Consider the following 109,777-nt stretch of genomic DNA (forward strand, 5'->3'; position numbering starts at 1 on the left):
CGCCTGATCAAGCCCGGCGATGACGCGCGTATAGGCGGCATCGAGCGAGTGATCATGCAGATCAAGCGTGAGATCAGGCTCGATCCGCCCGCTCTTGAACCGGCGTTCCCAATGCGAATCAAGGCTTACGCCTACCGGCACACGTGGCGGCGGGGGCATCGGGATCTGATGCTTGCCCTTCTTGGGCAGCGCGGGGCTTGGCAGGGGCTTGGCCGCAGGCGGCGGAGGGGCCGGGTTGGCGGCTTTGGGCGCCGCAACCGGCGAAGGCGAAGCAGTAGGGGCCTTCCGCCCCGGTAGCGGGGTGACTGTCTCGGCCAGCCGCGCCCAGAGGGCGGCTTCGGCGGGCGAAAGCCCGCGCGGACCGCTCCGCCGCATCACTGCGGGCGGTGGCGCGCGGCGACGCCCTTGGGCAGCAGCAGCAAGGCCCTGCCCCGCGCGCTCATCCCGCCAGCGATGACACGGGCATCCTCGCCCGCACCCCAGAAGGTGTCAAAGCGGTTCGCGCCCTTGATCGCGCCGCCGGTATCCTGCGCGATCCACAGCCCGCTGGCCTCGCGACGATCGAGTTCGAGCCAGACCGGCGCGCCCAGCGGCACGAAGGCGGGGTCAGCCGCGACCGAAGCAGAGGCCCGCACCGGCACGCCCATCGCCCCCAGCGGGCCATCGCCCTTCAACTCCTGAAAGAACACCCAGCTCTTGTTGAGCCGCATTAGATCGCGGCCTTCGGCGGGGTTATCGCGGATATAGGCCATGATCCCCTGCATCGAGCCGGAATACTGGCCGGGCGCGCTGCCCAGCAGCCCGCGTTCCCGCATCACCGAGCCGATGCCGACATATTCGCGTCCGTTCTGTCCGGCATAACCAATGCGGATCACGTCGCCTTCGGGGGTTCTGAGTCGGCCCGAGCCTTGAATCTGGAGAAAGAAGAATTCCACCGGATCGGCCGCCCAGGCGATGACCGGTGCCCTGCCGTCAAGCGCGCCATCCTCGATCGCTGCGCGGTCGTGATACAGGACGAACCGCCCGGTCGCATCATAGCGCCCCAAGGGCGGGCGGCCGGTGCGATTATTGGCGGGCACTTCATCAGGCCAGCCGCGCACCAGATCGGAGGGCATGCCATAGACCGGCACTTCGAAACCGGGGCGGCGGGTGCGGCTCCCGGCAATTTCGGGTTCGTAATAGCCGGTGGCAAAGGCGTTGCCATCGCCGATCCGCACGGTGTCGAAATGCGTGGCGAAGAAGGCCTGCGCGCGATCAGGCGTCCAACTGCGCGCGGCGGCGCAGGGTGTCTGCCAGTCGGCAGGGTTGGTGAGCCCGCTCGCATCGCTGCGGCGGAGCAATTGCGGACATGATTCGGTAAAGGTGGCAAGCGCGCGGGCGGCGGCGCGATCATCCATGCCCAGCGCGGTAATCGCCGGGCCGAGCGACAGGCCCGCCATCGCCGCGCTGGCCGCACTGCTGGCCGCTGCTGGCGGCACGCTGGCAGGCGGAATGACCCGGCCACACGCACCCAGCACCATCACCAGCATCAGCGCAAGAACGGCGCGCATCGGTTGCTCCCCTGGCAGGCGCACGGAAACCCGCGCGCCCTGTCCGGTTAACCTTCGTCGGTTTCTTCAAGCACCCAGTTCGGATCGCGCGCGGTGACATTGCGCGAGAACGTCCAGACATCGCGGCTTTCGATCGCATCATCAAGCGAACCAGCCACGACATGACCCGCGCTGTCACGGGTCACAGCCGCAATGTCGGCCACGAACAGCACGGCTATCCGTGCGATACGCCCATCGAGCGAGGCCGAATGGATGCGGGTTTCCTCGATACGGATCAGGGTGTTTTCCAGCGTTTCGCCAGCGGCTTCGCGCGCGTCGATCGCAGCGGCGAACCCGGCATAGACGCTGTCATCACACAGGTCGCGCAGCGTTTCGCGGTCACCCGACCAGAAGGCTTCAAGGATCATGCGATAGGCGCCGCGCGCACCATCAACGAAGGTCGCCAGCTCGAACTTGTTATCGGCAGCCGCGATTTCACGAATGCCGCGCTCCACCGCCGGCATCACGCCCGCCAGCTCGGGCATGCGGGCAACCGGCGTTGCCGCCACTTGCGGCGCATTCACGGCCGAGGGAACGCTGGGCGCATTATCGGCACCGTCAAAGCGCTGCGGGATCGACTCCTCCTCGTGCTCGGCACGGCGGCCAAGCACCGAATACAGCCTGAGCCCCAGAAAGGCGGCAACCATGGCGAGGAGGACGATTTCAAGCACTATCACAATCCGATCTGTCACGCGGCAAGCGGAGCGCGAGGGCCACACCTGCCAAAGAACGCTTATCGTGCCCTATATGGACATCAATTACAATTCGCCAACGTCCATTCGGTTGCATGCTGCGACGGTTCGGGATGCGCTGCCGAGTTGCGGAAGATGAATACCGCTGCTAGGCGCGCGCGGCTGCATCCGACGTGAACCACAGGCGCGGCGATGCTCATGAAACCTGCGCAAGACGATTTGCGAAAACCGAAAGATACCCATCATGGCCGAACCCGAAGGCATCATCACCAATCTCGACTCTGCCCCTGAAGGCAAGCCCAACGGGCTCGACAACCAGCCTGCTGCCGGGATCATCACGCAATATGTGAAGGATCTTTCGGTCGAGAACCCCAATGCGCCCGAATCCTACCAGTGGACCGAGGCGCCGCAGGTTGATGTCCAGTTCAACATCGGTGCCGAGGCCGTTGGCCCGGAAGTGCACGAAGTGATGCTCAAGATCACCATTTCGGCAAGCTGCGAGCGCGGCCCGCTATATATCGTCGATCTCGCCTATTGCGGCCTTGTCGGCATCCGCAACGTGCCCGAAGAACAGGCCCATGCCTTCCTCTTCGCCGGTGCGCCGAGCCTGCTGTTCCCGTTCGCCCGCCGGGTGATTTCCGATGCGGTGCGCGATGCAGGCTATGCCCCGCTGATGATGGACCCGATTGATTTCACCGGGCTCTACATGCAGCAGTTGCAGGCCCGTCAGGCCGAAGCCGGTGCAGGCGGTGAGCCGATTTCGCCGGTGACCGGCGGCACCAACTGAGCGCGGCCAGCAGCCCGCCCCGTCAGGATCAGCGCCCGCAATGAGCCTGCTAAGGAATGTCGGCACCATCGGCGGATTGACGCTGGTGAGCCGCCTGTTCGGCTTTGCGCGTGATATCCTGCTCGCCCGCGTGCTCGGCGCGGGCGGCGTGGCGGATGCGTGGCAGCTCGCCTTCCAGCTGCCCAATCTGTTCCGGCGGCTGTTTGCCGAGGGCGCTTTCGCCAGCGCATTCGTGCCGCTGTTCAACCGCCACATGGCGGAGGATGAACACGCAGCCAAGCGCTTCGCGGGCGAGATCCTTGCGGTGCTGCTGCCGATCCTCGTGGTGTTCGGCGCGCTGATGATGCTGGCTATGCCGTGGGTGTTGTGGGCTTTCGCCAATGCCGACCTGCGCAGCGATGCGGCGATGTTCAATCTGGCGGTCATCATGGGCCAGATCGCCTTTCCCTATCTGATCTTCATGAGCCTCGCGACGCTGATCGCGGCGATCCTGAATTCGCTGTCGCGCTTTGCCGCAGCAGCAGCGGCTCCGATCCTCCTCAACATCTGCTTGCTTGCGGCGCTGGTGTGGGGCGCGTTCCAGCCCGCGAGCGGGGCAGCGGGCGAAGCGGCCCGCGCCGCCACCGGGATGGGCCTTGCCATTGCGGTCTCGGTCAGCGGCGCGCTGCAACTGGCATGGCTCTACTGGTTCATGCGGCGCGCAGGGTTTCGTATCCCGCGCCAGCGCCCGCGGCTGACCCCGCGGGTCAAGGAAATGGGCGTGCTGATCGTGCCGGCGGTGTTCGGCGCGGGCGTGTATCAGATCGCCCGCTTCATCGATCTCGCCTTCATCCGCTCGCTGCCCGATGGCAGCCTGACCTATATGGCGATGGCGGATCGCTGGAATCAGCTGCCGCTCGGCATCATCGGGATCGCGCTTGGCACGGCGATCCTGCCCGCGCTGTCGCGCTACATCAGCCGCGCCGAGGATGACGAGGCGACCCGCTTGCAGGCCAATGCGATCGAGTTGGCCATGCTGCTCACCTTGCCCTGCGCGGTGGCGCTGTTCATTTCGGGCTTTGCCTTCGTCAAGGCCTTCATGGAAGGACAGGCCTTCACCGCCGAGGATGCGCGCATCACCGGCAATGTGCTGCAAGCGCTGGTGGTGGGTCTGCCCGCCTATGTGCTGGTCAAAGTGCTCACCCCCAATTTCTTCGCCCGCAAGGACACCCGCACGCCGGTTTACACCGCGGGTGCTTCGCTGGTGGTGACAGTGGCGCTCAATTTCCTGCTGGTGCCCATCTTCGGGGTGGTCGGCCTAGCGCTCGCGGGCGCGGTGGGCGCCTGGGCCAACATCATCATGCTCGGCGTGGTGCTGGCACGGCGCGGGTTCTTCCGCCTGCCGCCGCGCGTTGTCGGACGGCTTGTCCGGATTGCTCTGGCCACCGCCGTGATGGGCGCATGCCTGTGGGGGCTGATGCAAGCGATCGCGCCCTGGCTCGCCGGCACGACCATCACCAAGCTGCTTGCGATCGGTGCGATCATGGCAGTCAGCCTTGTGACCTACGGGATCAGCACCGTGGCGCTTGGCGTGCTCGACAAAGCCACTATCGAGCGCTTAATGCGCCGCCAGACCTGAACAGGAAGAACACCAACCACCATGCGGCCCGCTATGCGCATCGTTTCCGGCATCCAGCCGACCGGCAATCTCCACCTTGGCAATTACCTCGGCGCGATCCGCAACTGGGTGGCGATGCAGGATGCGCTGGCCGAAGGTGATGAATGCCTGTTCTTCCTCGCTGATCTCCACGCCATTTCGATGCCGCATGATCCGGCCACCTTGCGCAGCGGCACGCTTGAAATGGCGGCCGCGCTGGTCGCCTGCGGGATCGATCCTGATCGATCGATCCTGTTCAATCAGGCGCAGGTGCCCCAGCACGCCGAATTGCAATGGCTGCTCAACGGCACGGCCCGGATGGGCTGGTTGAACCGCATGACCCAGTGGAAAGACAAGGCGGGCAAGAACCGCGAGGGCCAATCGGTCGCGCTGTTCACCTATCCGGTGCTGCAAGCCGCCGATGTGCTCATTTATCAGGCAACGCACGTGCCGGTTGGCGAAGACCAGAAACAGCATCTCGAACTGGCCCGCGACATTGCCCAAAAATTCAACAATGATTTCGCCAGCGAAGCGGCACCGGTTTTCACCCTGCCCGAACCGATTATCCCGGCCGAAGCCGCGCGCATCATGAGCTTGCGTGATGGCAGCGCCAAGATGAGCAAATCCGATCCTTCGGACATGAGCCGGATCAATCTGGTCGATGATGCCGATACGATGGCGCAGAAGATCAAGAAGGCGAAAACCGATCCCGAGCCGCTGCCCGAAAATGCGGCAGGGCTCGAGACCCGGCCCGAGGCGCGCAATCTCGTCGGCATTTATGCCGCGCTTTCGGGGCAATCGGTGGACGCCGTGCTGGGCCAGTTTGCCGGACAAGGCTTCGGCGCGTTCAAGCCTGCGCTCGCCGAACTGCTGGTCGAAACGCTGGGGCCGATCCGCGAGCGGTTTGTCGCGCTCAAGCAAGACCGCGAGGCCTTGGACGCAATCCTCGCCCGCGGCGCGGCCAAGGCGCGCGAGCGCGGCACGCCGACGCTTGATGCGGCCTATGCCGCGCTGGGATTGGTGCGCGGCCACTAAACCCGCGTTGCAAAACGCCGAACAGCAACGCTGCAATGTTCAATTGTTGTTCAGGCGACCTCGCTATAGGCTATGGACTATGAAGTCCGTGCTGCACATTCCGTGCATGTCCGGGCAGAGGATCAGAACCGCGACCATGACGACGACCTCACCTTTGCGCGCCTTCCCCTTCCTGCGACTGGCCCTGCCGGTTTTTCTCGCAGCGTTGCTGGCTGCCTGCGCCACCCCGTTCAAAGCCGACGTATCGCGCTTTTCGGCGCCGCTTCCCGCACCGCCGGGGCAGACCTTTGCCGTAGTCGCGGAAAACCCCAAGAACGCGGGCGGGCTCGAATTCGGCGCCTATGCCAACCTTGTCTCCAAGGAGCTGACAGAAATCGGCTATACCCGCGTCGAAGACCCAGCGAAGGCCAATATGCTGGTGCGGTTCGACTATGCGGTTGATGGAGGACGCGAACGCATCCGCACGGATTTTGTGGGCGGCGCGGGCTTTGTGAACCCGTGGTTTGGCCCGTGGGGCGGACTTGGGCCGTGGGGCCCTGTCGGCTTTGGCCGCGGCGCATGGGGCTGGGGCTTTGCCGATCCCTTCTTCGGCGCACCCGAAGTGCGTAGCTACACCATCTATTCGAGCGCGATTGCGCTGAAGATCGACGACACCGCCAGTGGCAAGCGCCTGTTCGAAGGCAATGCCCAGGCCATCTCGCGCACCAACCGCTTGCAGGAACTGGTGCCCAATCTGGTCGAAGCGCTGTTTACCGGCTTCCCCGGCAATTCGGGCGAGGTTGTGCGGATCACTGTTAAGCAGTAGGGTCACAACCGGAGATCAAGTTACCCTTGGACGGGAACGAGGAGGCGGCGCGGGGGATCGCGCCGCCTTTTTCGTGTTTTGGCATGGGGCGCGTGGTATGCGTTCGGCGGAGCAGAACCGCAAAAGCTAAAGCTTGGCGTGCCCGCCGGTCGAACCGAAACCGCCCGCGCCGCGCGCGGTTGCATCAAGCTCGTCGACCTCATCCCAAGCGGCTTGCACGACGGGCGCCAGCACCAATTGGGCGATGCGATCCCCGCGCGCGATCACAAAGGGCGCGGCCCCGTGGTTGATCAGCAGCACTTTCAATTCGCCGCGATAATCGCTGTCGATCGTCCCCGGCGTGTTGGGCACGGTGATGCCATGCTTGAGCGCGAGGCCCGAACGCGGCCGCACCTGAATTTCAAAGCCATCAGGGATCGCGAGCGACAGGCCCGTCGCCACCGGATGGCGCGCGCCGGGCGCAAGCACCACATCCTCAGCCGAGACCACATCCATGCCTGCGGCACCCGCAGTCGCATAGGCGGGCAAGGGAAGACCCTCGCCATGGGGCAAGCGCTTCAGCTTGACAGGAACGCTCACTCCGCAGCCTCTGCCCGCAAGCTCGCCGCGATCCGTTCTGCCAGCGCCATCGCCACTGCGCTCTTGGGCATCTGGTCGAGGCTTTCGACGCCATCCGCGCTGATGATGTGGACGCGGTTATTGTTGCCGCCCATCACATCGCCCGACACGTCATTGGCGATGATCCAGTCGGCTGCCTTGCGCTTGCGCTTGGCGCGCGCGTAATCGATCACATTCTCGGTCTCGGCGGCAAAGCCGATCACCAGTTCGGGACGGTTCCGCGCCGAGGACAGATTGGCGAGGATATCGGGGTTTTCCGTCAGCATCAGAGCAGGCGGCGCAGAGCCGCGCTTCTTGATCTTCTCACCCACGTAATCGCGCGGGCGCCAATCGGCGACAGCGGCTACCATCACCGCCACATCGGCAGGCAGGGCATCGCGCACCGCGCGGCCCATGTCCTCAGCGCTCTCGACATCGATACGCGTCACACCCGGCGGCGTCTTAAGCGCGACGGGGCCCGAGACCAGCGTGACCTTGGCCCCCAGCGCCGCCGCAGCGGCAGCAATGGCAAAGCCCTGCTTGCCGCTCGACCGGTTGGCGATGTAGCGCACCGGATCAATCGCTTCCCAGGTCGGCCCGGCGGTGACCAGCACGTGGCGGCCATCAAGCGGGCGGTAATCGGCCGGGGTGGCAAAATCAGCCCCGTCCATGACATCGCCGAGTTCGGCTTCGATCTCGGCCGGTGTGGCCGGCACCACGGGCTCGGGCGCGGATTTGCGCGGATCGACCATGTGATTGATCGCGGCCCAATCGATCGGCGGGGCGGCGTTGGCCTTCCCCTTCTTGGCCAGCAGCGGCCCGCCCAGATCGGGAAGGCTCGTAGGCGCAGGCTCGGGCAGCGGGGCTTCGGCAGGGAGATCTTCGGGCAGCGGCGCGTCTTCGAGAGAAGCGAATTCGGCCTCGATATCCTCGTGGCTGCGTTTGGCCGTCGAACGGGGGATGAGGCGCGAGAGCAGCCCGCTCAACCCGCCCTGAGCCGTTTCCTGTGCGGCAGGCAGGGCGGCTTCTTCCTCGGCCTCGTCGAAATCCTCTTCCGCTTCGATCGCTTCAACTTCGATCACCGGACGCGGCGCGGGCGCAGCGACCGGCGCAGGCGCGGCTTCGGGCACGGCGATGCCGAAATGCGCGGCAATCTGCGCCCAGATCGCTTCGGGTTCGGGAAGACGGCCATAGCCGAACTCGCCGCAGGCCATCGGCCCTTCATCAGGGTGAAGCACCGTCACCCCGGCGGCCTTGAGCAAGCCGACATTGCGCTGGGTGGCAGTGTGTTCCCACATCCGCACATTCATGGCCGGCACGGCCATCACCGGCTTGTCGGTCGCAAGGATCAAGGTTGTGGCAAGATCATCCGCGATGCCCGCTGCCATCTTGGCGAGCAGATCCGCCGTCGCCGGACACACCACCACCATATCAGCCTCGCGGCTGAGCTGGATGTGGCCCATCTCGGCCTCGTTCTTGAGATCGAAGAGGTTGGTATAGACTTGGTTCTCCGACAGCGCGGCGAGCGCCATCGGAGTCACGAATTGCTGACCGCCCTTGGTGAGGACACAGGTCACCTCGCCGCCGCCCTTGCGGATCAGGCGCACGAGTTCGCAGGCCTTGTAGGCCGCGATGCCGCCGCCGACGACCAGCAGGATGCGAGGGGCGGTGGTGCTCACCGCCGCCGATCCTTACCGATGAAGCCGCAGCTTCGCATGCCTTGCCTGTCTCCCCGTTCGGTGATCGCCGCGCATTCGCTTGATCCGATGCACCTGTGGTGGTTAAAATTGCCCTTACACGCTCTTCTAACCCAGCATCCCGCTCGCGAACAGAGCCCACGTCGCCCCGGCGCCGGTGAGCCCGGCCACGATGTAGCCGATCAGCGATCCGCTGCCCTCGCGCCGGTCGGTCAGAAGGGGGATATCGGGGAGCGGCGGCGGTTCGGGCGCACCGCCTTTGGGCGGGAACATTTCCTCCACGCGCCGGATCAGGCCCGGCAGGCGCAGCAGCGTTTCGGTGTCCTGCTTCAAGCGGTCGGCGAGCGCGGCTTCCGGCCCCAGCTCGTCGCGCAGCCACGAACGGACATAGGGCGCCGCCGTGTCCCACATGTTGATATCGGGATTGAGCTGGGTCGCGATCCCTTCGACCATCACCATGGTCTTTTGCAGCAAGAGCAGATGCGGCTGGGTCTGCATGTCGAAATCGCGGGTGATCGCGAACAGCCCGTCGAGCATCTGCCCGACGCTGAGTTCCTTCACCGGCTTGCCGCGCATCGGCTCGCCCACGGCGCGAAGCGCAGTGGCAAATTCGCCGACCGAATGGTAACTCGGCACATATTGCGCCTCGAAGTGGATTTCCGCGACCCGGCGGTAATTTCCGGTGGTCAGCCCGTAGAGGATTTCCGCCAGCCATTGCCGCGCGCGGCGGTCGATCCGGCCCATGATGCCGAAGTCGATGGCGACGATGGTGCCATCATCCTCCACGAACAGGTTGCCCTGATGCATGTCGGCATGGAAGAAGCCTGCGCTGATCGCCTGGGTGAGGAAGCTGATCACCAGCTTCTGCGAAATCGCATCGAGATCATGGCCGCGGGCGCGCAATTCATCGACCCTGCTGATCTTGACCCCGTCGATCCATTCGATCGTCATCACCCGGCCATTGGTGCGGTCCCAGTCGATCGCGGGAATGCGGTAGCCGCCGATCCCGGCCATTTCCTGCGCCAGTTCCGAAGCCGAAGCCGCCTCGCGCCGCAGATCCAGCTCCGAATTCGACCAGCGCTTGAAATTGGCGATGGTGAGGCGCGGACGCAGGCGGCTGGCCTCGCCGCCCATGGCCTCGACATGCGCGGCGGCCCATTCGTAGGTGGCGATATCGCGAGCGAATTTCTCGCGGATGCCGGGGCGCAGCACCTTGATCGCGACGGTGCGGCCATCAACCGTCACGCCCTTGTGCACCTGCGCGATCGAGGCCGCGCCGACCGGCACGGGATCAATTTCGGCGAAGAGCTTGTCGATCGGCTGGCCAAAACTGCTTTCGATCACCTCGCGGATCTGTGCGAAGGGCACGGGCGGCAGGCTGTCCTGAAGCGACAGCAGGTTCTGCGCGGCCTCCTCGCCCACCAGATCGGGCCGGGTGGCGAGGCTCTGCCCCAGCTTGATCGCCGCCGGGCCAATCGCGCGGAAGGCCCCGGCATAGTCGCGCGGGCCGTTCTTGCCGGTCAGCGTGACCAGCCGCGCCAGCTTGACCAGACGGCGCAGCGCCGCAGGCGCGTTGGGATCATTCTCGATCCCGACGAGCGCACGGCGGCGCGCCAGCGTCACGCCCCACCGGGCGAGGCGGGAGAGATGAGTCAGCGAAGCGGTCACGCCTTAGATCTTCCACCCCGAATGGATCGCCACCAGCCCGCCCATGATCGGTTCGACCTTGGTGTTCACGAAACCCGCCGCGCGGATCATCCGCTCGAACTCGGGCATCTTGGGGAACTTGCGGATCGATTCGACGAGATAGCGGTACGACGCCGCATCACCGGCAATCACTTGGCCCATGCGCGGCAGCAGGTGATCGGAATAGAGATCGTAGACCTCCTTGAGGCCCGCCCATTCCACCGTCGAGAATTCGAGGCAGAAGAACCGCCCGCCGGGGCGCAGCACGCGGTGGGCTTCGGCCAGCGCACGATCGATATGGGTGACATTACGAATGCCGAAGGCGATGGTGTAGGCATCGAAGGTGCCGCTCGCGAAGCTGACGGCTTCGGCATTCTGGCAGGTGAAGACAAGGCTGCCCTCGCCTTCGCCGCTGCCGCGATCGGCGGCACGTTCCGCGCCAACATCGAGCATGTCCTGATTGATATCCGCCACGGTGATATCAGCGCCGCGCGCCGCCATGCGGAAAGCAATGTCGCCGGTGCCGCCCGCCATGTCGAGGATCTGCTCACCCGGCTGCGGCTTCACCCGCTTGACGAAACGATCCTTCCACAACCGGTGCATCCCGCCCGACATGGCATCATTCATGATGTCATACTTGCGCGCGACGCTGGTGAAGACCTCGCCCACGCGGCGGGTTTTTTCTTCGGGGGTGACTTCGGTGTAGCCGAAGGAAACGGTTGCGGGTTCTGACTGTTCGCTCATGCGCCTCCACCTAGAGGCAATTGCGGCCAAGGCAAAGGGTGTTAGAGGCATTCTTTGTTGCGTTTGCCGTGCGCCCGTGAGCGAAAGCGAGCCCAGAGAAAATGCCCGAACTGCCCGAAGTCGAAACCACTGTGCGCGGTCTTGCCCGGTTCCTCGAAGGCGAGGTGGTGACCTCGTTGACGCTGAACCGCGCTGACCTGCGCCGCCCCTTCCCGCCTGATCTGGTGCAGGTGATGACGGGGGCACGGATCACGCATCTGTCGCGGCGGGCGAAATATGGCCTGATCCACACTGACCGCGCCGCCACCATGATCTTCCATCTGGGCATGAGCGGGCGCTGGCGGATCGATCCGGCTGCGCCCGAAACCCATGATCACCTGCTGATGACGACCGCGCGGCACCGCTTTGCACTGTGCGATCCGCGCCGCTTCGGTTCGGTCGATCTGGTGGCGACCGATACGCTCGACGCCTGGCCACCCTTTGCAGCGCTCGGGCCGGAGCCTTTGGGGGCGGGTCTGAGCGTTGCGCATCTCCAAGCAGCGCTGGCGGGCAAGCTGCCTGCCATCAAGCTGTGCCTGCTCGACCAGCGGATCGTGGCGGGGCTCGGCAATATCTATGTCTGCGAGGCGCTGTGGCGCGCGCGGATCAATCCGCGCAAACCGGGCGGCAAGGTCACGCGCCCGCAACTCGAACGGCTGGTGCCGGCCATCCGCGATGTGCTCGAAGCCTCGATCCGCGATGGCGGCTCCACCTTACGCGACTATGCCCGGCCCGATGGCGAGCTGGGCTATTTCGCCTCGTCCTTTGATGCCTATGGCCGCGAGGGCGAAGCCTGCCGGCGCGAGGATGGCGGCATCATCCGGCGCATCGTGCAGGGCGGGCGCAGCACGTGGTTCTGCCCGGTTTGCCAGAAATGAGGGAATCATTGACCTTTCCCCAGCGCTTGACTATGTGCGCGCCTTTCCGGCGGTCGGGCTTGTGCTCGCTCGCCCCCTTTCGAGCAGACGCAAGACTTCAAACCGGCCGCCTGCGGTGGCCCCACCAGAACGCGAGACAGACGAGACACCATGGCCAACACGCCGCAAGCCAAGAAGCGCATCCGCCGCAACGCCCGCCGTGCGGATATCAACACCGCCCGCATCAGCCGCATCCGCACCTTCATCAAGAAGGTCGAAGCAGCGTGCGAATCGGGTGACAAGGAAGCTGCGGCTGCCGCGCTCAAGGCCGCCCAGCCGGAAATGGCGCGCGGTGTGTCGCGCGGGGTGCTCCACAAGAACACCGTGGCGCGCAAGATGTCGCGCCTCACGCGCCGCGTCGCGGCGCTCTGATTCGCAATCAGCGGAGCGATTCGTTCACACCCGAAGAGGTGTGTTTACGGATTGTTCCGAGGCTTGATCTGCCAAGGGCTGCACCTTCCGAGTGCGGCCCTTTTTGCATTGTGACCGATATGACGGCCTGCCCGGCGGCAAATGTCAGGATTCTCCACGATTCGCACCCCGAAAAAGACCATAGTCGTTGTTTTTCAATTGCTTGAACGCAGTCCCTAGGGGTTCAAGCGAGTCAACAGGATTATTTCAGTTTTTTTAAAACTCCTTGCTTGCGCAAACGGCTGCGGGGCTCTTTATTCAGCCCTCATCCGGAGCGGTCGCGCTCGGATTCTAAACAATCGAGTCATCAGGGGAGGCTTCACCGGAAACGCCTGTTCCGGGGAAACGGCGAAGCTGTGTCTGGTGAAAAAGTGGTGTGGATGCGGGCAGGCCTGAACGGGCGGCCACAGGGTTAAGTGGGGAAACCATGGTGCACAGAAATGACAAAGCGCGAGCGACGCGCCGCCATGCCGATGAACATTTGATGGAAGATGCCGAAGCCGTGAACCTTGCCGCAGACTGGGCCGATATCAGCCAGGGGCTGCGTAAGGACTTGGGCCATCAATTGCACAGCCAATGGATCAAGCCGATCCAGCTTGGCAGCCTGGACCGCGAATCCGGCACGCTGGACCTGTTCCTGCCGACCGAGTTTTCCGCCAACTGGGTGCGCGATCGCTTTCATGACCGGCTGCAACTGGCTTGGAAGATCGCCCGCAGCGAAGTGCGCAAGGTCAATATCCAGGTGCACCCCGGCCGCCGCCAATTGCCCGAATTGCGCATCGATGATGGCCGCCGCCCCGCCAATGACGGGGTCAGCGCGCTGGCCATGGCGACTGGCGCGATTGCAGATGCGGGCTTCACCAGCTCGGTCGGGCTCGATCCGACACTGACCTTCGCCGCCTTCGTTACGGGTGAAGCCAATGTGCTCGCCTGCAATGCGGCCCAGCGCATGGCGGCGATCGAGGCGCCGCAATTCTCGCCGCTGTATCTCAAGGCCGCGACGGGCCAGGGCAAGACCCACCTGCTCCACGCGATCGGCCACGGCTATCTGCATGCGCACCCGCGGGCGCGGATTTTCTACTGTTCGGCCGAACGCTTCATGGTCGAATTCGTGCAGGCCCTGAAGGCCAACCAGATGATCGAATTCAAGGCGCGGCTGCGCTCGTTCGATCTGCTGCTGGTGGATGATATCCAGTTCATCATCGGCAAGGCGAGCGCGCAGGAAGAACTGCTCTACACGATCGATGCCCTGCTCGCCGAAGGCAAGCGGCTGGTGTTCGCGGCCGACCGCGCGCCGCAATCGCTCGACGGGGTCGAACCGCGTCTGCTCTCCCGCCTCTCGATGGGGCTGGTGGCCGATATCCAGGCTGCCGACATTGAACTGCGCAAGAAAATCCTCGTCTCCAAGCTGACGCGATTCGCTCCGCTTGATGTCCCCGAGGATGTGGTCGATTTCCTCGCCCGCACCATCACCCGCAATGTGCGCGAGCTGGTGGGCGGTCTCAACAAGCTGGTCGCCTATGCCCAGCTCACCGGGCAGCAGGTGTCGCTGCAACTGGCCGAAGAACAGCTCACGGATATCCTGTCGGCCAACCGCCGCCGGATCACCATTGACGAAATCCAGCGCACCGTGTGCCAGTTCTACCGCATTGACCGGGCCGAAATGAGCAGCAAGCGCCGCGCCCGCGCGGTGGTGCGTCCGCGGCAGGTAGCGATGTATCTCTCGAAAGTGCTGACCCCGCGTTCCTATCCCGAAATCGGGCGCAAGTTCGGCGGGCGCGATCATTCGACCGTGATCCACGCCGTCCGGCTGATCGAGGACTTGCGGGCGCGTGATGCCGATATTGATGGCGACGTGAGGAGCCTGCTGCGCCAGCTCGAAAGCTGATCAGGCAGGCCTGAGACGCACATAATCCCCACACCTTTGCGGCAGGCTTTTCACCGGCCTGCCCACAGGTTTGCGCACAGGCTCATCCACAGCCTATTCACAGGCTGTGCCCAGCCTGCCAACAGACATGTCCATGAGCTTGTCCCCTGCCCGACTGGAACGCTTTGCCCGCCATATCGTGCTGCCCGAAGTGGGCGGCGCGGGGCAGGTGCGGCTTGCGCAGAGCCATGTCGCGGTGATTGGCCTTGGCGGGATCGGCAGCCCTGCCCTGCAATATCTCGCGGCCGCGGGTATCGGGCAGCTCAGCCTTGTCGATCATGATGTGGTCGATGTCTCGAACCTCCAGCGCCAGACCATCTTCACGACCCGCGATATCGGCCACGGCAAAGCCGTGTCAGCGCGGCGCTGGCTTGCCAATTTCGATGATTCGCTGAGCGTCGCGGTCTCCGATGCGCAGATCACGGCCGATAATGCCGCCCGGCTGCTTGCGGGCGCGGATGTGGTGGTGGACGGCACCGACAATTTCGCCACCCGCCTCGCGGTCTCTGACGTTTGCGTTGCGGCGGGCATTCCCCTGCTTTCTGCCGCCGTCGGCCGCTTTCAGGGGCAAGTCGGGGCCTTCGCCGGGCACCTGCCTGATCAGGCCTGCTATCGCTGCTATGTCGGGGATGCCTTCGATGCCGAGGATTGCGACACCTGCGCCGAAGACGGCATGCTGGGGGCGATGGCAGGCTGGGCAGGCAGCTTTGCCGCCTTGCAAGCCGTGCGCGTGCTGCTGCAAGGGGTCAGCGCGCTGGGCGATCCGCAATGGAGCCGGATGCACATTCTCGACGGGCTGGCGCCCGGCCTTCGCACTATCCGCATCGCCAAGGACCCGGCCTGCAAGGCCTGCGCCGCGTTGTGATCGCCTCGGACGGGCGGGGTATGAACCGGGCAAGGCCGGTGAAGTGTACTCGCGAATCTTGCTATACCGCGAAATTTGCCACAATCTTCAATGCCGTCACCGAACTGGCGAACCGGGGACAGTGATGCCAACCCCCGACACCTGAGTGATAAGACGGCCACCCCTTTCTTGAAAATGCATTGCGCTGCTGCGGAGACCCTCGGATGCAACTTGCTGCTCAGCTTAAACTCATTCTTCTGCTTATCTTGATCGCTGGTGTTGGGGCTGCTTGCGCGCAGCAAGATGCAGATTCCCCGACCAAGGTCATTGCAGAATGCAAAGAGTGGATGGACCGCCAGTCGGCAATGGAGGCGACCGCAAGCCGCGAAAATTTTACGGCCAAGGGCTCCGGTGCCTGCATTAACGGAGAGATTGACGACGATTTGCACGAAAAGTTTTTTGCCTGGCTTGGCCAACTCCCTTCGGAAACCAAACCCGTTGTCGTCATTCGCTCTGGCGGGGGAGAGGCCTTTGCCGCGATTGACATTGCAGAAGCGCTTCAACAGCGTGAGGCTGCGGTTTATGTTTACGATGTCTGCGCGTCATCTTGTGCGAACTATATTTATTCTGGTGTTCGCAATCGCCATTCGATTGGCACAACAATTCTCCTGTTTCATGGCGGATTGGCGAAAGACACTGCGCAGGAAATGGCCGCGGTGTTCGATGATTTGTTACGTAGCCCGGACGGCAAGCATATCGAGAACCCCGTTTCGGAACGGAGGGAATTGATGGAGCGCGCTGAAACATACCTGAAAAAACAGGATAAATTACTCATCGCAGCAGGCATCGATCCGGTAATCATCCACGGTTTCAGTGACATGGAGATGACCGATCTTGCTTCGGCAGATTGCGATCCCGCGCGTGAGCCAGAGCTTGAATACGCCGTATTCTTCTCCGAGGATATGGTCAGAGCTTTGGGCGTCTCCCCTCTGACTGGGCGGCTCGAATATCGCGCAAATGTGATCAATGAGCGGCTGAACAGAGACACAAAGGGCGCCAAGGCCTGCGTGGCGCCGGAAAAATTCTTCCGACCGGCACGGTAACGGCGGCTCGTCCGACCACGGGACGAGACCGCTTGTCAGCTGGTGGTTGTGAGCACCTCTTCGACCCATGCCGGCACCAAAACGCTGGCCGGGCCAAGCCGCGATTCGTCAAAGCGGTGCGAGCCTTCGCTCGGCTCGAGATTGAGTTCGAGCGTGCGCGCCCCGGCGCGGCGGGCTTCCTCGACGAAACCGGCGGCAGGATAGACCGCGCCCGATGTGCCGATGCTGACAAACAGATCGCAGGTTTCGAGGGCTTGGTAGATCCGCCCCATTTCGTAAGGCATCTCGCCAAACCACACGACATCGGGGCGCAGGCTCGGCGCGGCACAAACCGGGCAGGGCGGCCGGTCAAGCATCGGCGCGTGCCACGGGCTGCGGGCTTCGCAGGCGAGACAGAGCGCACTCTTCAGCTCCCCATGCATGTGCAGCACCTGCCGCGATCCGCCACGTTCGTGCAGATCATCGACATTCTGCGTCACCAGCAGCACATCGCCCGCAAATTCGCCCTGCAAGCGCGCCAGCGCGGCATGCGCCGGGTTGGGCGCGACATGGGCCAGCGCGGCGCGCCGCATATCATAGAAGCCGAGCACCAAATCGGGATTGCGGGCAAAGCCTTCGGGCGTTGCGACATCTTCGACCCGGTGCTGTTCCCAGAGCCCACCCGCCGCGCGGAAGGTATCAATCCCGCTTTCGGCAGAAATGCCCGCGCCGGTAAGGATGACGATACGCTTGATCTGTGTCATGGCAGCTATCAAACACCCCCTCACAGATAAGGCAATGGGCAGGACAGCGATGCGTTTCGGAGTCATCGGACACAAGGGCCGGATGGGCGAAGCGCTCGCCGCCGCGATCACGGAGGCCGGCCACACGCTGCAAGTGGGGGTAGATGCCGGCGGCGATCCCGAACCGCTCGCCTGCCAATGCGATGTGCTGGTGGATTTCTCGGCACCCGCCGCGCTCGCCGCTAACCTCAGCGCGGCCCGCGCGGCGGGCATTCCGATTCTCATCGGAACCACCGGGCTGGGAGAGGAGCATGTCGTCATGCTCGCCGAGGCTGCCAAGGTGGTTCCGGTGCTGCAAACCGGCAATTTCTCGCTTGGCGTGACCTTGCTGGCGCATCTGGTGCGCGAGGCGGCGAGCAGGCTCGGCCCGGACTGGGATATCGAAGTGCTCGAAATGCATCACCGCATGAAAGTGGATGCGCCCTCGGGCACGGCCCGCTTGCTCGGCGAGGCGGCAGCGCAGGCGCGCGGCATCAGCCTGCCCGATCATATGGAAAGCGGACGCCACGGGATGACAGGCGCCCGCCGCGAAGGCGCGATCGGCTTTGCCACCTTGCGCGGCGGCACTGTCGCGGGTGAGCACAGCGTGATCTTTGCCGGGCCGTCCGAACGGCTCACCCTGTCGCATTCGGCCGAAGACCGCATGATCTTCGCGCGCGGCGCGGTGAAGGCGGCAGAGTGGCTCCGTGGCAAGCCCGCCGGGCGCTACACCATGGAAGACGTGTTGGGGCTGTAAGCGCATACGCCGATGACCAAGGACCAGATCTTCGAATTCTTCCGGCGGTTGGCCGAAGATGATCCCACCCCGCGCACCGAGCTCGAATATGGCAATGCCTATCAGCTTGTGGTCGCGGTCGCGCTGTCGGCACAGGCGACCGATGTGGGCGTCAACAAGGCCACGCGCGCGCTGTTTGCGAAGGTCAAAACTCCGCAAGCGATGCTCGATCTGGGCGAGGCCGGGCTGAAGGAGCACATCAAGACCATCGGCCTGTTCAATTCCAAGGCCAAGAACGTGATCGCGCTTTCGCAAATCCTCGTCGATGAATATGGCGGGGAGGTGCCCGCTACCCGCGAGGATCTGGTGCGCCTGCCCGGCGTCGGTCGCAAAACCGCCAATGTCGTGCTCAATTGCTGGTTCGGGCAGGAGACCTTCGCGGTCGACACGCATATCTTCCGGGTCGGCAATCGCACGGGACTCGCCAAGGGCAAGACCCCCGATCATGTCGAGGCCAAGCTCGACAAGCGTGTGCCCCAGCCCTTCCGCCTGCATGCACATCACTGGCTGATCCTGCATGGCCGCTATGTCTGCAAGGCGCGCACCCCCGAATGCTGGCGCTGCAAGGTTTCCGACCTTTGCAGCTTCCGCAAGAAGGTGCTCGAAGCGCCCAAAGGCCGCAGCGCGCCACCGCCTGCGGATTAACCGCCGGTTCAAACGCGGAGTTCGACAATGCAATCCTTGTCTGGAGTATCGCTGATGCCTGCTCGCTTCGCTTTGCTTGCCGCCCTGCCCTTCATCCTCGCCGGCTGCGCTGTCAGCCAGCAGGACAGCCCGGATCGCAACGCGCGGGTGCCCGAAGTCAAGGTGGCGGGCGAGGCGCGCAGCTGCATCCCGCGCAGCCAGGTGCGCCAGTCACAGGTGCGCAGCGATCAGATCATCGATTTCGAGATGCGCAATGGGGATGTTTACCGCGTCACCATGCCGAACCGCTGCCCCGGCCTCGGCTTTGAACGCGCCTTTTCCTACGAGACATCGATCGATCAGCTATGCAGCGCGGACATCATCTATGTGCTGACGAATATCGGCGGTGTGCCCCAGCGCGGCGCGGGGTGCGGCCTCGCGCCGTTTGTGCCGGTCGAATATGTGAAGCAGGCCAAATCCGCCTCGTAAGGGCAAGGCTTCAGCCCCGCTCCTCGTAATTGCTCTCATCCAGCTCCAACCCGGCGCGGCCATCGGCGGCGGTGTGGGCGGGGGCGTGGGGGAGTTCGACATAGTCGGGCTCTTCCACCTCCAGCATCCCTTCCCACTTGGTGATGACGGCCGTTGCCACCGCATTGCCGACCACATTGGTCGCGGTGCGGCCCATGTCGAGGAACTGGTCGATCGCAAGGATGATCGCCACGCCTTCGACCGGCAGGCCGAACATCGCCAGCGTGCCAGTGATCACCACCAGCGATGCGCGCGGCACGGCGGCTATGCCCTTGGACGAGATCATCAGCGTCAGCAGGATCATGATCTGCGTGCCGACGCTCAGGTCCATGCCATAGGCCTGCGCGATGAAGATCGTCGCGAAGCTCATATACATCATCGAGCCGTCGAGATTGAACGAATAGCCGAGCGGCAGCATGAAGCCCGAAATCCGCCGCGGCACGCCAAACCGATCAAGCTGTTCGAACAGCTTGGGCAGCGCGGCTTCGGAAGAGGCAGTCGAGAAGGCAATCATCAGCGGCTGGCGGATGTAGCGGATCAGCGCGAAGATGCGCCCGCCGAGGAACACGGCCCCTGCGCTCAGCAGGATAACCCACAGCAGCACCAGCGAGAAATAGAACTCCACCAGCAAGGTGAGATAGGTGCCAAGGATCGCCAGCCCGCTTGCCGCCACCACATTGGCGAGCGCGCCGAACACCGCGACCGGCGCATAGCGCATCACGTAGCCGGTCACTTGCAGCATCATTTCCGCGAGCGCATCCGCGCCTTTGACAAGCGCCTGCCCGCGTTCGCCGATGGCGGATAGCGCGACGCCGGCAAAGATCGAGAAGACGAGGATTTGCAGGATGTTGTTGGTTGCCAGCGCCTCGACCGCGTTCTTGGGGAAGATCGAGAGGATGAAGTCGGTCGCCTTCAGTTCCTTCACCTCACCCACGGCAGCGGCGGCTTCGGCAACATCGGGAATCGGTGCGCCAACCCCGGGCTGGAACAGGTTGACCAGCACCAGACCGAGCCCGATCGAGATCAGGCTGGCGGTGATGAACCACGTCAAGGCGCGCACCCCGATGCGGCCCAGCGCGGCGCTATCACCCATATGCGCGATGCCAACGACGATGGTCGACAGCACCAGCGGAGCCACCAGCATCTTGATAAGGTTGAGGAAGATATCGGACAGCAGCTTGAACCACGGCGCGATGGATTCCTTGATCACATCGGCGGGCATGGTCTGATTGAGCACTTGCCCGACGACCACGCCCAGCACCATGCCAATCAGGATATAAAGGGTAAGCTTGCGATCCATTGTCTCTATTCTCTCCCGGCGTTGCGCCGAGGCTAGCCTTCTGCCTCCTCAAGCGCCAGCCCCGCACGGGCAATCCGGGCATAGATGCGCGCCAGCACAGCGAGATCGGGGATCGCAACCGCTTCGTCGCGCTTGTGCATGGTGGCGTTGCACAGGCCGAATTCGATCACCGGGCAGACCGCGCGCAAGAACCGCGCATCGGATGTGCCGCCGCTGGTCGACAGTTCAGGCGCGATGCCGGTCTCGGCCTCGATGGCGGCGCTGACCAGCTTCGAGAACGCACCCGGCTCGGTCAGGAAGGGCTCGCCCGAAATGACGGGGCGCGCCTTGCCGCCGTGCTTTTCGGCAATCGCGGAAACCCGGTCGGACAGGCTCTTGCCGGTGTGGAGATCATTGAAGCGGATCGAGACCCGCGCTTCGCCCCGCGCCGGGATCACATTGGTGGCCCGGTTGCCGACGCTGATATCGGTGATCTCGAGATTGGACGGCTGGAACCATGCCGTGCCGGTATCGAGCGTCAGCGAATCCAGTTCGGCAAGGATCGCCACCAGCTTGGGCAGCGGATTATCGGCCAGATGCGGATAGGCAACGTGGCCCTGCGCCCCTTCGACCGTGATCCAGATATTGACCGAACCGCGCCGTCCGATCTTGGCCATGTCGCCAAGCCGGTGGACCGAGGTCGGCTCTCCCACCAGGCACAGATCGGGCTGGTGGCCGTGTTCGGCCATGTAATCGATCAGCGCACGGGTGCCGTGGAGCGCGGGGCCTTCCTCATCGCCGGTGATGATGAAGCTGATCGTGCCCGCTTCCTGCGGCACCGCAGCCGCTGCCGTGACCATCGCGGCAATCGCGCTTTTCATATCGACCGCGCCGCGCCCGTGGAGCAATTCGCCGCGCTCCTGCGGTTCGAACGGATCGCTTGTCCAGCCCTCGCCGGGCGGCACGACATCGAGATGCCCGGCAAAGGCGAAGTGGCGTGAACCCTTGGGCCCCTGGCGGATCGCGAACAGGTTCTCGACCGGGGCTTCATCACTGCCCGCTGCGCCGGCGCCGCGGATAAAGCGATGGACGGCGAAGCCATGCGGTTCGAGCATCGCCTGCAAGGCATCAAACACCGCGCCGGTGGCCGGGGTGATGCTGGGCGCGGCGATCAGCCGCTTGGCTAGGGAAAGCGTGTCATCCATCATCAGGACTTAGGGCCAAGTGCGCTTTCGAGCAATTCGGCGATGCGGATGCCCGCCTGCACCACGCGGCGCCGCGCGATCGGCACGCCGGCCACGATATCCTCCTGCGTCAGCGCGGTCTTCTTGGGCAGATCGCCGCTGCACACATCCTCGGTGTGGAAGGCAGTGGGATAAATGAAGTCGCGCGCAATCTGCCAGCTTTCGCGGCCCCAATCCGCCGCAGTGCCGCCGCCCAGCTCCGCCCGCTCGGCAGGGGCATAGCGCCGCGCCACCGGATCGGCGGGATCGCTGATCGCCCGTTCGGCGAGCGGGCCATCCCAGATCCAGTGCAGATTGAGTTCGGGGATAATGCCGTAATCGGTCACCCGGTCATTGCCGCCGCGATCATCCTTGTCGCCGGAATGGAGCGGCATGTGGATGTCACCGGCAAAGTGGACCAGAAACGCCAGCGCTTCGAGCCGCACCGGATCGGGCAGGCTCCGGTCGGAAAGGACGCGGTGGGCGCGTTCGATCTGCGCGGTCACGCAATTGCCATTGGCGCAATTGGCGCGCGGGTTATAGGCCTCGCAGATCGGCGTGGTGCGATAATGCCACGGCGCGGTGTAGCCCCAGCGCCAGCCTTCGCCCCGGATGCAATCGGCCCAGACGCTGGCATCCTGCAAGGTTGCAAGCGGACATTTGGGCGTCCCCAGCAGCTTTTCCGCGCGCAGCAGACGGCGGATCTCGGCGCGGGCTGCGGGCGAGATATTCGCCTCGGCAATGCTGGCGGTTTGCCGGTGCGCGTAAAAGCCCCAGGCCTGCGCCTGCCCCGGCAGCACTACCAGCAGCAGCAGCGCGAGCGGGAGCGCGAGCGCGCCGAGCGCCGCTCTCAGCCGATCTGTTCGAATTGCTCGATCACCCATTCTTCTTCCTCAGCCGCGGCGGTCCATTCGCGCATCCAGCCATGTTCAAGCACCGCTTCCATGTAGCTTTGCGCAAACCCCGGCACGGCGATGCCATAGGTGACGAAGCGCGTCACCACCGGAGCATAGAAGATATCAGCCGCACCAAAGGTTCCGAACAGGTAAGGTCCGGCGCTGCCATGGCGCGCGCGCGCCTCAGCCCATAATTGGAGGATACGCACGATGTCGCTGCGGGTTTCGTCGGAAACCCCGGGCAGCTCAAAACGGCGGCGGATATTCATCGGCAATTCGCGGCGCAGGCTTTGATAGCTTGCATGCATTTCGGCGACCATCGCGCGCGCCATGCCGCGTGCGGCGGCATCCTTGGGCCAGAACCGGTCGCGCCCGACCTTGTCGGCAAGATATTCGAGGATCGCAAGGCTATCCCAGATCACCGCATCGCCATCCCACAGGATCGGCACCTTGCCGGCAGAGGGCTGCACCTCACCCATCTCGCGCTTGAGCCGCTCCCACTCCGCGCCTCTGATCGGCACGGTCAGCTCGTCGAAATGCAGGCCCGACTGCTTGGCAGCGAGCCAGCCGCGCAGGCTCCAGCTCGAATAGGTCTTGTTGCCGATAATGAGTTTCATGGCTTGCCTGCTCCACCTTGCCGGGCCCGGCGGCCCTAGCCGTTCATCCCCGCGCTGTCGATGCTTAACGGTGAGACAGTTGAGACACTGTCCTGAAAGGGAAATGTTGTCTTGTCCAAAGCTGACAAGCGCGGCGCGGAAGGCTTCAGGGGTGTCCAGTGGCGCGGTCATATGTAGAGGCTGGCATGCGGGCGAGGGGTAGGAAAATGCTTTTCCTCACCGGTTCGGGCGCGCTAAGCTATGCGGCATGAGCCTGCCACCCTTTCACCTCGCCTTCCCCGTCGATGATCTGGCCGCTGCGCGCGCCTTCTATGGCGGGGTGATGGGCTGCGCCGAGGGGCGGTCATCCGACGAATGGATCGATTTCGATTTCCACGGCCACCAGATCGTCGCGCATCTGGCACCGGGGCAGGCGGGCGACCGGGCGCGCAATCATGTCGACGGGCATGGCGTGCCGGTGCCCCATTTCGGGCTCGTGCTGGGGATGGCGGAATGGGAAGCGCTCGCCGAGCGTCTGCGCGCGGGCGGCGCGGATTTCGTGATCGAGCCGACCATCCGCTTCAAGGGTCAGCCGGGCGAACAGGCAACGATGTTCCTGCGCGATCCGGCGGGCAATGCGCTCGAGTTCAAGGCGTTCAAGGATCTGGCCAGCCTGTTTGCGAAATAGGGCTGATACGCGTCAGCTTTGGATTCGTTCTGCTTGAAAAGCGGCCGTTCGGGGATCTGACCTCGAGAACCTAGGTTTCCGTCACCCCGGCGAAGGCCGGGGTCTAGGGGCTTGCAGAGCAGCGCCTGCCGCTCTGGATCCCGGCCTTCGCCGGGATGACGCCAGACACGCCAAAGCGGCAGCGGCTACCCCATCCACCCCTCGCCCAGCGCATCGGCGACGACCGCCGCGCGCAAGCGCTCGATCCCCATGCCCTTCTCGCTGCTGGTGAGGTGGATTTCCGGGAAGGCTGCGATGTGCTTCTTGGCTTCGACAGCGGTCTTTTCCGCGACCGCCGCCAGCTCACTCGCTTTGATCTTGTCAGTCTTGGTGAGAACGATGCGATAGCCGACAGCGGCTTCATCAAGCATCGCCATCATCTCGCGGTCGGTTTCCTTGAGCCCGTGGCGGCTGTCGACCAGTACCAGCGTGCGCGCTAGCACCGCCCGGCCACGCAGATAGCTTTTGACGAGCGCCTTCCACTTCTCGACCACTTTCACCGGCGCCTTGGCAAAGCCGTAGCCCGGCATGTCGACGAGCCGGAACAGCGGCAGCGCGCCGTCTTCCTCGCCCCGGCCAATGTCGAAGAAGTTCAATTCCTGCGTGCGCCCCGGTGTCACCGAAGCGCGCGCAATGGCCCGCCTGCCGGTGAGCGCGTTGAGCAACGAGGATTTGCCCACGTTCGAGCGCCCGCAAAAGGCGATCTCGGGCACGATCGGCTCGGGCAGGAATTTCAGCTGCGGGGCGGACAGCAGGAAGTCCACCGGCCCCGAAAAGAGCTTCGATGCGGCTTCCTCGCGGGCGACCTGTTCGGCTTCGTCGCTCACCCGCCTAGCCCTGCGCCGCTTTCTTGCGCTCGGCCTCGGCCTTTTCCTGCGCCGCTGCCGCTTTGAGCTGCGGATGCTTGGAATAGAGATAGCTCTGCTGCGCCAGCGTCAGGATGTTCGAGGTGACCCAGTAAAGCAGCAAGCCCGCGGCAAAGGGTGCCATCACGAACATCAGGATCCACGGCATGAAGGCAAAGATCTGCTGCTGCACCGGGTCCATCGCTGCCGGATTGAGCTTGAAGGTCAGCCACATTGTCACACCCAGCAGGATCGCGAGCGGGCCGATGGCAAGGAAGCCCGGCACATCGAAGGGCAGCATCCCGAACAGATTGAGGATATGCGCCGGATCGGGTGCCGAAAGGTCCCTGATCCACGCGATGAAGGGTTCATGCCGCATCTCGATCGACAGGATCAGCACCTTGTAGAGCGCAAAGAAGATCGGGATCTGGATCAGCAGCGGCAGACAGCCCGCCAGCGGATTGACCTTCTCATCCTTGTAGAGCTTCATCATCTCCTGCTGGAGACGCTGCTTGTCGTCCTTGTAGCGTTCCTGCAGCGCCTTCATCTTGGGCTGCACCGCCTTCATCGCGGCCATGCTGGCAAACTGCTTCTGTGCAACCGGGAACATCACGCCGCGCACGATCACGGTCATCAGGATGATCGCGACCCCGAAATTGCCGGCCAGCTGGTTAAGCTGGAGCAGCAGCCACAGCAGCGGCTTTTCAATCAGCCAGAACCAGCCCCACGAAATCGCCTTGTCGAATTCGGTGATGCCCTGACCTTCGTATTTTTCGAGGATTTCGCTTTCCTTGGCCCCGGCGAACAGGCGGGTGTCCTGCGTCATGCTGGCACCGGCCGCCACGGTCTGCGGCGCGTAGAGCAGATCGGTGCGGAACAGCTTGCTGCCCAGCGAACGGAAGCCTGCCTCGGCAATCTTGCCTTCGCCCGGCACCAGCGCTGACAGCCAGTAGCGATCGGTGAAGCCGAGCCAGCTTGCCGCACCCGCAGGCATATCGCGCCCGGCTTCGGCGAGATCCTCGTAATTGTTCTCGTCCCACAAGGTGCCGCCAAACACCCCGAGCGGGCCGGAATGGACGAGGAATTCATCCACCGTCGCATGGGCGCTGGTGCGGTTGATCAGCGCGAAGGGCTGGATGATCGCCGCCGCGGCCGAACCATTGGTGACAGTACGGCTGGCGGTGATCATGTAATCCGCATCAATCGCAAAGCGCACGCGGTAGGTGATGCCATTGGGATCAGTGTGCGTGAAGGTCACCGGGGTCTCGGGCGTCAGCCGGGTGCCATCAGCCTGCCATACCAGCGCGGAAGGCAGGCGCTGGCCGCCTGTCACAAAGCCGAACTCGGCGAAATACTGATAGGGGGTGCCTTCCGGGGCGAACAAGCGCACCGGGCCGCTGTTCTTGGCGACGCTTTCGCGGTGATCCTTGAGGACGATGTCATCAACGCGCAGGCCGACCGGATTGATCGATCCGGCAAGGCGCGGCGTATCGATCACGACGCGTCCCGGGCTGGCCAGCGCGCTCGCCAGATCGCGGCGGGTCGCCACACCTTCACCAATGTCGGCCCCTGCAACGCCCGTTGCCGCCACGGTATCAGCGGAAGCTGTTGCACTGGTGGCCGCCGCCGGCTTGTCCACCGCAGCGGTCAGCGATGCTTCGGGATAGAAAAACCGCATGCCGATATCCCACCCGAGGATGAGAAGGCCGGAAAGCACGACGGCGAGCAGGAGATTGCGCTGGTTGTCCAAGATGAAACCCGTCAAAGAAGATCAATAAGGTGTATTATGGGATTAACACGCTGCGATTTCCACCCTCACGGTACCGGATCATAGCCATGCCCACCCCATGGGTGGCAGCGCATTAGCCGCTTAAACGCCATCCATCCACCCTTGAGCGCACCATATTTGCCGATCGCCTCGATCGCATACTGGCTGCATGAGGGAGCATAGCGGCAGGTCGGCGGCAGGATGCGCGACGGGCCAAGCTGCCAGCCGCGCGCGATCAGGATCAGCAGTTGCTTCATGATACCTTGCTGCCACGCCGCGGGCGGCGGCCATAGGCGGGATCGCTCTTGCCTTCGCCCGCGCGGATGAGCGCTTGTGCGAGCTCTTCGCCCATGCGGTGAAAATCGCGTTCGACCCCGCCAGCGCGCCCGATCAGGACGTGATCGTGATCGGCAAGCCCGTGCTCGGGCAGCGCAGCGCGCAGCAATTCGCGAAACCGTCGCTTCATCCGGTTGCGCACCACGGCATTGCCGATCTTCTTGGTGACGGTGATCCCGTAGCGGATGCCCTGCCCCTGATTCGGCCGGGTCAGCAGAACAAAGCCGGGGCGGGCATTCCTGAGCCCGCTATTGGCGGCCAAAAAATCCGCGCGCTTTGTAAGGACCGAAATCATGGGATCGCCCATAGAGCAATGACGGAGGTGGCAAAAGTCAACGGGCTCCCGAGGGGAGCCCGCAAGGCCGACCGGCCGCCCGCAACAACGCGGCCGTCAGGCCGCATGAGCGAGGAAATCGCACCCGCGCAGGCGGGCGCGGAGAAAATTACGCGCAGAGCTTCTTGCGGCCACGCTTGCGGCGGGCGCGCAGAACCTTGCGACCGCCCGGGGTCGCCTTGCGGGCGAAAAAGCCGTGGCGACGCGCGCGCACAAGATTGCTGGGCTGGAAAGTCCGCTTCATATCTTCCTCGAAATCGAAATCCGATCATGCCGCACACGCGAATGTGCGCCCGATCATCATGCTGCCACCCTATTGGCGGCGGGGATCAAGGGCGCGCGCTTATGGGAAGACAGAACCCGAGTCAAGCGGTGTGCATGCTGCGCGTCTCATGCCGGGGTGCACCCATCGCGCACGCGGGTTGACCGGCAGACCGCCAAAAGGCTGCCGCTTATGGTTTCGATTTCCCTTCAAGATCAGATCGTAATGCTCGACAAGCCATCATAGAAAAGTCATATTATTCAAGTGATTGGTTCATGGCAGATGGGAAGCTTGGGGGATGGTCGCGCTGGTCCAAACCGTCGCTTATCTGGGGCTCGAAGCCCGCCCTGTCGAAGTGCAGTGCCAGATTGCCCCCGGCTTGCCGCGCTTTTCAGTGGTCGGGCTGGCGGACAAGGCGGTGAGCGAAAGCCGCGAACGGGTGCAGGCGGCGCTCGCTGCGATGGGGCTTGCGCTGCCGCCCAAGCGGATCACGATCAATCTTTCGCCCGCCGATCTGCCGAAGGATGGCTCGCATTATGATTTGCCGATTGCGCTGGCGCTGCTCGCCGCGATGGGCGTGACCGATGCCGAACAGCTGGGTGAATGGATCGTGGTCGGGGAATTGTCGCTCGATGGCCGGATCGTGGCATCGCCGGGCGTGCTGGTGGCGGCGCTCCATGCGAGCGCCCAGCAACGCGGCCTGATCTGCCCGGCGGAACAGGGCTCGGAAGCGCGCTGGGCAAGCGGCATCACGGTGCTGGCGGCGCGCGATCTCGCCAGCCTGCTCGGGCATCTCAAGGGCAGCCATGTCCTGCCCGAACCGCGCCCGGGGGAAATCGCCGAGGGCAAGCCGCACCCCTGTCTCAGGCAAGTCAAAGGGCAGGACAATGCCAAGCGCGCACTCGAAATTGCCGCGGCGGGCGGCCACAATCTGCTGATGATCGGCCCGCCCGGTTCGGGCAAAAGCCTGCTTGCAAGCTGCCTGCCGGGGATCCTGCCCGAACTCTCGCCCGCCGAAGCGCTCGAAGTCTCGATGGTGCAATCGGTGGCCGGCATGCTCGAACAGGGGCGGATCAACCGTGCCCGCCCGTTCCGTGCGCCGCATCATTCTGCCAGCATGGCCGCGCTGACGGGCGGCGGCCTGAAAGTGAAGCCGGGCGAAGTCAGCCTAGCCCATCTCGGCGTGCTGTTCCTTGATGAATTGCCCGAATTCCAGCGCCCGGTGCTGGATTCGCTGCGCCAGCCACTCGAAGCCGGGCAGGTCGATGTGGCGCGCGCCAATGCCCATGTCACCTTCCCGGCAAGGGTGCAGCTGGTGGCCGCGATGAACCCGTGCCGCTGCGGCTATGCCGGCGATCCGGCGCGCAATTGCCATCGCTGGCCGCGCTGTGTTGAAGATTATCAGGCCCGCTTGTCGGGGCCGCTGCTAGATCGGATCGATCTGCACGTCCATGTCGCCAGCGTGAGCGCGGCGGACATGGCCCTGCCCGCCCCGTCAGAAGGCAGCGCCGAGGTCGCCGCGCGCGTGGCTGCGGCCCGCGCGGTGCAGAACCGGCGCGGGGTGCGCGCCAACGCGGAGCTGGATGGCGAAGCGCTCGAACAATGTGCCTGGCCCGATGACAAGGGGCGCGAATTGCTGATGCTGGCGGCGCAAAAGCTGCGCCTGTCGGCACGGGGTTACACCCGCACGCTCAGGGTGGCGCGCACCATTGCCGATCTTGATCATGCCGAACGCGTCGGGCGGGTGCATATTGCCGAGGCGCTGAGCTATCGTCAGATGGTGGCGCAAGGCTAGCCAGCAACGCAGCCGCTCGCCTATGGGATGGGGGTGACCCCCGCCTCTCCCGAATCCCTCCCCAACGGCCTGGCACCGTCGCCCTTCGGGCGCGCGGCCGGCGATCCGCGCCGCCGGATGATCGGGCTCGCGCTGGCGCTTGCCATCGAGGGGCTGATCATTGCGCTCCTGTTCCTGATCGGCGCGCGCTTTGCCGGGAGCGGCGAGGAAAAGGCCGATGATGCGCGGCTCGAAGCGGTGACCTTTGCCTTGCCCGATGCTGCCGAAGAGCCGCCGCCCGAACAACCGCCCGAGCCCCCAGCCGAACCGACATCGCAGACCCCGCCGGTGCCTCAGCCGCCGGTTGAACCCGCGATCATTGCGCCTGAAAACCCACCGCCGCCGATCCTGCGCAATCCCGTGCCCTTGCCGCAGCCGAGCGCCGCGCCGCCCGCCCCGCCTGCGCCTGCGCCCGCTCCGATGCCGCGCCCGGCTGCGCCGCCACGGACCTATGGCCCGGTTGACAGCGGGCCGCAGGGCGAACCCGATAGCCAGCGGGTCGGCACAGCACCCAATGGCGAGCCACTTTATGCCGCCAAGTGGTATCGCGAGCCGACCCGGCAGGAATTGGCAGGCTATCTCTCCACCGCAAGCGCGCCGAGCGCCGCGCTGATTGCCTGCCGGACTGTGCCTGATTGGCGGGTGGAGGATTGCCAATTGCTCGCCGAAAGCCCCGCGGGATCGAACATCGGGCGCGCGGTGCTGGCGGCAGCATGGCAGTTCAAGGTGCGCCCCGCGCGCATCGGCGGGCGATCACAAGTCGGCTCGTGGGTGCGAATCAGGATCGATTACACCGTCTCGCGATGATCACGCGGTAGAGGGCTTGCCAGCCCGCAGCACCACCACTTCACCAGGCAGCACCACCGTGCCATCGGCGCGCTTGCCTAGGTTTTCGGGGCGCACCAGCCACAAGTCCTGATGGCCGAGAATGCGCCCGTCATGCGCGAGGATCGAGACCGGGCCGATCGGCAGGCGATCACGCTCGTCCACCAGCACCGGATCTTCCACCACCCGCTCGGCGCCGTACTTCTGCCCCCACTGGCGCAGCGCCAGCATCGCGGGGAGCAGGTCAAAGCCCTTCTCGGTCAGGCGATATTCGATCTTGCGGCGATCATCGGCGCAAGGCTCGCGCTTGAGGATCCCGTGTTCGACCAGCTTGGCGAGGCGGTTGGAAAGGATGTTGCGGGCAATGCCGAGCTCGCTGAGGAATTCCTCGAAATGCTTGAGCCCGTTGAAGCTGGCGCGCAGGATCATGAACGACCAGCGCTCTCCCATCACTTCAAGCGCTTGCGGCAGACCACATTCGATGAGTTCGCGCAGCGGTTCTCTCAAATCACCCATGATCACTTTCCCCTGCCGACATGTGTAACCGCTTTCGCGCGCCGGACAAACTCATTTCAGTTTTAGGTTGCAACCTGCAACTTAATTGTGTAGGTGGTGATTCGCAACTGGTTTCGAATTGAAACGCTGCACTGCACAACGCACCTAGAACGAACCTGTCGAATTGCAACCCCGCATTCCGAGAAAGGACTTGTCATGAGCATTACCCTTCCCCGCACCGGCCGCCTCGCGATCTTCGCCAGCGCGCTGGTTTACACCGGCCTCAGCTTTGGCATCGCCACCTCGGCTGCACCGGTTCAGGCTGCGGGCGGCGGCTATTACACCGCCACGCTCGCCACCCCGGCTGACGCCAAGAGCGAAGTGCTCGGCGGTGTCGCCTGGAATTGCCAAGGCACCACCTGCGTCGCCGGCAAGGGCGATGCCCGCCCGCTGCGCATCTGCCGCGGCCTCGCCCGCAAGTTCGGCGCCGTGTCGCGCTTCAAGGCCAATGGCGAAGACATGGCTGCCGAAGAACTGGCCAAGTGCAACGGCCAGTAAGGCCTCTCTGAAGTCCCCTCCGTCCGCCCCTCCCTCTCCAGCGGACGGCAATCCCAGCCCCCGGCACGCATTCCCCAGTGCGTGACCGGGGGATTTTTTGCGCTTCAGAGCAGCCCGGCCGCCACCAACCGCGTTTCCAGGCTGGTGGCGTCGGTGAAGAGATGGGCATGCCAACCGCGCGCGCGGGCTGCCGCGATGTTGTCCGGATTGTCATCGGTGAAGAACAGCTCACCACCGCGCCGTCCGGTGCGCGCTTCGGCGATGGCGTAGATCGCGGGATCGGGCTTGGCGACTTTCTCCGCGCCCGAGACAATTACATCCGCAAAAAGATCGAAGATCGGCTGCGTCGGGCGGAACCGCGCCCAGAGCTCATCGCCGAAATTGGTGAGGCCGTAGAGCGGCACGCCGCGCGCATGGAGCCGCTCGACCAATGCCGGCATCCCGGCCACCGGCCCCGGCACGGTTTCGTTGAACCGCGCCGCATAGGCATGGATGTGCGCTGCGTAGGCAGGGAATTCGGCGATTCGCTCTGGCACCATCTCGGCGAGCGAACGCCCGCGATCATGCTGATAGTGCCATTCCTCGGTCACAACATTGGCGACGAACCATGCCAGTTCGTCCGGATCGGCAATCAGCTTGGCAAACAGCGCGGAAAGCTGCCATTCGAACAGCACCCGTCCGATATCGAACACCACCGCTGATGGCACCTGCCGTGCTCCTCACATGGAAAAAGCCCGCTCCCCAGGTCGGGAGGCGGGCCATCCGATCACGCGGCTGCCACTGTCAGCAGCCGCCCCAGCACGTCATCAGCCCTGACGAGCCTTGAAGCGGCGGTTGGTCTTGTTGATCACATAGGTGCGGCCACGACGACGGATCACGCGGTTGTCGCGGTGACGGCCCTTCAGCGACTTGAGGCTGTTGACGATCTTCATGTTCGGTCTTTCGAAAAAACAAACGCGCCGGATCAACGCCCGACGCGCGATAAATCTGGGTGCGCCGATAGCGACGCTAGCGGCTTTCGTCAATTGGCCTCGGCGGCCTCGGCCTGACGAATCTCGGCCAAACGCCGCTCCCACACGAGCGCATGGGCGATAATCACGTCGAGATCGGCAAATTGCGGCTGCCACGGCACGCTCGCCATCAGCCGTGCGGGATCGGAAATCAGCGAATCGGGATCACCCGCGCGGCGCGGTTCCATCCGTCGTGCCAGTGTCACCCCCGCCACCCGATCAACCGCATCGAGCACTTCGAGCACTGAAAAGCCGCGGCCATAGCCGCAGTTGAAGGTGAGCGAGCGCGCCGGATCAGCCATCAGCGCTTCCAGCACCAGCACATGGGCGGCGGCCAGATCGCTGACATGGATATAGTCCCGCACCCCGGTGCCATCGGGAGTCGCATAATCCGTACCGAACACGCTGACCCCGCTGCGCGCGCCAAGCGCGGCCTCGGTCGCGACCTTGATGAGGTGCGTGGCGCCCGCCGTCGACTGGCCGCTGCGCGCCTGCGGATCAGCGCCCGCCACGTTGAAATAGCGCAGCACGCCGTAATTGAGCGGATGGGCCGCCGCGACATCGGCGAGCATCTGCTCGGTCATCAGCTTCGACCAGCCATAGGGGTTGATCGGGCGCTGCGGCGTATGCTCGTTCACCGCCGCGACATCGGGAATGCCATAGGTTGCCGCGGTCGAGGAGAAGATGATGTGCGCGATCCCCGCCGCCACCGCTGCCGCGATCAGCGCGCGGCTTTTGGCGGTGTTGTTGTGATAATATTTGAGCGGGTCGGCGACGCTTTCGGGCACGATGATCGAACCGGCAAAATGCATGATTGCCGCGACATCCTCATCGGCAAAGATACGCGCCAGCAAAGCTTCGTCAGCGATATCGCCTTCATAAAGCGGCACACCGCCGGGCACGGCAAAGCGAAAGCCGGTCGAGAGATTGTCAATTACCACCGGGCGGTAGCCCGCATCCTGAAGCGCCAGCACCGCATGGCTGCCAATATAGCCTGCCCCGCCGGTCACCAGCACGGTTGTCGTCTTGGTCTTGCTCATGGCGCGCTCCCTAACACAGATTTTTCCCGCAATGGCCCGGAATTTTGAGCGGGATGTGCCGCTTGTGCCTGCCCCTTCGCCACATTAGAACCAACGCAGAAGAGGATCACCCCCATGCCCCGTATCAGCCCCGCTTTTGCCGCCGCCCTGCTCGCCCCGCTGGCTCTGTGCGCCTGCACCGGCCCCTTCACCGGCCCGGTCGAAGTCACCCGCTTTGTCAGCCCCGATCGCAGCGTGCTAGGCCGCGGCACGATCAGCGTGAGCCTCGCCGATGGCCCCAAGGATGAGCTCGCGCAGGCCGCCTATGTCGCTGCGGTGAGCGAGCAATTGGGCCGCATCGGCTACACCGTCGTCCCGCAAGGTCGCTCCGCCGAGCAGAGCGCCAGCATCCGCACCAGCCGCGCCGCGATTGCGGCGCCGGATACCGCCCGCCGTGGGCCGGTAAGTGTCGGGATGGGCGGGCAGACCGGCGGCTGGGGCAGCGGGGTTGGCCTCGGGGTCGGGATCAATCTGGGCGGCGGTCAGCGCGGGCCGAATGTCACCACCGAACTCAGCGTGCGGATCAATGATGCCACGGGCCGCAGCCTGTGGGAAGGACGTGCGCAAATGGCGACAGCGGTCAAATCGCCCTATTCGCAGGTCGGGCTCAATGCCCGCACCTTGGCGAGCGGCTTGTTCCGTGACTTCCCCGGTGGCAATGGCGAGACCATCACCATCAAGGCCACGGAGCTTCAGCCCGCCTCATGACATCCCTGTTCATTGATTCCGCTTTCGACAGCGGCAATATCCAGGTGCTTTCCATCGCGGGCAACACGGCGCGCCTCGCGATCACCAAGGATCACCTGTCCGACTTTTTCCAGTGGTTCCATTTCCGCGTGGCCTGCCCGGTGGGCGAGGAAATCGTGCTCAAGATCACGGGCCTCAACGCATCGGCTTATCCCGGCGGCTGGCCGGGCTATGATGCCTGCGTCTCGGAAGACCGGGATTACTGGGGCCGCGCGCCGTCCCGCTTCGACAAGGACGAGGATGGCGGGACGCTCACCATCACCTACACCCCGCAATCGAGCCTGGTGTGGTTTGCCTATTTCGCGCCCTACTCAATGGAACGGCATCACGATCTGATTGCCGATGCCGCCGCGAGCGAAGGCGTCGAGGTGGTGCGGCTTGGCACCACGCTCGATGGTCAGCCGATCGATTGCCTCGAAATGGGTGAAGGCACCACCAAGGTGTGGCTCTATGCCCGCCAGCATCCCGGCGAGACGATGGCCGAGTGGTGGATCGAAGGCGCGCTCGATTGCCTGCTTGATCCGGCCGATCCGGTCGGCCGCGCGCTGCGGCGCGATTGCCGCCTCCATATCGTGCCCAATTGCAACCCCGATGGCTCGCGCCGCGGGCATCTGCGCACCAATGCGGCAGGGATCAATCTCAACCGCGAATGGGCCCATCCGACAGCGGAGAAATCGCCCGAAGTGCTCGCCATCCGCAACCGCATGGATGTAACCGGCGTCGACTTCGCAATGGACATCCACGGCGATGAAGCGATCCCGGCGGTGTTTCTGGCCGGGTTCGAAGGCATTCCGTCGTGGACAGCGGAACAGGGCGAAGCCTTCTACCTCTATCAGCGCATCCTTGATCGGCGCACCTCGGACTTCCAGACCAAGCTGGGCTATCCCAAGGCTGCCGCGGGCAAGGCCAATCTGTCGATGAGCACCAACCAGCTTGCCGAACGCTTTGGTGCCTGTGCCATGACGCTCGAAATGCCGTTCAAGGATCTCGCCGACTTTCCCGAGCCCGAGCAGGGCTGGTCGCCCGAGCGGTGCAAGCTGTTTGCCCGCGAGTGTCTGGCCGGGCTGGTCGAATGGCTGGAGACGAAAAGCTAGGCGAGGTTGCTCGGGCCAAAAGCGTGGGGGAGCAGCACGGAAAGCGGCACGCGCCGCACCTCGGCTTCTCCCACGCAGAGCACCAGCGGATCGCTTGCGCCCAGGGCTGCGACTTCGTTGAGCATCTGGCGGCAGCGCCCACAGGGCGTGATCGGATCGGCCCCAGCGGCCAGCCCGATCACCGCCACAGCGACAAGGCCGCCGCGCCGCCCTTCGCCAAGTGCTTTGGCGACCGCGACGGTCTCGGCACAAAGCGAGAGGCCATAGCTTGCATTCTCGGTGTTGCAGCCGGTGATGATCGCCCCGTCATCAAACAGCAGGGCCGCGCCCACCGGATAGTCCGAATAGGGCACATAGGCATGGACTGCCGCAGCGCGCGCCGCCGCAATCAGGCGGGCTTCGGTTGCATCATCAAGGCTCATTTCTGCACCACCGCCCATTCGATCGGCTCCTCCGCCGCCTCGCTCACCAGCGAGGCATTGGCGCTCCATAGCAGCCACGGCCGCCCGGCATAGTCCGGCTGGGCGCGATCCCGCATCAGCCACAGATCGCGTTCCAGCGCCTGCGCGCTGCGATGGCGTTCCTGAAACGCGCGCCCCAGCTTGAGAATCACCGGCTTTCCCGCGTGTGTCTCGATCTGGTTGATGAAGGTGACGAGCTCGCTCTCCACCGCCGCATCGCTGACCGGCTGGGCGCAGCCATCGGCAAGCCGGGTGAGCGCAATCGCCGGCGGGAGCCAGCCGCTATCGCGCGGCACCATCCGCGTGAAGAACGCCGATTGCGCATCCGCCGGGCGGCACGGATCAAACACGTGGATGACCCCGACCTTGAGCCCCGCCTCGCGCGCAGCCGCAAGCCGCGCGGCAAAACCGGGATCGGGCGGGCCGCTTTCATCAGGCAATTCGAGATAGGCAAAGGCTGCACCCAGCGCCTTGAGCGTGGCAAAGCGGGTGGCAGCGGCATTGCTTGCGATCACCGCGCCCTGTTCGGGGAAGACCGTTTCATCCGGGCGCCAAGCCCGCATGTCCCACCAGAACCAGGCGAGGAAGGCCAGCCCGGTCAGCCCCGCCAGCGCGCCTGCCCGCCACAGCCAGCGGCGCGGCGCCTTGCGCCTCGCTTTGGAAGAACCGCGTGCCATGATCAGCCCTTGATGTGCAGCACGCAGATCAGCGTGAACAGCCGCCGTGCGGTGGCGAAATCAGTCTCAACCTTGCCTTCCAGCCGTTCGAGCAGCATTTCAGCGGCGTTGTTGTGAATGCCGCGCCGGGCCATGTCGATGGTTTCGATCTCGGCCGGAGTCGCCTTGCGGATCGCCTGATAATAGCTGTCGCAGATCGCGAAGTATTCGCGGATCGGGCGACGGAACCGCGCCATGCCGATCAGCAGCGTTTCCAGCAATTGCCCGCTGGTATCGCTGACATCCATCGCCAGCCGCCCGTCCCGCACCGCGAGATGGAGATGATAGGGGCCATGCGCGCCGCGCTCCATGCTCCTCACAGGCTTGAAGACATTTTCCTCGATCAGATCATAGATCGCCACCCGGCGTTCCTGTTCGACATCGGCATTGCGCCACAGGATCGTTGCCTCGTCGAGCGTGATCTGCGCAATGCGATGCCCGCCCGCCGGGCCAGCGGCAGGAGCAAGCGACAGGGAATCAGGCGGGAGCGCGGCCATGATTACCGCCTTCGCAGATCGATGGGCCGCACTTCAAGCACTTCGGCAAACTCTCCCCACTATCCACAGGGCGACCGCGCCCTTTTCCGCGGATTGCCCCTTGCGCCCGATACCCCCACGCGCGCATCAGGCCGCTATGGCCGAACCCGAAAAACTCCTGCTGATCAAGAGCGATGACAGCGCAGCCCCCACGCCTGTGATGAAATTGCCCGCCAATCTGGAGGCGGAGGCAGCTTTTCTGGGCGCGGTGCTGATCGATAACCGCGTGATCGAGGAATTGACCGTGCCGATTCGCGCGGAGCATTTCTTCGAGCCGCTGCACCAGCGCATCTATGCCCGCGTGCTCACCCTGATCGAACGGAACGCCACTGCCTCGCCGGTCACGCTGCGCCCCTATTTCGAAGCCGATGAAGCGCTCAGGGAATTGGGCGGCACGACCTATCTGGCGCAATTGACAGCGAATGGCGCAGGCCTGCTCGCACCGCGCGAATTGGCGCAGCAGATCTATGATCTGGCGCTGCTGCGCGAATTGGTAAGCGTCGGGCGCGGGCTGGTCGAAGGTGCGCTGGATACCTCCGAAGACACCTCGCCGCTGGATCGCATCGCGCGGGCCGAGGCCGATCTCTTCAAGGTCGCCGAAGGCGCAGCCACTGGCAGCGAAGCCTCCACCTTCCGCGAAGCCGCGCTCACCGCGATCAAGATGGCCGAAGCCGCGATGAATTCGGGCGGCGGGCTTTCGGGCAAGACCACCGGCCTCGCCACGATCGATCAGAAAACGTCGGGCCTGCACAATTCCGACCTGATCATCCTTGCCGGGCGTCCCGGCATGGGCAAGACCTCGCTTGCCACCAACATCGCCTTCAATTGCGCCGAAGAACATCTCAAGTGGCAGCGCGACGGCGGCGAATTCAACTACGGCGCGCCGGTGGCCTTCTTCAGCCTCGAAATGAGCGCCGATCAGCTGGCCACGCGTATCCTTGCCGAACAGGCCGAGATCTCGTCCGAAGCGCTGCGTTCAGGGAAAATGAGCCGCGAGGATTTCCAGAAGCTCTCCTTCGCGAGCCAGCGCCTTGCCGAATTGCCGCTCTATATCGACGATACGCCTGCGCTCACCATCGCAAGCTTGCGCACCCGCGCGCGGCGGCTGAAGCGGCGGCATGATATCGGGCTGATCATCGTCGACTATCTGCAACTGCTGCAAGGCTCGGGCCGCGGCAGCGACAACCGCGTCAACGAGATTTCCGAGATCAGCCGCGGGCTGAAAACGCTCGCCAAGGAATTGTCGGTGCCGGTCATTGCCCTGTCGCAGCTCTCGCGCGCCGTCGAACAGCGCGAGGACAAGCGCCCGATGCTGTCAGACCTGCGCGAATCCGGCTCGATCGAGCAGGATGCCGACATGGTGTGGTTCGTCTTCCGCGATGATTACTATCACCTGCTGGTCAAGCCCGACACGCCGGATGAAAGCTCCTCGGCCGAAATGAGCGAGAAATACCGCGCGTGGGAGGAGAAGTACGAACAGATCGTCGGCAAGGCGACACTGATCGTGGCCAAGCAGCGCCACGGTTCAACCGGTAATGTGCGGCTCCACTTCCAGAGCGACATCACCAAGTTCACCTCGCCCAGTTACAAGGATTATTCGGACTACGGGTTCGAATAGGCTCGCCGCTCAGCCCGTGCCTGCCCGGCTGATGCGGTAATCCGCCAGCGACAGCCAATAGACCAGCAACCAGCGCAGCCGGTTGTACCAGGTCGCGCGCTTGGCATACCAGGCTGGTGTCACCGGCACGCTGGCGGCTTCGAGATGATCGATCAGCCCGCGCAGCTGCGCCGCGAGCGCGGCATCTTCGATCCGCACCATCAATTCGATGTTCACGCGGAAGGAGCGCTTGTCGAGATTGGCGCTGCCGACATAGCTGATATCGTCCACCACCAGCAGCTTCATATGCAGCTTGCAGGGGGTGAATTCGCACAGGCGCACCCCGGCCTTGAGCAGCGAGCGGTAAAGCAGCCGTGCCATATCAATCGCCGCCGCAATGTCGGACTTGCCGGGCATCACCATGCGCACCGGGCCGCGCCGGGCAATGTCGGCGACCTGTCGGCGGAAACTGCGCGGCGGGGAGAAATAGGCCGAAACCGTATCAAGCCGCCGGGCGCGCCGCAGATCACGGCTGAACAGCGAGACCCAGTGCCCGTGCCGCACAAGCGGGCCGCCCATCAGCAGTTGCACCGGGCCATCACCGCCATCCCATTGCTGGACGAATTCGCGCAGGCGGCGCAGCTGGTTGATCCGGCCTTGCGCCTCGCCCTCCACCCAGCGCGCGAGCAACCCGAACCACTCCACGAATTTGGCGACCACCGGGCCTTCGATCACCACCGCCAGATCGCACCAGCCATTGCGCGCGGGCGGATTGAAATAGTGGTCCGAAACATTGGCACCACCTGTCATCACCCGCACGCCATCGGCAATCGCGATTTTCTGATGGTTGCGCACCAGATAGCGCTTGCCCCAGCGCGGCGAGAAAATCGCGAAACGGCCCCCCGCTGCGATCAGCGGGGCGAAGAAATCAGCCCCGGCATCATTGCCGAAATCATCGACAATCAGGTGCACCGCCACGCCGCGTGCCGCTGCGGCAATGAGCGCCTCGCGCACCGCGGTGCCCGAGGCATCATCATCGAACAGATAATAGAACACCTCGAGGCTGTGCTGCGCCCCGGCGATCAGGCCCAGCAGCGCATCGAAGCGTTCGGCACCGCCGGGATGGAAGGTGAAGTGGTGGTCCGCCGCGGTCACGGTGAAGGAGGGATAATCCGCATAGCCTTGCGCAGCATCGGCGGGCGAAACACTGAGGGCGGCGGCGTCCATGGGCCCAGCATAGCCGCTCTTGCGCGAAGTTGCATTATCTTGACTCTGCGCGCCCATGTGCCTAGTGCGCGCCTTCTTCCCGAATTCTCCGTAAAAGAGGCCGCCCATGGCACGCGTTACCGTTGAAGATTGCGTCGACAAGGTTCCCAACCGCTTCGACCTCGTCCTGCTCGCTGCTCAGCGGGCGCGCGAAATCTCGGGCGGCAGCGAGCTGACGCTGGATCGCGACCGCGACAAGAACCCGGTCGTCGCGCTGCGCGAAATCGCCGAACAGACGATCGTGCCGCGCGAGCTCCACGAAGCGCTGGTTAACGGTCTTCAGAAGATCCTGCCCGATGATGAGGACGAAGCCGACGAAATCGGCTCGCTCAGCCAGTCGGCCGAAGCGCTCCGCATCACCGCGGCTGCGCCGGCGCGCAACACCTCGCTTGGCGGCGATTACGACGGCTGAAACCTGCCGGATCGGATGTCCGAGAATGACAGAGGCCGCCCCACCGGGCGGCCTTTTTTGTTGGGGCGCGCCCTGGCGGCCTTTTGGAAACGGCAGGCCGTGGGCTGGCACGGCACACTATCGCTTGGCCTTGCGATCAAACCGGCATAGCCTGACGCCGCAGGCAACCACGACCTGCGGCAAGGGCGCGCACAAGCATGGCCAGCATTGCAGTTTACAGCGTCAAAGGCGGGGTCGGCAAAACCACCTTTGCGGTCAACCTCGCGTGGTGTTCGGCCCAGATCTCGCGCCGCAAGACGCTACTGTGGGATCTTGATCCGGCCAATGGCGCGGGGTTTCTCCTCGGGATTGATCCGGGCAAGAAACACACCGCGCACAGCGTGTTTGCCGATGGCAGCGATCCGGCTAAGCTGATCCAGCACAGCCGCTATCCCGGGCTCGATCTGCTGCCTGCCGATGAAAGCCTGCGCACGCTTGATCGCCAGCTTGACAAGCTCGGCAAGAAGAAGCGGCTCACCAAGCTGGTGGAGCGGCTTGCCAAGGATTATGATCGCATCATCTTCGATTGCCCGCCGGTGCTGAACGCGGTGAGCACGCAGGTGATGCGCGCCGCCAATGTGGTGATCGTACCGCTGCCGCCTTCGCCATTATCGGCGCGCGCTTTCGAAACCGTGGTTGAGGAAGTGCGCGGCGCGGGCAAGGGCCATCCGCCGATCCTGCCGGTGCTTTCGATGATCGATATGCGCCGCTCGCTCCACCGCGACGCGCGCGCCGCCAACCCGACGTGGCCGGTGGTGCCGCTCGCCAGCGCGATCGAACAATGCGCGGTGGAGCGCCAACCGGTCGGCGCCTTTGCCCCGAAATCACCCGCCGCGCGGGCCTTTGCCCAGCTCTGGACTGCGATCGAGCGCAAGCTCGCCAGCAAGTAAGCCTCTATCGCGGTTTGGCATTTGCTGCCAAGAATGCGGCCCCAGCATGGTGGTGGAAGGGGTGCGGGCGCAATGAACGGTATTGGCGAAGGGATCGGCGCGGCCATCGAGGGCGGATTGCTCGCCCGCGCGGTTGAACCCTCACAGGGCGAGGCGCGCCAAGAGCCGCATGCGCCAATCGCATGCCTCAATTGCGGGGCAATGGTAACCGGGGCCTATTGCGGCCAGTGCGGCCAGAAAGCCCATGTCCATCGCAGCCTTGCGGCAATCGGCCACGATATCATGCACGGCGTGCTGCACCTGGATGGCAAGCTGTGGAACACCCTGCCGCTGCTTGCTTTCAAGCCCGGCCAACTCACCCGCCGCTTCATCGAAGGCGAACGCGCCAAATTCGTCAGCCCGATGGCGATGTTCCTGTTCAGCGTCTTTGCGATGTTCGCCGTGTTCCAGATGGTGGGGATCGGCTCGCCCACCGATATCGCCGATGATCTGTTCGGCACGCAGAAGGACAGTCCCTTCCAGGCCGAGATGCAAAAGCAGATCAACACGCTGGAAAAGGAGCGCGCCACCCTGCCCGCGGGCAGCCCGCGCCGGGACGAGATCGATGGCGAGCTCAAGGGCCTCAACTTCGTGCTGGCGCAGGGCTCCGGCGAGGCAGGCGCAACGGACAAGGTTGTCAGCGTCAACACCGGGATCCCGTTTCTCGACAAGGTCTTGCTCGAAAAATGGCAGAAGAACCCCGGGCTGATGATCTACAAATTGCAGGCCAATGGCTACAAGTTCAGCTGGCTGCTGATCCCGCTCTCGCTCCCGTTCCTGTGGCTGATGTTCGCCTGGCGGCGGCAGTTCAAGGCCTATGATCACGCTGTGTTCGTGACTTATTCGCTGGCTTTCATGTCGCTGCTGTTCATCGCGATGTCGCTGATCAGCGTGATCCCGCAAGGCAGCGGCTGGGCGGCGGGGCTGTTCGTGATCGGCGCGCCGCTGCATCTCTACAAGCAATTGCGCTACGCCTATGGCCTCACCCGGTTGTCGGCGGTGTGGCGGTTTGTGGTCCTGCTGATCTGCACCCAGATCGTAATCACGCTGTTCCTGCTGATCCTCGGCGTGCTCGGCGCGTTCTGAGGTTCAGGGGCAGGGATAGCGTTTGCGCACCACCTCGGCGAAAGCTTCGGCGAGGGCTGTGCGGCGCGCCTGTTCGGGGGCAAGGCCGGCGAAATGCGCGAACAGATCATCGCTGTCGAGTTCGGCGGTGGGCGGCAGGCACGCCTCCACCGGCTGCCCGGCAGCCGCGCGCGCTGCCAAATCGCGGCGATAGGCCCTGCCCGCGCCCGCAACGGCTTCGAACAATTGTGCTGCCTGCGGGGTCTCGGTCCAGCCCGGCCCGCTGCGGCTGACTTCGCCGAGCCGTTCGAGGAAGGCCGCCACGCTCATCGCTTGCGATGGCGGAGGCGCTTCGCCGGGCGCGGCGGCCGGAGGCTCCTGCGCCGCCAGCGCGCTGCTTGCCGCCAGCATCATCGCCGCACTGAAGATTGCCCGCATCACCTGGCCTCCCGCTTGATCGCCCGCGCGCCATTGCGGAGCCGCGATGAACCGGCGGTGACCACACGCAAAAAGAGCGCCCGGATCGCTCCGGACGCCCTTTCGTGGTGATCCTTGATGCGGAACGCTTACGCGCCCTGCGGGGCCTCGTCGCCGCCCGGTTCCGTCGCACCGCCAAAGCGCTTGCCTGCCTTGGGAATGGCCGAGCCATGCACCGGTCGGGCAATCGCCGGGCCGCGCGGGGCATCGGGGCGATCGATCTTGCCGTCCTTGAGAAGCTGATCGATCTCCTCGCCGGTCAGCGTCTCGTATTCGAGCAAAGCCTGGGCGAGCAGGTGCAATTCATCCTCGTGGGTCTTGAGAATGTCGGTTGCCCGCTTGTGCGCGCCTTCGACCAGCGACTTGATCTCGGCATCAATCAGCTTGTTGGTCTCGTCTGAAGCCATGGTACGCATCGTCTGACCCATGCCGAGATAGCCATCCTGGCTTGCCTCGTATTGCAGCGGGCCGAGCTTCTCGCTCATGCCCCAGCGGGTCACCATGTTGCGCGCCAGATCGGTGGCATACTGGATGTCCGAAGAAGCGCCCGACGACACCTTGTCATGGCCGAAGATGATCTCTTCCGCCACGCGCCCGCCCATCGAGACCGAGAGGTTCGCGTGCATCTTGTCGCGGTGATAGGAATAGCTGTCGCGCTCCGGCAGGCGCATCACCATGCCCAGCGCACGGCCGCGCGGGATGATGGTGGCCTTGTGGATCGGATCGGACGCCGCCTCGTGCACCGAGACAATGGCATGGCCTGCCTCGTGATAGGCGGTCATCTTCTTCTCGTCCTCGGTCATCACCATGGAGCGGCGTTCCGCGCCCATCATGACCTTGTCCTTGGCGTCTTCAAACTCCTGCATGGCGACCAGCCGCTTGTTGCGACGGGCAGCGAGCAGGGCCGCTTCGTTGACGAGGTTGGCAAGATCCGCGCCCGAGAAACCCGGCGTGCCGCGCGCAATCACCCGCGGGTTCACGTCCGGTGCGAGCGGCACCTTCTTCATGTGGACGCTGAGGATCTTCTCGCGGCCATCAATATCGGGGATCGGCACCACGACCTGACGATCGAAGCGGCCCGGACGCAGCAGCGCCGGATCGAGCACATCGGGCCGGTTGGTGGCGGCGATGATGATGATGCCTTCATTGGCTTCGAAGCCGTCCATCTCGACAAGGAGCTGGTTCAGCGTCTGCTCGCGCTCGTCGTTGGAGTTGCCGAGCCCGTGACCGCGCGAACGGCCGACGGCGTCGATTTCATCGATGAAGACGATGCACGGCGCGTTCTTCTTGGCCTGTTCGAACATGTCGCGCACGCGGCTGGCGCCAACGCCGACGAACATTTCGACGAAGTCCGAGCCCGAAATGGTGAAGAACGGCACGCCCGCTTCCCCCGCGATGGCGCGGGCGAGCAAGGTCTTGCCGGTGCCGGGCGAGCCGACCAGCAGCGCGCCCTTGGGGATCTGGCCACCGAGTTTGGAGAAGCGCTGCGGATCGCGAAGGAATTCGACGATTTCCTGCAATTCCTCGCGCGCTTCATCAATCCCGGCGACGTCATCAAAGGTGACACGGCCCGAACGCTCGGTCAGCAGCTTGGCCTTGGACTTGCCAAAGCCCATCGCGCCGCCGCCGCCGCCCTTCTGCATCTGGCGCAGCGCGAAGAAAGCGATCCCGAGGATCAGGATGAAAGGCAGCGAATTGAGCAGGATATAGAGCAGCATATTGGGCTGCTCTTTCTGCTTGCCGGTGAACTGCACGCCGTTCTCTTCGAGCAGGCGCGTGATCTCGACATCATTGGGCACCGGCACCGTGGCGAAAGCTTCGCCATTGCGCATCCGCCCGGTGATCAGCTCGTCACCCAGTTGCACTTCGGCCACTTCGCCCGACGACACCGAATTGCGGAAGTCGGAATAGCGGATCGTGGTGCCCGGCGAGCCGCCGGCATTGCCGAACAGCGAGACGACCAGAAGAAGGGCAAGAAAAATCCCGCCCCAGATCATCAACTGCTTCACCCAGGGGCTGGGCCCTTCGGGTTGCTGCTGCGGATCGTTTGACTCGCTCATCGGCTGGATTCCTTTCGTGCGAGATAATGTAGGACGTGCAAGGTGAATGGCAAGCTAATGCTCGCCCATGCCAGAGATACGGAATTTGCGATCAGAGTGATGCGCTGGCGCGATCATGTTTCGCGCGAAGGCGGCGCATAGGCGGCGAGGAACACATCCACCGCCCCGGCAATCCGCCGCGCGCTGTTTTCCGGCGTGACCTCCGCACCGAAACGGCGCTCCAGATCGCCCATGCCCTTGCACATGGAGACGAACTGCTCGGCGGCCAGCTCGGCGTCGGCGATTGCCAGTTCCCCGGCGGCGCAGGCATGTTCCAGCCAAGCCGCAAAGGCCCGCTTCATCGGCCGCGGCCCGGCATCAAGAAAGGCCGCACCGATCGCCGGCTCATGCTCGGTCTCGGCGGCGATGCGCCGATCAAACTGGATCATTTCCGGGCGTGAGAGGAAGAAAACCATGGATTCCCCGATCGCTGTGAGCCGCTCGCGGATGGTGCCGGGCTGCGTTCCCTCGATCGAGAAATGCTCGGGCATGCGCTCGCATTCGCCTTCGACGGCGGCAGCAAACAGCGCGCGCTTGTCGCCGAAGTGGTTGTAGATCGTGACTTTGGAAACCCCGGCATCGGCAGCGATCTGCTCGATCGCGGTGGCAGCATAGCCGTTGGTGAAAAAATGCTGTGCGGCCGTCTCGACAATTGCCCGCCGTTTCGCAGCATCCAACGGACGCCCCACGCGGCGGGGCGCAGGATCCCCGCCAGCGGAATTATTTTCAGCCGTGGATGAACCGGCGATTGACAAAGTGAACGACTCCGTTCAGTTAAACGACATCGTTCAGTAATGTTCCGCTTCGTCTAACAACGCAATCTTTTTCGCCGCACTTCGGTTCCCCCTCCTCTCCCCGAAAGGCTTTGCATCGATGCTCTGGATAGCCATCCGCATGCTTACCGGCGATGCCCAGAAATTCTACGGGCTGCTGTTTGGCATCGGCTTTTCCACCCTGCTCATCACCCAGCAGCTCACCATCTTCGTCAATCTGATCGAGCGCGGGGCCAGCGGGGTCTATAACGCACCTGAAGCGCAGATCTGGGTGATGGACCCGGTCAGCCGCACGACCGATGTGAAATATGAAATGCCCTCGACCGCGCTTGATGAAGTGCGCTCGGTCCCCGGGGTCGAATGGGCGGTGCCGCATCTGCGGGCGACGGCAGCGGTGCGCTCGGGCAATGGCGATCTCGAAGGGGTGACGATCATCGGGGTCGATGATGCCACCCTGATCGGTCTGCCCAACGAGATGCATCGCGGGGCCAAGCAATTGCTGGCCAGCCCCGATGCCGTGCTGATCGATGATTACGGCGCCAAGAAGATGTTCAAGGATGATCTTGATCCCGTTGGCCAACGGCTTGAGCTGAATGATCAGCGTGCGATCATCCTCGGTATTGTGGATGCGATCCCGACCTTCACCAGTCAGGTCACGCTGTTCACCAAATACAGCAATGCGCTCAATTTCGTGCCCGGCACGCGCAACCGCCAGAGTTTTGTGCTGGCTGGCGTGACCGCGGGCGCCGATCCCAAGGCGGTGGCTGAACGGATCACCCGGCAAACCGGCTGGAAGGCCGAAACGCGCGATGAATTCGCGCAGGCCGGGGTTGATTTCATCATCCAGAACACCGGCATCCCGACCAATTTCGGGATCACCGTGGTGCTCGGCTTTGTCGTCGGCGTGGCCATCGTCGGGCTCACCTTCAGCCTGTTCATCCGTGACAACATCAAGCAATTCGGCGCGCTCAAGGCTATTGGCGTGACCAATCGCAAGATCGTGCGGATGGTCGCAGTTCAGGCTGGGCTGGTGGGACTGATCGGCTACGCGCTTGGCGTGCTGGGCACGATTGCCTTTCTGCGGGCCTTTGGCGGCAACCCCTTCTTCAAGGGCTTCTACATCCCGTGGCAGGTGCCGCTGATCAGCCTGACATCGGTGATCGTGATCCTGTCGATCACCGGCTGGCTGGCGCTGCGCACTGTCATGAAAACCGAACCGGCGGCGGTGTTCCGGTGAGCGCGCCCGTGATCAAGGAGCAGGCCATGAACGCCCCCTGCAGCGCCGAAGCCGCGATCTGCGCGCGCAGCATCACCCGCGATTTCCAGGCCGGACAATCGACCATCCGGGTGCTGCACGGCATCGACACCGACATCCGCTCGGGCGAGCTCACTTACCTTGTCGGCGAAAGCGGATCGGGCAAGACGACGCTGATCTCGATCATGTGCGGCATCCTCTGGCCGACCGAGGGCGAGGTGAAGGTCTTCGGCACCGATATCTACAAGCTGTCGGACAATGATCTCGTCAATTTCCGGCTCAACAATATCGGCTTCATCTTCCAGCAGTATAACCTGATCCCTTCGATCGATGCGGCGGCCAACGCGGCCGTGCCGCTGATCGCGCAGGGCGTGCCGGTGGAAGAAGCGCGCGAGCGGGCCAAGGTGCTGCTCGACCGGCTCAATATCGGCAATCAGGCCGACAAGCTGCCACGCCAGCTTTCGGGCGGCCAGCAGCAGCGTGTCGCCATCGCCCGCGCGTTGGTGCACGAACCGCGTCTGGTGGTCTGCGACGAGCCAACCGCCGCGCTCGATGCCCGCTCGGGCCGCCGCGTGATGGATCTGCTGCGCGAAGTCGCGGTGGCGGCCGATCGCGCCTGCATCATCGTGACCCACGACAACCGCATCTTCGATCTGGCCGACCGCATCATCGTGCTTGAGGACGGCCGCATCACCCATGACGGCACCACCATGCCATCGGATCACTGAGCCCTTCCCCCTCCCCTCCCTCTCCCATCGCCCTGCGAGGACATTATGGCTATCTCCCTGCGCAATATGAGCTTCTCCCGCCAGCTGCTGCCGATCTTTGCCGTGGTCGGCGTGATCGGTGCGGGCTTCTACATCGTCGGTGAACTGCCCGACCGCGCGATTGCACAACCCCGCGTCCAACCGCCCAAGGCCACCGGCGACCTCGCCAATGCGCCGCGCGTGGCCGGCGCCGGGCTGGTCGAACCGGCGAGCGAGATCATCGATATCGGCGCGGCGCTTTCGGGCCTTGTCACCGATCTGCGGGTCGCGCCCGGCGACACTGTCGGCAAAGGCGATGTGCTGTTCATGGTCGATGATCGCGCGGCGCGCGCGGCACTGGCCGAAGCGAACGCCGCCATCGCCGAAGCCCGCGCTGCCATCGCCGAAGCCTCCGCCGCGCAAACCACCGCGCGCCAGCAGCTTGATCTCTATCGCAAGCTTGATGATCCCGCCGCAGTCTCGCGCGCCGAGGTGATCCGCGTCGAAGGCGAAGAAACCGCGGCCACCAGCCGCCTCGGCCTCGCGCGCGCACGGCTCGCCGCGGCTGAAGCCCGCGCTGCCAGCACCCGCACCGAAATCGAACGGCTGACCGTGCGCGCCCCGATTGCGGGGGAAATCCTTGCCGTGAATATCCGCCCTGGCGAATTCGTCTCGACCCAGGGCGGCGGCAATGCCGCGCCCTTCATCCAGATGGGCACCACCAATCCGCTGCATATCCGCATCGACATCGACGAAAGCGAAGTCGCCCGCGTCAAGCTCGGGGCGGATGCCACGGTCTCGCCGCGCGGCGCCGCGGATATCCGCGTCAAGGCCAAGTTTGTGCGCGCCGAACCACTGGTGGTGCCCAAGCGCTCGCTCACCAACAGCGCGGCCGAGCGGGTCGATGTGCGCGTGATGCAGGTGATCTACGCCGTCCCGCCGAGCGAGGCCTTCAAGGTCGGCCAGCAGGTCGATGCCTTCATCCCGGCGCGCGCCACTGCGGCCAAGGGGAACTGACCGATGCGCCGCCGCCTTATCACCGCAGCCGTGCTGTCATCCGCGCTGGCGCTGGCCGCCTGTGCGGGTGGCCCGCCGCCGACCATCGCGACCCCGACGCCGGATCTGCCGGAAAACTACTTCGCCTTGCCGCAAGGGGCCGCGAAGGGTGATCTCGCCGCGCTCATGCCGCAGGACGATCCGGCCTACCGGGTACTGTCCACCGCCGCACTCGCCAACGCGCCGAGCCTCGCCGAAGCGCTGGCACGGGTGGAAAGCGCGCGGGCAGGCGCGCGCGGCGCACGGGCGGCACGCATGCCCAATCTTGATGCCGATGCCTTTGCGCGGCGCAACCGCATCAACCCGGCGCAGTTCGGCGAAGCGGGCGAACAGGGCATCATCCCCAATGAACTGACCTCCTATGGCGCGAATATTGTCGCAAGCTGGGATCCCGATCTGTTCGGCCAATTGAAGGCCCAGCAGCGGGCTGCCGCTGCGCGAATCGATGCCGCCAGCGCGCAGGCACAGGCGGTGCGGATCGCGCTGCTCGCCGAAATTGCCGGCTCGGTTACCGATTGGCGCGTGCTCGCCGAACAGCGCGCCGCGCTTGCCAGCGATGTCGCCGCTGCCGAACAGCTGGCCCGGCTGGCCGGATCGCGCGAGGCTTCGGGCATTGCGCCGGGGTTCGATCGGGTGCGCGCCGAAGCCGCAGCCAGCGCCTCGCGCTCGCGCCTTGCCGCGCTCGATAGCGAGAATGCACGCATCATCGGCCGGCTGGTCACGCTGACGGGGCAGGACGCGGCGACGGTTGCCGCCGCGCTCGGCACCGCCGCATCGGGTGCGCTGACACCGCGCCCGGCCCCTGCTGCGCTGCCGTCCGAGCTCCTCGCCAACCGGCCCGATGTGGCCGCCGCCGCCGCCCAACTGGCAGCAAGCGACGCTGATCTGGCCGCTGCCGCGCGCGCGCGCTTTCCGCGCCTCACGCTGTCCGGCGTGATCGGGCTGCTCGCCTTCGATCTCGACAAGATGTTCGATGAAAACTCGCTGATCGGCACGCTGACCGCCAGCATCGCCGGGCCGCTCCTTGATTTCGGCCGGGTCGGCGCGCGGATCGATGGCGCCGCGGCCGACAAGCAAGCTGCCTTTGCCGCCTATCGCGGCGCGGTGTTCCAGGCGCTTGGCGATGCCGAGGCCGCCTATGGCCTGATCGCCGCGAGCGACCGGGAAGCGCAGCTTGCTGTCACCGAACGCGATCAGTTGCAGCGCGCGGCCAGCCTTGCCGAAACCCGCTACAAAGCCGGGCTGGCGAGTTTTCTCGAAGTGCTCGAAGCGCGCCGGGCAGCCGATGCCAGCGGGGAACGGGCTGCCGCATCGCTGGGCCGGGCGGCGCGTGCGCGTATCCTGTTGTGGCAAGCGCTGGGCGGCGATGCCGCCCCGTCAGCCCTTGCGCTTCAACAGGGCTGAACGCTCGCAGCGGCACACCACTTCGTCGCGCTGGTTCCACATTTCGTGGGTGAAAGTGACGATCCCGGCATCGGGCCGGCTCTTGCTTTCGCGCAGTTCCTTCACCTCGGTGTAGGCGCGCAAGGTATCGCCGATGAACACCGGGTTCGGGGTGACAACATTGTTGAAGCCGAGGTTCGCCACCAGCGTGCCCAAGGTCGTATCGCCCACCGACAGCCCGACCAGCAGGCTGAAGGTGAAGGTCGAATTGACGAGGATCTGCCCGAACCCGCTGGCCTTGGCCGCTTCGACATCAAGGTGCAGCGGCTGCGGGTTATGCGTCATGGTGGAGAACAGCAGGTTGTCGGTCTCGGTCACCGTGCGGCGGATTTCGTGTGCGATCCGCTCACCCACCACCCATTCGTCGAAGAATTTGCCCGCCATCAGTTTTGCGCTCCCCAACGCGCCAGCACCTCGGCACCATCATCATGACTTGAACGCACCGCACCCGGCGTGCGGCTGAAGCGCGGCGCGGGTGCAGGATGCCACGCCCCGTCATGCTCCACATAGGCACCACGCGCCTTCATGTGCGGGTGCTCGCGCGCCTCGTCGAGCGCCAGCACCGGCGCAAAGCAGGCATCCGATCCCTCAAGCAGCGCGCACCATTCGGCCTGCGTCCGGGTCAGGAACAAGGCGGCGAGCTTTTCGGCATAGGCTTCCCAGTTGGCGGGGTTCATCTGGCCGCCCGCCAGATCCTCGGGCGCGCCGGTCTTGGCCAGCAACTCGGCGTAGAACTGCGGTTCGATCGCGCCGAGCGCGATTTCCTTACCATCGGCGCAGCGGAAGCAGCGGTAGAAATGCGCGCCGCCGCTGAGCATGCCTTGGCCGCGCGCCGTGCTGAGATGCGACACCTGCCGCACGCCGAAGAAGAAGCTCATCAGGCTGGTGGTGCCATCGACAATCGCGGCATCCACCACCTGCCCCTTGCCGGATCGTTCGCGCTCATACAGCGCGGCCATGATCCCGAAGGCGCAATACATTGAACCGCCGCCGAAATCGCCGACGAGGTTCTGTGGCGGGGTCGCGGTCTCCCCCGCGCGGCCCACGGCGGCGAGCGCGCCGGTGATCGCGATGTAGTTGATATCGTGTCCGGCGGCTTGCGCCAGCGGGCCGTCCTGTCCCCAGCCGGTCATCCGGGCGTAGACAAGGCGGGGATTGAGCGCGAGCAGTTCATCAGGCCCCAGCCCCAACCGCTCCATCACGCCAGGGCGAAAGCCTTCGATCAGCACATCGGCATGGGCAGCGGCGGCGCGCATCGCGGCCTTGCCTTCCGCGCTCTTGAGATCGACGCCGATCCGGTGGCGCGCGCGTTCCACCACCGGGTTGCTCGCCGCCGCACCGGGCCGGTCAATCCGCACCACTTCCGCCCCCAGATCAGCGAGCAGCATGGCGACATGCGGCCCCGGCCCGATTCCGGCAAACTCCATTACCTTGAGGCCTGCGAGCGGCCCGCCCGGATTGCTCATCCCTGTCTCTCCCGTTGCTCTCGCCGCGTCTGTGCCGCCCGATCGGGACAAGGGCAAGTGCCAGTTTGCAGGGGTCGCGGCAGCGGGATGAACCAGCGCGCCTCTCCGGCTTGCGCATGATGCCATAAAGCAGCGCGATTTCAGTATGATGCCAGCACTTCCGGGCTTGACTTGGGTTCAACGGGCACGGACAAGAACCCGGTGGGGACGGGCGCAACACATTCAGAATGCTTGCTTTTCCGGGGACGGCATAACGGTGCCGCCGGTTGACGCGCGCCCGCGCATCCTTGTCACCTTCGGGACACGCCCCGAAGCGATCAAGATGTTTCCCGTCGTCAAGGCGCTGCGGGAAACCGGCCGCTTCGCCGTGCGTGTGGTGGTGACGGCACAGCACCGCGCCATGCTCGATCAGGCGCTGGCGCTCGCCGGGATCGTGCCGGATATTGATCTGGATCTGATGCAGCCGGGCCAGAGCCTTGATGATCTCGCCGCCCGGATCATCACCCGATTTGGCGCGGTGCTCGATGCGGAACAGCCGGCGCGGGTGCTGGTGCATGGCGATACGCTCACCAGCATGATGGCCACGGTGGCCTGCTATTTCCGCCGCATCCCGGTTGGCCATGTCGAGGCGGGGCTACGCAGCGGTGATATCCATGCGCCCTGGCCGGAAGAGGGCAATCGCAAGATCACAGGCGCGATTGCCGATCTGCATTTCGCGCCGACCGCAACGGCGGCGGCCGCGCTGCACGCGGAAAATGTCCCGCCCGCATCGGTGCATGTCACCGGCAATACCGTGATCGATGCGCTGCTTGCGGCGCGGGCACACATCGCGGCGGACCCTGCGCTGGCCCCGGCGGTTACCACGCTGCGCGAGCGCTTTCGCGGCAAGCGGATCATCGCGGTGACCGCGCATCGCCGCGAGAATTTCGGCGAAGGGATGCAGCAGATTGCGGCAGCTTTGCAGCACCTCGCCGCACGCGATGATGTCGCGATCATCTATCCGCTCCATCCCAATCCGCAGGTTACCGCTGTGATGCGCCCGCTGCTGGCGGATCACCCGGCGATCGCACTGGTTGAGCCGCTCGATTACCCCAATTGCGTCGCCATGCTCGAGGCCTGCACGCTGGTGCTGACGGATTCGGGCGGCATTCAGGAGGAAGCCCCTAGCCTTGGCAAGCCGGTGCTGGTGATGCGCGAGACGACCGAACGGCCCGAAGGCATCGCGGCGGGCACCGCCGTGCTGGTCGGTGCGGATTGCCTGCGGATCGTCACCGCAGCCACCCGCCTGCTGGATGATCCGGCGGCCTATGCCGCCATGGCCCGGGCGCATAATCCCTATGGCGATGGCGCGGCGAGCCGCCGCATCGCGGCGATCATCGCCGCCCGGCATTGACCGGGCCGATCAGAGCGTGCGGATGATCCCCGAGAAATCGAGCGCGGCGTTATCCTTGGCGAAATCCTCGTAGATCGCGCGGGCATGCTCGCCGAGCGAGGTCTTCGCCCCGGCGCTTGCAGCGGCTTCCATGGCGAGGCGCAGATCTTTCAGCATCAACCCCGCCGCGAACCCGCCCTGATAGCCCTTGTCCGCCGGGGTCACCGGGCCGACGCCGGGAACCGGGCAATAGGACGTCATCGACCAGTTCTGCCCGCTTGAGACGCTGGCAATGTCGTAGAAGGTCTGCGCATCCAGCCCCAGCTTTTCAGCCATGGCGAAGGCCTCGCAGGTGCCGATCATATGGATCGCGAGCAGCATGTTGTTGCAGATCTTCGCGGCCTGCCCCGTGCCGGGGCCGCCCGCATGGATCACCGCCTTGCCCATCGCTTGCAAAATCGGCTGGGCGCGGGCGAAGGCCTCGGCGGAGCCGCCGACCATGAAGGTGAGCGTGCCGCCCGCCGCCGCGGCGATCCCGCCCGAAACCGGCGCATCGACCATCTGGTAGCCATGCTGTTCGGTAACGGCGATCACCTCGCGCGCGGTGGCGACATCGATGGTCGAGCAATCCATCAGGATCGCGCCTTCAGGGGCGTGGCCGATGACCTCGTCCCAATAGACCTGTTTGACGATTGCGCCGTTGGGGAGCATCGAGACGACCGCTTCGGCGCCGTCGCAGGCTTCCTTGGCGGTGGCGAAAGTGGAGCACCCCGCCTCGCGCGCAGCGGTCAGCGCGGCTTCGCTAAGGTCAAACGCGCGCACATCATGGCTCGCTTTCACAAGGTTTGCGGCCATCCCGCCGCCCATGTTGCCGAGCCCGATAAAGGCGATTTTCATGGCTGTTTCCTCTCTCCCGTCATCCCAGCGCATGCTGGGATCTCAAGCGGCTGGGCGCCGCGCTTGAAGCCCCAGGCCCCAGCTTTCGCTGGGGTGACGCCTGAATCTACCGCCCCTTCCACTGGCCTTCGCGCTTCTCGATAAACGCCGCCATGCCTTCAGCCTTGTCTTCACTTGCGGTGAGGATCTGGAAGATCCGGCGCTCGACGATAAGCCCCTGATCGAGCGTCATTTCAAAGGCCGAGTTCACCATCTCCTTGTTGGCGATGGCGGCCATTGGCGGCATGGCGGCGATGGTTGCGGCGGTCTTGAGGCTTTCGGCGATCAGGTCTTCATGCGGCACGACGCGGGCGACAAGATTGCTGCGCTCGGCCTCTTCGGCACCCATCATCCGGCCGGTGAGGCACATCTCCATCGACTTCGACTTGCCGATCGCGCGGGTAAGCCGCTGCGAGCCGCCCATGCCGGGGGCGACGCCCAGCTTGATCTCGGGCTGGCCGAACTTCGCCTTGTCGGAAGCGATGATAAAGTCCGCCATCATCGCGAGCTCGCACCCGCCGCCGAGCGCAAAGCCGTTGACCGCGGCGATCCACGGCTTGCGCACCTTCTTGACGATCTCGGAGGTCCAGCGTCCGAAGAAATCTTCAAGGTAGAAATCCGCTGCCGGCTTCTCGCTCATTTCCTTGATGTCAGCGCCCGCGGCAAAAGCCTTGTCACCACTGCCGGTGAGGATCGCGCAGAGCTGGGTCTTGTCAGCCTCGAACGCCGCAAAGGCCGCGATCAATTCTTCGAGCACCTGCGAATTGAGTGCGTTGAGCGCCTGCGGGCGGTTGATCGTCAGCAGCGTGACGCCGGTGGTGCCGCGCGCATTGGGCTCGGCGGTGATGGTTTCGTAAGTCATGTTGTTCTCCATGCCTCGTCATTGCGAGGATCGGAGCGACCCGGCAATCCAAAGCCGTTTCGCGCGAACTCTGGATTGCTTCGCTACGCTCGCAATGACGATTGTTCAATTTGGCAGCGGCGCCCATTCCTCGTCAGCAGGCAAGGGCGCGAAGATCGCATCGATCAGCTCTGCGCCGACACCTTCAGGGGTCGCCGGGTTCCACGCCGGATCATTGGTCTTGTCGACAATCACCGCACGCACGCCCTCGGCGAAATCGGGACGGGTCAGCACGCGGCTGGCGATACGGTATTCCATCCGCATATTGTCGGCAAAATCGCCCAGTGCTGCACTTGTCGCCAATTGGCGCAGCGCCACCTTGCAGGTCTGCGGGCTCTTGGTGCCAAGCGTATCGCGCTCTTTCGCGGCCCAATCATCGCCCGCTGCTGCCGCTGCCTCAAGGCTAGCGAGGATATCCTCATAGCGGTCAGAGGCAAAATGCTTGGCGATCTTGTCGATATTGCCTGCCAGCCGCGCCTCGGGCGGGGTGACCGACAATTCGGACAGGATGCCCGCAATCCGATCCGGATGTTCGGCAATGCGCGCCTTGGCTTCGGCGACCTTGTCATGCGGCAGGTAATGGGTGGCGAGCCCGGCCCAGTGGCATTCCGCGCCATCAAGCCGGGCGCCTGTCAAAGCGAGGAACTGCCCGAGCCGCTGGCCGAGCCGCGACAGATACCATCCGCCGCCAACATCGGGGAACAGCCCGATCCCCGTTTCCGGCATGGCAAAGCGGGTGTTCTCCGTCGCCACGCGATACTTCGCCGGCTGCGAAATGCCGACACCGCCGCCCATGGTGATGCCATCCATGAAAGCCACGATCGGCTTGGCATAGGTGAACATCTGGTGGTTAAGTTGATATTCGTCATGGAAGAACTGGCGACCCGACACGCCGCCATCGTTCAGCGCCGAATTGCGCAGGAAGGCGATATCACCGCCTGCGCAGAAGCCGCGCCCTTCGGCGTGATCGAGGATCACCGCCTTGATCGCATCATCCTGCGCCCACGCGCGCAGCGCCGCGCTCATCGCGTGGCACATCGGCAAGGTCAGCGCATGGATCGCCTTGGGGCGGTTGAGGCTGATATGCCCGGCGCCGCCGCGCACCTCGGTGAGAACTTCGTCACTCATCGCTTGCCCCCCAAGCCTATTGCCGCAGCAGGTCGCGGCCTACCACCATGCGCATGATCTGGTTAGTGCCTTCAAGGATCGAGTGGACGCGCAGATCGCGCCAGAAGCGTTCGATCGGGTAATCCTGAAGGTAGCCATAGCCACCAAACAATTGCAGCGCGCGGTCGACGACCGACGAGCCATTATCTGTCGCCAACCGCTTGGCCATGGCGGAAAAGCGCGTCTTGTCGGGCGCGTTGTCAGTCACCTTGGCGGCGGCGAGATAAAGCAGCGCGCGCGCGGCTTCGAGATCGGTCGCCATATCGGCCAGCATGAACTGGGTGTTCTGGAAATCGGCGACGGCCTGGCCGAACTGCTTGCGTTCCTTGGTGTAGCGGATCGCTTCATCAAGGCAGCGCTGCGCCCCGCCGAGCGAGCACGCGCCGATATTGAGCCGCCCGCCATCGAGCCCCATCATCGCAATGCGGAAGCCTTCGCCTTCCGCGCCGACCAGGTTTTCGACCGGCACGCGGACATCTTCGAGCATGAGTTGCGCAGTCGGCTGCGAATGCCAGCCGAGCTTCTTCTCGTTCGCGCCGAAGCTGACGCCGGGCATGTCCTTTTCGATCACCATGCAGGAAATGCCATTGGGGCCATCCTCGCCGGTGCGCACCATCGCGACATAGACCTCGTTCGCGCCCGCGCCCGAGATGAACTGCTTGGTGCCGTTGAGCACATAGTGATCGCCATCGCGGCGCGCCGTGGTCTTGAGCGCCGCTGCATCCGAACCCGAGCCCGGCTCGGTCAGGCAATAGCTGGCGATTCGCTCCATGGTGACGAGGCTGGGAAGATATTTTGCCTTCACCACGGGCCCACCAAAGCGATCAATCATCCACGCGGCCATGTTATGGATCGAGATGAAAGCGCTGGTCGAAGGGCAGCCATAGGCCATCGCCTCCATGATCAGCGCCGCTTCGAGCCGCCCGAGCCCGATGCCGCCCGATTCCTCGGAAACATAAATCGCGCCAAAGCCGAGTTCGGCGCTGCGCTGGATCGTCTCTCGCGGGAAGATGTGCTTCTCGTCCCATTCCGCCGCGTAGGGCGTGATGGCGTCGGCGGTGAACCGCTGCGCCATTTCCTGAATGGCGAGCTGATCGTCGGTCAGTTGAAATTGTCCTTGCATGGCCAAGCGCTCTAACGGCCAAGGCCTGCGCGGGAAAGTCCGCTTTGTGCAAGCGGGCTGACAATTTTTGCGCGCGCGGCGCGGGAGCCATGCCGAACCCGGCGCGTTATGGCGCCATGCCCACACCCCCAGCCCGGTTGATCCTTGTGTACAACGCGCCGAGCGGATGGCTCAACATGGTGAAGGATGGGCTGCACAAGCTGATCAGGCCGCAGACCTATCCGTGCGCGCTGTGCGCGCTGACCTATGGGCCGGTGATGATGCGCCGCCCGTGGCGCCGCTTTCTGCAAGGCCTGCCGTTGGCCAAGACCTTTCATCACAGCGATGATTTCGCCGCCGCGTTTCCGGGGCTCGCTCTTCCGCTGCCCGCGATCCTGCTTGTGCAGCCCGACGCGCCGCCGCATGTGCTGATTGGCGCCAGCGAACTTGATGGCTTGCCCGATCTGGCAGCTTTGATGGCGCTGATGCGTGAACGCCTCGACGGCTTTGCCTAGCCGCAGGTGATATCGATGATCTTCATCGCATCATCATAGCGCACATTCACGCGGTCCTGCCGGTAATCCATTGTCCACGCCGAACGCGGCGGCCCCCAGCGCAGGGTGCGCGCGCCGCTATCCTTGAGGATCGCCGCGCCCACCGCCTGGGTCGCATCATGGCCGACATGATATTGCGCAGGCTCGGCCTTGCAGAGCTGCGGGGTTTCGGCGGGGGCAGGCGCGCTGGCGACCATGTCCGGGCTGGCGCTGCATGCGGAGAGCACCGCCGCAAGTGCCGCCATCGGCATGGCCCGTGCTGACATCATCCCGAACTTGCGCATTGCTTTGTCTCCCGCTTGTGCCGCCCCGCAGGCGCCCGCCATCATAACGCAAGCCGGCGCCCCGATAAACCGCAGATCATCCCCTGCCTGCCTTGTGCCTGCCTTGGCCACGTTCCCGGCGCATCCCGATGAATCCTTGCGCCCTGCGCGCTGCGCGTTAAGGGCGCAGGGCAAGACCCGATCTGATCGCAAAGGATCCGCCAGCGTGAGCGCGCACAAGGACACAAGCCCCGCCCCCGATCTGTCGCTAGACCTCAGCAAGGCCGAAGTGCTGATCGAGGCCCTGCCCTATTTCCAGCGCTATGCCGGGCGCACCTTCGTGGTGAAGTATGGCGGCCATGCGATGGGCGATCCTGCCGCCGCGCGCGATTTTGCCGAGGACATCGTGCTACTGAAGGCGGTCGGCATCAATCCGGTGGTGGTGCATGGCGGCGGGCCGCAGATCGGCGAAATGCTGGCCAAGCTCGGGGTGGAGAGCACGTTTGTCGATGGCCTGCGCGTGACCGACGCAGCCACCGCCAAAGTCGCCGAAATGGTGCTGTCGGGCGGCATCAACAAGGAACTGGTCGGCTGGCTGGCAGCGGCAGGCGGCAGAGCCCTTGGCCTGTCGGGCAAGGATGGCGGCATGGTCACCGCGCGCAAGGTGACGCGCACCACCCGCGATCCCGACAGCCAGATCGAGCAGGTGATCGATCTCGGCTTTGTCGGTGAACCCGCCGTGGTCGATACGCGGGTGATCGATACCGCCGTGGCTGCGGGGATGATCCCGGTGATCGCGCCGATTGCGCCGGGCGAAGATGGCGCGACGTACAATATCAACGCCGATACCATGGCGGGCGCGATTGCGGCGGCGCTGGGCGCGGCGCGGCTGTTCCTGCTGACCGATGTGCCCGGCGTGCTCGACGGCGAAGGCAAGCTGCTGAGCGATCTGACCCCTGCCGCCATTGCCACCTTGCGCGAAGAAGGCGTGATCCGCGGCGGCATGGTGCCCAAGCTCGAAACCTGCATCAACGCCGTCGAAGCCGGGTGCGAAGCCGCCGTGGTGCTCGATGGCCGGGTGCCGCATGCGATGCTGCTCGAATTCTTCACCGCGCGCGGTGCGGGCACGCTGGTGCGGGCCTGACAGCAGGGAACTCGATAGTAGCGCGGGGCGTATTAGTGGGCTAATACGGCCGTCCCACCCCTCAAGGTGCCTCTTCCGAGGCGCCGCACAACGGAAAAGAGATCCAGATGCCAGCCATCGCCGTTCTCGTCGATATTGTGATGATGCTCACCAATGTGCTGGTGATGCTGATCATCGTGCAGTTCGTGATCGGGCTGTTGTTTGCCTTCAACGTGATCAGCCCGTCGAATGAATTTGCCCGGCAGGTCTATGAATCGATCAACCGCCTGCTCGAACCGGTCTTGCGCCCGATCCGCAATCTGATGCCGAACACCGGCACGATCGATTTCTCGCCGCTGGTGCTGATCCTGCTGCTCCAGATCCTCACCCGGGTGCTGATGGGTCTGGCGGGGGCCTATTGATGACCGAGGCCACGGTGATTGATGGCAAGGCCTTTGCCGCAGCCCTGCGCGAACGCATCGGCGTTGCGGCAGCGGGCTTTGCCGCGCAGACCGGGCGGCGTCCCGGCCTTGCGGTGGTGCTGGTGGGCGAAGACCCGGCCAGCCAGGTCTATGTCGGCGCCAAGGGCAAGGCCTGCGAGGCGGCGGGCATGGCAAGTTTCGAACACCGCCTGCCGGCCGATACCAGCGAGGCGGCACTGCTTTCGCTGGTCGAACGGCTCAACAATGATCCCGAGGTTGATGGCATTCTGGTGCAATTGCCGTTGCCTTCGGGCCTCAATGAACAGGCGATCATCGCCGCGATCAATCCCGACAAGGATGTGGACGGGTTCCATGTGATCAACGCCGGGCGGCTCGCCGTGGGGCAGCGTGGCTTCGTGCCCTGCACCCCGCTCGGCTGCCTGATGCTGCTTAAGGATCATCTCGGCGATCTGTCGGGGCTCGAAGCTGTGGTGATCGGCCGCTCGAACATTGTCGGCAAGCCGATGGCGCAATTGCTGACCGATGCCAATGCCACGGTGACGATCGCGCATAGCCGCACGAAGAACCTGCCCGATGTTGTGCGCCGCGCCGATATTGTCGTCGCCGCGGTCGGACGGCCCGAAATGGTGCGCGGTGACTGGATCAAGCCGGGTGCGACCGTGATCGATGTCGGCATCAACCGCCTGCCCCCGGAAGAGGGCAAGGAAAAGGGCCGGCTGGTCGGCGATGTTGCCTATGGCGAAGCGTGCGCAGTCGCCGGTGCGATCACGCCGGTGCCGGGCGGGGTCGGGCCGATGACGATTGCCGTCTTGCTGCGCAACACGCTGGTAGCGGCCCATCACAACGCCGGAATGCCCGCGCCGGAGGGGTTGTGAGACACGCGCGGGCGATAGGCCTCGCAGGCACGCTCGCCTTGGTCCTTACCGCCTGCGCAGGAGGCGGCGGACCGCCCCGGCCGACCAAGCGCGAAATCGCGGTCATCAACCGCGAGCTGACCACCGCGCCGGGCGCCGCCCAGCCGAGCACGATTGTCGCCACCGAGGTTGCCTTCGGTCGTCTCGCTGCTGAGACCACACAGGCCGCTGCCTTTCTGCAATTTGCCGCTGCGTCCAATGCGCAGGTTCACACCGCCGAAGGGCTTGTCAGCGTCCAGCAATGGGTGGCGCAGGCGGGCTTTCCTGTCGCCGCCACCAAGTGGAGCACGCGCGCTGTGGCGATTGCCTGTGATGGCGCGCTGGCAGCCAGCACCGGGCGCTACACCGATCCGCAGGGGATCGTGGGCAATTACGTGATGATCTGGCAGCGGCAGGACGACAGCACTTATCGCTGGATCTACCACGCCGCCGGGCCGGATGTGCCCCAGCCGCCCGCGCGAGTGCGGCCCCGCGATGGCGATATCACGGTGACAGCGCTCGATGCGGTGCAAGGGTTGGTGGCAAGCTGCCCGCGCGGCGGCGATCCCATTCCGCCGCCGCCTGCCCTTGCCATCAGCGACGATCGCCCCGGCCTCGCCGCGCTGGCGCGCGATGGCACCTTGCGCTGGCGCTGGGAGCAGGCCGATGCGGGCGGCAAGTTCGTGGCCGCCGAATATTTCTACGAAGGCCGCTGGCTCTCCGCCTTTGCCCTGACCCTGCCTGCAAGGCTTGATCCGTAATGTTCAGTGAATTGTTCCTGTCGGCCTTCGTCACCTTCTTCGTGGTGATCGATCCGCCCGGCTGCGCGCCGATCTATGCCGGGCTGACCAAGGGCGCGAGCGCTGCACAGGCCCGCAGCATGGCGCTGCGCGCCACGTTCATCGCCTCGATCATCCTTCTGATCTTCGCGCTGTTCGGCAAGCAATTGCTCGCCGCGCTCCATATCGAGCTCAATTCCTTCCGCATCGCCGGGGGGCTGATGCTGTTCTTCATCGCCTTTGACATGGTCTTCGAAAAGCGTACCCAGCGCCGCGAGGAACGCGCCGAGAAGATCGCCGCCACCCCCGAGATAGAGGATGTCTCGGTGTTCCCGATGGCGATGCCGATGCTCGCCGGGCCGGGCGCGATTGCCGCTGTCATGCTGCTGATGAACGAAGCGGGCGGCGAACCGTTCAAGATGGCGCAGGTGCTCGCCGCGCTCGGTGCGGTGCTCGTCATCACCGCCGCCGCGCTGGTGGCGGCCGGGCCGCTGATCCGGCTGCTGGGCGACAAGGTCGAGGCGGTGATCACCCGGCTGCTCGGCGTGCTGCTGGCAGCGCTTGCCGCGCAATATGTGATCGATGGGCTGAAGGGCAGCTTCGCAAGCTAAGACACGGCAAAGCGGTACCGGGGCTTCACCGCTCAAGTTGTGATTATATTCCTGCAGGGCGCCGCATTCGGAATGAACCTGATGGATGCCATGGAGATCAAGCGACTTCCGCTTATCATCCGTCGCGACGCTCCGTCATCAGCCTTCAACGCCATGAATTCAGCCTGTAGTGTACACTAGCCCGTAAACTGGATTTCATCTTTGGTCGGATCATATCTGATCTGAATGCCTTTCTCGCGAATAGCATCGAGAAAGATGAATTCATCATCGCCGAGATTGTCCAACTGATCGGCAAGGCGTGATTGGCGCAGCCGCGGCGCGATTTTCCTGAGTTCCGCCATCGGAATACTCAGGCGCGAATCCGCGGATACCCGCACCAGTGTTGTCCCCGCATCGACACCATTGATCAGGTATGGCTTGCGGATATCGATCGTCGTGCCGGGATCTGTACGGCCGACCGACGCGCCCAGATCAAACCGGATGCCCTGTATGGCGATCTTGTCGGAGACGGAGAGATCACCCGGCACGCTTGCCGGGGCAAGCGCGCTGTCGGTTCGGGCCGGGACTTGCGCCAGCGCCAGCGCCTCCGCTTCGCCCGGCAAGGGCGCAACCGGCGAATCGGCTGGCGGCTGATCATTGCCAGGCGCCTTGCTCTGGGAGCCGGATGGACGGGCAGCCACCGCCGGGCGGGCCAAGGTGTCTGCAAGGAAGGTGTGTTCATTCAACAGCGCTCGCCCCCCATCAAAGAGCTGAAGCCCGATCAGGAATAGGCCGTAGAAAAGGCAGAACACCGCGCTCGGCAGCGCAGCCACGCCCGGCGAAAGCAGCGAATTGTCGGGATCATTACGCATCGGATCACACAACCCTGTCACAACGGCGGTTGCAAGCCGGTCCACCTGTCCTTCGCTACGAAATCAGCGACCCTAAAGCGCGCCGGATTACCAGCATCTCTAGCAGATGCATGAGCCAAAGTCTGGCAGCAATCGCCATGCTACAGGACACCGACCAATCGAACCGTCTGATCGTCGTATGCTGCCAACGCAGAAGTGCGCCTGCCAAAAGGGCGTTTTTCCTATATTATCAGTATGTTGAGAGAAAGGTGGAGCGGTAGCGGGAATCCCGAACTTCTCCCATCACTCTGCTTTAACTAGATTTACCCTCACCGATCTCCAAAGATACCCCCACGAATACGCCCAAACGGCTCTCCCTGTCTGACGCGGCGGCTGGCGAGTTATTGTCCCTTCGACTCCTTTTCATCCGCCAGAAACCGCACAATTCTGCGGTTCCTTACCCGGCAAAAGCAGTCCCCCAAGCGCACCTTGACCGCTTTCTTTGAAGGTGAATGCCGCGCGGAGAATTCATTCTTTTGACCTCGCAACCGTTCAACGTCGGATCCGGAACCGAAAGCTAGACGAGAACACGGGCCAGATTGTCGCTGGTCTGTCATTTGGGTTCTGGGTCGGGATGCTTCAACCGCGCTACAATCCCGCCCTATGGAGCAAGCAAATCAAAAGCGCGTTCCCCTATCTACCAGAGGGACGGAGTAGGAAAGCGTTAGCGTTGAAGGCAGGCGATATTGCCTTCTTGCGGAATAGGATCCCAGCCGCCGCAGTGCCGCGTTTAGCGTGTTCTCGCTCATCGCGCGGGCGCGGCTGCGGATTGAATGGAACACGTAGCCTGTCGGCCCGGTCACTTCGAACACCTTGCGCAGGATCGTCACCGATTGCCTCGATAGGGGGACATGATGCGCTTTCCGCATCTTGGTCTTGCCAGCCGGGATAACCCAAAGCGCCTGCTCCAGATCAATATCGGCCCACTCCGCATGGCGAAGCTCGCCGGGGCGAACGAACACATGGGGGGCGAGCTGCAAGGCCAGCTTGGTAATCCCGCTGCCTTCATAGCCATCGATCGCGCGCAGCAATTCACCGACCTTGGCTTGTTCAGTGATCGCGCCATAGTGGGTAACAGTCGGCGCGGTGAGCGCCCCGCGTAAATCACGGGTAGGGTCGGATCGCAACCGCGCCGTTGCAACGGCATAGCGGAACACCATGCTGGACAGCTGCAAGGTGCGCCTCGCACTTTCCAGATTACCCTTGTTCTCGATTTTCCGAATGGCGGCGAGGATATCGGCTGGCTCGATCTCGGCAATGGGAAGGCCGCCGATTGAAGTGTTGAGCAAGGATAGCAGATACTCGCTGCGCGTGGCCGTTGCTGGGGCCCAGCCCTTCACCCCGTCGCGCCTGCGTTTGGCGCAATACTCATCCGCGATGGCCTTGAACGTATCGGCAGCCTGCATCCGCGATCGGAGCTTGTCGCGCTGCTTTTCGCGTGAGGGGTCTTTCCCCTTGGCAAGCATTGCCCGCGCCTCATCGCGGCGCTTCCTCGCATCGCTGAGGCCAATTTCAGGATAGGCCCCCATGGCCAAGAGCTTTTCCCGACCATCGAAGCGATATTTCAGCCGCCAGAGCTTCCCGCCTGCAGGGGTGATGAGAAGGAACATGCCCTTTTCATCGGTGAGCTTGATCGCCTTTTCGCCGGGCTTTGCGCCCCGGATCGCTACGTCTGTCAGAGGCATCGCGTGTTCGCCCTCATTCCCCTGATACCCCCAAGGGCGGGGGTATCGCATCGGCCTCTTGCAGATACCCCCTCATTCATACCCCCAGCCGTTTACGGCAGGGTGCGAAAGCGGGTGAACGCGTCCGAACCAATGAGCAAGGAATATCAGGGATTTTGGGGACTTGTCCAGACGGCTATGGACTGCCGTGAACGGAAGAGTGGAGCGGGTAGCGGGAATCGAACCCGCATAGCCAGCTTGGAAGGCTGGAGCTTTACCACTAAGCTATACCCGCGTGGCTCCTGCAGCGCCAATGCCACCAATCGCGCCCTTGCGTCAATGCCCGAGCGCAGCGCCGCTGCCGCGCCTAATCCGTGCTGCCCGGCGGGCGGCCCCGCGGCGCGGCGGGGCTCGTGCGCACCTTCACCCCGCGCCGCGCCAGCGCCTCGCGCAGCAGCACTTCGACTTCGGCATTGACGCTGCGGAAATCGGCGTCTGCGGCCTGCCGGATCGCTTCATAGAGCGCCGGATCAAGCCGCAGCGGAAAGGCTTTCTTGGCTGTCATCCCATCGCCTCAGGCTCTCAATAGAGCGAGCCTGCATTGACGACGGGTGAGGCTTCCTGCTCGCCGCACAAGACCACCATAAGGTTCGAGACCATCGCCGCGCGGCGTTCGTCATCAAGGTGCACGACATTCTTGGCACTGAGCTGGTTGAGTGCCATCTCGACCATCGAAACCGCGCCTTCCACCAGCTTAGCCCGCGCGGCGATCACCGCCTCGGCCTGCTGGCGGCGCAGCATCGCCCCGGCAATCTCGGGGGCATAGGCAAGGTGAGTGAGGCCGCATTCATCGACGGTAATCCCCGCGACCGACAGGCGCTCGATCAGGGCGAGGCGCAGTTCAGCGCCCACTTCCTCGTGGTTTTCACGCAAGGTGACTTCGGCATGTTCGATATCATCATAGGGATAGCGCGAGCCGATCTTGCGCACCGCCGCCTCGATCTGCGCGGTGACGAATTCGCGGTAATCATCGACATCGAACAGCGCCTGCGCGGTATCGGTCACGCGCCACACCACCTGCGCGGCCATCTCGATCGGATTGCCGCGCGCGTCATTAACCTTGATCTTCTCGGAGATGACGTTGTTGGCGCGCACCGCGATCTTCTTGCGGCTGAGCCAGGGCAGCACCCAGCGTAGGCCTTCGTTACGATCCGTGCCCTTGTAGGCGCCAAACAACTGGATCGCGGCAGCCTCGTTGGGGTTGATCATGTAAAAGCCGCACAGGATCAGCCCGCCCGCGGCGGCGGCCAGACCGGCCACCAGCAGCACGAAGCCGTTGGGCTGATCCCCGCCGACCCCGCTGAAAAAGGCCCAGGCGGCGATGCCCAGCAGCCCGAGCGAGACAAACAGCATGGCAAAGCCATTCTGGGTGAGCGCGGGGGTTTCGCGGCTGCGATTGAGGGCAACGGTTTCATTCACGGACATGATGACCTCCGATTCGATATAATTATGATATCATATTTATATCGAATTCGCGGCTGGTCAAGCGGTGATGGTGCGTGGTGTCACCCGGTCTCCCGGCGCTGCTGGACAAGCTGGGCCAACCGCACCGTGGCACCGATCACACTCGGCCGGGCATAGTCCGCGCCGACGCTGGCGGCGGTGGCTGCGGCCTCGGAAAACAGCCGCCCGCCAACCGAAATCACCGCGAGATTTTCGGGCGCTGCCTTGCGGCTCTGCGCAATCGTCTCGCGCAACCGGGCCAAGGCGTGGTGGCGCGGCAAGGCATCGGACAAGGTGAGATCCACCGCATCGGGCGCCTGCGCGCGCAATTGGTTGATGAGTTCGGTATCGCTGCGCGGAAAGGCCATCTCGACCCGCCAGCCGGCATCGGTGAGCTGGTCCGCCAGAATCGCAGTGCCAAGCATATGCGCCTCACCCGGCGCGGTGGCCAGCAGGATGCTGAACCGGCTGGTGCGCAGCATCCCCGCATGCGAGCTCGATCGCACCGCATGCGCCGCCAGTTGCAGCATCGACAGGCCGATCGTCAGGTCGATCTCGCCGCATTCATCGGCAAGCCAGGCATCCCCCATCGCCCGCGCCGTCGGCTCGATCAGCCGCGCGAGCAAAGCCTCGCCGCTCCAGCCTTCCTCGCTCAGCGCGGCAAGCTGGCTGGCAAGGCGCGTGTCATCACCCTCAAGCGCGAGCCGGGTCATACGCGGGACATAGTCCGACAGGTCGCGCCCCTCGCTGCGCGCATCCTGACGGGGCGTCGGGCGATCTTCGGCGCGGCTGTAAAGCAGCAGATCCCAATCGGAAAACAGCCGCGAGGAGACGACATGTTCGCTCAGGATCTCGATATGGGAATGGCGCTTGTCCTCGCGGATCGCCGACCAGATCAGCTTGAGCCCTTCGGGCGGGCCTTCGAGCGTTTGCAGGAACTTGCCGTTTTCATAGAGCAACATCCCCGTCACCCCGACGCTGCGATTGCGGATGCGGGCGTGATGCACCAATTCTTCGAGGTCGGAATGGCTGGGCGTGAAGGCGGCCTTGCTCTTGTAGGTGAGGCAGGCAATCCAGCCATCCTGCCCCTGCGTGCTTCCGCTGTGTTGCAGCACTATGTCCCCTCCAACCTTCCGGCCCGGTCCGCTGCGCGTGCACAGCTGCCGACCTCGTGCCGACGGGAAGCGCCTGCCCGGCCGATTCGCCAGGGTTCCCAGCGGCTTGACATGCCATCATCCTCAACCCCAAAAGTCTCAGGGATCACTGCCAGATCGTCAAGAAAAAATGACACTTTTGGTGTCAAGCAAAGGCATACATGGCTAAGCTTCAGGGCGGGCTAGGAAATCTGCATTTGCAAAGCGGGCGGTGCATTCTAGCAGGGCGGCCATGCGCAGTCTGACCCATCTCGAACGGCTCGAGGCCGAGAGCATCCATATCTTCCGCGAAGTGGTGGCCGAGGCGGAAAACCCGGTCATGCTCTATTCGGTGGGCAAGGACAGCTCGGTCATGCTGCACCTGGCGAGGAAGGCCTTCTACCCCGCGCCCCCGCCCTTCCCGATGCTGCATGTGGCGAGCGGGTGGGATTTCGCCGATCTGCTCGCCCACCGCGACAAGACCGTGCGCGACTATGGGCTGAAGCTGATCATCGCCCAGAACGAAGACGCCGAGGCGCAGGGGATCAACCCCTTCGACACCGGCAGCGCGCTCTACAGCCAAGCGCAGCTGACAGATCCCCTCAAGCGCGCCTTGACCGAGCACGGTTTCGACGCAGCCTTCGGCGGCGGGCGGCGGGATGAGGAAAAGGCCCGCGCCAAGGAGCGCATCTTCAGCTTCCGCAGCGCCGCCCACCGCTGGGACCCGAAGAACCAGCGCCCGGAGCTGTGGAACCTCTACAACGCCAAGAAGACCAAGGGCGAAAGCATCCGCGTCTTCCCGATCTCGAACTGGACCGAGCTCGACATCTGGCAATATATCGCGCTGGAAAACATCGACATCGTGCCGCTCTATTTCAGCAAGCCCCGCCTCACGGTGGAGCGTGACGGGATGATCCTTGTCGTCGATGATGACCGCTTCCGGCTGGAGCCGGGCGAAGAGCCCATCACCCGCTCCGTCCGCTTCCGCACGCTGGGCTGCTACCCGCTGACCGGCGCGACGGAGAGCGACGCGACGGAAATGAACGACATCATCCAGGAAATGCTGCTCGCCACCGGATCGGAACGGCAGGGCCGCGCGATCGACAAGGGGCAGTCGGCTTCGATGGAAGACAAGAAGCAGGAGGGATACTTTTGACCGCAACCTCCCACCCCGTTCGCCCTGAGCTTGTCGAAGGGCTGTCCTTCTTGTCGGGACGCGGGATGAAGAAAGTGCAGGGCTTCGACAAGCTCAGCCCGAACGGATTTTGAAATTGATGAACGACCAGTCCTCCTTCCAGACCGACGCCCTCATCGCCGAGGATATCGACGCCTATCTCGAGGCGCACCAGCACAAGAGCCTGCTGCGCTTCATCACCTGCGGCTCTGTGGATGATGGCAAGTCGACCCTGATCGGGCGGCTATTGTACGATTCCAAGATGATCTTCGAAGATCAGCTCGCCGCGCTCGAAAGCGACAGCATCAAGCACGGCACGCAAGGCGCAGAGATCGACTTTGCGCTGCTGGTCGATGGCCTCGCTGCCGAACGCGAGCAGGGCATCACAATCGACGTCGCCTACCGCTTCTTCACCACCGAAAAGCGCAAGTTCATCGTCGCCGACACGCCGGGGCATGAACAATATACCCGCAACATGGTGACGGGCGCCTCGACCGCCGATCTGGCCGTGATCCTGATCGACGCGAGGAAGGGCGTGCTGCAACAGACGCGGCGGCATTCCTATCTCGTCCACCTGCTGGGCATCCGCCATGTGGTGCTGGCTGTGAACAAGATGGATCTCGTCGGCTATGATCAGGCGGCGTTCGACGCGATCCTTGCCGACTACCGCGCTTTTGCCACCAGCATCGGCATCACCACCTTCACCGCGATCCCGATCTCGGGCTTCAAGGGCGATAATATCACCGCGCTGTCCGCCAACACCCCGTGGTATTCCGGCCCCGCGCTGATCGAGCACCTGGAAACGGTCGAGGTCGATGCCGCCGCCGCGCAAACCCAGCCGTTCCGCATGCCGGTGCAATGGGTCAATCGCCCCAATCTCGATTTTCGGGGGTTCGCAGGCCAAATTGCCAGCGGCACCATCCGCCCGGGCGATGCGGTGCGGATAGTGCCTTCGGGCAAGACCTCGACCGTCAAGACCATCAGCACCTTCGACGGCGACCTTCCCGAGGCCGTCGCGGGCCAGTCGGTGACGCTCACCCTGGCCGACGAGGTCGATTGCAGCCGCGGCGATCTGATCGCTGCCGCGGGCGATCCGCCGCAAGCTTCTGACCAGTTCTGCGCCACCTTCGTGTGGATGGACGAAGAGGCGCTGAAGCCCGGGCGCGGCTATTGGCTCAAGCTCGGCACGCAGATGGTCACCGCCACCGTGCAGCCGCCCAAGCACGAGATCGATGTGAACAGCCTCGAACATCTCGCCGCCAAGACGCTCACGCTCAACGCCATCGGGGTCGCCGAATTCGCCACCGACCGTCCGATCGCCTTCGAGCCCTATAGCGCCAACCGCCAGCTCGGCGGGTTCATCCTGATCGACAAGTTCACCAACGCCACGGTCGCCGCCGGGATGATCGAATTCAACCTGCGCCGCGCGGACAATGTCCACTGGCAGCCGGTCGCGATTACCCGCGACAATCACGCGGGGATGAAGAACCAAAAGCCCAAGGTGCTGTGGTTCACCGGCCTGTCGGGCAGCGGCAAATCGACCATCGCCAACGAGGTCGAAAAGCAGCTCTTCGTGATGAACCGCCACACCTTCCTGCTCGATGGCGACAATGTGCGCCACGGCCTGAACCGCGATCTCGGCTTTACCGAGGCGGACCGGATCGAGAATATCCGCCGCGTGGGCGAGGTCGCCAAGCTGATGGCGGATGCCGGCCTGATCGTGCTCACCGCCTTCATTTCTCCCTTCCGGGCCGAGCGGCAGATGGTGCGCGAGATGCTGCCCGAAGGTGAGTTCATCGAAATCTTCGTCGACACCCCGCTCTCCGTCGCCGAAGCCCGCGATGTGAAGGGCCTCTACAAGAAGGCGCGGTCCGGGCAGCTCAAGAACTTCACCGGGATCGACAGCCCCTATGAACCGCCAGAGGCCCCCGAGATCCGCGTCAACACAGTCGACATGACGCCCGAGGAAGCCGCGCGCTACATCATCCAGCAGATCCTGCCGCTCAAATGACGCTGGCCGATCTTGATGATGCCGCGCTGGCGGCGCGGCTCGCTGCCGAGGCTGGCCGTATTCTGCTTGATGTCCGCGAAGAAAGCGGGCTTGCGGGCAAGGCGCTGGGCGATGAAGCCGATGCACGCGCCAACCGCTTCCTGTGCGAAGCGATCCGTGCCGCCCGCCCTGCCGATGCGCTGCTGTCGGAAGAAGAACGCGATGATCAGCTGCGCTGCGAGCACAGCCGGGTGTGGATTATCGATCCGCTCGACGGCACCCGCGAGTACAGCGAAGGGCGCGCCGATTGGGCAGTGCATGTCGCGCTCGCGGTGGATGGCGTGGCCGAGATTGGCGCAGTCGCACTGCCGGGGGCCGAGGGCTCGCCGGTCTTGCGTTCGGACCAACGCTTTCCATCACCGGCAGCACGTGATCGTCCGCGCTTCGTGGTGAGCCGTTCGCGCCCGGCGCGGGAGGCCGCGGAGGTCGCCAAAGCGCTGGGCGGCGCGCTCATCCCGATGGGGAGCGCCGGGGCCAAGGCGATGGCGGTGGTGCGCGGCGAAGCCGAAGTCTATCTCCACTCCGGCGGGCAGCATGAATGGGATAGCTGTGCGCCGGTCGCCGTCGCCAAGGCGCACGGGCTGCATTGTTCGCGCATTGATGGCTCGCCGCTCATCTATAACCGGCCCGACACCAATCTGCCGGATCTGCTGATCTGTCGGCCCGAATGGGCAGAGCGTATCCTGGCCGAAGTGGCGCGGGTGGCTTAACCGCCTTCGAAGGCCATCAGGGCGCTGACAGTAATCCCGGCGTCACGCAGCCGGTCGGCTCCGCCAAGGTCGGGCAGATCAATCACGAACACCGCGTGTTCGATCACCGCCCCTGCCCGCCGCAGCAACTCTGCCGAAGCCAGCGCGGTGCCGCCGGTTGCAATCAGATCATCAACAATCACCACCCGCTGACCGGGGGTGATCGCTTGCGGATCCATTTCAAGCCGATCGCTGCCATATTCGAGCGCGTAGTCGATCCCGATCGTCGCAATCGGAAGCTTGCCGGGCTTGCGCACCGGGACAAAGCCGATCCCGAGCTGCACCGCAACCGAAGCGCCGAAGATAAAGCCGCGCGCTTCCATCCCGGCGATCTTTTCCGCCCCGCCCTGCTGCGCCAGTCCTGCGAGGTGATGGACACTCGCCGCCATGCCCTGATGGTGGCCAATCAGCGTGGTGATATCGCGGAACTGGATCCCGGCATGGGGAAAGTCAGGAACAGTGCGCACCAGCGCCTTGAGATCATCGGGTGAGAGAGCGGGTGTTGTCATGGGGCGCACAAAAGCAGAGCGCCCCGCCATCCGCAAGGGATGACGGGGCGCTCTGTTGCATTGCCACTGGAAGCGGGAAGCTTACTTCTTCTTCGGCTTCAGACCGGCCCAGATCTGCTTGTAGGACAGGAAGGCCAGCGAGGTCGCGAACACTAGGAAGGCCAGCACGAACCAACCGGTCTGCTTGCGGGCAACCAGCGAAGGCTCGGCCGTCCAGGTCAGGAAGGCGGCGACATCGGCCGACATCTGCGGGATGGTCGCTTCGGTGCCATCGGCATAGGTCACCTGGCCATCCAGCACGAGCGGCGACGGCATCGCGATGTTGACGTTCGGGAAGTGTTTGTTGAAGTACAGCCCCGTCGGCGTTTCGAAGCCGAGCTTGGCAGCCTTTTCGGCATTCGGCTCGGTGTAGCCGATCATCAGCGAGTAGATGTAGTTGGTGCCGTCAGGACGGGCCTTCGCCATCAGCGAAAGATCCGGCGGAATGGCATTGTTGTTCGCCGCTGCCGCCGCAATCGCGTTGGGATAGGGGCTCGGGAAGCGATCGGTCGGCGTGCCCGGACGGGTCGTCGTCTCGCCAGTGTTGGGATCGATGCCCGGCACCGTCCAGCTGGCCGCTTCGGCCTGCGCTTCGGCTTCGGTGTAGCCGAGTTCGCGCAGGTTGCGGAACGCGACATACTTGAGGCTGTGGCAGGCCGAGCAGACTTCCTTGTAGACCTGATAGCCGCGCTGCAACTGGGCAACGTCCCACTTGCCGAAGGCGCCATCAAAGGCAAAGCCACCAGCCGGGGCCACCGGCTTTTCATAAAAGGCATAGGACGCCTGCTTTTCGGGCGCCGGGCCGGCGATGTAATTATACACGCCGGGGATCAGCGACCACAGCACCAGCACCGCGGTGATGGCGAGGCCAAAAATCATGCCACCAAGACGAATAGTCATGACCTAACTCTTTCTCGTTATCGGGTCAGATGGGTTGAGCCGATGAAGGCTTACTCGGCCGGCTGGAGCGAGCCGTCAGGCAGGCCACCACCCGAACCCGTGCCAACCGCACCAGTGCGAACCGCCGGGTTGCTTTCATCCTTGCCCAGCACGGCCTCGGTAATCGAGAACGGCAGCGGCTTGGGCACTTCGATCTGGCTGACGATCGGGAGGATCACCAGGAAGTGCAGGAAGTAATAGGCTGTCGCGACCTGGCTCATGATCACGAAGGGCTCTTCCGCCGGAGCACCGCCGCAATAGGTCAGCACGAGCATGTCGAGCACGAGCACCCAGAAGAACTTCTTGAACAACGGACGGTAGCTGCCCGAACGCACCGGGCTCTTGTCGAGCCAGGGCAGGACGAACCACAGCAGGATCGAACCGAACATCGCGATCACGCCCAGCAGCTTGGCCGGCACCAGCACGATCCCGGTGAAGGGAATGGTCAGATCCATCGTGAAGGCGCGCAGGATCGCGTAGAACGGCAGGAAGTACCATTCGGGCACGATGTGTGCAGGCGTCGAGAGCGGGTTGGCTTCGATGTAGTTATCCGGGTGGCCGAGTGCGTTCGGCAGGAAGAACACCATGAAGCAGAAGGCGATCAGGAACACGCCCAGCCCGAAGCCATCCTTCGCCGTGTAATACGGATGGAAGGGCACGGTGTCACTCGCGCTCTTCACTTCCACGCCCGTCGGGTTGGACGAGCCGGGGATGTGCAGCGCCCAGATGTGCAGGATCACCACGCCGGCGATCACGAAGGGCAGCAGGAAGTGCAGCGAGAAGAAGCGGTTCAGCGCGGCGTTATCGGGCGCGAAGCCACCCAACAGCCACACTTGAAGCGGTTCACCCACCAGCGGGATCGCGCTGAACAGACCGGTGATCACCTGCGCACCCCAGAAGCTCATCTGGCCCCACGGCAACACGTAGCCCATGAAGGCGGTCGCCATCATGAGGAGGAAGATGACCACGCCCAGCAACCAGATCATTTCACGCGGGGCCTTGTACGAGGAGTAGAAGAAGCCGCGGAAGATGTGCAGGTAGATGACGATGAAGAAGAAGCTCGCGCCGTTGGCGTGAGCGTAGCGCAGCATCCAGCCATAATTGACGTTGCGCATGATGTGCTCAACCGTCGCGAAGGCCACGCCGGCATTGGCCGCGTAATGCATCGCAAGGATCACGCCGGTGACGATCTGGATCATCAGGCAGACCCCGGCGAGCACGCCGAAGTTCCACATGTAATTCAGGTTGCGCGGCACCGGATAACCGGCCCCCACCGCGTTGTAGACGAGACGCGGCAGCGGCAGCTTCTCGTCAAGCCACTTGGTGAGCGGCGACTTCGGTTCGTATTGCTTGGCCCAGGCGAAACTCATGGCGTTCCCTCGGATTGATCGGTGTTGGGTACGAAAACGATTATGTTCTTGAAACAGCTACGCAGCGTCAGCCGACGCGGATGACGCTGTCCGTCGTGAAATTATATTCCGGAACCATCAGGTTGAGCGGCGCCGGGCCCTTGCGGATGCGGCCCGCGACATCATAGTGCGAACCGTGGCAGGGGCAGAAGTAACCGCCGAAATCGCCCTTGTTCTCACCTTCGGCGGCGCCCAGCGGCACGCAGCCGAGGTGGGTACACACGCCCATGGTGACGAGGATGTCTTCGTGGCCTTCCTTGGTGCGCTGGGCGAGGGTCGCCGGATCGCGCATGTTGGCGGAATCGTCCTTCTTGGCGGCCGCGATTTCTTCGGGCGTCAGACGCTTCACGAAGAGCGGCTGCTTGCGGAACACGGCCTTGATGCTCTGGCCCGGCTGGATCGCGCTGACATCAATATCGGTGGTGCTTTCGGCGAGAACGTCAGCCGAAGGTGCCATCTGGGTCACCAGCGGGATCAGCACCGAAGCGGCACCCACGCCCGCCGTGCTGAGCGCGGCGATGTGAATCCAGTCGCGGCGACGCACGCCATCTTCCAACATTTCCGTGGCGCTGTTTGCCGAAGCGGCGCCGCCCATGTCAGCCATCGTCTTGTACCCTGCTCATCTGGCCGCGCAGGGAAATCCCGTACGCGGCGCGGTTTTGAACTGCCCGGGGAAACGCCTGCAAAGGCCCCCGAAATGGAACACTGCTAGATCCCTTGCTGCCCCCGATGCACTCTGAAAACAGAGCCATTCACGAGCAGAACGCGCGGCACCTAACGGCAAACAACCAAGATTCCAACCGTGTTTTACGCATGCCGTTTTCACTTTGGCGCAAAGCGCACCTGATTACGGCAGAGCGATCAGGCTGATCAGGCGTCCGTAATCCGCTTCACGCCGCAGCGAGGCTCGGCGATAGGAATGATAACGCGCAGGGTCCGCAAAAGTATCCCGCGCCAGATCGTGAATCTGCCCGATGCCTGAATGGCGCAGTTTTTCAGCAACATAGCCGGGAAGATCAAACTGCCAGCGGGCGATCCCCTCGCGCGCGGGCGCAGCCACAAAGTGGGGTTCATCTGCTTGGGTGAACTGGCTGCGGAAGCCCGCATCCACTTCGTAACTGAGCTGGGCGATGGTGGGCCCGATGGCGGCGGCCATCTTGTCAGGCCGCGCGCCCAATGATGCCATCGCGGCAATTGTTGCCTCGATCACACCGCCATGCGCGCCGCGCCACCCCGCATGGGCTGCGCCGATGATTCCCGCCTCAACATCGGCCAACAGCACCGGCGCGCAATCGGCAGTGACGATCCCCAGCACGATGCCGGGCACGGCGGTGACCACCGCATCCGCCACCGGGCGGCCTTCGGCCGCATCATCCCATGCCGCCGTCACCGTCACGACATCGGGCGAATGCACCTGATGCGGTGCGGCCAACCGTCCACCGGGACAGATCGCGTCGGCCGCCGCAGCGCGCAAGGCGTGCACCGCCTGCGGATCACCCGGCCCGCCAAAGCCGAACTGGTGCTCGCCGCCCGCGCTCCCGAAAAACCCGTGCGGCACGCCCGCAAGGTTGGGCGCATGCTCGATGGCGAAGGCCGGAGCGTCAGGCATCGAGGCTGCGCGAGACCTGTTCGAACGTATCGCGCGAGAGATTGCCCGCCGCCATGATGCGTTCGAGCTCGCCCTGCATCAGCGCCGCCCTCACCGGCTCGATCCGTCGCCAGCGCCCGAGCGCGGGCACGAACCGCGCTGCCGTTTGCGGGTTGATCGGATCAAGCGCAAGGATGAGATCGGCAATCATCCGGTAGCCTTCGCCGCTCGCATCATGAAAGGCTTTGGGGTTGCCGGCAAAGGCCATGTGGAGCGAACGCACCCGGTTGGGATTGCGGATGGTGAACTGCGGGTGGTTGGCCAGCTCTTTCACCTGTTCGATCACGCGCGGGTGGAGCGAAAGCGCCTGCAAGCTGAACCACTTGTCGACCACCAGCGCATTATCCTCATAGGCACTGAGGAAATGCGCCAGCCGCGCCTCGCGCGCCGGGTGATCGAGGCTGCACAGCACCATCAGCGCGCCCTGCCGATCGGTCATATTGTCGGCGGCATCATATTGCGCGGCGGCCATTGCGGCGGCCTTGGCAGGATCAGCCGCGGCGATGAACACCAGCGCCTGCGTCTTGACCTTGCGCGCCCCGCGCCCGTTGGGATCATCATAGGCGGTGGCCGCCGCGCGGGCGTGCAGCGCCGCGAGTTCACCAGCGAGCGCGCTTGCGATGGCGGCCTTCAGCCCTTCGCGCGCATCATGGATCGCACCCGGATCAGCCTTGCGGACGCCGCTGGCCATCACTTCGAAGAGATAGGTCTCCGAAGGCAGCATCATCAATTCGCCGCGCATCGCATCATCAAGCGCAGGATCGGTGAGGATCGCGCGCATCGCGCCCACGAAAGCCGCTTCGCCCGCCGCGCGCGCTTCGGGCGCATAGCTGCCCGCCGCAACGCCCATCAGGTGGTTGACGGCAAATTCCTGCAAGGCTTCGAACCGGGCGAAAGGATCATCGTCGCGCGCGGCAAGGAACACCAGTTCCTCGGTCGCGACCTGCCGCTCGATCACCACCGGGGCGGTAAAGCCGCGATTGATCGAAAGCGCGGGATCGCCGCCCGCCAGCGGCAGGTGGAATGTCTGCTGCCCTTCGGTCAGCACGATCAGCTCCTCTGCGCCCAGCGCATCCGCCGCGCGCGAATGCACCGCCACGCGCAGCGGGATCACCATCGGCTGCTTGTCGCTCTGGCCGGGGGTAGCGGGAATGGTCTGGGTGAGAGTCAGCGCCAGCTTGTCCCCCTCCACCGCGCTCGCCACGGTGATGCGCGGGGTGCCTGCCTGACTATACCAGTGACGGAACTGGGTGAGGTCGATCCCGGCCCCGTCCTCGATCGCGGTGACGAAATCCTCGCAGGTCGCGGCCTCGCCATCGTGGCGATCAAAATAGAGATCCGTGCCCGCGCGGAACCGTTCGACGCCGACCATGCTGCGCATCATGCGGATGACTTCTGCGCCCTTGTTATAGACGGTCGCGGTGTAGAAATTGCTGATCTCACGGTAGCTATCGGGCCGGATCGGGTGCGCCAGCGGCCCGGCATCCTCGGGGAATTGCGCGGCGCGCAGGATGCGCACGTCCTCGATCCGCTTGACCGCCTCGCCGCGCATATCCTGCGAGAAGAGCTGATCGCGCAGCACGGTGAAGCCCTCCTTGAGGGACAGCTGGAACCAGTCGCGGCAGGTGACGCGGTTGCCCGACCAGTTGTGGAAATATTCGTGCGCGATTACGCCTTCGACCGCGTCGAAATCGGCATCGGTCGCGGTGTCGGGATCGGCCAGCACGTATTTGGTGTTGAAGACGTTGAGCCCCTTGTTCTCCATCGCCCCCATGTTGAAGTCGCTGACGGCGACGATGTTGTAGAGATCAAGGTCGTATTCGCGGCCGAACACCTCCTCGTCCCATGTCATCGAGCGGTGGAGCGATTCGAGCGCGTGATCGGTGCGGGCGAGGTCTTCCTTGCGCACCCAGACGTTGCACTCCACGACGCGGCCCGAGCGGGTGGTGAAGGGCTTGGAATTAGCCACCAGATCGCCCGCCACCAGCGCGAAAAGGTATGACGGCTTGGGCCAGGGATCGTGCCATTCCGCCCAATGGGTGCCGTCTGCGCCTTCGCCTTCGGCCACCTTGTTGCCATTGCACAAGAGAATCGGGAAAGCGGCTTTGTCGCCCTCCATCCGCACGGTGTAGACCGACAGCACATCGGGCCGATCCGGGAAGAAGGTGATCCGACGGAAGCCCTCGGCCTCGCACTGGGTGCACAGCATCCCGCCCGAGGCATAGAGCCCCATCAACTGGGTGTTGGCGCCGGGATCGATTTCGGTCTCGATGGCGAGCAGATGCGTGTCTTCGCGCAGTGGCACGATCAGATCGGGGCCATCCATGCGCCAGTCAGTGGCGACCCCGTCAACGGTAACGGCAACCGGCACGAGGCTGTCGCCATTGAGCCGGATCGTGTCGGCATGATCAGCGCGGGCGTTGCGCTGCACGGTCAATTCAGCGCGCACGCTGGTGCGGGTGATGCCGAGCGCGAAGTCGAGCTTCACCTGCGGCACGAGCCAGCCGAACGGGCGGTAATCTGCGCGCAGGATCACCGGGGGTTCGTGCGGGCTGCGCGCGGCGTCAGCCAAGTCGGGATTGCCTTCAGGGTTGGTCGGGGTGGTTGCGATATCCATGACAGGCTCTCTACCCTGCGGGGTCGCGCGTAGTCGAGACCGAATGCACACGCGCCTCTCGACTTCGCGGGCCGCGAACGGCACTAGGGTGCGATGGCACACTTGCTGATTTTCGGACTGGGCTACACCGCAGGGCGCATTGCGGCGGCGATGCGGATGCAAGGATGGCAGGTGCGCGCGACGGGCAGCGCGGGCGATCTTGCCTTTGCTGATCGCGCCGCGGTGCTGACAGCGGTGGACGAGGCCACGCATATCCTCTCCTCCGTCCCGCCCGATCAGACAAGTGGGGCAGACCCGGTGCTGGCAGCCTATGGCGAGGCGTTGACAGGCAAGGCGCTGTTCTACCTGTCATCCACCGGCGTCTATGGCGACCGCCAAGGCGCCTGGGTCGACGAGGCAACGCCCACCATCGCACAATCGGGGGAGGGCCGTCGCAATGCACGGGCCGAAGCCGATCTAGCATGGCTGAACGGGGGCGCACGCCTGTTCCGCCTGCCCGGCATCTATGGCCCGGGGCGCAGCGCGCTCGATCGGGTGCGCGCCGGGCAAGCGCGGCGGATCGACATGCCGGGGCAAGTCTTCAGCCGCGCCCATGTCGATGATATTGCCAGCGGGGTCGTAGCGGCGCTGGTGCGGGATGCACCGCCGGGCGCCTATAATCTCGGCGATGATTACCCGTGCAGCGGCAATGCCGTCACCGAACACGCCTGTCGTCTGCTCGGCCTGCCGCTGCCGCCGCTCGAAGCGCTGGGGGCGGCCAACCTCTCAGCCATGGCGAGGGGGTTTTACATGGAGAACCGCCGGGTCGCCAATGGCAAGGCCAAGCGGGTGCTCGGCTGGCAGCCGCGCTATCCGACCTATATGGAAGGACTCGCCGCTCTCCTCTAAGGCATTATGGCGGGCCGCAGACGCTGCAGGTTTCACGCAGAGACGCGGAGAAGAAACGGAAGACGCGGAGAAGGTGTCCGCTGCGCCGCAGGCCCACCCTATCCAAAACCTGACCGGATAGAGCGAGCCTTCGGCTCGGTGCAGTATCTCTGCGTCTCCCCTGTTGCTCTGCGTCTCTGCGTGAACCCCTTACTTCTTCTGCCGCGAACGCAGCGCCAGCCACATCCCGGCAAGCGCCAGCACCGCGCCCACCGCAGCCAGCGCCGTCCACTGGTAGCCTTCGAACAGGGTCGACAGCAGCATCGCCACGCAGACGGTGACGATCCCGTTATAGGCTGTCTTGCCCGCCCCGATTTCGCGCACCAGATTATAGTGCAGCGGGAAGGTCACCACCGATCCGATGATCGCCAGATAGGCGGTGCCCGCCCAGAACTGCCACGCCTGCGGCACCGGCGGCGGGCCGGCTGTCAGCCACGCGAAACCGAGATCGAAAAGCGTCCCGTAAAGCATCGCCCAGGCGAGCAGGCTCACCATCGGGACGCCGCGCCCTGTCGGATTGGCCTGCACCACATTGGCGAGCGATGCCGCCAGCATCCCGCCGATCGCCAGCGCAATACCAAGCCCGACATTCCCGCCGAGCGGCGACACATCCCATTCGTGCACCAGCAGCAGGCTCACCCCGGCAATCGCGACAAGCGAGCCGGAGACAAAGCCGCCCTGGACTTTTTCGCCAATGAAGATGCGCGCAAACAGCGCATTGGGCACCATCAGCAGCGCGAACATCACCGCGACAATGCCCGAGGTGATGAAGCGCTCGGCATTATAGACAAACAGGAAATTGCCCGAAAACTGCGCGATCCCGACCCCGAGCGCCAGCAGATGCTCGCGCCGGGTCAGCCGCAGCCGGTTCTTCATCAACACGCTCACGAGGAACAGCGCGGGTGTCGCCAGCAGGAAGCGGTAGAACACGCCCCAAGCGGCGGGCACCCCATCGATCTGCCCGGTGATGACAAACCAGGTCGAACCCCAGATCGTCCCCGTCAGCATGAACGGGACCAGCACCCGCGCGCTGAGCATCGAAGGCGGCACAGCCGCCACAGAGGGCTGGCTCATAGCGCGGCAATCGCCTTGGCGAGGGCATGCGCATCATCGTCGCGGGTGTTCCACGCGGTGACAAAGCGCGCGGCACCCGCACCCCAATCGTAGAAACTGAAGCCCGCAGCCCGCAGGCTGTCACGCTCAGCATCGGTCAGGCGCACGAACAGCTCGTTGGCTTCGACCGGGTGCATCAGGCGATCCCCGCAAGCCGCGGCGATTTCCCGCGCCGCTGCATTGGCGTTAGCGGCATTGGCGAGCCACAGGTCGTTGTCGAGCATCGCAAGGATCTGCGCCGCGAGATAGCGCCCCTTGCATTGAAGGTGGCCGGCGCGCTTGCGGCGATAACGCACCTGCGCTGCCGCCTCGGGATCGAACAGGATGACAGCTTCCGCCCCCATCCCGCCATTCTTGATGAAGCCGAAGGCGAGGCTGTCAACCGGGCCGCTCGCCGCCCGCGCCGCCTCTTGCGCGCTGCCGCCGAGGAAGGCCGCGGCATTGGCAAAGCGCGCGCCGTCCATATGCAGGCCAAGCCGCCGCGGCTTGGCGAAAGCCGCCAGCGCGGCGAGTTCGTCCGGCGTGTAGCTGCGGCCATATTCGCTCGCCTGCGTGATCGCGATCGCGTGCGGCTGCACCTGATGGACATCATCGCGGATCGGATCGATCACGGCTGCGATATCATCGGGGTCGAGCTTCGCGCCCTCGCCCTCGGCCAGCATCAGCTTGGCCCCGTGGAGGAAGAAGCCCGGCGCGCCGCCTTCGTCGACCTCGATATGCGCCTCCCGGTGGCACACCACCCCGCCATGCGGCGCGCACATTGTGGCGAGCGCCAGACAATTGGCGGCCGTTCCGGTCGCCACCCACAGCGCGGCACATTCGCGCCCGAACAGCGCGGCAAAGCGCGCATCCAGTTCCTGCGACAGGGCATCGCCATCATAGGGATTATCGGCCCGATCAGCGCGCTGCATCGCCTCCCACAGGGCGGGATGGACGGGTGCGGCGTTATCGGACAGGAACAGGCGGGACTGGCTCATGGGATGAGCGCTCTATCGGGCGGCTTGCGCGGCGCAAGGGTTCTTTTGCGCATGGCGCGCGCGCAGGCATCAAATATGGGCGAAATCGGTGGCGCAGATGGTTTCCAGCACCGCGCGGCGCAACGCCCGCGCCCGTTCGAGCGGCAGGCCGTGGATCGCCATTTCGCCTCCCGCCAGCCCGAAATGCAAGGTCGCGTAGCCGCGCGCCCGCGCCCACGGGCCCTGCGCGATCTCGACCGAATGCAGCTTTACCCTTTTGCCGATCTGGCTGTGCGGGGCGAGCAGACCATGCATGGCATAGACCTGCCTCTCGTCGATGGCGTGGCGGCGGCGGAATTCCCATTCGTAGAGGTTGATTGCAATCGCCACCAGCGCGGCACCAATCGGGATGAGAAACCAGCCGAATGGCGCAAAGATCGCCAGAACCGCTGCAATCACGGCAAGGATCGCCGCTGCGCCGATGATCCTGTCATTGCGATAGGCCGGGCTCGCACGGTGCCAATCGGTTGCCGCATGCGGCAAGCGGAAACCGGCCGCGGCCACAATCGGCGCGATTTCATCCATGCGCGCGAACGGCGCGACGGTGTGGCTGGTGGTTTCCTTGTCCTGTGCCAGGCTGACAAAGCTCAACCCATGCCATCCGAAGCGGTAGCGGACCGGGCCGGTGCTGATGGTGAGCGCCTGCACCCGGTGCGCGGGCATCACCACATCGGTGCGGGTGAACAAGCCGCGCCGCCGCCGGAACCCGCGCGCCGTGCGTTCGAGCACAAAGCCCCATTCGCGCATCACGGTGCGGGCCACGCCTGTCGTCAAGCCGATGATCCCCAGCCCCACCAGCCCCGCGATGATCCCGAGCGCCTGTGCATAGGGGCCAAGCGTCGCCACAATGCTGCCCTGCTGCTTGAGCCAGCCGTACCACCGATCGACATTCCAGACATCGATCCCGGTGGCGGTGTCGACATATTGCAGCAGACCGCCCAGCACCGCGAAGACCGCGAGCGAGAATTCGAACAGCCCGAAGGTGACAAGCCGCTGCGGCCCCATCGTGAACAGCACATCGCCCGCTGGCTCGGCAACCGGTGATGGCGCCGGCGCTGACGCGGCGGTGCTGCCCAGAGGGGCTGCTTCGTGGGCGCTTTCCTCGCGCCGTTCGCGCACCAACTGGCGCAGGCGTTCCGCCTCGGCGGTGGTGACATAGGACAGGCTGAGATCCTCGCCGCCGCCCGCGCCGGTCTCGAACTTGACCGCAACCAGCCCGAACAGCCGGGCCAGCAGCGGTTCGGCCAGGCTCACATCCTGAATGCGTTCATAAGGAACCGAACGCGCCTGCCGGTTGAAAATGCCGCTTTCCACCCGGATATCCGCCTCGCCCACGAGATAGGTAAAGCGATGCCAGCGCAGATAGCTCGAGAGGGTGCCAATCACCACAGCCGCCAGCCCGACGCCGATGGCAAGGGCATAGCGTTCGCTCCCGCCAATGCCGGAAAAAGCGATCGCAAGCGCGGGGATGATCGCGTTCTGGATGCTGCCGAGTGCCGCCGCCCAGACACTGAGCGGCGCGGTGCGGAGCGGCGCGCTCACAGGCTCTCGCGCTTGATGTGGCCGCGGATGTCCTCGCGCAGCTCACGCGCCAGATCAGCGCCAAGCCCCGGCAGGTGAACCGAGGCATTGTGATTGCCTGCCGTGTGCAGCGTCAGCGTCGCGATCCCGAAAAAGCGTTCAACCGGGTCCTGATGGAGATCAATATGCTGCACCCGCCCGAACGGCACCACGGTATCGGAATGCCACAGCACCCCGCGCACCACCCGCAGGCGATCCGCGCTCATATGATAGCCGCGCGTGTTGTAACGCCGCTGTGGCACGACAATCAGCAACAAGAGAGAGACTAGCATCACCGTGCCCGACAGCACACCCGGCGGCACCAGCGCGAGAAACGCGAGTTCAGGCTTGGCTTCGACCACCCTGCCTAGCATCGCTTCGATCACCAGCGCGCCGATCACCAGCGGCACGAGGCTGAACAGCAGGCGCACGCGCAAGGCCCAGGCGTAATTGGGATGCAGCCGGGTCAGGGCCGCGTCATCCTCGACCGCAGCGAGAGAGGCAGATGCCAGCGGGACAGCACTTGGTTCCATGGTGCGTTACATGAGCAATACAGCGCCGTCTGGCAAGCGCAATCGCGTGCCGGCCAGCCCCCGTGCTCCCGCCCATTTTGAGGGTGGTCTGGCGCGGCGCCGTGCCTAAGGTGACGGGCATAGCAGCCTGCGGGAGAGAGCAACCGTGATGAAACTCCATTCCAGCCTTGGCCCCAATCCGCGCCTTGTCCGCTTGTTCCTGATGGAAAAGGGGCTGGTCGAAGGCACGCATTTCGCGCGCGCCCATTACGACATCATCAGCGGCGAAAACCGGCAAAGCGCCAGCATCAGACGCTGCAATCGGGGCTGATGAAAGAGGTGCTGTTCGGCCGTAATGAAAAGGGCGGACAGGTCTTCCACCAATGGACCGAGCGGCTGACGCGGGCGAGCGACGAGGAGCTGGTGGCAATCTTTGCCGCCGAACACCGGCAAGCGGCGGAGTAGGGGCGGGCCCACAGTGCCGACAGGCTAGCCAAAATCGCTCCGCGCGTCGCGGGCGGTCTCGATTATGCATTCCTGCAAAGCCCGGTCTTCGACAGATCGCGCCAGAACGATCGCGCCGACCATGATCATCATGTCGCGCAGGGCTGCCGACCGGGCTTCGGGCCCGGTGCCTTTGGCAACCGCGATGTCGGCAACCATCCTTTCGATGCCGCCCGCAAAGCTGCGCCTAACCTCCGGTCCGGCACGCAAGGCATCGAGCGAGAGTCCGGCGATCGGGCAACCGACCTCGAGATTGGCGATGTGCCCCATAGAGAGATACTCCGCCGCATAGTCGGCGAGCGCCGCCTCGGCCTCGGCAGCGCTGGACCGGGCGAACATCGGGCGCTTTTCCTCGAACATTGCCATGATCGCTTCGGCCAGCAGCGCATCCTTCGAGGCGAAGTGCTTGTAGAAGCCGCCATGGGTCATGCCCGCCGCTTCCATGACATCGGCAACCGAGACGGCCTGTGGCCCGTGCGCACGGAACAGGCGCGCGGCCGTCGCCACAATGCGGGCCCGGCTTTCGGCGGCGGCTTCCTTCGATTTGCGCATCACGTCCTTCTTTCACGATCGGCCTTGACGGTATGGATGATGAATGTCATCCATACAAGAAGATGATAATCATCATCCAAATGAACCGGAAGGAGTTCGCCATGTCGATGCCCAAGATCCTCGTCACCGCCGCCGCGGGAAAGACCGGAAGCGCGCTTGTCGCCGAGTGCCTCCAGCGCGGCTGGCAGGTTCGCGCCCTGGTGCGGCGGGCCGACGTGCGCGCGCGGGATCTGGCAGCACAGGGCGCCGAAGTGGTGATTGCCGATCTTCATGATGAGGCGGCGATGCAGCGCGCGATGAAGGGCGTGGGCCGCGCCTACTGGTGCGCACCCTTCGATCCGCGCGCGCTCGAAGCGGCGGAGATCTTTGCCGAAGCCGCCGTGGAAGCCCGGATCGAAGCGATCGTGGGGCTCAGCCAGTGGCTCGCGAGCCCCTTCCATCCCGCGCTCGCCACCCGCAATGCCTTTGCGACCGACCGCCTGTTCGAGAGCCTCGGACCGCAGATCGCTTACACGGCGCTCAATCCCGGCTTCTTCGCCGACAACTACCTCAGGCTGATCGGCTTTGCCGCGCAGCTCGGCGTGCTGCCCTCCCTGACCGGCGACAGCCGCAACGCTCCGCCCTCCAACGAGGACATCGCCCGGGTCGCAGCCGCGGTGCTTGCCGATCCGGCACCCCACGCGGGCCGAACCTACCGCCCGACCGGCCCGGAACTGCTCTCCACCGTCGAGATGGCGGCGATCCTGACCGCTGTATTGCGGCGCAAGGTGCGCAAGGTCGAGCTGCCCTTGTGGCTGTTCGCCAAGGCAGCCCGGATGCAGGGCGTGAGTCCGTTCGAACTGAGCGGCTTTCGCCATTACGTCGAGGATCACCGTCAGGGTGCCTTCGCACGCGGCGCACCGAATGATGTGGTCGAGCGCCTGACCGGCCGACCGCCGGAACGTTTCGCAATGATCGCCGCGCGCTATGCCGCCCGCCCCGAAGCGCAGCGCAGCGCTGCCAGCGTGCTGCGGGCGTGGGCTGAGTTCATGATCACGCCGATGATGCCGGGATATGATCTGACGCGGTTCGACCGGATCGACGGCGCGCCGCTTCCTGCCGGACTGCGCCACGCGATGTCGGATACGGGCTGGATCGCGACCCATGGCGCGACGCCCGCACTTGGCCGCCAAGTCCTGAAAGGAGTCTCTCAATGACCCTCACTTCCCGCGCGAAATCCGCCTACCGCGCCCTCGAACGCTTCGCCGAGGCGCTCGAACCCGACCCGATGGAGGAGCTGCGCCGAAGGGTTGCGCGGCTGGAGCGGCAGGCATTCGGTGAACAGGCCTTCCCGCATGCCCCGACCGACCGCGAGCAGACAGCAGACCCGGACGGGTAAGACCCCGCTTTCCCACACGCGCGCGACCTGTCACCATCGGCCGCATGACCTGCCCTCAACGCCTTTCGTGCCGCCCGGTTCGTGCGCCTGAATGGCGGCCGCGGACCGGGCGGGTTTTTGGTCTCTGGACAGTGTCTCATGTGTCTCCAACAGGAGACGCGCAGCGGGGAGCGGCACGGGCCGCCGCGCCCCTCTCCCCTGTCCGTGCACTTGCCGAATTCAGGTGCGACCGGCTGCATTTGTTGATGATATTGTCGCCACACAAGGCGGACACGGTGTCCGCTTTGTCAGCTTTAGAAGGTTGGATCACCGCCATTGCGAGTAGCCGTGGGCTTTGCCGCAATCCATGATCCGGCTGGCGCGCGTCCGCCTCGAGGCCGAGGCGCTGGAGGTAACCGAACTTCGCATCTTCGCCGAACTCGCCAGGGGCCCCGCGCTGGGGCCGCAGACCTCGCTGGTGAAGCTGTTCGGCTCGAGCATCGGGCAGAAGGTTGACACTTTGGGGCTGGAACGCCCGCTCTATGGCCATGAAGCGCTCAAGGCGGTAGGCAGCGAATATGCCCAGACGGTGACGGGCAAATATCTCAATAACCGCGCCTCGACGATCTTTGGCGGCTCGGACGAGGTGCAGAAAAACATCATCGCCAAGTCGGTGCTGGGGCTTTGACCTTTGACAGGCAGCTGACCTGAATTCCCCCTCCCCGGCGGGGAGGGGCCGGGGGTGGGGTTATTGCCGTATCGACCGGAGACCCCCCATCCCAACCCTTCCCCAAGGGGAAGGACTAGTATGGCGCAAGGCTTCGCTCGCAATGACGAGACAAGAGAGGACGCACACTATGGACGTATCAAAACTGATGTTCCGCGACGGGTTGATGGCGGGCGAACGCATTCTGGTCACCGGCGGGGGCACGGGTCTCGGGCGCGAGATGGCGGAAGCCTTCCTCAAGCTCGGCGCCACGGTCTACATGTGCGGTCGCCGCCAGAACAAGCTGGACGAGACGGCGGCGGAACTCACCGCGCTGCATGGCGGCAAGATCGTCGGCATGGCGTGCGATATCCGCGATGCGGATGCGATCCATGCCATGGTCGACGCGATCTGGGCCGATGGCGGCGCGCTCACCGGCGTCGTCAACAACGCCGCAGGCAACTTCATCAGCCGCACCGAGGATCTTTCGATCAATGGCTTCAACGCCATCGCCGACATCGTGATGCGCGGGACCTTCTATGTCACGCTCGATATCGGCAAGCGGCTGATCGCGGAAAAGAAGAAGGCCAGCTTCCTCTCGATCCTCACCACCTGGGTGTGGTCGGGCAGCGCGTTTGTGGTGCCGTCTGCCATGTCCAAGACCGCGATCAACGCCATGACCCAGAGCCTCGCGACCGAGTGGGGCCGCTATGGGCTGCGCTTCAACGCGATTGCCCCCGGCCTCTTCCCGACCAAGGGCATGAGCGCGCGCCTGTCGCCCGGCGGGCAGGGCGGCAATTCGAAGAACGATCTCAACCCGATGGGCCGCGCGGGCGAGATGTACGAACTCGCCAACCTCGCCGTGTTCCTGATGGGGCCGGGCGCGGAATATGTGAACGGCCAGACCATCGCGATCGACGGCGCGGGCTACCAGGCCAATGGCGGCACCTTCTATCCGCAGCTCCACGCGCTCGGCGATGCCGAGTGGGATCAGATGCGCGCGATGATCAAGGGCACCAACGAAAAGGACAAGGCCGAACGCACCGTCGGCTGAATGATGGGCCGGGCGGTCAGCCGCCCGGCTTGGCCATGCCGTACACCCAATCGCCCAACAGCGGCGAGAATTCATCGACCCGGATCGATTGCCACACCCCGCCGGTGAGGTAGGGATCATTCTCCAGCCGGGCGCGGGCTTCGGCTTCGTCGCGGCCTTTGACGATCAGCAATGATCCGATGATCAGACCGTCAGCCCGCTTCAGCGGACCGGCGAGCACGAAATCCGAAGCATTGTCGGCCAGGAACTTGAGATGCGCCTCGCGGTGCACCGCGCGCAGCTTGCCGCCATCTTCACCGTCGCGGCAATGGAAGCAAAACATCCGCATCTGATCGTCCCCTGTGTGATCACCCGCTGTGCCTACCCACCCGCGCCGCAGCGATCAAGCGGCCCGCTTGCAAAGAGTGAACTTGCAGCGCAGCACTGCCGGGTTCAACAGCGCTACGTAACCCCGAATCGTTTCAGGTGAAATCAGTTCATGGCCGATCTGTCCCCCGCCCTGCCCCCGATTGACCGTGCCGAAATGCGCCGCGCCTTTCGCGAGGACGAGGAAGCCTGCATTGCCCTGCGGCTTGATCAGGCCGCGGCCGCATCCAAGGTGCATCACGACGCCGCCCGGCTCGCGATCCGCCTGATCGAAGGCGCGCGGGCGCACAAGGCCAGCGGAATCGATGCCTTCCTCCAGCAATATGGCCTCGATACCGAAGAAGGCATCGCGCTGATGTGCCTCGCCGAAGCGCTGCTGCGGGTGCCCGATGCGGCGACCGCCGATGCGCTGATCCGCGACAAGATCGCCTCCATCGACTGGGGTGAACATCTCGGCGAAAGCGCTTCGACCTTCGTCAACGCCGCGACCTTTTCGCTGATGCTGACGGGCGAAGTGCTCGATCCGCCCGAGGCGCGCCAGAGAGGCATGGGCAGCGCGCTCAAGCGGGCGATCAACCGGCTCGGCGAACCGGTGATCCGCACCGCGACCGGACAGGCGATGAAGATCCTCGGCGGGCAATTCGTGTTCGGCCGCACGATTGATGAAGCTTTGAAGCGCGCCGCGCCCGAGCGTGCACAGGGCATCACTCATTCCTTCGACATGCTTGGCGAAGCGGCGATGACCCATGCCGATGCCGCGCGCTATCTTGCCGCCTATCACGCCGCGCTTGATCGGCTGGCGGCCGAGGCCGGCGCAGGGGTGGCGGGTTCACCGGGGATTTCGGTCAAGCTTTCCGCACTCTATCCCAAGTATGATTTTGCCCATGCCGCGGCCGCGCATGATGCGCTGGTGCCGGTGGTGCGGAACTTGGCGGCCAAGGCGCGCGATGCCGATATCCACTTCACCATCGATGCAGAGGAAGCCGAACGGCTCGAACTCAGCCTCGATATCATCGAGACGCTGCTGGCGGATGATACGCTGTTCGTGCGCGCCGATGGCACGCGCTGGGACGGCTTCGGGCTGGCAATCCAGGCCTATCAGAAGCGCGGCGTGACGGTGTGCGACTGGATCGCGCGCGCCGCGCGGCGCCATGGCCGCAAGCTGTTCGTCCGGCTCGTCAAAGGGGCCTATTGGGATAGCGAGGTCAAGGCGGCGCAAGTCGGCGGGCACGTGGATTATCCGGTGTTCACCCGCAAGATTGCGACCGATGTGTCCTATCTTGCCTGTGCGGCGCGCCTGCTCGAAGCGCATGACGTGCTGCGCCCGGCCTTCGCCACGCACAATGCTTACACCATCGCCGCGATCAAGGAGATGGCAACCCAATTTTTCACCTCAAGTGGCGAAGCGGCAGGTGAAAAATTTGAATTTCAAAGACTCCACGGCATGGGCGAGGAAGTCTATGCCGCGCTGCGCCGGATCGAGGGCAATAATCCTACCCCGGTGCGGATCTATGCCCCGGTCGGCGGGCACAAGGAATTGCTCGCCTATCTGGTGCGCCGCCTGCTCGAAAACGGGGCCAACACCAGCTTCGTGAACCGCATGGGCGATGCTGATATTCCTGCGGCTGATCTGGTGAGCGATCCGGTGCGCGAGCTGGCGGCGCTGGAGCCGCGCCGCAATCCCGCAATTCCGCTGCCCAAGGACATCTTCGGTGCGCGCACCAACAGCGCCGGGGTTGATCTTGCCGATCCGCTGGTGCTGGAACCGCTGCAAGAGCGCCTCACCGCGCTGCGTGGTGCAAGGTGGACGGCTGCGCCGACATTTGCGCTTGGCGCGGGCGAAGCGGGCGCCGCGATCACCGCGCCGCATGATCGCACCCACAACGTCGGTACGGTGCGCGCGGCAACCGCGGCCGAGATTGATCTTGCTTTTGCGCAGGCCCATGCGCTCCAGCCCGGCTGGGATGCGCTCGGCGGGGAAAAGCGCGCGCTGCTGCTCGAAGAGGCCGCGCGGCTGTTCGAAGCCAAGACGCCCGAATTCCTCTCGCTGTGCCAGCGCGAAGCGGGCAAAACCCTTGTGGATGCGGTGCTCGAAGTGCGCGAAGCGGTCGATTTCCTGCGGTACTACGCCGCCGAAGCGCGCCGCCAATTTGCCGCGCCCACGATCCTGCCGGGGCCGACAGGGGAGGAGAATTCCCTGTCGCTGCATGGCCGCGGGGTGTTTGTCACGATTGCGCCGTGGAACTTCCCGCTCGCCATCTTCATCGGCATGGCCGCCGCCGCACTCGCGGCGGGCAACACCGTGCTGGCCAAGCCCGCACCGCAGACTCCGCTGATCGCCGCGCTGGCGGTGAAGCTGTGCCACGAGGCGGGCATTCCGCCCGAAGCGCTGCAACTGATCCCCGGCGGCAGCGAAGTCGGCGCGATGCTCACCGCGCACCCGACCGTGGCGGGGGTGGCCTTTACCGGATCGACCGCGACCGCGCGCGCGATCAACCGCACGCTCGCCAATCGCGACGGGCCAATCGCCACCCTGATTGCCGAAACCGGCGGGCAGAACGCGATGATCGTCGATAGCTCCGCCTTGCCGGAACAGGTGGTGCGCGATGTGTTGGCCAGCGCCTTCCAGAGCGCCGGGCAGCGCTGTTCGGCGCTGCGTGTGCTCTATCTTCAGGACGATGTCGCCGAACCGATGCTCGAGATGATCCGCGGCGGGTTCGCCGCGCTCACCATTGGTGACCCTAGCGATCTGCCGACCGATGTCGGCCCGGTGATCGATGAGGCCGCGCGCGCACGGCTCGAAGCCCATGTCGCGGCTTGCGAAGCGGCGGGCTGGCCCGTTACCCGCCTTCCCTTGCCCCCCGCAGCCGCCAAGGGCTGCTTTGTTGCGCCCACCATCATCGAAGTGCCCTCGATCCGCGCGCTGACGGACGAGCATTTCGGCCCGATCCTCCATGTTGCGCGCTTCCGCGCCGGCGAGCTGGAACAGGTGGTGGAGGACATCAATACGACCGGCTTTGGCCTCACGCTCGGCCTCCACAGCCGCATCGCCGCGACGCGCGATTTCGTCCGCGCACGGGCGCGGGTTGGCAATTTCTACGTCAATCGCAACCAGATTGGCGCGGTGGTGGAAAGCCAGCCCTTTGGCGGCGAGGGCCTTTCAGGCACCGGCCCCAAGGCCGGCGGGCCGCATTATCTCGCCCGCTTTGCCACAGAGCGGGTGATGACGATCGACACCACCGCCGCGGGCGGCAATGCGAGCCTGCTGGCAGCGGGCTAGAGCACGGGGATGGCGCGCAGGATCACGGTTGCGAGCTACAACATCCACAAGGGCGTGGGCACCGATCGCAAGCGCAATCCGGCCCGCATCCTCCATGTGCTGGGCGAGATTGATGCCGACATCGTCTGCTTGCAGGAAGCCGATCTCAGGTTCGGCACCCGTGAAAGCGTGCTGCCCCGGTTCCTGATCGAACACCACAGCGATTACATCCCCGTGCCGCTCGATGTGCAGCATGATTCGATGGGGTGGCACGGCAATGCGATCCTCGTGAAACAGGGCATTGCGATCGAAAGCCACGATATCATCCACATCCCCTGCCTCGAACCGCGCGGGGTGGTGACAGCGACGCTGATGATCGGCGGGGTCAGCCTGAGCGTGTTTGGCATGCACCTCGATCTGTCGGGGCTGTGGCGGGCGCGCCAGGCCCGCGTGATCGCCGCGCTGGCTGCCGCTGCACGGTCCCAGCGCCCGACGGTGCTGATGGGCGATCTTAACGAATGGCGCACGGTCGCGGGCTGTTTTCGCGAGTTCGGGCGACATTTTGCCCTGCTTGATCCTGGCCCCAGCTTCCCAAGCCAGCGCCCGCTGGGCCGACTAGACCGGATCATGCATTGCAACCGGCTGACGGTAACGGATTGCGGCGTGCACCGCAGCGTGCTGGCAAGCGCGGCGTCCGATCACCTGCCGGTGTGGGCGGAGTTTGCGGTGGGGTAAAGGCGAATGACTGCTTTCGGGCGCGCGGCGTGTGGGGGTGAATGACCGCAAGTGGGTGGATAGCGGACGGATACCGTCTAGCTATTGGCTCGCCTTTAATGGCTCCAGTTGCACGCCAATCCAAAGCTCGGCGTCCCGCGCTCGCTCAACAATGCAACCTAAAGAGGGATTATTCTCCCGCGTCAGTGGAATGCGGGTTGCGTCCGTTTGGTCTGAGCCAACCCCCGGCATTGTCTCGAATGATTGAGCACCACAGTCTCGCGCAATTTCAGCGCCGTGCCATACGGCGGCAGTGCGCCCATCGCGTAGGGACTGCACCTCCTCTGCAACCCTCAGGAACCAACCCTGTTCTTGCGGCGGGCTTTGCAGCGCGAATGCAGCACCTATGGCCGCGATGGCGCTGCACGCCGCGCCGCCAGCAAACCACACAAGCCGCTCTCGCTTCATCAAACCACTAAACAGGATAACCGGAATGTCCGCAACGGGGTCGTATCCCGAACGGCAGCTTTTGTCACAAGTCGTTGCAAACCGGACGTTCGTCTCGCCAGCCGGTCATCCGGGATTGTGCCGGGGTAAGGATAGGGAAGAGCGGAGAGGGGATAGAATCGCGCCGCCCCTTGCCCCCGGCCCCCGCATCGGGAATCCCTCTTACATGGCGATTCTCTCCGACAAATGGATCCGCACCCAGGCGCTCGAACACGGCATGATCGAGCCCTTTGTCGAGGCGCAGCGGCGCGACGGGGTCATCTCCTATGGCCTGTCTTCCTATGGATATGACGCGCGCGTCGCGCCCGAGTTCAAGATCTTCACCAATGTGAATTCCTCGGTGGTCGATCCCAAGGCTTTCGATCCCGACAGCTTTGTCGACCGCGAGACCGATGTCTGCATCATCCCGCCCAACTCCTTCGCGCTCGCTCGCACCGTCGAATATTTCCGCGTGCCCGAAGACGTGCTGGTGATCTGCCTCGGAAAGAGCACCTATGCCCGCTGCGGGATCATCGTGAACGTCACCCCGCTTGAGCCGGGCTGGGAAGGCCATGTGACGCTGGAATTCAGCAACACCACGCCGCTGCCCGCCAAGATCTATGCCAACGAGGGCGCGTGCCAGTTCCTGTTCCTCAAGGGCAATGAACGCTGCGAGGTCAGCTACAAGGACCGTGCGGGCAAATATATGGGCCAGCGCGGGGTAACCTTGCCGCGGCTCTAAGCCACCTTGGGTCATGCCAGCGCAAGCTGGCATCTCAGGCCAAAATGCGGCACTGATCCGCCAGAGATCCCTGCTTGCGCTGGGATGACGCTTTGGAGCCTTACCTCATGAGCACCCGCGAATTCGACATTATCGTTTACGGCGCCACCGGCTACACCGGGCGGCTGGTGGCGGAGTATCTCGCCCACCATTACGGCAACAGCGCGGATGGCCCCAAGTGGGCGATGGCGGGGCGCAGCCTCGACAAACTCGCCGAAGTCCGCGACCTCATCGGCGCACCTGCCGATACCCCGCTGGTGGTCGCCAATGCCGATGACAGCGCCGATCTCGAAGCGATGTGCCAGCGCACCCGCGTCGTGCTCACCACCGTCGGCCCCTATCAGCTTTATGGCGACAAGCTGGTGGCCGCTTGCGTGAAGACCGGCACCGATTATGCCGATCTGTGCGGCGAACCGGCGTGGATGGCGGAGAAAATCGCCCAGCATCAGGCCGCCGCCGAAGCCAGCGGCGCGCGCATCTGTTTTTCCAGCGGGTTCGATTCGATCCCCTTCGATCTCGGCGTGATGATGACCCAGAAGGCCTGTGTGGAGCGGTTCGGCAAGCCTGCCCCGCGTATCCGCGGGCGTGTGCGGGCGATGCAGGGCACCTTCTCGGGCGGCACCGCGGCGAGCCTCGGGGCGACGATGAAGGCGGCGGCCAAGGACGTCTCGCTCATCAATGTGCTGCGCAACCCCTTTGCGCTCACCCCCGGCTTCGAAGGGCCGGACCAGCCCTCGGGCATGATCCCCTCCTACGAAGACGATCTCGGCAAGTGGTCCGCGCCTTTCGTCATGGCGCCGATCAACACCAAGAATGTCCACCGCACCAACTTCCTGCTCGGCCACCCCTATGGCACCGATTTCCAGTATGACGAGATGGTGCTGACCAGCCCCGGCGAAGCGGGCAAGGCAGCGGCCACGGCCGCGCTCGAATTCATGAAGAACCCGTTCGGCGCCAAGCCGCCCAAGCCCGGCGAAGGGCCGACCAAGGAAGAGCGCGAGAACGGTTTCTATGACGTGGTGTTCGTGGCCGACATGCCCGACGGCGGGCGGCTGCAATACGGGGTCAAGGGCCGCTATGATCCCGGTTACGGCTCAACCAGCCGGATGCTCTCCGAAACCGGCATCGCGCTGCTCAGCTGCACCAAGCCGGGCGGGATCGGCACGCCGGGCAGCTTTCTGGGCGAAGATCTCGTCAAGCGGCTCGAAGAGCACGCCGAACTGACCTTCGCGGTCGAAGAATAGGCGCCGGCAAGCGCTCACAAACAAAACGGGCCCCGGCATCACGCCGGGGCCCGCCTCACGACCCTCAGTCGATCCGAGGGGTTTAGAAGCTCATCCGCACGCTGGCGCGGAAGTTGCGCCCCATCAGCGGAATGAAATCCTTGGTGAAGCTGGCATGGCGCCGGCCGACCACGTCAAAGATATTGTCCGCGGCAACCAGCAGCGTCACATTGCGGTTCTCGGCAAACGGGCGCCACGCCACCATTGCGTTGACCAGCGCAAAGCTGTCGGTTTCGCTTTCGAAGGCCGCCACGCGATCCTGCTTGGCAAACCACTGCACTTCACCGCGCAGATCGAACTGATCGGTCTGGGCTTCGAGCGCGCCGAGCAGCGACAGCGGCGGAATACGCGGCACGTTTTCGCCATTGGTCAGATCCGCTTCGACATACGAAGCGCGCAGGTCAGTCATCAGGCGATAGCTGCCGGTGTCGATCAGCGGGTAGTTCAGCTCTGCTTCCGCACCCCAGAAATTGGCATCCGACTGGCGATAGAGGAACACCGGAAGGCCATCTTCTTCCTGATCGGTTTCCGCCACGAAGATGTAGTTATCGAACCACTGGCGATAGGCGGCGAGGCTGAACGTGCCCGCACCCACCTTGCCGCGGGCAAAGGCTTCGATGCCCCAGGCGCGCTCGACGCGCAAATCGCGATCACCGATCTCGAAAGCCTGTGTCGCAAAGTGCGGACCATCCGACAGCAGCTCTTCGGCGCTCGGCGCGCGTTCGACCCGCGAGGCGTTGATCCCCATGCGCACGCCCTCGACACCCTGATAGACAAGGCCAAGCGCACCCGAGAAGGTCTCGAAGCTGCGATCAAAGGCGACCGGCTGCGACGTCACCGAGGTGAATTCGGCGCGGGCCGAGGCTTCGAGCTGGAACGGGCCATTGCCATATTCCTGCAAGGTGAAGATCGCGAACTGATCGGTCAGGTTGGCGGGGACATAGGCCTCGGCACCTTCGGCGTCGAAGTCGCGGTGCATGAACTGCACCCCGGTCGCACCGCGCAGCACGCCTTCGGCGTTCTGCACGAGCTCGGCGCGCGCTTCGATGCTCTTGCTGTCGAACACCGTCCCGACTTCACCGCCTTCGAATTCGGTGTGGGTGTAATCGGAATAACCGACCCGCAGCTTCAGCCGCTCGATCGCGCCATCGCCAAGGAAGATGTCGCCCTTGAGATCAGCGCGGAACTGCTCGAGGCCGATGCGGACGGTTTCATCGCCCTCTTCCTCTTCCTCGCCGCCCTCTTCCTTCTCTTCCTTGAGGCCCGGACGCTTGATGACGCCGTAATCGGTGTTGTAGTAGCCGACCGCGAAGCCAAAAGTGCTCTGGCCAAGGATCAGGCCGAGCCCGGCGTTGACCGTCCAGCTTTCGACATCGCTGTTGGGCACAAAGCCACGCTGATCGGCGGCTTCGCGGAATTCGGCCGCTTCTTCGGGCTCACCCAATGCGTCCTTTTCAGCGGCTTCTTCAAGCAGCTCCGCGCGCAGGCCGGGGGCAACCTGGAAACCGCCGATGCGCAGGTCGCCCGACTTGCGCCACGAACCGTCGACATGCAGCACCAGATTGTTGGTGAGGCCAACATCGAGCGAGGCGGCGGCGTTGCGCATGTCACTCGCACTGTCGATCCCGGCAAGCGCATCGAAATGGAAGTCTTCGTCGGGCACGCGGGTCGGGATGCGCTTGTCGATCACGTTGACCGCACCGCCGATGGCCTGGCTGCCATAGAGCAGCACGGCCGGACCGCGCAGCACTTCGACGCGCTCAAGCGTGATCGGCTCGATCGTCACCGCGTGGTCGACCGAGGTGTTCGAAACATCCATCGTGCCAAGGCCATCGACGAGCACGCGCACGCGCTCGCCCTGCTGGCCGCGCAGCACCGGACGCGACGAGCCGGGAGCAAAGCTGGTTGACGAGACGCCGGGCAGCTTGGCGAGCAGATCGCCGATCTGGCCATTCACGGCTTCGCGCTGGATCTCGCGCACTTCGAGCACGCTGGTGCCGGCGAGCAGATCGAATTCGCGCACGCCAGCAGCGCTGACGATAATCGAGCCGTCGCGGGCCGTCTGGCGGTTGTGGAGGTCGTCCTCGACCTGCGGCGCTTGCGCGGCATCATCGGCCGCTGCCGTATCAGCCGTATCGGCAGCAAGTGCCGGCGTGGCGGCCAGCGCCAGCGAGAGAACAAGCGCAGCCGGGGACGCCGCGTGGCGGAGAGAGAGTGTTTTCATGGGGGTTCGCGTTCCTTGGTTAAGACAGCGGGGTTGCATTACATTCATGATGTAATAACGTATCACGCCTCTATCGCGAGACCGCGCCATTGCAAGGGGCTAGTCGCGGCACCTGCCCGCCAAATCAGCGCAATGTGACACAATTGCCACAGACACAACTACGCGGGGCTGCGACAGGGCGGCAAGCCCGGCGCAACGCATCTGGGGTTCTGGAAAAAGGAAGGAAAACTGGAGCGGGCGAAGGGATTCGAACCCTCGACCCCAACCTTGGCAAGGTTGTGCTCTACCCCTGAGCTACGCCCGCTCTCTGACGTTTTCAGCCGCCGGATGATCCGAGGGGCTGTTAGGGTGGCGGCGCGGTTAGCAGTGCCGCGCGCACCCTGCAAGAGCAAAATTGCGCGACACGGGTTTCCTGCACACAGCCCGGCAGCGCGCACAAATCAAAGCTTCACATTATCGCGAAAACGCCCACATTGGAGGCCAAGCCAGCGCGCACCATCATTTCAGGAGTATTCCCTTGGCCAGCATGGGTCTGAGCATCGACGAACAGAAAGCGGTAGAGCGATTCCGCAAGGATGTGGTCGAGCCTTCGCAGACAAACCTCGTGATCCTCGATTTCTGGGCTGAGTGGTGCGGCCCCTGCAAAGCGCTGACCCCGGTGCTGGAAAAGATCGCGGCCGAATATGCCGACAAGGGCGTGGTGCTCGCCAAGATCAATGTCGATGAAGAACAATTCATCGCCGCGCAGTTCCAGGTGCGCTCGATCCCGACGGTCTATGCGATGTTTCAGGGCCAGCCTGTGGCCGATCTCACCAGCGCGCGCAGCGAATCGCAATTGCGGCAGGTGCTCGATCAATTGCTCAGCCAATTGCCGGTGCAGCCCGGCCAAGCGGGTGCCGGCGATCCCAACCGCCCCTCCCCCGAAGAACTCGCCCAGTATATTGCCATGGGCGAGGAAGCCCTCGCGGGCGGCGATGCCCAGCGTGCTGCGGGGATTTTCGCGCAGATCACCGAATTCGCGCCCGAAAGCGCGGCCGCCCATGCCGGGCTCGTCCGCGCGCTGGTGCAGCTTGGCGAAGATGAGCAGGCGCGCGCGGTGATGGCGAGCATTGAAGCCGATCCGCGCCTTGCCGCCGATCCGGCGCTGGCCCCGGCCCGCGCCGCGCTCGAACTGGCGGCGACCCGCGTCGATGACAGCGAACTTGCCGCATTGCGCGCAGCCGCTGCCGCTGATCTGGCAGACATGGCCGCCCAGCTCGCCTTTGCCGAGGCGGCCTTTGCCGCCGGTGCACGCGACGAGGCGGCGGACACGCTGCTCGCCATGATCACCGCAGACCGCGACTGGAACGAAGGCGCTGCCAAGGCGCGCCTGCTCAAGATCTTTGAAGCGACCGGGCTTGAAGATGATTGGGTCGTGGCGACGCGCCGCCGTCTCTCGCGCATCCTGTTCGGTTAGGGCGGGCGCGGCGCATGACCATCCGGCTTTCGATCTTTCCGCTGACAGGCGCCGTGCTGTTCCCGGGGCTGCAATTGCCGCTCCATATCTTCGAGCCGCGCTACCGCGCGCTGGTCGGCAATGCGCTGGTGCGTGACCGGCGGATCGCGATGATCCAGCCGCAACGCCCGACCGAAGGCGCGCCGCTGTATCAGGTCGGCTGCGTCGGGCGGATCGGCGAGATTCAGGCGATGGAAGATGGCCGCTACAACCTGATCCTCGAAGGCGAGCAGCGCTTCCGGCTGGTGCGCGAGCTGGATGTCACCACCGCCTTCCGCCAGATCGAGGCCGAGCTGCTCGACGAGGATGAGGACGAAACGCTCAGCCACGCCCAGCGCGGCGGGTTCGAGCGCGAAGCGCGCCGCTTTGCCGACAATCAGGGCTACAGCGTCGACTGGGATTCGGTCGAGCGGCTTGATGATCGCTCGCTCATCAACGGGGTGTCGCAGATCGCCCCGTTTGATCCGGCCTCGAAGCAGGCCCTGCTCGAAGCCGCCAACCTGTCGGCGCGCTGCGAATTGCTGGTGCAACTGATGCAGTTCTATGGCCGCCGCGACGGCGGCGAGGAAATCGTCACCCTGCAATAGCGCGCCCGGCGGAGGTGCTGCGGATGCGCCTCAGTCAGCGGCGGGGCGCAAGCGCTCGGCCAATTGCCGCCAGCCCTTGATCTGCCCCTGTGCGAGCAGGCTGGCGCGGAACAACCGCCCGATCAGCACGATCTCTGCCACCACGAACGCCGCCATCAGCACGCCGGCGCCGAGCAATTCGGGCGTCGCAATCCCCGTGCCAAGCCGCGCCAGCACGACAAAGGGCGTCCATAGCGGGATCCAGGTCATGATCTGCACCAGCGGTCCGGCTGTGCCCGAAAGCACCGCCTGAATGAGGAAGAACACCGGCAGCATGGTGCCGAAGATCACGGGCATCAGATAGCCCTGTGCTTCGTTCATCGTATCGGCCATCGCGCCGATCGCCACGAACAGGATCGCGATGGCGACATAGCCCATGACGAAAAAATAGATCAGCGTGATAACCGGGCCAACCCCGGATACCGGCGCGAGCGCAGGCCGGATCATGTCGGCAATCTCGCCGTGGCTCGCAAAGGCGACCGCCACCGCCGTGCCGAGCCACACCGCCAGCATCGACAGCCCGATTCCGAGCGCCCCCAGCAGCTTGCCATACATCAGCTCTTCCGGGGTGATGCAGGCAAGCACGGATTCCAGCAGCTTCTTCGAGCGTTCCTCGACCGAGCCTTGCAGCATCCAACTGCCCGACAGCATCAGCGCCATCAGCAGGATATAGACCAGCGCCAGCGGCACGACCGAGCGGATCAGCATCGCTTCCTGCGCGCCGCCACCGGGGCGCGGCATGGTGAGCGCGATGGCCGGCACCGCCTGATTGACCGCCTGCGCCTGCCCCGCCGAAAGGCCCTCGCGCGCCAACAGCCCTTGCCGCAGGCTGGCGGTCAGCACGTCTTGCAGCATCGCCATCAGGCTCGCGCGCGGCTGATCATTGGTCAGCACCGCAACCCGGGGATCTTCGGGAAATCCGGCCGCGATCTCGACGATCACGTCAGCCCCGCCCTCTTCGGCTTCGAGCAGCGCGTCGGCGGCTTTCTTGAACGCCGCACCTTGCTGCGCCGCGAGATCGGCAGGCGCCGCAGCATAGGCATAATCAGGGTCGGGCGGGGTGAAGTCGGGAATGCCTTCAGGCTTGACCCTGGCAATCTGCGCCTGCGCCGCTGCCAGCCCGCCTGCCGCGCGGAAGGCCTGAATATCCGCCGGGCCATAGACGTATCCGTGCTGCGCCCACGGCGCTTCTGGCGCCGCCGCCTTGAGATCGTGCCGCCAGACATAGCGCGAGAGCGCTTCGAGCAGGGCGCGATCTTCGCCCTCGGCGATCCGCGCGGCGATGGCCGCGCCGACCTTGCCGCCCGAACGATCCACCAACACCACGCGGGTCGGCTCGCTTTCGTCCAAACTCTCGGCCAGGAACGGCCCGAGCCCGAGGCCAACCGGCACCAGCAGCAAGGTGAGCCAGAAGCTCTTGAGCAGCACGACTTGCCGCAATTCGCGGCCCGCCACGAGCAGGATATTGGCAAAGCTCATGCGCGGGTCTCCTCGATGGATGGATCATTGCCGACCAGTGCGACAAACACATCATGCAGCGAGGCGCGCTGTTCCTCGAAGCGGCGCAGCGGCAAGCCTTGCGCGGTGCAGGCTTCGAGCAGATCGCCCGCCTCGACGCCGGGAGCAAGCTGCAACGACCATGCGCGCCAGCCCTCGCCAAGATCGCTCACCGGCTCGGCCGCGGCGATCCCGGACATTGTCGCAATCCCCTGCGGCGCGATGGCAGCAACGCGGCTCGGCAATTCGGCGCGGGCCTCGGCAATCGTGCCTTCGAACCGCTTGCGCCCCTTGCGCAGCAGCAGGATGCGCTCGCACAGCCGCTCGGCATGCTGCATCACATGGGTGGAAAAGATCACCGCTGCGCCCGTCCCGGCGGCGCGCAGGATTTCATCCTCCAGCAGCCCCTGATTGACCGGATCAAGCCCGGAAAACGGCTCGTCCAGAATGAGCAGGCGCGGGCGGTTGACGAGTGCCGTGGCAAGCTGCACTTTCTGCGCCATGCCTTTCGACAGATCGGCAACCTTGGCCTTGGCCCGGTCGGCCAGATCGAAGCGTTCGAGCAGCTCCATCCCGTGCGCACGGGCATCGCCCGCGCGCATCTGTTTGAGCTGGCCGAAATAGGCGATCATGTCGATCACCGTCATATTGCCGTAAAGGCCGCGTTCTTCGGGCAGGAAGCCGATGGCGCCCGAGGCGCGCCGATCGGGCGCGCTGCCCATCACTTCAATCGTTCCGGACGTGGGCCGGATGATGTCGAGCACCATGCGCAAGGTGGTGGTCTTGCCCGCACCATTGCCCCCGAGAAAGCCGTAGATTTCGCCCGGCTCGACCGCAAAGCTCAGATCATCAACCGCGCGCACATCGGCAAATTGCTTGGTAAGATTGGCGACCTTGAGCATGCTGATCCCTTGCACGTTCCCACAATGGGAGCGGGAAGCCTAGCGCGCCAAACGCTTCATATCAAATTAGGAATCACGCGGGCGGAATTGCGCCATGCGGCAGGCGCGCCGATCAGAACGGAATGTCGTCGTCGAGATCGTCGTAGCCCCCGCCCGCCGGGCCGCCGCCCTGGTTCCAGCCGCCGCCACCTTGCGCCCCGGCGCTGCTGCCGCCGCCGCCGCCATAGCTGCCGCCGCCGCTGCGGGCACCGCCGCCACCGCCCATACCGCCGCCACCAGCACCGCCGGTCGTGCCGTCGAGCATGGTCAGCCCGCCGTTAAGCCCGCGGATCACCACTTCGGTGGTGTAGCGATCCTGCCCGTTCTGATCCTGCCACTTGCGGGTTTGCAGCTGGCCTTCGACAAAGACCTTGCTGCCCTTCTTGAGGTAGCGTTCGACCACCCCGACCAGCCCTTCCGAAAAGATCGCGACATTGTGCCACTCGGTGCGTTCCTGACGCTCCCCGGTGTTGCGATCCTTCCAGGTTTCGCTGGTGGCGATGCGCAGGTTCGCGACCTTGCCGCCGTTCTGGAAGCTGCGGATTTCCGGATCAGCGCCAAGATTGCCGATCAGCATGACCTTGTTGAGCGAACCCGCCATCGAAATATCCCTTCCCTTCAGAACCTTGCCCGTGCAGCCGCCGATGATGCGCCGCAATACTGAGTCGGGCAATAGGCAAGGATCGGCAGGGATGCGAGTCAGCCTCGGGCACTAATCCCCGAATGGCTTGCCCTAGCGGGCGGGGTAGCGCAGCCGGCCGAGAAAGCGCGTCAGGCTCGGCAATTCGCGATCCTTGCCGGTGAGCCGCGCCTTGATCTTTTCAAAGCGCATCACCCCGTCAATCCGGCGATCGAGGAAGGCGTAGGTATCGGCCTTGCCTTCGCTGTCATCATTCACGAACACGGCAAGCGTGGCCGAATAGATCCCCGCCAGAATGGCGCGCTTGGTGTAGTGGTTGTAATCGGTCGCGGTGTCCCCGGCGAGCCGCCACATGATATCGGCCGAATGCCAGCCGAGCTTGAGCGCCCGGGCTGCATTCTGCGGCTGCGCCATGATCGCCAGCGCGCGGCGCACGGCTTCGTCGATATGCGCGACCGCTTCCAGCCGGAAGGCCACCAGCGTGCGGATCCGTTCGCGAATCTTGAGCGTCGCCAGCCGTTCCTGCGGCCATTCCGCTTCCATCGCCTGATCGACGCTGGCGATCCAGGCCGCGATCATCGCCATCGCCCGGTCACCCGGCGCGTCGGCCGGGAAGGCCAGCTTTGCCACATCGGGATCAACCCCTGCCATCTCCGCGGCGGCCACCAGCGCGGTTTCGTTCCAGCCATCGAAAATCGCCGAAGCGGCAATATCGGGGGCCAGCGCCAAGGCCAGCTCGTCAAGCGTCATGTCGGCAAAATCAACCATGTCAGAAAGAAGGCCCGTAATCCTTGGGAGTTCCCTTTTCGGCGCGTTTTTTGTCCGCCGCCTCGAATTCCTGCTTCATCAGCGCATTGCCGGCCTGCACCATCATGTAATCGCGCGCCGAACGGCCGGAATTGTCATTGCGATCAGGATCGGCGCCCTTGCTCAGCAGCATCCGCACCATCGGGACATTGCGCGCATGGACCGCCGCGATCAGCGGGGTCTCGCCGGTCTGATCGGAGATATTGACGCTTGCCCCGCCCTTGATGAGCTCTTCTGCGCCTTCGATAAAGCCGATCGAGGTCGCCAATTGCAGCGGTGCCACCCCGCGCTTGTTGCGGATGTTGGGATCAGCACCGCGTTGCAGCAGGAACCGCACCCACAGATCATCCATGCGCTGCACCACGATATGCAGGCCGGTATCGCCGCTGGTCAGGTCGCGGCTGTTAACGATCTGGGTGCCCGGCTTGTTGAGCATGTCGGTCGCGACATTGCCATCACGATCCTTGACAGCCTTGAGGAACTGGTAGCCTTCGGAGAACATCTGCGCCGCCGCCGGCGCCAGTGGCACGCTTGCAATCCCGACAACCGCCCCTGCGACAAGTGCATTGGCAATCATCCGGTGGAGCGGTAACTTGCGCAAAAATCCGGTAAGCACGGTTTGAACCTTTCCCAATTCCTGCCACAGGCAAGCCCAGCGGGCGCACGCGGATACCCCGCAGGCCGTTCGCTGCTTGCATCACAAGGCGCCAGTTAGCAGAGCATGAACCGCAAGGCCAATACCCCGATGAAATTCGCTGCCTCCTCCCTCGCCGCTGTGATCGGCGCTATCCTGTTGCTGACCGCTTGTGCCAGCGAAGCCCCGCCCGGCCCCTCGCCCGACGGCGTGGATCTCCGCGGCGCCAGCATTGGCGGCGATTTCACCCTCACCAGCAACACCGGCAAGCGTGTAAGCTGGGATGATTTCGCCGGGCAGTATCGCCTTGTTTATTTCGGCTTCACCTATTGCCCGGACATCTGCCCCACCGACGTGCAGCGCCTCAGCCAGGGCTTGCGCGCATTCGAGGAAGCTCACCCCGATCTGGGCAAGAAAGTGCAACCGATCTTCATCTCGGTCGATCCGGAGCGCGATAGCGTGGCGGTGCTCAACGAATTCGTCGCCAGTTTTCACCCGCGCCTGATTGGCCTGACCGGCACACCCGAAGAGATCGAAGCCGTCAAAAAGGCCTTCGGGGCTTCGGCGAGCAAGGATCCGGCGGGTGCGGATGGCAATTACAACGTCTCGCACACCACCTTCACCTATCTCTTCGCGCCCGATGGCGCGCCGCTCGGGATCATCCCGACCGACAAGCAGGCCGCGGGTGTGGCCGCCGAGCTTGAAAGATGGGTGCGCTGAGAGAGCGCTTCTGGGAATTGCCGCTCGGTGCGCTGACCCGCGCCGAGTGGGAAGCGCTGTGCGATGGCTGCGGCCGCTGTTGCCTCCACAAGATCGAGGATGCCGATACCGGCGAGATCATCGACACCAATGTGGCTTGCCGCCTGCTCGACACCGGGACCGCGCGGTGCAGCGATTATCGCAACCGCAAGGCCTTCGTGCCCGATTGCCTGCGGCTGACGCCCGCGGTTGTCGCGACGGTGAGCTGGCTGCCGCAGACCTGTGCCTATCGGCTGCGGCAGGAAGAGCAGCCCCTCCATGATTGGCACCCGCTGATCAGCGGCGATCCCGATAGCGTGCGGCGCGCCGGGATTTCGGTGATCGGCCGGGTCGTCAGCGAGATCGATGCCGGCCCGCTCGAACACCACATTGTGGTATGGGAGCCCGAGGACGAAGCGGAGGATGATCTGTGATCGGCTGGCTCGAACGCACCGCGCTGGAACCGGAACTTGAACTGGCAGGCCGCGCGGTGCCGATCGCGCTTAAGCGTCACCCGACCGCGCGCCGGCTGACCATGCGGCTTGCGCCTGATGGCAGTGAAGTCCGCATCACGCTCCCGCGCTGGGCCGCGACAAGCGAAGCAATTGCCTTTGCCCATGCCCGCAAGGACTGGCTCGAAAGCCAATTGGCACGGGTGCCCGCGCGCACCGCGCCGGGCGCGGGCGGTATCGTGCTCTATCGCGGGCAGGACTTGCAGGTCGCGTGGCATGCCGCCGCGCCGCGCCGCCCGGCGATCATCGGTGATGCGCTGCGGCTCGGCGGGCCGGAAGCCCGGCTTGAAGGGCGCATCCGCCGCTGGCTCGAAGATGAAGCGCTGGCCCTGTGCGAAGCGGACATGCGCGAATATTGCGCGTCGGCCGGGCTTGCGCCCGTCCCCGTGAGCCTGTCGCGCGCGCTGCGGCGCTGGGGTTCGTGCTCCGACCGCAATCGCATCCGTATCAACTGGCGGCTGGTGCAGGCGCCCGATTTCGTGCGGCGCTCGGTGGTCGCGCATGAAGTCGCGCATCTGGTCCATTTCGATCACAGCCGCGCCTTTCACGCGCTGCTCGCGCGGATCTACGAAGGCGAGATTGCCGCCGCCGATCGCTGGCTGAGAGAACATGGACGCAGCCTCTACACCGCCTTCGGCTAGGCACGGCCGCGCGCAAAGCAACTGGCCAGCGGCGGGCAACGCGCCTATGTTGCGCTCCATGCCGTCCCGTTCGCGCTTCAACCCGACCTCCGGTCTGATCGATTTCTGGCACGAGTTCAGGAAGCCCAACCCCTATCGCTGGCCGATCCTCGGGCTTTCGCTGATCCCGGCGGTGCTGATCTTCGGCTGGGCGCTGTCGCAGACTCATTTCAAGAAGCCGGAGCGGCCCGAAATCACCTACATCACCAGCTTCGCCGAGGATCGGACGATTGACGAGATCATCGCCTCGAACCTCGAAAACCAGGAGCTGAAGGAACTGCGCGCAGCCAAGCAGGCGGAAATCGCGCAGCGCAAGCGCGCCATGTACAAGGCTTTGGGGGCAGCCACCGGCATGGATGTCGACACCATCGCAGCCGAAGCCGATGCCCGTCGCGCGGCAGAACAGGCCGCCGCCGAAGCCAGGCGTGCCGAGCAATTCGGACGGGTCGCCAAAGTGCCCGCCGCCAGCGAAAGCGCAGCACCATAGCGAGTTTCGCGCCTGACGATCACGACTGGATGGCCGCAGCCGCCCGGCTGGCCGGCCGGGCGCGGCCGCTCGCCCGGCCCAATCCCGGCGTGGCCGCGCTGCTCGTTGCAGATGGGCGGGTGCGCGCGCGCGGCTGGACCCAGCCGGGCGGACGCCCCCACGCCGAAGCCAGCGCGCTTGCGGGCATCGCGCCCGAAATCGTGCAGGCAGCCTCGCTCTATGTAACGCTTGAACCCTGTGCCCACGCCTCCGCGCGCGGCCCCGCCTGCGCCGATCTGATCGTCGCAGCACGGCCAGCCCGGGTGGTGATCGGCCAGCACGATCCCGATCCACGCACCGCGGGCAAGGGTATCGCCCGGGTCGAGGCGGCAGGGATTCCGGTGCGGCTGCTGGATGATCCGGCGGCGGCGGCAAGCTTGGCCGGGTTCCTGACCCGCCAGCGCCATGGGCGGCCCCACGTGACGCTCAAACTCGCGATGTCGCTCGATGGTTGCATCGCGCTCGCTGACGGGACGAGCCAGTGGATCACCGGCGAAGCCGCCCGCGCGCATGTCCACGCCCAGCGCGCCCGCCATGATGCCATTCTGGTGGGTGGCGGGACATGGCGCGCCGATCAGCCACGGCTCGATGTGCGCTTGCCCGGGCTGGAAGGCCGCTCTCCGGCCCGCGTGGTGTTGACGCGCGGCGCAGCGCCTGCGGGCGTGACTGCGATTGCCGCACCGCAGGATATCGCGACGCTTGAGAGCGTGCTCTATCTCTATGTCGAAGGCGGCGCGGCGACAGCCGCGGCCTTTCTCGCGGCTGATCTGGTTGATGTGCTGCACCTCTACCGCGCGCCCATCGTGATCGGCGACGGGCTGCGCGCCATCGGCCCGCTCGGCCTTGGCGATCTTGCATCCGCGCATGGCCGCTGGCGGCGCGCGCAATGCACCCAGCTTGGCAGCGACACCTTCGAAGCCTATGTCCGCACCCGCGATTGAAAGAGGATTACCGCTTCCATGTTCACCGGCATTGTCACCGCCATCGGCACCATTCTTTCCGCCGAACAGCGCGGCGATTTGCGTGCCCGCATTGCCGCGCCGCTTGATCCGGCGCGGATCGATATCGGCGCGTCGATTGCTTGTTCGGGCGTGTGCCTGACCGTGGTGGATCGCGGCGGCACGGCTGGCGATGCGTGGTTCGATGTTGATGTCTCGGGCGAAACAGTCAGCCGCACGGTTGCCGGAATGTGGGAAGCGGGCCGCCGCCTCAATCTCGAACCCAGCCTCAGGATGGGCGATGAATTGGGCGGGCATATTGTCACCGGCCATGTCGATTCGATCGGCGAGGTGGTGAAAGTCGCGCAGGCGGGTGGCAGCTGGCAGATCGCGGTGCGCGCGCGGGCCGAGATGGCGCCGTTCATCGCCGAGAAGGGCTCGATCACGGTCGATGGCGTGTCGCTCACCGTCAATGATGTGCGCGATCGCACCGATGGCACCTGCGATTTCCTGCTCAACATCATCCCGCATACCGCCAGTGTCACCACGCTTGGCGATCTGGCCGAAGGCGATACCGTCAATCTCGAGATTGATGTGCTGGCGCGCTATCTCAAACGGATGCAGGGCCTGGCCGCCGCGGGGTGACAGAGCCTGAAATCGGAAAATATTGTTGACAAACAAAGCTTAATCCTCTCCTTCGGCGAAGTCGGAACAGTCGTTAAGCAGTGCGGGTCTGCAATAATTGGGCCCACGCTTCGCACATTTCTGCGACCCGAGCCCGAAGGAAAAGAGCCAATGAATGCCTGGTCCGCATTTCGGGTGATTGCAGCGATCGCTCTGGTGCCTGCCTGCTATGCTCCTGCCTTTGCTCTCGCGTCTCGCACCGGCCCACTAGGCATCTTGACTTTGGTCACCGTCATTCTGGTGTCTGCAACCGTGGCCTTTGCAATTGCTGCGATACTTGTCCTTCAGCACAAGAGATCAGTAGGGGATTTCGGTGCTCGCGCAGTGGAAGCCCGCTCTGCTCTAATGTGGTTTGCAGGCTCGCTAGCGTTGGCTTTACCTGTCGTCATGATTGTGCAGGCGGGTGGAGAAGCGCCTCCCGATTTTATTCGGGCACTTGATATTCAAGCGGCATTTGTCCTTTTTGTCATCTGTGCTTCAATCCAGGAAGAACTAATCTTTCGCGGGACTCTTCTCGGCATCTTCAATAATGCACTCGCTCAAGGCCAATGGCTCGGGCCTGTCACCCTGAGCGCAGTCCTGTTTGGCCTTCTTCACCTGTCCGTCGGGCCCATAACAGCAGCAGCGGCAACTCTACTGGGTTTCCTTACTGGTTATGCTCGCTTCCGCACCGGCAGCCTTGTTACTGCGATCCTCTGCCATTCCGCCTTCAATCTCGCCAGCCTTCTCGTTCGATACATATGAGCGATGGGTAAGGTGAGCGCCCTCCTCTCTTCGCCAACCCTTGCTGCCATCGCGTTGCTGGCGGCTGCTTGCCAGCCAGCCACCGATGAGGCTGTCTCCGCAACTCAGATCACCGAGACCCCCATGACCAATCCTGTCGTTCATTTTGAAATTCCGGTGACCGACATGGATCGCGCCCTGGCTTTCTACGAGGCAGTATTCGAACTCGAACTCGATCGGCGCGAGACCGATGGCTACGATATGGCCTTCTTCCCGCGCGCCGATGGCCAGTACGGCGCAAGCGGCGCACTCGCCCAAGGCGATGTTTACCGTCCGGCCAAGACAGGCGTGATCCTGTACTTCGATGTGACTGACATTGACGCAGTTATTGCGCGTGCTGCATCCCGCGGGGCCAAGGTGCTCTATCCGAAAAAGAACATAGGCGAGGCAGGTTTTGTCGCCTAGATCGAGGACAGCGAAGGCAATCGCATCGCTCTCTCGCAAGCCCCTGCGTGAACCTGGCGGGCGATTAGGCGAGCGGGCCGGTCGCGAAACTCTCCCGCGTGATCACATAGGTGACGTGGCGAACAATCGTGCCCGCCATAATTCTTTCATCAACCCTGCCGCTCAGCCGACCGCCGATCTTTTCCATCGCCCGGCGTGAGCGGTGGTTCGCCTCGCCGACCACAAAGCGGCATTCGGCCACAGTGGCGAGCGCGTGGGCGAGCATCAGCCGTTTGAGCTCGCGGTTGGTGCCATCGCCCCAATGCGCGCGGGCAAGGAACGTCCAGCCGATCTCGACCGAGCCGCCGCCCGTCTCCGTCAGCCCCTGATAGCGCGAGGAACCGATGATCGCGCCGCTGGCCTTCTCGATGATCGCAAGCGCACCGCCCTGTGCCAGTGCATCCTCGAAGAACGCGCGGAAGACTTCTTCGCGCCAGCGATCATGTGCGGGATGCTGCTGCCAGATCAGCGGATCGGCAGCAACCGCGAACAGCGCGTCCCAATCCTCACCATGCAGCGGCCGCAGCAGCAGCCGCTCGCCTTCCAATGTGGGTTGCCGATCGAGCAAGCGCGCGCGGCCTCAGCCGGTTACCTCGGCCAGCGCCGCGACGAACTTGGGCAGGTTTGCCATCGTCAGCCCGGCGATATTGATGCGCCCCGAGGCGGCCATGTAGATGCCGTGCTCCTCGCGCAGCCGCACGACTTCCTCCTTGCTCACCGGGACAACCGAGAACAGCCCGTTCTGGGTGCCAAGCGGGGTCAGATCAATCCGGCCAGCCGTGCCTGCCGCGGCCAGTGCGGCGCGCACCTGCCGCATCCTGCCGCGCATTTCGTCAAGCTCGGTCAGCCAGACCTTTGTCAGATCAGGGTCGCGCAGGATCAGGCGCACCGCGGCGGCGCCGTGATCGGGCGGCATCGACCAGCTCGCGCGGGCGAGCGCATTGGCATTGCTGGTGATCGCATCGAGCCCGGCCGGAGTTTCGGCGAGCATGTAGAGCGCGCCGACGCGATCGCGGTACATCCCGAAATTCTTGTCGCAGGAATAGGCGATCAGCGCTTCGGGCATTTTGGCGAGCACAAGGCGCATCCCTGCGGCATCTTCCTCCAGCCCTGCCCCGAGCCCCTGATAGGCGGAGTCAATGATCAGGAAGACGCCCGTTTCGGCAATCGCCTCGGCAATCGCGGCCCATTGATCGAGGGTGTAATCCACGCCGGTCGGGTTGTGGCAGCAGCCGTGGAGCAGGATCGCTTCATCCGGCCCGGCGCTGCGGATCGCGGTGAGCACTGCATCAAGATTGGCGATGCCATCGGGATTGGCGTGATCAAACGTCGCCACCTCAAGGCTGATATCGGCCATGATCTGGGCATGGTTGGGCCAGCTTGGCACGCCCATGTGGATGCGGCGGACCCCGGCCTTCTGGGCCAGCGCCACGGCAAGGCGCACCGCCCCGGTGCCGCCCGGGGTCTGCATCCCGGCAAGCCGCCCGC

The 109,777-nt window shown here is 64.5% G+C and carries 116 protein-coding genes, 2 tRNA genes and 1 pseudogene (1 of these 119 cut by a window edge); 57 read left to right on the forward strand and 62 right to left on the reverse strand.

Going from position 1 to position 109,777, the window contains the following annotated elements:
- The 3 genes and pseudogenes from SOQ14_RS05475 to SOQ14_RS05485 form a co-directional block, all read right to left on the reverse strand.
- Positions 1-375, reverse strand: a pseudogene (locus SOQ14_RS05475) (Smr/MutS family protein); the annotation flags it as partial.
- Positions 375-1,550, reverse strand: a complete 1,176-nt coding sequence (mltA, locus tag SOQ14_RS05480; protein WP_322897056.1) for a murein transglycosylase A — start codon at positions 1,548-1,550, stop codon at positions 375-377. The pseudogene SOQ14_RS05475 and the gene mltA, both read right to left, overlap by 1 nt.
- A gap of 47 nt (positions 1,551-1,597) precedes the next feature.
- The gene (locus tag SOQ14_RS05485) at positions 1,598-2,263 is read right to left on the reverse strand and encodes a Tim44/TimA family putative adaptor protein (RefSeq protein WP_322897841.1); all 666 of its coding nucleotides are present in this window, start codon (positions 2,261-2,263) and stop codon (positions 1,598-1,600) included.
- 262 nt (positions 2,264-2,525) lie between these two features.
- Between SOQ14_RS05485 and secB the strand changes: the two genes are divergently transcribed.
- From secB to SOQ14_RS05505, 4 genes are all read left to right on the forward strand, one after another.
- Positions 2,526-3,068: a protein-export chaperone SecB gene (gene secB, locus SOQ14_RS05490; protein WP_322897057.1), complete on the forward strand. Its 543-nt coding sequence runs from the start codon at positions 2,526-2,528 to the stop codon at positions 3,066-3,068.
- 40 nt (positions 3,069-3,108) lie between these two features.
- On the forward strand, positions 3,109-4,686 hold the full coding sequence (murJ, locus tag SOQ14_RS05495; RefSeq protein WP_322897058.1) for a murein biosynthesis integral membrane protein MurJ: 1,578 nt from the start codon (positions 3,109-3,111) through the stop codon (positions 4,684-4,686).
- A gap of 33 nt (positions 4,687-4,719) precedes the next feature.
- The gene (gene trpS, locus SOQ14_RS05500; RefSeq protein WP_322897059.1) at positions 4,720-5,739 is read left to right on the forward strand and encodes a tryptophan--tRNA ligase; all 1,020 of its coding nucleotides are present in this window, start codon (positions 4,720-4,722) and stop codon (positions 5,737-5,739) included.
- A 136-nt stretch (positions 5,740-5,875) separates the two neighbouring features.
- The gene (locus tag SOQ14_RS05505) at positions 5,876-6,544 is read left to right on the forward strand and encodes a DUF4136 domain-containing protein (RefSeq protein ID WP_322897060.1); all 669 of its coding nucleotides are present in this window, start codon (positions 5,876-5,878) and stop codon (positions 6,542-6,544) included.
- Between the two features lie 126 nt (positions 6,545-6,670).
- Here the strand turns inward: SOQ14_RS05505 and dut are convergent, their stop codons facing one another.
- The 4 genes from dut to SOQ14_RS05525 all read right to left on the reverse strand — a co-directional run bounded on the left by dut (position 6,671) and on the right by SOQ14_RS05525 (position 11,268).
- On the reverse strand, positions 6,671-7,123 hold the full coding sequence (gene dut / locus SOQ14_RS05510) for a dUTP diphosphatase (RefSeq protein ID WP_322897061.1): 453 nt from the start codon (positions 7,121-7,123) through the stop codon (positions 6,671-6,673).
- The gene (locus SOQ14_RS05515; protein ID WP_322897062.1) at positions 7,120-8,820 is read right to left on the reverse strand and encodes a bifunctional phosphopantothenoylcysteine decarboxylase/phosphopantothenate synthase; all 1,701 of its coding nucleotides are present in this window, start codon (positions 8,818-8,820) and stop codon (positions 7,120-7,122) included. Before SOQ14_RS05515 ends, dut begins: the two co-directional genes overlap by 4 nt.
- Positions 8,821-8,946: 126 nt before the next feature.
- A complete protein-coding gene (gene ubiB, locus SOQ14_RS05520) occupies positions 8,947-10,506 on the reverse strand; it encodes a 2-polyprenylphenol 6-hydroxylase (protein ID WP_322897063.1) in 1,560 nt (519 codons plus the stop codon).
- A 3-nt stretch (positions 10,507-10,509) separates the two neighbouring features.
- Complete coding sequence (locus SOQ14_RS05525) at positions 10,510-11,268, reverse strand: class I SAM-dependent methyltransferase (protein WP_322897064.1); 759 nt, start codon at positions 11,266-11,268, stop codon at positions 10,510-10,512.
- Between the two features lie 101 nt (positions 11,269-11,369).
- On the opposite strand from SOQ14_RS05525, the gene mutM reads away from it, so the two are divergent.
- The 5 genes from mutM to SOQ14_RS05550 all read left to right on the forward strand — a co-directional run bounded on the left by mutM (position 11,370) and on the right by SOQ14_RS05550 (position 16,509).
- Positions 11,370-12,185: a bifunctional DNA-formamidopyrimidine glycosylase/DNA-(apurinic or apyrimidinic site) lyase gene (gene mutM, locus SOQ14_RS05530; protein WP_322897065.1), complete on the forward strand. Its 816-nt coding sequence runs from the start codon at positions 11,370-11,372 to the stop codon at positions 12,183-12,185.
- Between the two features lie 150 nt (positions 12,186-12,335).
- Positions 12,336-12,596 carry a 30S ribosomal protein S20 gene (gene rpsT / locus SOQ14_RS05535; protein ID WP_322897066.1) on the forward strand — a complete coding sequence of 87 codons (261 nt, stop codon included), beginning with the start codon at positions 12,336-12,338 and terminating at the stop codon, positions 12,594-12,596.
- Positions 12,597-13,062: 466 nt separating this feature from the next.
- A complete protein-coding gene (dnaA, locus tag SOQ14_RS05540; RefSeq protein ID WP_322897067.1) occupies positions 13,063-14,523 on the forward strand; it encodes a chromosomal replication initiator protein DnaA in 1,461 nt (486 codons plus the stop codon).
- A 133-nt stretch (positions 14,524-14,656) separates the two neighbouring features.
- Positions 14,657-15,427, forward strand: a complete 771-nt coding sequence (locus SOQ14_RS05545; RefSeq protein WP_322897068.1) for a HesA/MoeB/ThiF family protein — start codon at positions 14,657-14,659, stop codon at positions 15,425-15,427.
- Between the two features lie 203 nt (positions 15,428-15,630).
- Positions 15,631-16,509 (forward strand): hypothetical protein, encoded by an 879-nt coding sequence (locus tag SOQ14_RS05550; protein ID WP_322897069.1) that lies wholly within the window; start codon positions 15,631-15,633, stop codon positions 16,507-16,509.
- Between the two features lie 35 nt (positions 16,510-16,544).
- Here the strand turns inward: SOQ14_RS05550 and SOQ14_RS05555 are convergent, their stop codons facing one another.
- Positions 16,545-17,252, reverse strand: a complete 708-nt coding sequence (locus tag SOQ14_RS05555; protein ID WP_322897070.1) for an NAD-dependent deacylase — start codon at positions 17,250-17,252, stop codon at positions 16,545-16,547.
- 49 nt (positions 17,253-17,301) lie between these two features.
- Here SOQ14_RS05555 and dapB point away from each other — a divergent pair, with 49 nt between their 5' ends.
- From dapB to SOQ14_RS05570, 3 genes are read left to right on the forward strand one after another with little or no spacing between them, the layout of a single operon-like run.
- A complete protein-coding gene (gene dapB, locus SOQ14_RS05560) occupies positions 17,302-18,027 on the forward strand; it encodes a 4-hydroxy-tetrahydrodipicolinate reductase (RefSeq protein ID WP_322897072.1) in 726 nt (241 codons plus the stop codon).
- Between the two features lie 12 nt (positions 18,028-18,039).
- On the forward strand, positions 18,040-18,711 hold the full coding sequence (gene nth / locus SOQ14_RS05565) for an endonuclease III (protein WP_322897073.1): 672 nt from the start codon (positions 18,040-18,042) through the stop codon (positions 18,709-18,711).
- Positions 18,712-18,765: 54 nt separating this feature from the next.
- Positions 18,766-19,179, forward strand: a complete 414-nt coding sequence (locus SOQ14_RS05570; RefSeq protein ID WP_322897074.1) for a hypothetical protein — start codon at positions 18,766-18,768, stop codon at positions 19,177-19,179.
- A gap of 10 nt (positions 19,180-19,189) precedes the next feature.
- On the opposite strand, the gene SOQ14_RS05575 is transcribed toward SOQ14_RS05570, so the two are convergent.
- Genes SOQ14_RS05575 through SOQ14_RS05590 form a run of 4 tightly spaced genes read right to left on the reverse strand, consistent with a single transcriptional unit; the run spans position 19,190 to position 23,233 of the window.
- Complete coding sequence (locus tag SOQ14_RS05575; RefSeq protein WP_322897075.1) at positions 19,190-20,518, reverse strand: dicarboxylate/amino acid:cation symporter; 1,329 nt, start codon at positions 20,516-20,518, stop codon at positions 19,190-19,192.
- A 32-nt stretch (positions 20,519-20,550) separates the two neighbouring features.
- On the reverse strand, positions 20,551-21,702 hold the full coding sequence (dapE, locus tag SOQ14_RS05580; RefSeq protein WP_322897076.1) for a succinyl-diaminopimelate desuccinylase: 1,152 nt from the start codon (positions 21,700-21,702) through the stop codon (positions 20,551-20,553).
- 2 nt (positions 21,703-21,704) lie between these two features.
- Positions 21,705-22,604: a S1/P1 nuclease gene (locus SOQ14_RS05585; protein WP_322897077.1), complete on the reverse strand. Its 900-nt coding sequence runs from the start codon at positions 22,602-22,604 to the stop codon at positions 21,705-21,707.
- On the reverse strand, positions 22,571-23,233 hold the full coding sequence (locus SOQ14_RS05590) for a glutathione S-transferase family protein (protein WP_322897078.1): 663 nt from the start codon (positions 23,231-23,233) through the stop codon (positions 22,571-22,573). Before SOQ14_RS05590 ends, SOQ14_RS05585 begins: the two co-directional genes overlap by 34 nt.
- Before the next feature lie 247 nt (positions 23,234-23,480).
- On the opposite strand from SOQ14_RS05590, the gene SOQ14_RS05595 reads away from it, so the two are divergent.
- A complete protein-coding gene (locus SOQ14_RS05595; protein ID WP_322897079.1) occupies positions 23,481-23,900 on the forward strand; it encodes a VOC family protein in 420 nt (139 codons plus the stop codon).
- A gap of 185 nt (positions 23,901-24,085) precedes the next feature.
- Here the strand turns inward: SOQ14_RS05595 and yihA are convergent, their stop codons facing one another.
- The 5 genes from yihA to rpmH form a co-directional block, all read right to left on the reverse strand.
- The gene (gene yihA, locus SOQ14_RS05600; protein WP_322897080.1) at positions 24,086-24,766 is read right to left on the reverse strand and encodes a ribosome biogenesis GTP-binding protein YihA/YsxC; all 681 of its coding nucleotides are present in this window, start codon (positions 24,764-24,766) and stop codon (positions 24,086-24,088) included.
- A 4-nt stretch (positions 24,767-24,770) separates the two neighbouring features.
- Complete coding sequence (gene yidC / locus SOQ14_RS05605; protein WP_322897081.1) at positions 24,771-26,534, reverse strand: membrane protein insertase YidC; 1,764 nt, start codon at positions 26,532-26,534, stop codon at positions 24,771-24,773.
- A gap of 65 nt (positions 26,535-26,599) precedes the next feature.
- Entirely contained in the window at positions 26,600-26,809 is a 210-nt protein-coding gene (gene yidD, locus SOQ14_RS05610) for a membrane protein insertion efficiency factor YidD (protein ID WP_416232735.1), read from the reverse strand.
- Positions 26,806-27,183 carry a ribonuclease P protein component gene (rnpA, locus tag SOQ14_RS05615; RefSeq protein WP_322897843.1) on the reverse strand — a complete coding sequence of 126 codons (378 nt, stop codon included), beginning with the start codon at positions 27,181-27,183 and terminating at the stop codon, positions 26,806-26,808. The genes yidD and rnpA overlap by 4 nt, the downstream gene beginning before the upstream one ends.
- Before the next feature lie 148 nt (positions 27,184-27,331).
- Positions 27,332-27,466, reverse strand: a complete 135-nt coding sequence (gene rpmH, locus SOQ14_RS05620) for a 50S ribosomal protein L34 (protein WP_034955521.1) — start codon at positions 27,464-27,466, stop codon at positions 27,332-27,334.
- A 316-nt stretch (positions 27,467-27,782) separates the two neighbouring features.
- On the opposite strand from rpmH, the gene SOQ14_RS05625 reads away from it, so the two are divergent.
- Both SOQ14_RS05625 and SOQ14_RS05630 read left to right on the forward strand, forming a co-directional pair.
- A complete protein-coding gene (locus tag SOQ14_RS05625) occupies positions 27,783-29,279 on the forward strand; it encodes a YifB family Mg chelatase-like AAA ATPase (protein ID WP_322897082.1) in 1,497 nt (498 codons plus the stop codon).
- Between the two features lie 33 nt (positions 29,280-29,312).
- Positions 29,313-30,125: a hypothetical protein gene (locus tag SOQ14_RS05630; protein ID WP_416232736.1), complete on the forward strand. Its 813-nt coding sequence runs from the start codon at positions 29,313-29,315 to the stop codon at positions 30,123-30,125.
- Here SOQ14_RS05630 and SOQ14_RS05635 read toward each other — a convergent pair whose 3' ends face one another.
- A complete protein-coding gene (locus SOQ14_RS05635; protein WP_322897084.1) occupies positions 30,126-30,659 on the reverse strand; it encodes a winged helix-turn-helix transcriptional regulator in 534 nt (177 codons plus the stop codon).
- A gap of 195 nt (positions 30,660-30,854) precedes the next feature.
- On the opposite strand from SOQ14_RS05635, the gene SOQ14_RS05640 reads away from it, so the two are divergent.
- Positions 30,855-31,196 carry a DUF8200 family protein gene (locus SOQ14_RS05640; RefSeq protein WP_322897085.1) on the forward strand — a complete coding sequence of 114 codons (342 nt, stop codon included), beginning with the start codon at positions 30,855-30,857 and terminating at the stop codon, positions 31,194-31,196.
- 104 nt (positions 31,197-31,300) lie between these two features.
- Here the strand turns inward: SOQ14_RS05640 and SOQ14_RS05645 are convergent, their stop codons facing one another.
- The 3 genes from SOQ14_RS05645 to galE form a co-directional block, all read right to left on the reverse strand.
- Positions 31,301-31,903 (reverse strand): HAD family hydrolase, encoded by a 603-nt coding sequence (locus SOQ14_RS05645; RefSeq protein WP_322897086.1) that lies wholly within the window; start codon positions 31,901-31,903, stop codon positions 31,301-31,303.
- Between the two features lie 99 nt (positions 31,904-32,002).
- The gene (gene ykgO / locus SOQ14_RS05650) at positions 32,003-32,128 is read right to left on the reverse strand and encodes a type B 50S ribosomal protein L36 (RefSeq protein ID WP_029724010.1); all 126 of its coding nucleotides are present in this window, start codon (positions 32,126-32,128) and stop codon (positions 32,003-32,005) included.
- 89 nt (positions 32,129-32,217) lie between these two features.
- Positions 32,218-33,246 carry a UDP-glucose 4-epimerase GalE gene (galE, locus tag SOQ14_RS05655; RefSeq protein ID WP_322897087.1) on the reverse strand — a complete coding sequence of 343 codons (1,029 nt, stop codon included), beginning with the start codon at positions 33,244-33,246 and terminating at the stop codon, positions 32,218-32,220.
- A 114-nt stretch (positions 33,247-33,360) separates the two neighbouring features.
- On the opposite strand from galE, the gene SOQ14_RS05660 reads away from it, so the two are divergent.
- Together SOQ14_RS05660 and SOQ14_RS05665 are read left to right on the forward strand one after the other, a co-directional pair.
- On the forward strand, positions 33,361-33,993 hold the full coding sequence (locus SOQ14_RS05660; RefSeq protein ID WP_322897088.1) for a hypothetical protein: 633 nt from the start codon (positions 33,361-33,363) through the stop codon (positions 33,991-33,993).
- The gene (locus SOQ14_RS05665) at positions 33,990-35,126 is read left to right on the forward strand and encodes a M14 family metallopeptidase (protein ID WP_322897089.1); all 1,137 of its coding nucleotides are present in this window, start codon (positions 33,990-33,992) and stop codon (positions 35,124-35,126) included. Before SOQ14_RS05660 ends, SOQ14_RS05665 begins: the two co-directional genes overlap by 4 nt.
- On the opposite strand, the gene SOQ14_RS05670 is transcribed toward SOQ14_RS05665, so the two are convergent.
- The 3 genes from SOQ14_RS05670 to SOQ14_RS05680 are packed head-to-tail and all read right to left on the reverse strand — an operon-like array spanning position 35,123 to position 36,800.
- The gene (locus tag SOQ14_RS05670) at positions 35,123-35,548 is read right to left on the reverse strand and encodes a cytidine deaminase (protein ID WP_322897844.1); all 426 of its coding nucleotides are present in this window, start codon (positions 35,546-35,548) and stop codon (positions 35,123-35,125) included. The two genes, SOQ14_RS05665 and SOQ14_RS05670, sit on opposite strands and share 4 nt — an antisense overlap.
- Positions 35,545-36,264 (reverse strand): glycoside hydrolase family 25 protein, encoded by a 720-nt coding sequence (locus SOQ14_RS05675; protein ID WP_322897090.1) that lies wholly within the window; start codon positions 36,262-36,264, stop codon positions 35,545-35,547. Before SOQ14_RS05675 ends, SOQ14_RS05670 begins: the two co-directional genes overlap by 4 nt.
- 2 nt (positions 36,265-36,266) lie before the next feature.
- The gene (locus SOQ14_RS05680; protein WP_322897091.1) at positions 36,267-36,800 is read right to left on the reverse strand and encodes a UPF0262 family protein; all 534 of its coding nucleotides are present in this window, start codon (positions 36,798-36,800) and stop codon (positions 36,267-36,269) included.
- Between the two features lie 136 nt (positions 36,801-36,936).
- Between SOQ14_RS05680 and SOQ14_RS05685 the strand changes: the two genes are divergently transcribed.
- Complete coding sequence (locus SOQ14_RS05685; protein ID WP_322897092.1) at positions 36,937-38,457, forward strand: replicative DNA helicase; 1,521 nt, start codon at positions 36,937-36,939, stop codon at positions 38,455-38,457.
- Between the two features lie 9 nt (positions 38,458-38,466).
- On the opposite strand, the gene SOQ14_RS05690 is transcribed toward SOQ14_RS05685, so the two are convergent.
- Complete coding sequence (locus tag SOQ14_RS05690; RefSeq protein ID WP_322897093.1) at positions 38,467-39,663, reverse strand: phospholipase D-like domain-containing protein; 1,197 nt, start codon at positions 39,661-39,663, stop codon at positions 38,467-38,469.
- A gap of 106 nt (positions 39,664-39,769) precedes the next feature.
- Between SOQ14_RS05690 and rpoZ the strand changes: the two genes are divergently transcribed.
- The 3 genes from rpoZ (at position 39,770) to SOQ14_RS05705 (ending at position 42,168) form a co-directional block, all read left to right on the forward strand.
- Positions 39,770-40,114 (forward strand): DNA-directed RNA polymerase subunit omega, encoded by a 345-nt coding sequence (gene rpoZ / locus SOQ14_RS05695; protein WP_322897094.1) that lies wholly within the window; start codon positions 39,770-39,772, stop codon positions 40,112-40,114.
- 197 nt (positions 40,115-40,311) lie between these two features.
- Positions 40,312-41,043 carry a ParA family protein gene (locus tag SOQ14_RS05700; protein ID WP_322897095.1) on the forward strand — a complete coding sequence of 244 codons (732 nt, stop codon included), beginning with the start codon at positions 40,312-40,314 and terminating at the stop codon, positions 41,041-41,043.
- Positions 41,044-41,115: 72 nt separating this feature from the next.
- Positions 41,116-42,168, forward strand: coding sequence for a DUF3667 domain-containing protein (locus SOQ14_RS05705; protein ID WP_322897096.1), 1,053 nt, complete (start codon positions 41,116-41,118; stop codon positions 42,166-42,168).
- A 3-nt stretch (positions 42,169-42,171) separates the two neighbouring features.
- On the opposite strand, the gene SOQ14_RS05710 is transcribed toward SOQ14_RS05705, so the two are convergent.
- The 3 genes from SOQ14_RS05710 to SOQ14_RS05720 form a co-directional block, all read right to left on the reverse strand.
- Positions 42,172-42,585, reverse strand: coding sequence for a hypothetical protein (locus SOQ14_RS05710; protein WP_322897097.1), 414 nt, complete (start codon positions 42,583-42,585; stop codon positions 42,172-42,174).
- A gap of 128 nt (positions 42,586-42,713) precedes the next feature.
- Complete coding sequence (gene ftsH, locus SOQ14_RS05715) at positions 42,714-44,684, reverse strand: ATP-dependent zinc metalloprotease FtsH (protein ID WP_322897098.1); 1,971 nt, start codon at positions 44,682-44,684, stop codon at positions 42,714-42,716.
- A gap of 113 nt (positions 44,685-44,797) precedes the next feature.
- Positions 44,798-45,400: a TetR/AcrR family transcriptional regulator gene (locus tag SOQ14_RS05720; protein WP_322897099.1), complete on the reverse strand. Its 603-nt coding sequence runs from the start codon at positions 45,398-45,400 to the stop codon at positions 44,798-44,800.
- Between the two features lie 196 nt (positions 45,401-45,596).
- Between SOQ14_RS05720 and SOQ14_RS05725 the strand changes: the two genes are divergently transcribed.
- From SOQ14_RS05725 to SOQ14_RS05740, 4 genes are read left to right on the forward strand one after another with little or no spacing between them, the layout of a single operon-like run.
- Complete coding sequence (locus SOQ14_RS05725) at positions 45,597-46,733, forward strand: ABC transporter permease (protein ID WP_322897100.1); 1,137 nt, start codon at positions 45,597-45,599, stop codon at positions 46,731-46,733.
- Positions 46,734-46,759: 26 nt separating this feature from the next.
- Complete coding sequence (locus SOQ14_RS05730; RefSeq protein ID WP_322897101.1) at positions 46,760-47,479, forward strand: ABC transporter ATP-binding protein; 720 nt, start codon at positions 46,760-46,762, stop codon at positions 47,477-47,479.
- Positions 47,480-47,524: 45 nt separating this feature from the next.
- Positions 47,525-48,514, forward strand: coding sequence for an efflux RND transporter periplasmic adaptor subunit (locus SOQ14_RS05735; protein WP_322897102.1), 990 nt, complete (start codon positions 47,525-47,527; stop codon positions 48,512-48,514).
- Positions 48,515-48,517: 3 nt separating this feature from the next.
- Positions 48,518-49,957, forward strand: coding sequence for an efflux transporter outer membrane subunit (locus tag SOQ14_RS05740; RefSeq protein ID WP_322897103.1), 1,440 nt, complete (start codon positions 48,518-48,520; stop codon positions 49,955-49,957).
- Here the strand turns inward: SOQ14_RS05740 and SOQ14_RS05745 are convergent.
- On the reverse strand, positions 49,931-50,380 hold the full coding sequence (locus tag SOQ14_RS05745; RefSeq protein ID WP_322897104.1) for a MaoC family dehydratase: 450 nt from the start codon (positions 50,378-50,380) through the stop codon (positions 49,931-49,933). The genes SOQ14_RS05740 and SOQ14_RS05745 overlap by 27 nt on opposite strands.
- A complete protein-coding gene (locus SOQ14_RS05750; protein ID WP_322897105.1) occupies positions 50,380-51,462 on the reverse strand; it encodes a CaiB/BaiF CoA transferase family protein in 1,083 nt (360 codons plus the stop codon). Before SOQ14_RS05750 ends, SOQ14_RS05745 begins: the two co-directional genes overlap by 1 nt.
- 256 nt (positions 51,463-51,718) lie before the next feature.
- Here SOQ14_RS05750 and wecB point away from each other — a divergent pair, with 256 nt between their 5' ends.
- Positions 51,719-52,855 carry a non-hydrolyzing UDP-N-acetylglucosamine 2-epimerase gene (gene wecB / locus SOQ14_RS05755; RefSeq protein WP_322897106.1) on the forward strand — a complete coding sequence of 379 codons (1,137 nt, stop codon included), beginning with the start codon at positions 51,719-51,721 and terminating at the stop codon, positions 52,853-52,855.
- Positions 52,856-52,864: 9 nt separating this feature from the next.
- Here the strand turns inward: wecB and mmsB are convergent, their stop codons facing one another.
- The 4 genes from mmsB to SOQ14_RS05775 all read right to left on the reverse strand — a co-directional run bounded on the left by mmsB (position 52,865) and on the right by SOQ14_RS05775 (position 56,961).
- Positions 52,865-53,731, reverse strand: coding sequence for a 3-hydroxyisobutyrate dehydrogenase (mmsB, locus tag SOQ14_RS05760; protein ID WP_322897107.1), 867 nt, complete (start codon positions 53,729-53,731; stop codon positions 52,865-52,867).
- 106 nt (positions 53,732-53,837) lie between these two features.
- Positions 53,838-54,632: an enoyl-CoA hydratase-related protein gene (locus tag SOQ14_RS05765; protein ID WP_322897108.1), complete on the reverse strand. Its 795-nt coding sequence runs from the start codon at positions 54,630-54,632 to the stop codon at positions 53,838-53,840.
- A 105-nt stretch (positions 54,633-54,737) separates the two neighbouring features.
- A complete protein-coding gene (locus SOQ14_RS05770) occupies positions 54,738-55,799 on the reverse strand; it encodes an enoyl-CoA hydratase/isomerase family protein (RefSeq protein ID WP_322897109.1) in 1,062 nt (353 codons plus the stop codon).
- Positions 55,800-55,815: 16 nt separating this feature from the next.
- A complete protein-coding gene (locus SOQ14_RS05775; RefSeq protein WP_322897110.1) occupies positions 55,816-56,961 on the reverse strand; it encodes an acyl-CoA dehydrogenase family protein in 1,146 nt (381 codons plus the stop codon).
- Between the two features lie 116 nt (positions 56,962-57,077).
- Between SOQ14_RS05775 and SOQ14_RS05780 the strand changes: the two genes are divergently transcribed.
- Entirely contained in the window at positions 57,078-57,455 is a 378-nt protein-coding gene (locus SOQ14_RS05780; RefSeq protein ID WP_322897111.1) for a hypothetical protein, read from the forward strand.
- On the opposite strand, the gene SOQ14_RS05785 is transcribed toward SOQ14_RS05780, so the two are convergent.
- Positions 57,452-57,739 (reverse strand): I78 family peptidase inhibitor, encoded by a 288-nt coding sequence (locus SOQ14_RS05785; protein WP_322897112.1) that lies wholly within the window; start codon positions 57,737-57,739, stop codon positions 57,452-57,454. The genes SOQ14_RS05780 and SOQ14_RS05785 overlap by 4 nt on opposite strands.
- 244 nt (positions 57,740-57,983) lie before the next feature.
- Here SOQ14_RS05785 and argB point away from each other — a divergent pair, with 244 nt between their 5' ends.
- The 5 genes from argB to SOQ14_RS05810 all read left to right on the forward strand — a co-directional run bounded on the left by argB (position 57,984) and on the right by SOQ14_RS05810 (position 61,606).
- Positions 57,984-58,901 carry an acetylglutamate kinase gene (argB, locus tag SOQ14_RS05790; protein WP_322897113.1) on the forward strand — a complete coding sequence of 306 codons (918 nt, stop codon included), beginning with the start codon at positions 57,984-57,986 and terminating at the stop codon, positions 58,899-58,901.
- Between the two features lie 107 nt (positions 58,902-59,008).
- Positions 59,009-59,302 (forward strand): YggT family protein, encoded by a 294-nt coding sequence (locus SOQ14_RS05795; RefSeq protein WP_322897114.1) that lies wholly within the window; start codon positions 59,009-59,011, stop codon positions 59,300-59,302.
- Positions 59,302-60,198, forward strand: a complete 897-nt coding sequence (gene folD / locus SOQ14_RS05800; RefSeq protein WP_322897115.1) for a bifunctional methylenetetrahydrofolate dehydrogenase/methenyltetrahydrofolate cyclohydrolase FolD — start codon at positions 59,302-59,304, stop codon at positions 60,196-60,198. The genes SOQ14_RS05795 and folD overlap by 1 nt, the downstream gene beginning before the upstream one ends.
- Positions 60,199-60,236: 38 nt before the next feature.
- A complete protein-coding gene (locus SOQ14_RS05805; protein ID WP_322897116.1) occupies positions 60,237-60,977 on the forward strand; it encodes a hypothetical protein in 741 nt (246 codons plus the stop codon).
- Positions 60,977-61,606: a MarC family protein gene (locus SOQ14_RS05810; protein WP_322897117.1), complete on the forward strand. Its 630-nt coding sequence runs from the start codon at positions 60,977-60,979 to the stop codon at positions 61,604-61,606. Before SOQ14_RS05805 ends, SOQ14_RS05810 begins: the two co-directional genes overlap by 1 nt.
- A 176-nt stretch (positions 61,607-61,782) precedes the next feature.
- On the opposite strand, the gene SOQ14_RS05815 is transcribed toward SOQ14_RS05810, so the two are convergent.
- The 6 genes from SOQ14_RS05815 to SOQ14_RS05840 all read right to left on the reverse strand — a co-directional run bounded on the left by SOQ14_RS05815 (position 61,783) and on the right by SOQ14_RS05840 (position 66,778).
- On the reverse strand, positions 61,783-62,457 hold the full coding sequence (locus tag SOQ14_RS05815; protein ID WP_322897118.1) for a hypothetical protein: 675 nt from the start codon (positions 62,455-62,457) through the stop codon (positions 61,783-61,785).
- 656 nt (positions 62,458-63,113) lie between these two features.
- Positions 63,114-64,181 carry a tyrosine-type recombinase/integrase gene (locus SOQ14_RS05820; RefSeq protein WP_322897119.1) on the reverse strand — a complete coding sequence of 356 codons (1,068 nt, stop codon included), beginning with the start codon at positions 64,179-64,181 and terminating at the stop codon, positions 63,114-63,116.
- A 200-nt stretch (positions 64,182-64,381) separates the two neighbouring features.
- Positions 64,382-64,455 (reverse strand) — tRNA-Gly (locus SOQ14_RS05825).
- Positions 64,456-64,527: 72 nt separating this feature from the next.
- Positions 64,528-64,725 carry a type II toxin-antitoxin system antitoxin gene (locus tag SOQ14_RS05830; RefSeq protein WP_322897120.1) on the reverse strand — a complete coding sequence of 66 codons (198 nt, stop codon included), beginning with the start codon at positions 64,723-64,725 and terminating at the stop codon, positions 64,528-64,530.
- Positions 64,726-64,742: 17 nt separating this feature from the next.
- Positions 64,743-65,645: an SPFH domain-containing protein gene (locus SOQ14_RS05835; RefSeq protein ID WP_322897121.1), complete on the reverse strand. Its 903-nt coding sequence runs from the start codon at positions 65,643-65,645 to the stop codon at positions 64,743-64,745.
- 80 nt (positions 65,646-65,725) lie between these two features.
- Positions 65,726-66,778, reverse strand: coding sequence for a BLUF domain-containing protein (locus SOQ14_RS05840; RefSeq protein ID WP_322897122.1), 1,053 nt, complete (start codon positions 66,776-66,778; stop codon positions 65,726-65,728).
- Between the two features lie 271 nt (positions 66,779-67,049).
- Between SOQ14_RS05840 and cysD the strand changes: the two genes are divergently transcribed.
- The 3 genes from cysD (at position 67,050) to SOQ14_RS05855 (ending at position 70,730) form a co-directional block, all read left to right on the forward strand.
- Positions 67,050-67,952, forward strand: a complete 903-nt coding sequence (gene cysD / locus SOQ14_RS05845; RefSeq protein WP_322897123.1) for a sulfate adenylyltransferase subunit CysD — start codon at positions 67,050-67,052, stop codon at positions 67,950-67,952.
- A 118-nt stretch (positions 67,953-68,070) separates the two neighbouring features.
- A complete protein-coding gene (gene cysN / locus SOQ14_RS05850; RefSeq protein ID WP_322897124.1) occupies positions 68,071-69,981 on the forward strand; it encodes a sulfate adenylyltransferase subunit CysN in 1,911 nt (636 codons plus the stop codon).
- Entirely contained in the window at positions 69,978-70,730 is a 753-nt protein-coding gene (locus tag SOQ14_RS05855; RefSeq protein ID WP_322897125.1) for a 3'(2'),5'-bisphosphate nucleotidase CysQ, read from the forward strand. The genes cysN and SOQ14_RS05855 overlap by 4 nt, the downstream gene beginning before the upstream one ends.
- Here the strand turns inward: SOQ14_RS05855 and SOQ14_RS05860 are convergent.
- The 6 genes from SOQ14_RS05860 to pepN form a co-directional block, all read right to left on the reverse strand.
- On the reverse strand, positions 70,727-71,278 hold the full coding sequence (locus SOQ14_RS05860) for an adenine phosphoribosyltransferase (RefSeq protein WP_322897126.1): 552 nt from the start codon (positions 71,276-71,278) through the stop codon (positions 70,727-70,729). The genes SOQ14_RS05855 and SOQ14_RS05860 overlap by 4 nt on opposite strands.
- An 81-nt stretch (positions 71,279-71,359) precedes the next feature.
- On the reverse strand, positions 71,360-72,217 hold the full coding sequence (locus SOQ14_RS05865; RefSeq protein WP_322897127.1) for a cytochrome c1: 858 nt from the start codon (positions 72,215-72,217) through the stop codon (positions 71,360-71,362).
- A 50-nt stretch (positions 72,218-72,267) separates the two neighbouring features.
- Entirely contained in the window at positions 72,268-73,626 is a 1,359-nt protein-coding gene (locus SOQ14_RS05870; RefSeq protein WP_322897128.1) for a cytochrome b, read from the reverse strand.
- 67 nt (positions 73,627-73,693) lie between these two features.
- A complete protein-coding gene (gene petA, locus SOQ14_RS05875) occupies positions 73,694-74,269 on the reverse strand; it encodes a ubiquinol-cytochrome c reductase iron-sulfur subunit (protein WP_322897129.1) in 576 nt (191 codons plus the stop codon).
- Between the two features lie 243 nt (positions 74,270-74,512).
- A complete protein-coding gene (pgeF, locus tag SOQ14_RS05880; protein ID WP_322897130.1) occupies positions 74,513-75,274 on the reverse strand; it encodes a peptidoglycan editing factor PgeF in 762 nt (253 codons plus the stop codon).
- Complete coding sequence (pepN, locus tag SOQ14_RS05885) at positions 75,267-77,930, reverse strand: aminopeptidase N (protein ID WP_322897131.1); 2,664 nt, start codon at positions 77,928-77,930, stop codon at positions 75,267-75,269. The genes pgeF and pepN overlap by 8 nt, the downstream gene beginning before the upstream one ends.
- 93 nt (positions 77,931-78,023) lie before the next feature.
- On the opposite strand from pepN, the gene SOQ14_RS05890 reads away from it, so the two are divergent.
- A complete protein-coding gene (locus SOQ14_RS05890; RefSeq protein ID WP_322897132.1) occupies positions 78,024-78,818 on the forward strand; it encodes a Rossmann-fold NAD(P)-binding domain-containing protein in 795 nt (264 codons plus the stop codon).
- Between the two features lie 189 nt (positions 78,819-79,007).
- On the opposite strand, the gene SOQ14_RS05895 is transcribed toward SOQ14_RS05890, so the two are convergent.
- The 4 genes from SOQ14_RS05895 to SOQ14_RS05910 all read right to left on the reverse strand — a co-directional run bounded on the left by SOQ14_RS05895 (position 79,008) and on the right by SOQ14_RS05910 (position 83,079).
- Positions 79,008-79,931, reverse strand: coding sequence for a DMT family transporter (locus SOQ14_RS05895; protein WP_322897133.1), 924 nt, complete (start codon positions 79,929-79,931; stop codon positions 79,008-79,010).
- On the reverse strand, positions 79,928-80,947 hold the full coding sequence (locus tag SOQ14_RS05900; protein WP_322897134.1) for a threonine aldolase family protein: 1,020 nt from the start codon (positions 80,945-80,947) through the stop codon (positions 79,928-79,930). The genes SOQ14_RS05895 and SOQ14_RS05900 overlap by 4 nt, the downstream gene beginning before the upstream one ends.
- A gap of 69 nt (positions 80,948-81,016) precedes the next feature.
- The gene (locus SOQ14_RS05905; protein ID WP_322897135.1) at positions 81,017-82,528 is read right to left on the reverse strand and encodes a PH domain-containing protein; all 1,512 of its coding nucleotides are present in this window, start codon (positions 82,526-82,528) and stop codon (positions 81,017-81,019) included.
- Positions 82,525-83,079 carry a PH domain-containing protein gene (locus SOQ14_RS05910; protein ID WP_322897136.1) on the reverse strand — a complete coding sequence of 185 codons (555 nt, stop codon included), beginning with the start codon at positions 83,077-83,079 and terminating at the stop codon, positions 82,525-82,527. Before SOQ14_RS05910 ends, SOQ14_RS05905 begins: the two co-directional genes overlap by 4 nt.
- A gap of 148 nt (positions 83,080-83,227) precedes the next feature.
- Here SOQ14_RS05910 and SOQ14_RS05915 point away from each other — a divergent pair, with 148 nt between their 5' ends.
- Both SOQ14_RS05915 and SOQ14_RS05920 read left to right on the forward strand, forming a co-directional pair.
- Positions 83,228-83,389 (forward strand): thioredoxin domain-containing protein, encoded by a 162-nt coding sequence (locus tag SOQ14_RS05915; protein WP_322897137.1) that lies wholly within the window; start codon positions 83,228-83,230, stop codon positions 83,387-83,389.
- A complete protein-coding gene (locus SOQ14_RS05920; RefSeq protein ID WP_322897138.1) occupies positions 83,389-83,523 on the forward strand; it encodes a hypothetical protein in 135 nt (44 codons plus the stop codon). Before SOQ14_RS05915 ends, SOQ14_RS05920 begins: the two co-directional genes overlap by 1 nt.
- Before the next feature lie 24 nt (positions 83,524-83,547).
- On the opposite strand, the gene SOQ14_RS05925 is transcribed toward SOQ14_RS05920, so the two are convergent.
- Positions 83,548-84,114 (reverse strand): TetR/AcrR family transcriptional regulator, encoded by a 567-nt coding sequence (locus tag SOQ14_RS05925; protein ID WP_322897139.1) that lies wholly within the window; start codon positions 84,112-84,114, stop codon positions 83,548-83,550.
- A 101-nt stretch (positions 84,115-84,215) separates the two neighbouring features.
- Here SOQ14_RS05925 and SOQ14_RS05930 point away from each other — a divergent pair, with 101 nt between their 5' ends.
- The 4 genes from SOQ14_RS05930 (at position 84,216) to SOQ14_RS05945 (ending at position 87,231) form a co-directional block, all read left to right on the forward strand.
- Complete coding sequence (locus SOQ14_RS05930; protein ID WP_322897140.1) at positions 84,216-85,310, forward strand: NmrA family NAD(P)-binding protein; 1,095 nt, start codon at positions 84,216-84,218, stop codon at positions 85,308-85,310.
- The gene (locus tag SOQ14_RS05935) at positions 85,307-85,492 is read left to right on the forward strand and encodes a hypothetical protein (RefSeq protein ID WP_322897141.1); all 186 of its coding nucleotides are present in this window, start codon (positions 85,307-85,309) and stop codon (positions 85,490-85,492) included. Before SOQ14_RS05930 ends, SOQ14_RS05935 begins: the two co-directional genes overlap by 4 nt.
- 346 nt (positions 85,493-85,838) lie before the next feature.
- On the forward strand, positions 85,839-86,159 hold the full coding sequence (locus tag SOQ14_RS05940; RefSeq protein ID WP_322897142.1) for an acyl-CoA dehydrogenase family protein: 321 nt from the start codon (positions 85,839-85,841) through the stop codon (positions 86,157-86,159).
- Between the two features lie 169 nt (positions 86,160-86,328).
- Positions 86,329-87,231 carry an SDR family oxidoreductase gene (locus tag SOQ14_RS05945; protein ID WP_322897143.1) on the forward strand — a complete coding sequence of 301 codons (903 nt, stop codon included), beginning with the start codon at positions 86,329-86,331 and terminating at the stop codon, positions 87,229-87,231.
- A gap of 16 nt (positions 87,232-87,247) precedes the next feature.
- Here the strand turns inward: SOQ14_RS05945 and SOQ14_RS05950 are convergent, their stop codons facing one another.
- The gene (locus SOQ14_RS05950) at positions 87,248-87,559 is read right to left on the reverse strand and encodes a YciI family protein (protein WP_322897144.1); all 312 of its coding nucleotides are present in this window, start codon (positions 87,557-87,559) and stop codon (positions 87,248-87,250) included.
- Between the two features lie 150 nt (positions 87,560-87,709).
- Between SOQ14_RS05950 and putA the strand changes: the two genes are divergently transcribed.
- The 4 genes from putA (at position 87,710) to SOQ14_RS05970 (ending at position 94,081) form a co-directional block, all read left to right on the forward strand.
- The gene (gene putA / locus SOQ14_RS05955) at positions 87,710-90,877 is read left to right on the forward strand and encodes a bifunctional proline dehydrogenase/L-glutamate gamma-semialdehyde dehydrogenase PutA (protein ID WP_322897145.1); all 3,168 of its coding nucleotides are present in this window, start codon (positions 87,710-87,712) and stop codon (positions 90,875-90,877) included.
- Positions 90,878-90,886: 9 nt separating this feature from the next.
- Positions 90,887-91,591, forward strand: coding sequence for an endonuclease/exonuclease/phosphatase family protein (locus SOQ14_RS05960; RefSeq protein WP_322897146.1), 705 nt, complete (start codon positions 90,887-90,889; stop codon positions 91,589-91,591).
- Between the two features lie 652 nt (positions 91,592-92,243).
- Positions 92,244-92,798, forward strand: coding sequence for a dCTP deaminase (gene dcd / locus SOQ14_RS05965; protein WP_322897147.1), 555 nt, complete (start codon positions 92,244-92,246; stop codon positions 92,796-92,798).
- A gap of 107 nt (positions 92,799-92,905) precedes the next feature.
- Entirely contained in the window at positions 92,906-94,081 is a 1,176-nt protein-coding gene (locus tag SOQ14_RS05970) for a saccharopine dehydrogenase family protein (protein WP_322897148.1), read from the forward strand.
- 82 nt (positions 94,082-94,163) lie between these two features.
- Here the strand turns inward: SOQ14_RS05970 and SOQ14_RS05975 are convergent, their stop codons facing one another.
- Positions 94,164-96,344, reverse strand: coding sequence for a TonB-dependent receptor (locus SOQ14_RS05975; protein WP_322897149.1), 2,181 nt, complete (start codon positions 96,342-96,344; stop codon positions 94,164-94,166).
- Between the two features lie 229 nt (positions 96,345-96,573).
- Positions 96,574-96,648: transfer RNA gene (locus tag SOQ14_RS05980), tRNA-Gly, on the reverse strand.
- Between the two features lie 222 nt (positions 96,649-96,870).
- On the opposite strand from SOQ14_RS05980, the gene SOQ14_RS05985 reads away from it, so the two are divergent.
- Entirely contained in the window at positions 96,871-97,800 is a 930-nt protein-coding gene (locus tag SOQ14_RS05985) for a tetratricopeptide repeat protein (RefSeq protein ID WP_322897845.1), read from the forward strand.
- Between the two features lie 14 nt (positions 97,801-97,814).
- Positions 97,815-98,426: an LON peptidase substrate-binding domain-containing protein gene (locus SOQ14_RS05990; RefSeq protein WP_322897150.1), complete on the forward strand. Its 612-nt coding sequence runs from the start codon at positions 97,815-97,817 to the stop codon at positions 98,424-98,426.
- A 30-nt stretch (positions 98,427-98,456) separates the two neighbouring features.
- Here the strand turns inward: SOQ14_RS05990 and SOQ14_RS05995 are convergent, their stop codons facing one another.
- From SOQ14_RS05995 to SOQ14_RS06015, 5 genes are all read right to left on the reverse strand, one after another.
- Positions 98,457-99,944, reverse strand: coding sequence for an ABC transporter permease (locus SOQ14_RS05995; RefSeq protein WP_322897151.1), 1,488 nt, complete (start codon positions 99,942-99,944; stop codon positions 98,457-98,459).
- Complete coding sequence (locus SOQ14_RS06000; protein ID WP_322897152.1) at positions 99,941-100,864, reverse strand: ABC transporter ATP-binding protein; 924 nt, start codon at positions 100,862-100,864, stop codon at positions 99,941-99,943. Before SOQ14_RS06000 ends, SOQ14_RS05995 begins: the two co-directional genes overlap by 4 nt.
- Positions 100,865-100,976: 112 nt before the next feature.
- Positions 100,977-101,504, reverse strand: coding sequence for a single-stranded DNA-binding protein (locus tag SOQ14_RS06005; protein WP_322897153.1), 528 nt, complete (start codon positions 101,502-101,504; stop codon positions 100,977-100,979).
- 132 nt (positions 101,505-101,636) lie between these two features.
- Complete coding sequence (locus SOQ14_RS06010; RefSeq protein WP_322897154.1) at positions 101,637-102,311, reverse strand: COQ9 family protein; 675 nt, start codon at positions 102,309-102,311, stop codon at positions 101,637-101,639.
- Position 102,312: 1 nt separating this feature from the next.
- On the reverse strand, positions 102,313-102,966 hold the full coding sequence (locus tag SOQ14_RS06015) for an ankyrin repeat domain-containing protein (RefSeq protein ID WP_322897155.1): 654 nt from the start codon (positions 102,964-102,966) through the stop codon (positions 102,313-102,315).
- A 105-nt stretch (positions 102,967-103,071) separates the two neighbouring features.
- On the opposite strand from SOQ14_RS06015, the gene SOQ14_RS06020 reads away from it, so the two are divergent.
- The 8 genes from SOQ14_RS06020 (at position 103,072) to SOQ14_RS06055 (ending at position 108,250) form a co-directional block, all read left to right on the forward strand.
- Entirely contained in the window at positions 103,072-103,704 is a 633-nt protein-coding gene (locus SOQ14_RS06020; protein WP_322897156.1) for an SCO family protein, read from the forward strand.
- Positions 103,692-104,156 (forward strand): YcgN family cysteine cluster protein, encoded by a 465-nt coding sequence (locus SOQ14_RS06025; RefSeq protein WP_322897157.1) that lies wholly within the window; start codon positions 103,692-103,694, stop codon positions 104,154-104,156. The genes SOQ14_RS06020 and SOQ14_RS06025 overlap by 13 nt, the downstream gene beginning before the upstream one ends.
- On the forward strand, positions 104,153-104,875 hold the full coding sequence (locus SOQ14_RS06030; protein WP_322897158.1) for a M48 family metallopeptidase: 723 nt from the start codon (positions 104,153-104,155) through the stop codon (positions 104,873-104,875). The genes SOQ14_RS06025 and SOQ14_RS06030 overlap by 4 nt, the downstream gene beginning before the upstream one ends.
- A 58-nt stretch (positions 104,876-104,933) precedes the next feature.
- Positions 104,934-105,401 (forward strand): hypothetical protein, encoded by a 468-nt coding sequence (locus SOQ14_RS06035; RefSeq protein ID WP_322897159.1) that lies wholly within the window; start codon positions 104,934-104,936, stop codon positions 105,399-105,401.
- Entirely contained in the window at positions 105,398-106,381 is a 984-nt protein-coding gene (gene ribD / locus SOQ14_RS06040; protein ID WP_322897846.1) for a bifunctional diaminohydroxyphosphoribosylaminopyrimidine deaminase/5-amino-6-(5-phosphoribosylamino)uracil reductase RibD, read from the forward strand. Before SOQ14_RS06035 ends, ribD begins: the two co-directional genes overlap by 4 nt.
- An 18-nt stretch (positions 106,382-106,399) precedes the next feature.
- A complete protein-coding gene (locus tag SOQ14_RS06045; protein ID WP_322897160.1) occupies positions 106,400-107,023 on the forward strand; it encodes a riboflavin synthase in 624 nt (207 codons plus the stop codon).
- A 150-nt stretch (positions 107,024-107,173) separates the two neighbouring features.
- Complete coding sequence (locus tag SOQ14_RS06050) at positions 107,174-107,806, forward strand: CPBP family intramembrane glutamic endopeptidase (protein ID WP_322897161.1); 633 nt, start codon at positions 107,174-107,176, stop codon at positions 107,804-107,806.
- Between the two features lie 12 nt (positions 107,807-107,818).
- Positions 107,819-108,250: a VOC family protein gene (locus SOQ14_RS06055; RefSeq protein WP_322897162.1), complete on the forward strand. Its 432-nt coding sequence runs from the start codon at positions 107,819-107,821 to the stop codon at positions 108,248-108,250.
- A gap of 64 nt (positions 108,251-108,314) precedes the next feature.
- On the opposite strand, the gene SOQ14_RS06060 is transcribed toward SOQ14_RS06055, so the two are convergent.
- Positions 108,315-108,857 carry a GNAT family N-acetyltransferase gene (locus SOQ14_RS06060; protein ID WP_322897163.1) on the reverse strand — a complete coding sequence of 181 codons (543 nt, stop codon included), beginning with the start codon at positions 108,855-108,857 and terminating at the stop codon, positions 108,315-108,317.
- A gap of 12 nt (positions 108,858-108,869) precedes the next feature.
- Positions 108,870-109,777, reverse strand: the 3' portion of a protein-coding gene (locus tag SOQ14_RS06065; protein WP_322897164.1) for an amino acid aminotransferase. 268 nt of this gene lie beyond the right edge of the window; only the last 908 of its 1,176 coding nucleotides appear in the window; its start codon lies off the right edge, out of view; the stop codon is at positions 108,870-108,872.

This window comes from Erythrobacter epiphyticus, assembly GCF_034653295.1.
In the GTDB taxonomy this organism is placed as follows: domain Bacteria; phylum Pseudomonadota; class Alphaproteobacteria; order Sphingomonadales; family Sphingomonadaceae; genus Erythrobacter.

Excerpts from the sequence above, each read along its gene's own strand:
- SOQ14_RS05700 (WP_322897095.1), top strand. The coding sequence starts at position 40,312 with ATGGCCAGCATTGCAGTTTACAGCGTCAAAGGCGGGGTCGGCAAAACC.
- mltA (WP_322897056.1), bottom strand. The coding sequence starts at position 1,550 with ATGCGCGCCGTTCTTGCGCTGATGCTGGTGATGGTGCTGGGTGCGTGT.
- SOQ14_RS05985 (WP_322897845.1), top strand. The coding sequence starts at position 96,871 with ATGGGTCTGAGCATCGACGAACAGAAAGCGGTAGAGCGATTCCGCAAG.
- dapB (WP_322897072.1), top strand. The coding sequence starts at position 17,302 with ATGCGTTTCGGAGTCATCGGACACAAGGGCCGGATGGGCGAAGCGCTC.
- SOQ14_RS05625 (WP_322897082.1), top strand. The coding sequence starts at position 27,783 with ATGGTCGCGCTGGTCCAAACCGTCGCTTATCTGGGGCTCGAAGCCCGC.
- mutM (WP_322897065.1), top strand. The coding sequence starts at position 11,370 with ATGCCCGAACTGCCCGAAGTCGAAACCACTGTGCGCGGTCTTGCCCGG.
- SOQ14_RS05585 (WP_322897077.1), bottom strand. The coding sequence starts at position 22,604 with ATGGGTGATCGAGCAATTCGAACAGATCGGCTGAGAGCGGCGCTCGGC.
- rpoZ (WP_322897094.1), top strand. The coding sequence starts at position 39,770 with ATGGCACGCGTTACCGTTGAAGATTGCGTCGACAAGGTTCCCAACCGC.
- SOQ14_RS05740 (WP_322897103.1), top strand. The coding sequence starts at position 48,518 with ATGCGCCGCCGCCTTATCACCGCAGCCGTGCTGTCATCCGCGCTGGCG.
- SOQ14_RS05730 (WP_322897101.1), top strand. The coding sequence starts at position 46,760 with ATGAACGCCCCCTGCAGCGCCGAAGCCGCGATCTGCGCGCGCAGCATC.
- SOQ14_RS05750 (WP_322897105.1), bottom strand. The coding sequence starts at position 51,462 with ATGAGCAATCCGGGCGGGCCGCTCGCAGGCCTCAAGGTAATGGAGTTT.
- SOQ14_RS05590 (WP_322897078.1), bottom strand. The coding sequence starts at position 23,233 with ATGAAACTCATTATCGGCAACAAGACCTATTCGAGCTGGAGCCTGCGC.
- SOQ14_RS05810 (WP_322897117.1), top strand. The coding sequence starts at position 60,977 with ATGTTCAGTGAATTGTTCCTGTCGGCCTTCGTCACCTTCTTCGTGGTG.
- SOQ14_RS05575 (WP_322897075.1), bottom strand. The coding sequence starts at position 20,518 with ATGGATCGCAAGCTTACCCTTTATATCCTGATTGGCATGGTGCTGGGC.
- SOQ14_RS05735 (WP_322897102.1), top strand. The coding sequence starts at position 47,525 with ATGGCTATCTCCCTGCGCAATATGAGCTTCTCCCGCCAGCTGCTGCCG.
- mmsB (WP_322897107.1), bottom strand. The coding sequence starts at position 53,731 with ATGAAAATCGCCTTTATCGGGCTCGGCAACATGGGCGGCGGGATGGCC.
- SOQ14_RS05990 (WP_322897150.1), top strand. The coding sequence starts at position 97,815 with ATGACCATCCGGCTTTCGATCTTTCCGCTGACAGGCGCCGTGCTGTTC.
- galE (WP_322897087.1), bottom strand. The coding sequence starts at position 33,246 with ATGAGCAAGACCAAGACGACAACCGTGCTGGTGACCGGCGGGGCAGGC.
- rnpA (WP_322897843.1), bottom strand. The coding sequence starts at position 27,183 with ATGATTTCGGTCCTTACAAAGCGCGCGGATTTTTTGGCCGCCAATAGC.
- SOQ14_RS05710 (WP_322897097.1), bottom strand. The coding sequence starts at position 42,585 with ATGCGGGCAATCTTCAGTGCGGCGATGATGCTGGCGGCAAGCAGCGCG.
- SOQ14_RS05925 (WP_322897139.1), bottom strand. The coding sequence starts at position 84,114 with ATGCGCAAATCGAAGGAAGCCGCCGCCGAAAGCCGGGCCCGCATTGTG.
- putA (WP_322897145.1), top strand. The coding sequence starts at position 87,710 with ATGGCCGATCTGTCCCCCGCCCTGCCCCCGATTGACCGTGCCGAAATG.
- SOQ14_RS05890 (WP_322897132.1), top strand. The coding sequence starts at position 78,024 with ATGGCACACTTGCTGATTTTCGGACTGGGCTACACCGCAGGGCGCATT.
- SOQ14_RS05970 (WP_322897148.1), top strand. The coding sequence starts at position 92,906 with ATGAGCACCCGCGAATTCGACATTATCGTTTACGGCGCCACCGGCTAC.
- SOQ14_RS05545 (WP_322897068.1), top strand. The coding sequence starts at position 14,657 with ATGAGCTTGTCCCCTGCCCGACTGGAACGCTTTGCCCGCCATATCGTG.
- rpsT (WP_322897066.1), top strand. The coding sequence starts at position 12,336 with ATGGCCAACACGCCGCAAGCCAAGAAGCGCATCCGCCGCAACGCCCGC.
- SOQ14_RS05950 (WP_322897144.1), bottom strand. The coding sequence starts at position 87,559 with ATGCGGATGTTTTGCTTCCATTGCCGCGACGGTGAAGATGGCGGCAAG.
- SOQ14_RS05525 (WP_322897064.1), bottom strand. The coding sequence starts at position 11,268 with ATGAGCGAACAGTCAGAACCCGCAACCGTTTCCTTCGGCTACACCGAA.
- SOQ14_RS05635 (WP_322897084.1), bottom strand. The coding sequence starts at position 30,659 with ATGGGTGATTTGAGAGAACCGCTGCGCGAACTCATCGAATGTGGTCTG.
- SOQ14_RS05725 (WP_322897100.1), top strand. The coding sequence starts at position 45,597 with ATGCTCTGGATAGCCATCCGCATGCTTACCGGCGATGCCCAGAAATTC.
- secB (WP_322897057.1), top strand. The coding sequence starts at position 2,526 with ATGGCCGAACCCGAAGGCATCATCACCAATCTCGACTCTGCCCCTGAA.
- folD (WP_322897115.1), top strand. The coding sequence starts at position 59,302 with ATGACCGAGGCCACGGTGATTGATGGCAAGGCCTTTGCCGCAGCCCTG.
- SOQ14_RS05820 (WP_322897119.1), bottom strand. The coding sequence starts at position 64,181 with ATGCCTCTGACAGACGTAGCGATCCGGGGCGCAAAGCCCGGCGAAAAG.
- SOQ14_RS06020 (WP_322897156.1), top strand. The coding sequence starts at position 103,072 with ATGAACCGCAAGGCCAATACCCCGATGAAATTCGCTGCCTCCTCCCTC.
- SOQ14_RS05830 (WP_322897120.1), bottom strand. The coding sequence starts at position 64,725 with ATGACAGCCAAGAAAGCCTTTCCGCTGCGGCTTGATCCGGCGCTCTAT.
- SOQ14_RS05705 (WP_322897096.1), top strand. The coding sequence starts at position 41,116 with ATGAACGGTATTGGCGAAGGGATCGGCGCGGCCATCGAGGGCGGATTG.
- SOQ14_RS05550 (WP_322897069.1), top strand. The coding sequence starts at position 15,631 with ATGCAACTTGCTGCTCAGCTTAAACTCATTCTTCTGCTTATCTTGATC.
- SOQ14_RS05765 (WP_322897108.1), bottom strand. The coding sequence starts at position 54,632 with ATGACTTACGAAACCATCACCGCCGAGCCCAATGCGCGCGGCACCACC.
- pepN (WP_322897131.1), bottom strand. The coding sequence starts at position 77,930 with ATGGATATCGCAACCACCCCGACCAACCCTGAAGGCAATCCCGACTTG.
- SOQ14_RS05995 (WP_322897151.1), bottom strand. The coding sequence starts at position 99,944 with ATGAGCTTTGCCAATATCCTGCTCGTGGCGGGCCGCGAATTGCGGCAA.
- SOQ14_RS06045 (WP_322897160.1), top strand. The coding sequence starts at position 106,400 with ATGTTCACCGGCATTGTCACCGCCATCGGCACCATTCTTTCCGCCGAA.
- trpS (WP_322897059.1), top strand. The coding sequence starts at position 4,720 with ATGCGCATCGTTTCCGGCATCCAGCCGACCGGCAATCTCCACCTTGGC.
- petA (WP_322897129.1), bottom strand. The coding sequence starts at position 74,269 with ATGGCTGACATGGGCGGCGCCGCTTCGGCAAACAGCGCCACGGAAATG.
- dnaA (WP_322897067.1), top strand. The coding sequence starts at position 13,063 with ATGGTGCACAGAAATGACAAAGCGCGAGCGACGCGCCGCCATGCCGAT.
- SOQ14_RS05785 (WP_322897112.1), bottom strand. The coding sequence starts at position 57,739 with ATGGCGGCACTTGCGGCGGTGCTCTCCGCATGCAGCGCCAGCCCGGAC.
- SOQ14_RS05870 (WP_322897128.1), bottom strand. The coding sequence starts at position 73,626 with ATGAGTTTCGCCTGGGCCAAGCAATACGAACCGAAGTCGCCGCTCACC.
- SOQ14_RS05935 (WP_322897141.1), top strand. The coding sequence starts at position 85,307 with ATGACCCTCACTTCCCGCGCGAAATCCGCCTACCGCGCCCTCGAACGC.
- SOQ14_RS05665 (WP_322897089.1), top strand. The coding sequence starts at position 33,990 with ATGACATCCCTGTTCATTGATTCCGCTTTCGACAGCGGCAATATCCAG.
- SOQ14_RS05675 (WP_322897090.1), bottom strand. The coding sequence starts at position 36,264 with ATGGCACGCGGTTCTTCCAAAGCGAGGCGCAAGGCGCCGCGCCGCTGG.
- SOQ14_RS05860 (WP_322897126.1), bottom strand. The coding sequence starts at position 71,278 with ATGACAACACCCGCTCTCTCACCCGATGATCTCAAGGCGCTGGTGCGC.
- SOQ14_RS06005 (WP_322897153.1), bottom strand. The coding sequence starts at position 101,504 with ATGGCGGGTTCGCTCAACAAGGTCATGCTGATCGGCAATCTTGGCGCT.
- SOQ14_RS06025 (WP_322897157.1), top strand. The coding sequence starts at position 103,692 with ATGGGTGCGCTGAGAGAGCGCTTCTGGGAATTGCCGCTCGGTGCGCTG.
- nth (WP_322897073.1), top strand. The coding sequence starts at position 18,040 with ATGACCAAGGACCAGATCTTCGAATTCTTCCGGCGGTTGGCCGAAGAT.
- SOQ14_RS05640 (WP_322897085.1), top strand. The coding sequence starts at position 30,855 with ATGAGCATTACCCTTCCCCGCACCGGCCGCCTCGCGATCTTCGCCAGC.
- ykgO (WP_029724010.1), bottom strand. The coding sequence starts at position 32,128 with ATGAAGATCGTCAACAGCCTCAAGTCGCTGAAGGGCCGTCACCGCGAC.
- dcd (WP_322897147.1), top strand. The coding sequence starts at position 92,244 with ATGGCGATTCTCTCCGACAAATGGATCCGCACCCAGGCGCTCGAACAC.
- SOQ14_RS05975 (WP_322897149.1), bottom strand. The coding sequence starts at position 96,344 with ATGAAAACACTCTCTCTCCGCCACGCGGCGTCCCCGGCTGCGCTTGTT.
- SOQ14_RS05895 (WP_322897133.1), bottom strand. The coding sequence starts at position 79,931 with ATGAGCCAGCCCTCTGTGGCGGCTGTGCCGCCTTCGATGCTCAGCGCG.
- SOQ14_RS06035 (WP_322897159.1), top strand. The coding sequence starts at position 104,934 with ATGCCGTCCCGTTCGCGCTTCAACCCGACCTCCGGTCTGATCGATTTC.
- SOQ14_RS05900 (WP_322897134.1), bottom strand. The coding sequence starts at position 80,947 with ATGAGCCAGTCCCGCCTGTTCCTGTCCGATAACGCCGCACCCGTCCAT.
- SOQ14_RS06000 (WP_322897152.1), bottom strand. The coding sequence starts at position 100,864 with ATGCTCAAGGTCGCCAATCTTACCAAGCAATTTGCCGATGTGCGCGCG.
- SOQ14_RS05795 (WP_322897114.1), top strand. The coding sequence starts at position 59,009 with ATGCCAGCCATCGCCGTTCTCGTCGATATTGTGATGATGCTCACCAAT.
- SOQ14_RS05570 (WP_322897074.1), top strand. The coding sequence starts at position 18,766 with ATGCCTGCTCGCTTCGCTTTGCTTGCCGCCCTGCCCTTCATCCTCGCC.
- SOQ14_RS05780 (WP_322897111.1), top strand. The coding sequence starts at position 57,078 with ATGCCCACACCCCCAGCCCGGTTGATCCTTGTGTACAACGCGCCGAGC.
- dapE (WP_322897076.1), bottom strand. The coding sequence starts at position 21,702 with ATGGATGACACGCTTTCCCTAGCCAAGCGGCTGATCGCCGCGCCCAGC.
- SOQ14_RS05680 (WP_322897091.1), bottom strand. The coding sequence starts at position 36,800 with ATGGCCGCGCTCCCGCCTGATTCCCTGTCGCTTGCTCCTGCCGCTGGC.
- SOQ14_RS05835 (WP_322897121.1), bottom strand. The coding sequence starts at position 65,645 with ATGTCCGTGAATGAAACCGTTGCCCTCAATCGCAGCCGCGAAACCCCC.
- yidD (WP_416232735.1), bottom strand. The coding sequence starts at position 26,809 with ATGAAGCAACTGCTGATCCTGATCGCGCGCGGCTGGCAGCTTGGCCCG.
- SOQ14_RS05815 (WP_322897118.1), bottom strand. The coding sequence starts at position 62,457 with ATGCGTAATGATCCCGACAATTCGCTGCTTTCGCCGGGCGTGGCTGCG.
- cysN (WP_322897124.1), top strand. The coding sequence starts at position 68,071 with ATGAACGACCAGTCCTCCTTCCAGACCGACGCCCTCATCGCCGAGGAT.
- SOQ14_RS05555 (WP_322897070.1), bottom strand. The coding sequence starts at position 17,252 with ATGACACAGATCAAGCGTATCGTCATCCTTACCGGCGCGGGCATTTCT.
- rpmH (WP_034955521.1), bottom strand. The coding sequence starts at position 27,466 with ATGAAGCGGACTTTCCAGCCCAGCAATCTTGTGCGCGCGCGTCGCCAC.
- SOQ14_RS05685 (WP_322897092.1), top strand. The coding sequence starts at position 36,937 with ATGGCCGAACCCGAAAAACTCCTGCTGATCAAGAGCGATGACAGCGCA.
- SOQ14_RS05910 (WP_322897136.1), bottom strand. The coding sequence starts at position 83,079 with ATGGAACCAAGTGCTGTCCCGCTGGCATCTGCCTCTCTCGCTGCGGTC.
- SOQ14_RS05960 (WP_322897146.1), top strand. The coding sequence starts at position 90,887 with ATGGCGCGCAGGATCACGGTTGCGAGCTACAACATCCACAAGGGCGTG.
- SOQ14_RS05940 (WP_322897142.1), top strand. The coding sequence starts at position 85,839 with ATGATCCGGCTGGCGCGCGTCCGCCTCGAGGCCGAGGCGCTGGAGGTA.
- SOQ14_RS05915 (WP_322897137.1), top strand. The coding sequence starts at position 83,228 with ATGAAACTCCATTCCAGCCTTGGCCCCAATCCGCGCCTTGTCCGCTTG.
- SOQ14_RS05660 (WP_322897088.1), top strand. The coding sequence starts at position 33,361 with ATGCCCCGTATCAGCCCCGCTTTTGCCGCCGCCCTGCTCGCCCCGCTG.
- SOQ14_RS05505 (WP_322897060.1), top strand. The coding sequence starts at position 5,876 with ATGACGACGACCTCACCTTTGCGCGCCTTCCCCTTCCTGCGACTGGCC.
- SOQ14_RS05670 (WP_322897844.1), bottom strand. The coding sequence starts at position 35,548 with ATGAGCCTTGATGATGCAACCGAAGCCCGCCTGATTGCGGCGGCGCGC.
- SOQ14_RS05595 (WP_322897079.1), top strand. The coding sequence starts at position 23,481 with ATGAGCCTGCCACCCTTTCACCTCGCCTTCCCCGTCGATGATCTGGCC.
- SOQ14_RS06010 (WP_322897154.1), bottom strand. The coding sequence starts at position 102,311 with ATGGTTGATTTTGCCGACATGACGCTTGACGAGCTGGCCTTGGCGCTG.
- SOQ14_RS05690 (WP_322897093.1), bottom strand. The coding sequence starts at position 39,663 with ATGGACGCCGCCGCCCTCAGTGTTTCGCCCGCCGATGCTGCGCAAGGC.
- SOQ14_RS05920 (WP_322897138.1), top strand. The coding sequence starts at position 83,389 with ATGAAAGAGGTGCTGTTCGGCCGTAATGAAAAGGGCGGACAGGTCTTC.
- ftsH (WP_322897098.1), bottom strand. The coding sequence starts at position 44,684 with ATGAGCGAGTCAAACGATCCGCAGCAGCAACCCGAAGGGCCCAGCCCC.
- SOQ14_RS06050 (WP_322897161.1), top strand. The coding sequence starts at position 107,174 with ATGAATGCCTGGTCCGCATTTCGGGTGATTGCAGCGATCGCTCTGGTG.
- SOQ14_RS05865 (WP_322897127.1), bottom strand. The coding sequence starts at position 72,217 with ATGACTATTCGTCTTGGTGGCATGATTTTTGGCCTCGCCATCACCGCG.
- SOQ14_RS05775 (WP_322897110.1), bottom strand. The coding sequence starts at position 56,961 with ATGCAAGGACAATTTCAACTGACCGACGATCAGCTCGCCATTCAGGAA.
- SOQ14_RS05930 (WP_322897140.1), top strand. The coding sequence starts at position 84,216 with ATGTCGATGCCCAAGATCCTCGTCACCGCCGCCGCGGGAAAGACCGGA.
- SOQ14_RS05855 (WP_322897125.1), top strand. The coding sequence starts at position 69,978 with ATGACGCTGGCCGATCTTGATGATGCCGCGCTGGCGGCGCGGCTCGCT.
- SOQ14_RS05945 (WP_322897143.1), top strand. The coding sequence starts at position 86,329 with ATGGACGTATCAAAACTGATGTTCCGCGACGGGTTGATGGCGGGCGAA.
- pgeF (WP_322897130.1), bottom strand. The coding sequence starts at position 75,274 with ATGCCTGACGCTCCGGCCTTCGCCATCGAGCATGCGCCCAACCTTGCG.
- SOQ14_RS05745 (WP_322897104.1), bottom strand. The coding sequence starts at position 50,380 with ATGGCGGGCAAATTCTTCGACGAATGGGTGGTGGGTGAGCGGATCGCA.
- SOQ14_RS05770 (WP_322897109.1), bottom strand. The coding sequence starts at position 55,799 with ATGAGTGACGAAGTTCTCACCGAGGTGCGCGGCGGCGCCGGGCATATC.
- murJ (WP_322897058.1), top strand. The coding sequence starts at position 3,109 with ATGAGCCTGCTAAGGAATGTCGGCACCATCGGCGGATTGACGCTGGTG.
- cysD (WP_322897123.1), top strand. The coding sequence starts at position 67,050 with ATGCGCAGTCTGACCCATCTCGAACGGCTCGAGGCCGAGAGCATCCAT.